Origin of the sequence: Acidovorax soli (assembly GCF_014207955.1) — a bacterium.
Classification (GTDB): domain Bacteria; phylum Pseudomonadota; class Gammaproteobacteria; order Burkholderiales; family Burkholderiaceae_C; genus Acidovorax; species Acidovorax soli_A.
In genome coordinates this window covers 1-115,343 of the sequence record NZ_JACHLK010000006.1, presented here as the reverse complement: position 1 = coordinate 115,343, position 115,343 = coordinate 1, and the positions used below count along the sequence as shown (strand labels likewise).

The window sequence follows — 115,343 nt, the reverse complement described above, 5'->3', positions numbered from 1 at the left end:
GGTGCGACCCGAGCCCACCAGGCCCGCGATGCCGAACACCTCGCCCGCGCGCAGCTCCAGGCTCACGTCCTGCACGGCCGTGCCACGGCCTATGCCCTGGGCGCTGAGGACCACCGGGCCGGCCGTGCGGCGCGGGCGGTGCTCCAGGTCGTTGACCGAGCGGCCCACCATGCGCTGCACCAGGTCGTCCTCGCTCAGGCCGGCCATGGGGCGCGCGTCGACCAGGCGGCCGTCGCGCAGCACGGCCACGCGGTCGGCGATGCGGCGCAGCTCCTCCAGCCGGTGCGACACATAGATGATGGCCACGCCGCGCGCTGTGAGGCGTGCGATCTGCTCGAACAGGTAGTTGGTCTCGCGCGGGGTGAGCATGGCCGTGGGCTCATCGAGCACCAGGATGCGCGTGTCGTCCTGCAGGTTGCGCGCGATCTCCACCATCTGCTGCTGGCCGATGCCCAGGCGCGCCACGGGCGTGGCCGGGTCGATGTGCTCCAGGCCGATCTTGGCCAACTGCGTGCGGGCGGCCGCATGCAGCGCGCCCTGGCGCACCCAGCCTGCGCGGTGCGGCAGGCGGCCCATGAGCAGGTTCTCGGCCACGGTGAGCGTGGGCACCAGGCCCAGTTCCTGCATCACCATGCGCACGCCCAGGCGCTCGGCCTCGCGGCGCGAGGCCGGGGCATAGGTTGCGCCGGCCAGGCGCATGCCGCCGCGCGTGGCCTGCTCCAACCCGCAGACGATCTTGGACAGCGTGCTCTTGCCCGCCCCGTTCTCCCCCGTGAGGGCCAGCACCTCGCCGGCGTTGAGCGACAGCGTCACGCCATCGAGCACGGTGGCGGTGTAGTCCTTGCCCACCGCGGCGATCGACAGCAGCGGGGCGGCAGGGGGCGACGAGGGGGACTGGCTCATGGGGACGGCGGAGAAAGCTTACTTGCTGCCCTTGGTGACCAGCACCACCTCGGTCTTCACCTCGGCGGGCAACTGGGCCTGGGGCGTCTTGGCGGCGATGGCCTTTTGCGCCAGCTCGATGCCGAACACGGCCTGCTTGGCGGCGTACTGGTCGGCGGTGGCAAGCACGCGGCCATCGGCCAGCATGGGCTTGATGGCGCCGATGTTGTCATAGCCCACCACCTGCACCTTGCCGGTCTTGCCTGCGGCCTTGACGGCGGCCACCACGCCCAGCGCCATGCTGTCGTTGCCCGCCAGGAGGGCCGTGAGGTCGGGGTGCTCGCGCAGCATGCCGGCGGCCACGGTGTTGCCCTTCTCGATCTCCCATTGGCCCGACTGCACGCCCACCACGTTGATGCCGGCGGCCTGCATGGCGTCCTTGTAGCCCAGGGTGCGCTGCTGTGCATTGAAGGTGGTCGACACGCCTTCGATGATGCCCACCTTGTCGCCCGACTTGAGCGACTTGGCCAGGTGATCGCCCACCAGCTTGGCGCCGGCGCGGTTGTCGGGGCCGACGAAGGGCACGGTGAGGCCCTTTTCCTTCAGGGCATCGCCGTCCAGGCGGTTGTCGATGTTGACCACGATGATGCCCTTGTCCACGGCGGCCTTGACGGCGGGCACCAGGGCCTTGGAGTCGGCCGGGGCCAGCACGATGGCGCTGACCTTCTGGGCCACGGCCTGCTCGATCATCTTGATCTGGGCCGCCGTGTCGGTCTCGTTCTTGATGCCGTTGGCCAGCAGCGTGTACTCGCTGGCGTGGGCCTTCTGGTGCGCCTTGGCGCCGTCTTCCATGGTGCGGAAGAACTCGTTGGCCAGCGACTTCATGACCAGGGCGATCTTGGGCTTGTCCTGCGCCCACACAGGGCTGGCAAACATGGCGCCGAGCACGGCAACTGCGGCGGCGGTCTGAACGGAACGGCGGGTGAACTGCATGGTGTCTCCTGTTGGAATGGTGGGCGAGGCATGGCACCGAAAAGCGGCGCGGGATTGCGCGAGGAAGCCCCGGCGCATGCCTGGCCAGTGCGTGGTCGCCCGGCGATCATACTAAAAGCAAACGTTTGCGCAAACGTTTGCTAATCGGTGAAAACCCGTGCATGGGGCCATCTTCACCGTGCGCCAGGGTCGCCGTTCACCGGCCGCAGAGGTGGGTTGGGCGCAGCGCCCGCGGTCTTGCGTCCGCCGGTGGGGCGGGGCCGTCAGAGGTTGTATCGGCCCGGAGAAAGGATGCCGTCGGGGTCCAGCGACTGCCGGAGGCGGCGGGCCAGTGCCAGGGCGGGATCGTCCCCGCCCTCGAGCTTGTGGAAGGCCTGCGAGCCCACGCGGTAGGGCACGATGCCCAGTTGGCGGCCTTCGTCGAACAGCGCGTCGAAGCAGCGCCAGGCGCGTTCCGTCTCGGCGGGCGAGCGGCCATCGAAGAGCAGGGGCACGGAGCTGTCGAAGCAGCGCTCGGACAGGCTGGTGAGCGTGATCAGGGGCTCGAATCCGTGCGCCAGGCACACCCGGTGGACCATGGCCTCGAAGGCGAGCACGGTGTCCGGCACCATGGGCACCAGCGGGGCGTACCAGATCAGGCCGCGTTCTCCGTTCAGGAGGTCGCGTGGCAGGTCGTCGGGCAGGGGGGCGCCCGTTTTCCAGTAGGGCAGGCGCAGCGCCAGATCGTCGGGAATGCCTTCCATCAGGTTCAGGGCGCTGAGCATGCGCGTGGCCTGGTCCTGGCCCAGGCCCAGGCGTGCGCCCAGGCGCGGGAAACGCAGCGCCAGGCGCTGCAGCAAGACGGCCTTGCGGCGGGTCAGGCTGACGCTGCGGCCGCTGCAATGGGCAAAGCCGCGCCGGATCGCCGCGATCGCCGCGCGGGCCACCGGTGCCTCGCTGTAGACGCTGCCCACGACCAGGTAGGCGCCCAGGCGGTGGGCCTGCAGCAGCGCGGAGAGCTCCTGGGCCTGCAGGGGCTCGCCGCGTGCCAGGGGGCCTGCGGGGTAGGGGCAGGCCATCGACGCCAGGCGGTAGCCGTTGAGGATGTTGACGCCGCCCATGACCCCGCCCACGGAGCGCAGCAGCCCGCGCAGCGCCACGATGGCCGGCGCCAGCTGGTCCGGCCGGTCCAGGAAGATATAGAAGGCCTCCACATGCGGCGGGCGCCGGGCCAGCGCGATCGTCATCTGCGTGACGACGCCGAAGTTCGACTGCGAGAACAGCCCGTCCAGGTAGGGGCCGATGCCCCATTTGTAGCCCGGCACCATGCGTTCGCCGCCCAGGGTGGCGAGCCGGGGCCGGTAGAGGCTGCCGTCGGGCAGCACGGCTTCGAGGGCGATGACGGCGTCGAAATGGTCGGCATGCGGCGTGATGCCGTAGCCCCGCTCCAGCGCATTGCCCACCAGGCTGGTGCTGGTGCCGGCACCGGTGGTCGGCACCATGAAGGGCAGGCCCAACTGGTCCAGGTGCGCACGCAACTGCCCCTGGGTGACGCCGGGTTCCAGGGTCACGGTGCCGAGTTCGGCGTCCACCGCGATGATGCGGTTGAGCCGTGACAGGTCGAGCACCACACAATGGTCCGATGGGGGACAGGCGCCGCCGTAGCCCCAGTTGCGCCCGGTGCTGACGGGGTGCAGGCGGATGCGGTGCTGCGCGGCGATGCGCACGATCGGCGCCACGCTGGCCGCGGCAGTCGGGCGCAGGGCCGCCGGTATGGTGCGCGCACCGCCCGCACCATAGCGCTCGGCCGCTGCCTGTGCGGCCAGCACGCCGTCGGCGCCGAGCAGGGTGCGCCACTCCGCCAGCGCCCGGTTCAGGGCCTGTTCCGGGTGCGGCACGGCGTTCATGGAGCCGTCCCCTGCCGCGCCAGTGCGGCCCGGATGCGGTTGCGAATGCCTTGCTCCTCGGCGTTGGAGAAGCTGTGCGAGTAAAACGGCGGCGGCTCCCCGGCCCCCTGGTTGCCGCGCGCCTGCAGCTGGCGCCCGATCTGCGTGAAGTCGGCCACCAGCAGCACGCCCGGTGCCTTCACGCGCGGGTTGTCCGCCGCCGCGCCCTGGGCGGCAAAGCCCAGTACCCGTGTGTAGAAGGCCACATGCCGCGGATTGACCTCGACCACGGCATGCGTGGCCTGGTTGACCTGGTGCGCGAAGATGAACGCCACATGGAACATGGACGCCAGTGTGGCAGGCATTGGCGCATGGGGGGCGGTTGCCAGCTTGGTGAACTCGCACAAAAGGGCGCCGCGGGCGCGGAATGCGTCGAGCGGTTCCTTGAAACACGCGTCGGACAGCATGCCCTGGCGGGTGTCGAGCTGGACGGTGAGCGTGCCGATCACCTGCCGGTCTTCATAGGCCACGATGGTCATGCGCTCGGGCGACAGGGTCAGGCTCTGGGAGCCGTAGCCCCGCTGGCGGTAGCGCCGGTTCAGCAGGCCCAGGGCGTCCTGCAACACCGACGAGCGCCGGGCGACCCGGATCTTGAACCCCTGGCCCGGGGCGGCCGTCACCAGTTCGGGGTGCATGAACAAGGTGCTCGACGGCGCCTCTCTGGCCTGGCGCCCTGTGAGGGACTGCACCAGGCGCCGTATCGCCGGGGCACTGCTACGCTCATGCATGGCGTGCTCCTGCAGAGGCCAGCCTTTCGGCCAGGGGAACGGCGAAGCGGCGGCCCAGCAGGCCGACCGACACCCACATGGAGAGCGACCAGAACGGAATCGGTAGCGGCCCCGAGCCGGGGTAGTGCCACAGGCCGGCGCCCACGCCCACACCCTCGACCAGTGCACCGAGCGCGACCGCGCACAGGGCATAGGCCAGGTCGGCACGGGTGTGGAACAGCGCGAGCAGGGCCGCGCAGGAGACCGAGGTGGCGAGGGTCTGGGCTTGCGCGTCGCTGCCGAACAAGGAGAACGCCAGCACCGTGAGCAGGAGCCCGAACCAGGCGCCCGGCCCGAGCGGGACACTGCGGCCGGGCTCGTTCACGAAGCGCACGAGGTGCAGGTACCAGCCCATCCACAGCAGGGGCTCGTGCCAGGGCATGAGCAGGAAGTCATGCTGCCGAAAGACAAATGCGCCTGCGCGCAGCGCCATGTAGTTCTGGGCCACGAAGAAGGGGCCGACCAGGGCGAACAGAACCCATTCCCTGCGCTCGATCGGGCGCAGCACCAGCACCCATTGCAAGGGCAGCACGAGGGCCAGCAGCCAGGAGGATTCGACCAAGGCGATCTGCAGCAGGGTCAGGGCGAGGCTGGCAGCGACCACGCCGCGCTGGGGGGCTCGCCTCACACCGGTGTCCATGGCGTGCAGCGAAATGGGGCGGTGTCCGGGTCCGCGCCGGGTCCGTGGGAATGGCTGCGGGGGGCCGTGCAGGATGGGGCGGTCATGCCGCGATTTCAGGGCAAAACGGCCCGGGGGGCCATTGCACTGAGCGGCTAAGACTTAGGTCGTAGAGCGGTCGAGCAGGTGCAGCAGCAGCGCGCGCAGCTTGCCGGGACGCACCGGCTTGTGCAGCACGGCATGGCCGCTGTCCGTGGCCTCGCGCAAGCGCTCTGGCGCGGTGTCGCCCGTCACCAGAATGCCGGGGACGGGGCGGCCGCAAAAGGCCACCACCTTGGCGATGGCCTGCGCACCGTTCTCGCCGCCGCGCAGGCGGTAGTCGCTGATCACGATCTCGGGCAGGGGGGCGCCCGAGCGCAGCCGCTGCAGCAGTTCGTCCGCGCTGGCCGCAGCGGTCCAGGTGCAGCCCCAGTGTTCGAACAGCTGGCGCATGCCCTCCAGCACGATGGGGTCGTCGTCGATCGCCGCGATCGAGCGCCCCCGCAGCGACTGCAGCCCGCCGGTGGCCGGGGTGGCCGCTGGCGGCCCCGCGGGCGCGGCGGCGCTGCTGGCATCGCAGACGGGGACCGTGATCGTGAAGGTGGAGCCGCAGCCCGGGGCCGAGCGCAGCGACACCGGATGGTCCAGCATGCGGCTCAGGCGGTCCACGATCGCCAGGCCCAGGCCGACGCCGTGGCTGCGGTCCCGCTCGGTGTTCTGCACCTGGTAGAACTCCTGGAAGATCTCCCGGTGCAGCTCGGGGGCGATGCCGGGCCCGCTGTCGCGCACCTCGATGCGTACCGTGCCGGCCCGCAGGCGGCAGGCCACCAGCACCGTGCCGTGCGGGGTGTGTTGGATGGCGTTGCTCACCAGGTTGCGCAGCATGCGGTCCAGCAGCGCTGCATCGCTGCGGACGGCCGTGCCCGGCGCCGGGCCATGCAGGGCAAAGCGCAGGCCCTTGCGCTCGGCCACGGGGGCGAACTCGGCCTCGATCCGTGCCAGGGTGCGCCACAGGGGGATGGCCTGCACGTCGCACGCGATCACCCCGGCATCGAGCTTGGAGATGTCCAGCAGGGCGTTGAACTGGTCCTCTAGCGTGTGGATGGTGGCCGTGATGCTGTGCAGCAGGTGCTGCGAGGGCGGGTCGGCGTCGATGCGCGGGCGCAGCGATTCGAAGAGCAGACCGAGCGCATGCATGGGTTGGCGCAGGTCGTGGCTGGCCGCCGCGAGAAAGCGCGACTTGGACAGGTTGGCGTAGTCGGCCTGCTCCTTCTGCAGTTTCAGTGCGTCGATCAGGTCCATGTTCTCGAAGCGCAGCGTCAGCGAGCGCTGGATCATCGCGTGCACGTTGTGCGCAAAGGCCAGCGTGGCGAAGGCCAGGGCCAGGGTCAGGCTGATGAACAGCACCCTGGCGCCGGATTCCATGCCCGCCACGCCCAGCAGGGTGAGGCCCAGCATGGGCACGATGTAGCCGTAGAACAGCCGCCGGTCCGTGGAAAGGAAGGCAGCGCCACCGAAGGCCATGCCGGTGATGGCCGGGAACAGGACCTGGTGCACGTGGGACGATGGGAGCAGGGCCGGTGCGAGCCCGGCCGCGCCCCACACCAGGCCGGTGCCCCAGGCGATCGTGGCGAAGCGCTGCTGCGCCGCATCGACGTCCGTCGGCACGGGCCCGGACAGGGCGCGCCGGTAGCGCAGGTAGTCCCAGGCCCCCTTGGCCGTCAGGGCGCCGCTGAGCCCGCACCATGCCAGCAGGATTCCGGCGGGCACTGCGTTCCACAGCGCGGCCACCACGAGCAGGCACAGGCCGAAGTTCGCGCTCAGCGTGAAGGGGTAGTTCCGGTAGATCAGCCGCACCTGCTCGGTGCGCATGCGGGCAGTCCAGGCGGCGTCGCGCATGGGGCGGGACGGTCAGGACGGGCCGGTGCCGCGCTGGAACAGCGCCACGATGGCCTGGGCCCGCGAGCTGACGTTGAGCTCGCGCAGGATGGCCGTCACATGCACCTTGACGGTGTTCTCCGTGAGGTTCAGCGCGCGCCCGATCTGCTTGTTCGACTGGCCCTGCGCCATCAGCTGCATCACCTGCTGCTGCCGCTCCGTCAGGCCGAGGGGGCCGTCCCGGGAGGGCGCGGCAGGCGCATCGCCGTCCTGCAGCAGGTGCGAGGGCAGGTAGGCATCGCCCGCCAGCACCAGGCGCAGGGCATGCTCCATCACCTCGGCGGACGAGGCCTTGGGAATGAAACCGAGGGCGCCCAGGCGCAGCACCTCCAGGGCTTCGTGCCGGTCTTCCGAGGCCGAGACCACCACCACGGGCAGGGCCGGGTGCTGGCTGCGCAGCGTGGCCAGGACCTTCATCCCGTCCAGCCCGGACAGGCGCAGGTCGAGCAGCACCAGGTCCAGGTCGTCGCCGAGCAGGGGGCGGGCCTCATCGTAGGAGGCGCATTCGAGCACCGTGGCGGCCGGGTCCAGCCGCGCCATGATGCCCTTGAGGGCCTGGCGGAACAGGGGGTGGTCTTCCAGGAGCAGAAACTTCACGGTGCTTTGTCGGCGGCGGCAATGGCGCGGGGCGAGCGCAATGTAGCACTTCCGCCCCCGTGCCCCGGCCGAGGCCCCCGGGGGCTAAGCGGTGGGCGTGCGCAGCTCGCGCCGCAGGATCTTGCCCACGTTGCTCTTGGGCAGCTCGTCGCGGAACTCGATGTACTTGGGGCGCTTGTAGCCGGTGAGGTTCTCCTGGCAGAAGCGGGCCACGTCTTCCTCGCTCAGCGCCGGGTCGCTCTTGATCACGAAGATCTTGATCGCCTCGCCCTGTTTCTCGTCGGGGATGCCGATGGCCGCGCATTCGACCACGCCCGGGCACAGCGAGACGACCTGCTCGAGCTCGTTGGGGAAGACGTTGAAGCCGCTGACCAGGATCATGTCCTTCTTGCGGTCGATGATGCGCGTGTAGCCGCGTTCGTCCATGATGCCGATGTCACCGGTGCGCATGAAGCCGTCGGCCGTGAACGCCTTGGCGTTCTCCTCGGGCTGGTTGTAGTAGCCGGTCATGACGTTGGGGCCGCGGATGCAGATCTCGCCCGATTCGCCCTGGGCCAGGCTGTTGCCCGCATCGTCCTTGATGGCGATGTCGATGCCCGGCAGCGGCAGGCCGATGGTGCCGCTGAACTCGGTGTTGGTCACCGGGTTGTTGGTGCCGATGGCGCAGGTCTCGCTCATGCCCCAGCCTTCGATCATGGTGTTGCCCGTGACCTTCTGCCACTGCTTGGCCGTGCCCTCGGAGGCGGCCATGCCGCCGGCCTGCGACACGCACAGGTGCGAGAAGTCGAGCGCGCGGAACTGCGGGTTCTGCAGCAGCGCATTGAACAAGGTGTTCACGGCGGGCAGCATGTGGAAGGGGCGCTTCTTGAGCTCGGCCACGAACTTGGGGATGTCGCGCGGGTTCGGGATCAAGGTGAGGCTGGAGCCCTGGCGGATGGCCAGCAGGCACAGCGTGAGCGCGAAGATGTGGTACAGCGGCAGGGCTGCGACGCTGTTGGCCTTGCTGAGGTCGCCCACCTTGGACAGCGCAGGGGTGAACCAGGCCTCGGCCTGCAGCGTGGCGGCCACGATGCAGCGGTGCGTGAGCACGGCGCCCTTGGACAGGCCGGTGGTGCCGCCCGTGTACTGCAGGAAGGCGATGGAGTCGAGCGTGGCCTGGCTGGGCGCCAGGCTGCGGCGCTCGCCCAGGGCCAGTGCCTTCTTGAAGGGCACGACCTTGCGGCCGTTGGTCAGCGGCAGCTCGTAGGCCGGCACCATCTTGGCCAGGTGGCGCACGGCAAACGTGATCCAGTGGCCGAACCAGAAGCCCAGCAGGTCGCCCATGGAGGCCATGACCACATGCTGCACGGCCGTGTTGTCGATCACCTCGGCCAGGGTGTGGGCAAAGTTCTCCAGGATCACGATGGCCGTGGCGCCCGAATCCTTGAGCTGGTGCTGCAGCTCGCGCGCCGTGTACAGCGGGTTCACGTTCACGCAGGTGTAGCCGGCGCGCAGCACGGCAGCCATGGTCACGCCGAACTGCGGCACATTGGGCAGCATGATGGCCACGCGTGCCCCGGGTTCGAGCCCCAGGCCTTGCAGGTAGGCGCCCAGCGCGCCAGACAGGCGGTCGAGCTCGCCATACGACATCCACTGGTCCATGCAGACCGAGAAGGGGTTCGATGCGTTCTTGCGGAACGATTCCTCCAGCATATGGGCCACAGAGCGGTATTGCTCGGGCTTCACGTCATGCGGGACGCCCGGTGGGTAGCTCTTGAGCCAGATCTTTTCCATGCGCTTTCCTTGTGCTCACCAGTAGATAGATGGGCACAGATTGTGGAAGTGCAGGCGGGAGGCCGGCTACCGGGCTTGTCCTAGGGTGCGGGCCAGTTCGGTCCCCGAGGTGACAGCATCGCCATCGAACAGCTGGTTCATCAAGGCCTGTTCGCGCTGCTCGATGGTGGCCAGGAACTGCTCGACCGCACCGCGCTGGCGCGCGAGCTGGCCAAAGGTGTCGAAGCCGGCTTCGAGGAACTGCTGCAGGGCACCCATGCCCGCCGCCGTGGCGGGCCCGCGCATCATGCGCAACATGGTGCGCAGGCCGGGCGCCCGGGTCAGGCGCGCCAGATCGCGGCCCATGGCCAGCACGCGCGCCAGCTGCTGCTGGCGCCCGCTGCGGTCGCCCACGGCACGCCAGGCAGCCACGTAGCGCACAGCGTCGCTGGCACTGGCATCGGCCTGCGGCCAGGCACGGCCCATGTCCTGGTCCAGCACCTCGGTCTGGGCGTGCAGCACGGCCAGTGCCACGGCAGTGTCCACCACGGGGCGCGGAAACATGGTCTGCAGCGTGCCCGCGATGCGTGCGAACTGCTGGTCGCGCGCCGTGTAGTCGCGGTCGCTGTAGAGTTCTTCGAGGAAGAAGCGGGCGGCCGGGCCGAACGAGGGCGAGGCCATCAGGTCGGCATAGGTGCCGGAAAAGCGCCTGGCCTGCAGGGTCTTGACGGTGGCCACGGCGGTGCCCAGCACGGCATCGCCCGTGCGCTGCTGGCGCAGTGCCGTGACATCGGCAATGCTGTCGCGGATGGTCTGGGCCGCGTCCATAGGTCCCCTCTCCTGAGCCCGCACAATGCGGGCATGCCATTAGACCCTGTTCAAAATGGCCTTGAACAGCCTCCGTTGACCGGAAACAACTCCACTGCAAACCATGATTGCGCGCTGGCAAAAAATCCTTCTCCTGATCCTGGCGCTGGCCGAAGCCGCCTGGCTGGCCTGGCAATGGCCGCAGTCCCCGGTGCGCGCGCTGCTCGGGGCGCTGGTGCCGCTGGCCCTGTTCTGGCTGGTGATGGCGGTCGAGTTCGTGCTCATGCACCACCTGAACCGGCGCGATGGCGCGCGCCGGGCGCGCACCGGGCAGGTGGTGCGCGCCTGGTGGGCCGAGGTCTGGGTGGCCCTGGTGGTGTTCTGCTGGCGCCAGCCGTTTCGCCACAAGGCGGTGGCGGATTGGCTGCCGGCGCAGGCCACGGGCCGCCGCGGCGTGGTGCTGGTGCATGGTTTCATGTGCAACCGGGGGTTGTGGCTGCCCTGGCATGGGCCGCTGCGCGCGCAAGGCCATGCCCACGTGGCGGTGAACCTGGAGCCGGTGATGGGCTCCATCGACGACTATGCCGCGATCATCGAGGACGCCGTGCTGCGCGTGACGGCTGCCACCGGCATGGCACCGGTGCTGCTGTGCCACAGCATGGGGGGGCTGGCGGCACGGGCCTGGTTGCGCGCGCATGCGGCCGATGCGCGCGTGCACCGCATCCTGACCTTGGGTACGCCGCACGGCGGCACCTGGCTCGGGCGCTTCAGCCGTGCCGTCAATGGGCGCCAGATGAGCCTGGCGGGGGACTGGGTGAAGACCCTGCTCAATGCGGAGCCGCAGGGGCGCGCGCAGCGCTTCGTGTGCTGGTACTCCAATTGCGACAACATCGTCTTCCCGGCCAGCACCGCCATGCTGGCGGGTGCGGACAACCGCTTTCTCGATGGTCCGGCGCACGTGGAAATGGCGCTGCAGCCTGAGGTCATGGCGGCCTGCCTGGCCGAGATCGGCAGGGACTGAGGGCCGCGCGGCCGCCTAGTCGATCTTGATCTTCGCCGCGCGGATCAGGAACTCGTACTTGCTGTTCTCCGAGCGCACGAACTGCGCGAAGCCGTCCAGTGTGAGCTCTTCGGGCGTGATGCCCATCTGCTTGAATTTTTCCTTGCCGGCGGGCGATTGCATGACCGCCGTGAACGCTGCCGCATAGCGCTGCGCGTCGGCCTGGGGCAGGGCGGCCGGGGCGAACAGGCCGAACCAGGTCGACACATTGAAGCCCTGGACCGAGTCGTTGATGCTGGGCACCTGGGGCAGGGCCTCGTTGCGGCTCAGGGTCGTCACGCCCAGCGCGAGCAGCTTGCCCGAGCGGATGTGCGGCAGCGCCGACGCGAGGTTGTCGAACACCAGCAGCACCTGGCCCGATTGCAGCGCGGCCAGTGCAGGGTTCGATCCCTGGAAGGGCGTATGGCCCATCTTGGTGTTGGTGAGCGACTTGAACATCTCGGCCGAGATGTGGCCGATGCTGCCGTTGCCGCCCGAGCCGTACTTGGCCTGGTCCGGGTTCTTCTTGAGGTACTGCACCAGGTCGGGCGTGGTCTTGATGCCCAGCTTGGCGGCCTGCTCGGCGTTCACCACCAGCACATTGGGCGTGCGGGCCACGAGCGAGATGGGCTTGAAGTCCTTGATCGGGTTGTACGGGAAGTTCTTGTACAGCCAGGGGTTCACGGCGTGCGTGGCCACGGCCCCCATCAGCAGTTGGTTGCTGCCGGCGGGCGACTTGGCCACCAGGTCGGCGCCGGTGCCGCCACCGGCGCCGGGCTTGTTTTCCACCTTGATGGCGCCCAGTTGCGCAGCCGCGCCCTCCGCGATGATGCGCGCCGACGTGTCCAGCGGGCCGCCCGCAGGGTAGGGCACCACGATGGTCATCGGGGCGGACGGGGTCTGCGCCAGGGCGGCGGTGGCCGCCGCGGCCAGGGCGACGCTGAACAAGCTGCTACGGAGCGACATCGGGATCCTCTTGATTTCCGGGAACGCGCAGTATAGGCATCTGTACAGGGTTTACCCTTTGTTACCGCATGGGTGTTCCTCGGATCGAGGCCCCTCCTGCCGGGGCGCGGTGGCGGTCAGGGGCGTGCGCCCGTGGCCTGCAGGGCGCGCAGGGCCAGGGCGGCGTCCACCCGCTGCAGCTCTTCGGCCGAGAACAGCTGCTGGCGCAGGGCCTGTGCGGCGGCCTCGCCCTGCCGGGTGCGGGCCTGGGTGAGTTCGTCGAGCCGGCTTTGCCAGTGCTGCTCCTCGCGGTCCAGCTGGGCCAGGGCGTGGGCGGCCTGCTCGCCGTACTGGGCGCTGCGCGCCACATGGCGTTGCACATCGCCGACGCCCTGGGCGTTGAAGGCCGCGGTCTGCGCGGCCGCATCCAGGTGGGCGGTGGCGGCCGCGCGTTCGGCGCGGCGCTCGGGGGCGAGTTCGGATTCGGCGGCGCGCAGTGCGCTGGCACGCTCCTGCGGCGAGAGCTGGGTGTTGCGCGCAATTTCCAGGCGCGCCAGGGTGTAGCGGTCGAGTTCGGCCTCTTGCGCGAACAGAGCGTCGTGCTCGTCGTCCTGGAAATGCTGCTGCCGGACCTTCTGGCGTGCCTCGATGGCATCGCGCAGGGCGCGCGGGTCGCTGGGGTCGCGCGGCGGCGACAAGGCGCCCAGTGCCACACGGTAGTCCACATAGCGCTCGGCCAGCGCCAGGGCCCGGGTGGCCAGGGCCGCGGGGAAACGCTGGCCCACCAGCTGCGCCAGGCGCTGCTTGAGGGCTTCGGGGTCGCTGGCTTCGCCGGCCTCGGCGATCAGGGCCTCCAGCGTGTGGCGCAGGCCCGGCACCAGCAAGGGGTCGGCGCCGCCCGCCACGGAGGCCGCCGACGCAGCGGCGAGCGCTGCGGACGCAGGCGTGAGCGCCGCCGAGGCCGCCGTGCGGGCAGGCGGTGCCGCGCCGGCAGCAGGCGCTGCTGCGCCGAGGCCCGGGCCGCTGTCCTGGCTCGCCTCGGCCCGCCAGGCGCGCCAGCCGAGCACGGCAGCGACCAGCAGCGCCAGGGCAATGGCGGTCACAGCGGGGCGGGGCAGGCGGTCCATGGCACCGATCATCGCAAACAATTACAGGCCGGCTGCCTTGAGGCGGTTGGCCTGCTGGCGGTACAGGGTGACCGGGTCGGTCGAGAACCAGTCGCGCAGGCCCACGAGCTGGTTCACCTCATCGAGGTGGTTCTGGCGGTAGTCGCCCAGGTGGGTGCCCAGCCGCGAGGAGCAGGCCGAGACCAGGCCGTCGTTGGCCTCGCCGAACACCAGGCCCAGCACGCCGAGCAGCGCGTCGCTGGCGTCCAGCACGTTGGTCAGGGTCTTGGTGCCGGTCCAGGAGTAGTAGCGCACGCCATTGACCAGCTCGGCACCGTTGCCGCAGCCGCTGGTGGGCACGCCTTGTGGAAAGCGGCGGTTGAAGGCGGCCGAGCCGGCCGTGGTCAGCGAGTCGAGGGCCGCCGTGGGTGTCTGCGGCAGACCGGTGCCGCCCGAGGTCAGGTTGATCAGCGCCACCAGTGCCGTGGCCGCGCCATTGGCAATGGTCTCGGAGACCGAACCCGCAGGCGCCACGCCGCGCACGATGTCGGCCACGCGCGAGCCGCGGTTCACCCCGCCCACCGAGGTCACCGAGGCGACCTTGCCCGGGGCCACCCCGGCCACATAGCGCGCCGTGGGGCCGCCATGCGAGTGCCCGACCAGGTTCACCTTGGCGGCGCCGGTGATGGCCAGGATGTTGTTCACCTGCGCCAGCAACTGCTCGCCCCGCACCTCGGTGCTGTTGGCGGCCGAGACCTGTGCCACGTAGACCTTGGCGCCCCCCTGGCGCAGCGCGTCGGGAATGCCGTAGAAGTAGTCCACGCCAAGCGCCGAGTCGAAGCCGAACAGCCCGTGCACCAGCACGATGGGGTAGCGCGTCTGCGTGTACCCGGCCTGTGCGTGGGCATGGGCCCCCAGGAGCAGTGTCGAAGCGGTAGCGGCGAGCGCGAGTCGCCGCAGAAGGCGGCCAAAGAAACCGGTCATGTGCTTGTCTCCGTTGGTGGATATTTTTTGGTTTTCGCAAAAAAGAACGACCGTTCGTTTTTGCGGTATTCATTGTTCTTTGGCCGGCCCATGTGTCACTATCGGGACATACCCGAGTTTGGTGAAGGGCCATCGCGGCACGCTCCAATTTCGTAAAATCCTGCGCCATGACTGCTTCCAACGCACTTGACAAGCTGGATCGGGCCATCCTGCGCCGTTTGCAGGAAAACGGCAGGGAGACCTACGACGTGATCGGCGAGCAGGTGGGACTGTCCCCGAGTGCCGTGCTGCGCCGGGTCAAGCGGCTCGAAGACGCGGGCGTGATCGCGCGCTACGTGGCCCTGGTGCCGCCCGAATCCGTGGGCCTGGGGCTCACCGCCTACCTCAATGTGCGCCTGGAAAAGCACACCGAAAGCCACAAGCGCAATCCCATGGATGTGTTCCGCGCCAGCGTGCAGACCTGGCCCGAGGTGGTCGAGTGCGCTTCACTCACGGGCGAAATGGACTACCTCTTGCGCGTGGTGGTGGCCGACATGGCGCACTACAGCCGCTTCATCATGGACACGCTGCTCAAGCACCCCAGCGTGCAGGACTGCAAGACCAGCTTCGTACTGGACCGCGTGAAGGCGACCACCGCAGTGCCCGTGTGACAATCCCCGCGCCGCGGCGGCCTGCTTGCGGCGTTCCAGGGAGGGACTGTTCGTGATCGCCATCGACGACCTGCATTTCGGCTATGGCCGCAACGCGCTTTACCAGGGCTTCTCGGCCCAGGTGCGCCAGCCCGGCATCTACGGCCTGTTCGGGCGCAATGGCAGCGGCAAGTCCACCCTGCTCAAGCTCCTGTGCGGGCTGCTCACCCCCTGGGCGGGCCGCATGCAGGTGCTGGGCCAGGTGCCGCGCGAGCGGGCGGCCGATTTCCTGGCCGGTATCTGCATCGTGCCCGAGGAATTCCACCTGCCCAACCTGACCACGGGCCAGCTGGCGGACACCCAGGGCGTGTTCTACCCGCGCTTTTCCAAGGCCCTGTTCGGCGAGTACCTGGCCGAGCTCGAAGTGCCCACCGCCAGCCGCTTCGAGGCCATGAGCCTGGGGCAGAAAAAGAAGGCAGCGATCGCCTTCGCGCTGGCCACGGGCACGCCCCTCCTGCTGATGGACGAGCCCACGAACGGTCTCGACATCGTGGGCCGTGGCCAGTTCCGGCGCCTGGTGCAGCGGCCCGAGCATGCCGAGCGCGCCGTGCTCATCAGCACCCACCAGGCGCACGACCTGGAAAGCATCCTGAGCCACATCTGGTTCATCGACCAGGGGCAACTGGCCTTGTCGGCCCGCATGGCCGATCTGGCCGGGGTGCTGCGCACCGGCGTGGCAGGTGGCGAGCAGGATTTGCCGGCCGCGCAGGACCTGCTCTACCAGGAACGCATTGGCCAGCAGATCGCCTATGTGGCGCGGCATTCCCCATCCGAAGCGCAGACGCCGGCGGCGGACGGTTCCGTGCAGCTCGAGCTCCTCTACAAGGCACTGAGCCTCAACCGCGATGGCATGCTGGCGGCGCTGGTGCCAGCGCAGCAGACAGGCCTGTCCCTGGCGCAGGCATGAGCATGGAATTCATCCCTGTGCGCGCCCCCGAATCGCCGACCTTCTCGTGGGCGCGTTGGCGGCGCCTGGCGCGGGCCCAGTGGGCCGAGCAGCGTCCGCAGTACCTTGCACACCTGCTGGTGTGCGGCATGCTCTACATCGCGCTGCTGCTGTTCTTGCTGGGGGTGTCAGGCTTCTCCGCGTTCCAGACCCCGGTGCAGGTTTCGCTGTACTTTGGGGGTTTGTTCCTCACGGGCTTTGTGTTTGCCGGGCGCTATTTCGGCGCCATGGCGCAGCGCGAGTCGGCCTTGCTGGCCCTGATGCGGCCCGCGTCGGTGTTCGAGAAATGGCTGCTGTGCGCCGTGGTGGTGGCCATGGCCTACCCGCTGGCCTACAGCCTGCTGTTCCTGGCGATCTCCTGGCCCGTGCAGCAGATCGCCATGGCCGTGCGCTCGGCCCTGGAGCCGCAGACCTTCAAGCCCGAGGACTATGTGCTCTTCGTGCCGCTGGCGAAAGTGTCCGCGCAGCAGGCCATGCCGGTACCCCAGCAGGCAGGCCTGCTGATCGGCTTCTGGGCCTTGCAGGCGTTTGCCGTGGCGGGCTCGCTCTACTACGCGCGCGCGTCCCTGCTCAAGACCCTGGCCCTGGGCTTTGCGCTGTTTGTGCTCACGGCGCTGGTGTGTTCCGTGGCGGGGGTGCGGGGGGAGGTGCTGTTTGCCTGGTGGTCTTCGCGCCGGTCCGTGCCCTTGGATGCGGGCGTCCAGGCCATCAATGTGCTGCTGTGGATCGGTTTGCCGGCGCTGCTGTGGCTGCAGGCCTATGTGCACCTGAAAGAAAAGGAGCTGCAGTGAACCCCTCTGTGGCCCGACGGCATCCCCCACCCCGGCGCGGGCGCTGGCTTTTTCTGGCGACGCTGCTGCTGTTCTGGATGCTGCTGTTCGCGAGCGGCATGGACCGCTTCAAGCGGCCTGATCCCGCCGCCGTGGCCTACACCGTCGAGGCCCAGGCCTTGGCGGGCGTGACCGGTCTGCGGCTGGAGGAGGCGGGCGACAACGCCTCGCGGCTGTTGGTGCGCGTGGTGCTGGACGATGTGCCCGATGTGCGGATCACCGTGCAGTCGCGCCCCGGGGATGGCGATGGTCCGGACCCGCTGCTCGGGAAATTCCCGGGGCTCACCGCCTCCCGCGAAGGCGACACCCTGGTCCTTCATTGGACCGAAGCCCCGGCGCCCGCCGGTGCCCAGCCCAGGCGGCATGGGAAGTCCATGGTGTGGATGGATGAGATCGTGCTGCCCGCCCAGTTCCGGCACCTGGCACTTGCACGTGCCCGCATCGAAGCCCAAGTCCCCGTGGAACGGCTGGAGGTGGCGGGGCAGGCGATCGCCGTGCGCGGCACCGTCCAGCACCTGGACCTGTGGTCTACCCAGTGCCGGCCTTGCGGCACCTGGAGGGTGCCTGGAGTGGCCGAGGATCCGGCCCAGTGCGCGGAACGCACCCGCCGGGGCACGGCGTCGATGGAAGTGAATGCCGCGCGCATGCGTTCGCTGCGGGTGGACGCGCGTGCCGGACAATTGGATCTGTCGGAGACCCAGGCCCTGGAAAGCGCGGTTCTGCAATTGGGTGACTCCGTGGCACTGTCGGTGGACCGGGCGAGCGTGTTGCAAAAGGCGCGCGGCAGCGCCCGTGATGCGGTCCCGGGCCTGCCTGCCGCCTGCGGCCTGCCGGCTGCGGCAGCCACGCCCGTGCCTGTGCTGTCGGCCTACACAGCGCAGGCCGAGGCCCCGCCCGTCCGCCGGCTGCCTTGAGCGGCGGATTGCCAACACCGGGCGCGCCCCGCGTGGCCAGGGGGGTTGCTCTTGCATCCTGCGGCTGGCAGGCTTAACGTGGCGTTGCCAAGCCGGTGGGCCATGGGGCGGACATGTGCCCGATGCCGCCATCAAATTGCTATGAAATGAGTAGCTATTCATGCAAGATGGGCATTGCATGATCCCATTTTTCTAAGGAATTCGACGTGCCTCACTATTTTGCTGCGACGCAGCAAAAACCGCTGGAAATTCCTAGGGAAAACCCTTATATTTGGAGCCATGTTCGCTACCAAAGACTGGCTCAAGGCATCCTGGGACGCGGGCCGGGGCATGCTGCGCCCGGTCACGGGACGCCCGCATGAAAGCGAGGACACCATGTCTGCACCGCTGATGGTCCCCATCCGTTCGCTCGGTCCCTCGTACCGTGAGCGCATCACGGCCCACCTGTTGCAGCTGGAGCCTGCCGACCGCTACCTGCGTTTCGGCTATGCCGCCAATGACGAGCAGATCCGCCGCTATGCGGACCAGCTCGACTTCAACCGCGACGAGATCTTCGGCATCTACAACCGCCGCCTCGAACTCATCGCGATGGCCCACCTGGCATTTTCCGAGCACCCCGAGTACAAGCACTGCGCGGAGTTCGGCGTTTCCGTGCTCAAGCAGGCCCGGGGCCGGGGCTTCGGTGCGCGCCTGTTCGAGCGCGCCGTGATGCATGCCCGCAACGAAGGGGTGAACATGGTGTTCATCCATGCGCTGTCGGAAAACACCGCCATGCTCAAGATTGCGCGCAACGCGGGCGCCCAGGTGCGCCGCGACGGCTCGGAGTCCGAGGCCTACCTGCAGATCGCGCCGGCCAGCCTCGATACGCGCGTGGCCGAGCTGGTCGAGCAGCAGTTCGCCGAGGTGGATTACCAGCTCAAGCGCCAGGCCAAGCAGTTCTGGGACTTTCTGGCCGGGGTGCAGGAAGTGCGCAGCGGCGTGCAACACGCGCGCCACCAGTCCGCCGAATAGGCAGCGCAGCACGGGGTAGGCCGGCCCGCACCGGGCTGCGGCCGCCTGGACGACAGGCGCTGTCACAACAATCCGCTATCCTAGAGCCCTGATCCACTACCGCACGTCCTGCACAAGAGACAGTGTCTGACCCGCACCCCGGGCGATTGCCCGAAAAGGAAGACAAGCGCACCTTCCTGCAGAAAGTCGCCGAGTTCATCCACCCCGGACCGGACTCGACCGAAGAGCTGATCGAAACGCTGGCCGAGGCCGAGGACAACGACGTCATTGGCGCGGAATCCCGTGTGATGCTCGAGCGTGTCATCCGCATGGCCGACATGACGGCGGGCGATGTCATGGTGGCTGCGCCACGCATGGACCTGGTCAACATCGACGCGCCGTTCGAAGACCTGCTGTACCTGGTCATCACCACGGCGCACTCGCGCTTCCCGGTGTTCCAGGGCGAGCGCGAGAACATCATCGGCATCCTTATGGCCAAGGACCTGCTCAAGCTGCAGCGGGCACCCGAGCTCAACATCCGAGCGCTGCTGCGCCCGGCCGTGTTCGTGCCCGAGAGCAAGGGCCTCAATGACCTGCTGCGCGAGTTCCGCGGCAACCGCAACCACCTGGCCATCGTGATCGACGAATTCGGCCGCGTGGCAGGCCTCATCACCATCGAGGACGTGCTCGAGCAGATCGTCGGTGAGATCGAGGACGAGTTCGACATTCCCGAGGACGCGGGCGACATTTTCGCCCTGGCCGACCGGACCTACCGCGTGAGCGGCGACACCCCCATCGAACGCGTGGCCGAATCCTTCGAGGTCACGCTGCAGGGCAGCGACCGCGAGGAGGCGTTCGACACCATCGGGGGGCTCATCGCCCACGAGATGGGCCATGTGCCCCGGCGCGGCGAGCATGTGCAGCTCGGTGGTCTGCATTTCGTGGTGCTGCACACCAAGGGCGGCGCCGTGCGCTGGTTCAAGGTGTCGCGCATCGAAGAGAGCCAGGCTGGCGGCTGATGGGGCTGGTGCGCGGAACGCAGGCATCCCGGATCGCCTTGCCCTTGTGGATCGCCGTGCTGGCCGGGCTGGCGCAGGCGGCCTCGCTGGCGCTGCCCTGGAATGGCCAGCCCCAGTGGTGGCTGCAGATCGCATCCCTGGCCGTACTGGCCTGGCAGGTGCGCGCAGGGGCCCCCACCTGGCGCCGCGGCGCGCTGCTGGGGTTTGTGTTCGCCACCGCGTGGCTGTGCGGCACCTTCTGGTGGCTCTACATCTCCATGCACACCTATGGGGGGCTGGCTGCGCCGCTCACGGTGGCCGCCATCCTGGGGCTCGCTGCCTTCCTGGCCAGCTATTACGCGCTCGCGCTCGGGGTGTTCTGTCGGCTGGCCGTGGTGCACCGCGCAGGCGCAGCCCTGCTGTTCGGCGCCGTCTGGCTGTTGGCCGAAATGGCGCGGGGCTGGCTGTGGACCGGGTTTCCCTGGGGCGCGGGCGGTTACGCCCATGTGGACGGGCCGTTGGCCGTGCTGGCGCGCTACGTCGGCGTCTATGGCCTGGGCTTTGTCACGGCGGTCCTGGCCATGCTGCTCGTGCAGGTGCGTGCCAGCGACCTGCGCAGCCTGCGCGCCTGGGTTCTGGCGCTGGGAGGGCTGGCTCTGCTGGGCCTGGCCACCGCGGACCGCCATTGCGCCGTGGAGCTGTGCCACACGCCGGCGGTGCGCGCCCCTGCGCCGCTGCAGCTGGCGTTGTTGCAAGGCAATATCCCGCAGGACGAGAAGTTCCAGCCCGGCTCGGGCGTCCCCCTGGCGCTGCAGTGGTACCGCGAGCAGCTCGATGGCGCCAGCGCCTCGCTGGTCGTGGCGCCCGAGACAGCCATCCCTCTGCTGCCCCAGCAACTGATACCGGGCTATCTGGAGGGCATCGCCAAGCGCTATGCCAGCGGCTCGCAGGCCGTGTTGCTGGGCATTCCGCTGGGGGACGAGGCCGAGGGCTATACCAACTCCGTGCTGGGCGCCCGACCCGGCCTGACCGCGCCCTACCGCTACGACAAGCACCACCTGGTGCCCTTCGGCGAGTTCATCCCGCCCTTCTTCAAGTGGTTCACGCAGATGATGAACATCCCGCTGGGCGATTTCAACCGGGGTGGGCTGGGCCAGGCGCCGTTTGCCTTTGCCGGCCAGCGCATCGCCCCCAACATCTGCTACGAGGATCTGTTCGGCGAAGAGCTGGGCGTGCGCTTTGCCGACCCGGCCGGCGCGCCCACGGTGTTCGTCAATTTCAGCAACATCGGCTGGTTCGGCAACACCGTGGCCATCGACCAGCACCTGCACATCAGCCGCATGCGTGCGCTGGAGTTCGAGCGGCCCATGGTGCGTGCCACCAACACCGGTGCCACGGCCATCATCGACCACCGGGGGGTGGTCACCCACCAATTGGAGCGCCACACGCGTGGCGTGCTGCTGGGCGAGGTGCAGGGCCGGGGCGTGGACGCGCAGCAGGGCTGGGCGATCACGCCCTATGCCTGGTGGGTGTCGCGCTGGGGCCTGGTGCCCCTGGCCGCGCTGGCGGGCGCCATCGTGCTGGTGACCGCGCTCGGGGCCGGCCGGCGAGGCCGGGGCGGGACCGCCCGAAACCCTGATTTCTGACCGGCACGGGGCTTGATCCTGGTCAGCCGCGGCGGCGGTGCCCCAGTGCCTTGGCAGGCCAATGCGCGGCGCAGGTCCGCCATGCCTTGATAATAGAGCCCGCAAGCGGGGGCTTGTGTTGCAACCAACAATGATTTGAAGCGGTGTGGCCGCTGTTCTGGAGCACGACTGAAAATGGCTGATTCCTTTTCCTACGAACAACTGATCGCCTCGGGCGAGGGCAAGCTGTTCGACGCCGACAGCGGGCGTTTGCCGCTGCCGCCCATGCTGATGTTCGACCGCATCACGCACATCGACAGCGATGGGGGCGAGCACGGGCTGGGAAAGATCCGCGCCGAGCTGGACGTGCGTCCCGACCTCTGGTTCTTTGCCTGCCACTTCCAGGGCGACCCGGTCATGCCCGGCTGCCTGGGGCTCGACGCCATGTGGCAACTGATCGGTTTTTACCTGACCTGGCTGCGCCTGCCCGGCAAGGGCCGCGCCTTGGGCGCTGGCGAAGTCAAGTTCACGGGCGAAGTGGGCCCGGACGTGAAACTCGTCACCTATGAGATCGACATCAAGCGCGTGATCAAGCGCAAGCTGGTCATGGCCATCGGCGATGCCCGCCTGTACGCCGACGGCAAGGAAATCTACGTGGCCAGCGATTTGCGCGTGGGCCTGTTCAAGCGCGAGGAAGCAGGCGCAGCCGCTGGGGAGGCCGCATGAAACGCGTCGTCATCACGGGCACGGGCATCGTCTCGTGCATTGGCAACGACAATGCCACCGTCACCCAATCCCTGCGCGAAAGCCGCCCGGGCATCCGCGCCATGCCCCAGTTCACTGAACTGGGCATGCGCAGCCAGGTGGCGGGCGTGCCGCAGATCAACCTCGAAGAGCTCATCGACCGCAAGCAACTGCGCTTCATGGGCGATGCGGCGGCCTACGCGCACATCTCCCTGGCCAACGCCATCGCCGAGTCGGGCCTGACGCCCGAGCAGGTGTCCAATCCGCGCACCGGCCTCATCATGGGGTCGGGCGGCGGCTCGCCGGCCAACCAGATCGAGGCGGCCGACATCCTGCGCAGCAAGGGCATCCGCCGCGTCGGGCCTTACCAGGTCACGCGTTGCATGAGCTCCACCGTGTCCGCCTGCCTGTCGACCAACTTCGGCATCAAGGGCATCAACTACTCCATCACCTCGGCCTGCAGCACTTCGGCCCACTGCATCGGCGCCGCTGCGCAGCAGATCGCCTGGGGCATGCAGGACGTGATGTTCGCCGGCGGCGGCGAGGAAGTCAGCTGGGGCATGGGCCTGCTGTTCGACGCCATGGGCGCCATGTCCAGTGCCTACAACGCCACGCCCGAGAAGGCCTCGCGCGCCTACGACGCCAACCGCGACGGTTTCGTGCTGTCGGGCGGCGGCGGTGCCGTGGTGCTCGAAAGCCTGGAGCACGCGCAGGCGCGCGGCGCCACCATCCTGGGCGAAGTCATCGGCTTCGGTGCCACCTCGGACGGTGCCGACATGGTCGCCCCCTCGGGCGACGGCGCCATCGCCTGCATGCGCCAGGCCATCGCCACGGTGGATGGCCCCATCGACTACATCAACACCCACGGCACCTCCACGCCCGTGGGCGACGTGCCCGAACTGCGTGCCATCCGCGAGGTCTTCGGCGACGCGATTCCGCCGTTCTCGTCCACCAAGTCGCTCACCGGCCACTCGCTGGGCGCCACCGGGGTGCAGGAGGCCATCTACTGCCTGCTGATGCTGCGCCAGGGCTTTATCGCCGGCTCGGCCAACATCGAAACCCTGGAGCCCGCCGCGGAGGGCATGCCCCTGGTGCGTGAGACGCGCGATGCACCGATCCGCACCGCGCTGTCCAACAGCTTCGGCTTTGGCGGCACCAACGCCAGCCTGGTTCTGCGCCGTTGGGATAACTGATTCGAGCGTTTCCGATGGACCCGCCATCCCGCAAGGGATGGCGGGTTTTTTCATGCCACCTTGGCCGACAGGGCCTGGTGCAGCAGCCCGGGCAGCATGGCCAGCATGCGGGTGGCGGGCAGGCCTGGGGGCAGGGCACGTGCGTGGTAGCTGTACAGCGACATGGGTGGCAGCTCGTGCAGCTCCACCGCCACCATGGCCTGCGGGTCGAGCTGGGTGGCGGTGAGGAAGTCCACCACCGTCCAGCCCATGCCGCGGCGCACCAGGTCCAGCGCCAGGCGCGAGGTCTGAACCTGCAGGCCGGGCCCGGCAGGCGTGCCCAGGCGCTGGGCGATTTCGTCGATGGACTGGCGCATGGGGTCGTCGCCCACCAGGCGGATCACCGGCACCTGGGCCAGCCGGGCGGCCGGCGTCACGGCGCGTGGTGCGCGTGTCCACACCGCCTGCGCCACGGCCAGGTACATGCGGCCGCTGACCAGCAGCTCGCTGCGCACCTGGGGGTGCGGGTGCTTGTAGAAGCCCAGGCAGAAGTCCACGCTGCGCGTGAGCAGGGCCTGTGTCATCTGGTCCTGGTGGATAGTGCGCACCTCCACACCCACCTGCGGGTAGCGCAGCGCATGCTCCTGCAGCACCCGCGGCAGGAACTCGTGCGTGATCGAGGGGATGGCGGCCAGGCGCACGTCGCCCGTGTCGCTGGTGCCCAGGTTGCGCGCCGTGCGGCGCAGCGCGTCAAGCTGGCGGTGGATGCCGGTGGACTCGGCTGCCAGCACCTGGGCCTCGGGCGTGGGCGTGAGGCCGGCGGGCGTGCGCACGAACAGGCGGTAGCCCAGTTGCAGTTCGGTGTGCGCCACGGCCTTGCTCACGGCCGAGGGGGTGATGCACAGCAGGCGCGCCGCGGCGCTCATGTTGCCGGTCTGCAGCACGGCCTGGAAAACCTCGAGTTGGCGCAGGTTCATGGGTGTGAGTGAAATTCACAAGGGGTGGCTGATTATTCCCTGTGAGTGTGCGCGAGTCTCTCATACGATCCGGCACCGCCAACGAGCGGGCGAGGGCGGCCACCCGCAGGTGCGGCGGCAGCCCTCTTCAAAAACAACTGTCTGGAGATTTCTGTGATGCGCATTTCCCACCCCATGCACCGCTGGCTTGCCGGCCTGCTGCTCTCGGCCGCTTCGGCCGTGGCCATGGCCCAGGCCGCCCGCCCCCATGTCGTGGTGCTGGCCACCGGCGGCACCATTGCCGGCGCTGGCGCTTCGGCGGCCAACAGCGCGACCTATGCGGCTGCCAAGGTGCCGGTCGACAAGCTGCTGGCCGGCCTGCCGGAGCTGGCCAGCGTTGCGCGCGTCTCGGGCGAGCAGGTGTTCCAGATCGCATCCGAAAGCTTCACCAACGACCACCTGCTGCAACTGGGCAAGCGCGTCTCGGCCCTGGCCAAGCAGGCGGACGTGGACGGCATCGTGATCACCCACGGCACCGATACGCTGGAAGAAACCGCCTACTTCCTGAACCTGGTGGTGCGCACCACCAAACCCATCGTGGTCGTGGGCTCCATGCGCCCCGGCACGGCCCTGTCGGCCGATGGCGCCCTGAACCTGTACGACGCCGTGGGCGTGGCCGCCAGCAAGGATGCCGCCGGCAAGGGCGTGCTCGTCACCATGAACGACGAGATCCAGAGCGGCCGCGACGTGAGCAAGACCATCAACATCAAGACCGAGGCCTTCAAGAGCCAGTGGGGCCCGCTGGGCATGGTGGTGGAAGGCAAGAACTACTGGTTCCGCGCCCCGGTCAAGCGCCACACCAGCGCGTCCGAGTTCAACATCGACGAGATCCAGGCCCTGCCCGCGGTGGACATCGTCTACGGCTACGGCAACATGAACACCACCGGCATCGAGGCCTACGGCAAGGCCGGCGTGAAGGCCCTGGTCCACGCCGGCACCGGCAACGGCTCCGTCGCAGCCCAGGCCGTGCCTGCCCTGCAGGCGCTGCGCGCCCAGGGCGTGCAGGTGGTGCGCTCGGCCCGCGTGCCTGACGGCTTCGTGCTGCGCAACGCCGAGCAGCCCGACGACAAGTACGACTGGGTCGTGGCCCACGACCTGCGCCCGCAGAAGGCCCGCATCCTGGCCATGGTGGCCCTGACGAAGACCAACGACAGCAAGGAACTCCAGCGCATCTTCTGGGAGTACTGATTTTTTGAATTGGCGCACCACGCGTGCGCCGACCGGCTGCCCTTGCGGGCAGCCACCGGTGCGCACCGGCAGACAGACAGCTTGCGCAATCGGTTGGAAAGGCCGGGGCTCCAAAAGGGCCCCGGCCTTTGTACTTGGCGCGGTGTTTCTCACGCCCGGGAGCGGCCTGCGCGAGGCCCGCGAGCGAAGGTGTGCTGCAGCGCCGTAAAATCACCGGTTTGCGTGCGCGAGGGGTTCCCCCGCGCAACGGCCTTTTTCTCCATTCCCCCTTTAATGCCCGGCCCTGGCTCGCCAGCGCCACAGACGCCATGTTGACATTCCAGCAAATCATTTTGAAGCTGCAGTCCTACTGGGACGCGCAGGGTTGCGCCCTCTTGCAGCCCTACGACATGGAAGTGGGCGCTGGCACCTCGCACACCGCCACCTTCCTGCGCGCCATCGGCCCTGAGCCCTGGAAGGCCGCCTACGTGCAGCCCAGCCGCCGCCCCAAGGACGGCCGCTACGGCGAGAACCCCAACCGCCTGCAGCACTACTACCAGTTCCAGGTGGTCCTGAAGCCTGCACCTGCCAACATCCTGGAGCTCTACCTGGGCTCGCTCGAAGCCTTGGGCTTCGACCTCAAGAAGAACGACATCCGCTTTGTCGAGGACGACTGGGAGAACCCCACCCTGGGCGCCTGGGGCCTGGGCTGGGAAGTCTGGCTCAATGGCATGGAGGTGACGCAGTTCACCTACTTCCAGCAGGTGGGCGGCATCGACTGCAAGCCCGCCACGGGCGAGATCACCTATGGCCTGGAGCGCCTGGCCATGTACCTGCAGGGCGTGGACAACGTCTACAACCTGACCTGGACCGAAGGCGCGGACGGCTCCAAGCTGACCTACGGCGACGTCTACAAGCAAAACGAGGTGGAGCAGTCCACCTACAACTTCGAGCACAGCGACGCCGACTTTTTGTTCACCGCCTTCAACGCGCACGAAAAGCAGGCCAAGCACCTGATGGAGCAGCAGCTCGCCCTGCCGGCCTACGAGCAGGTGCTCAAGGCCGCCCACAGCTTCAACCTGCTGGATGCACGCGGCGCCATCAGCGTGACCGAGCGCGCCGCCTACATCGGCCGCATCCGCAACCTGGCCCGTGCCGTGGCGCAAAGCTACTACGAGAGCCGCGAGCGCCTGGGCTTCCCCATGGCACCCCGTGCCTGGGTCGAGCAATTGCCCAAGAAAGCCGCCGCCTGAGCCACCGCCGGAGCCCCTGACAAATGACGACAACGCAAAACCTCCTGGTCGAACTGTTCGTGGAAGAGCTGCCCCCCAAGGCGCTCAAGAAGCTGGGCGACGCCTTCGCCGGCGTGCTGGCCGAGCAGCTCAAGGCCCTGGGCCTGGCCACGCCGGCCTCCACCGTGACCGCCTTCGCCTCGCCCCGCCGCCTGGCCGCCCATGTGACCGCCGTGGCGGACAAGGCCGCCGATAAGGCCGTGCAGCAAAAGCTCATGCCTGTGACCGTGGGGCTGGATGCCAGCGGCAACGCCACGCCCGCCCTGCTCAAGAAGCTGCAGGCCCTGGGTGCGGACCTGTCCAACCCTGCCGCCGCCGTGGCAGCGCTCAAGCGCGCCCCCGATGGCAAGGCCGAGGCCCTGTTCTATGACAGCGTGGTGCCCGGCGCCACGCTCGAAGAAGGCCTGCAGAAGGCCCTGCAGGAATCCCTGGCCAAGCTGCCCATCCCCAAGGTGATGAGCTACCAGCTCGAATCCGACTGCGAATTGCCCGGCTGGACCAGCGTGAACTTCGTGCGCCCTGCGCACGGCCTGGTGGCGCTGCACGGCAGCGCCGTGGTGCCCGTGAAGGCACTGGGCCTCACGGCCGGCAACAGCACGCAGGGCCACCGCTTCGAGGCCGCCGTCTCGCCTGTAGTGCTCAAGGACGCCGACAGCTATGCCGCCACGCTGCAGAGCGACGGCGCCGTGATCGCCTCGTTCGAAGGCCGCAAGGCCGAGATCGCGCGCCAGTTGGCGGCAGCCGCCGCGAAGGTGGGCAACGGCGCCCGCCCCATCGAGGACGACGCCCTGCTCGACGAAGTGACCGCCCTGGTCGAGCGCCCCAATGTGCTGATCTGCGCCTTCGAGAAGGAATTCCTCGACGTGCCGCAGGAGTGCCTGATCCTCACGATGAAGGCCAACCAGAAGTACTTCCCGCTGCTGGACGCTGCCGGCAAGCTCACCCACCAGTTCCTGGTGGTGAGCAACATCAGCCCCGCGGATGCGAGCTTCGTGATCGGCGGCAACGAGCGCGTGGTGCGCCCGCGCCTGGCCGATGCCAAGTTCTTCTTCGACCAGGACCGCAAGAAGACCCTGGCCTCGCGCGTGGACGGCCTGGCCAAGGTGGTCTACCACAACAAGCTGGGCACCCAGGGCGAGCGTGTGGACCGCGTGCGCGCCATCGCCAAGGCCATTGCCGAGCAACTGGGCGACGCCACGCTGGTGGCGCAGGCCGACCAGGCCGCACTGCTGGCCAAGACCGACCTCGTGACCGACATGGTGGGTGAATTCCCCGAGCTGCAGGGCACCATGGGCCGCTACTACGCGCTCAACGATGGCCTGGGCGAGGTGGTGGCCGATGCCATCGAAGACCACTACAAGCCGCGCTTTGCCGGTGACACGCTGCCGCGCAACAGCGCCGGCGTGGTGGTGGCCCTGGCCGACAAGCTCGAAACCCTGGTGGGCATGTTCGGCATCGGCAACCTGCCCACGGGCGACCGCGACCCCTTCGCACTGCGCCGCCACGCCCTGGGCGTGATCCGCATGCTGGTCGAGAAGGACCTGCCGCTGGACCTGAGCGCCCTGCTGGCCGGTGCCGTGCCGGCCTTTGGCGACAAGATCACCGACGCCTCGGCCGCACTGGCCGACTTCATCTACGACCGCCTGGCTGGCAGCCTGCGTGAGCAGGGCTACAGCGCCCAGGAGGTTGATGCCGTGCTGGCCCTGCGCCCGCAGCGCCTGGCCCTGGTCGAAAAGCAGCTGGCCGCCGTGCGCGCCTTCGCTGCCCTGCCCGAGAGCCCGGCCCTTGCCGCCGCCAACAAGCGGGTGGCCAACATCCTCAAGAAGGCCGGTGAAGTGGACGCCCACGTCAACCCCGACCTGCTCAAGGAAAAGGCGGAACAGGACCTGTACGCCGCGCTGCAGCGCTTCGTGCCCGAGGCCAATGCCCAGTTCGACGCAGGCGACTACACCGCATCGCTGCAGACCCTGGCCGTGCTGCGCGCCCCGGTGGATGCCTTCTTCGACGACGTCATGGTCAATGCCGAGGAGATGGACCTGCGCCTGAACCGCCAGGGCCTTCTCAAGAGCCTGCACGATGCCATGAACCGGGTAGCCGACCTCTCCCGCCTGGCGGCATAAATATGGGGCAACCCCCTGAGGCGCTTCGCGCCTTCCCCCTTCTCTCGCATGGCTACGCAATGCGGGAAGGGGGACGCCACCAGCGCGGCAGGGCGGCCTTTGCGCGGTGGCCACTTGCCTCGGCAGTGCGTGAGCTTGGCGCGGTGAACAGGGCACAACGCCCTGCCAAGGCCGCCGGCCTTCTGCTAGGCTGATAGCCGTCACAAGGGGATTCCCATGAAACTCGCCATCCTGGACCGCGACGGCACCTTGAACCCGCTGGGCGAGGATTTCGTCACCTCGCCCGAGGAGTGGACCGCCGTGCCCGGTGCGCTCGAAGCCATCGCGCGCCTGAACCATGCCGGTTGGCATGTGGCGCTGGCCACCAACCAGCCGGGACTGGGGCGCGGGCTGTTCGACGTGGTGGCGCTCAATGCCATCCACGCCAAGATGCACAAGCAGCTGTCGGCCGTGGGCGGGCGCATCGATGCCGTGTTCTATTGCCCGCATGCTCCCGAGGAAGACTGCACCTGCCGCAAACCCGGCCCTGGCCTGCTCGAACAGATCAGCGACCGCTACGGCGTGGAACGCCACGACGTGCAGGTGGTGGGCAGCTGCCTGGCGCATCTGCAGGCGGGCGCCGCGCTGGGGGCGCAACTGCACCTGGTGTGCTCCGGCAGCGCGGCCGGCCTGGTGCCGGGGCAGCCGCTGCCGCCAGGCTACCCCCCGGGCACGCAGGTGCATGCCAGCCTGGCGGCGTTTGTCGAACGGTTGCTCCCGGCGGTACCCCTGATGGCGGTCTGACCCGCTACCCAACCTCTTTCCCACGCGGGTCTGCTGCGCCATGCCGCGGTGACCAGCGCAAGACGATCCTCACACCATGGCACTGATCCGTTCCATCATTCACCTGGTCTGGATGGCGACCACCTGCATGCCCTATGCGCTGCTCATCATGCTGGGCACGCTGTTCGGTGTGCGTGGGCTGCCGCTGTACCGCATTGCGGCCGCATGGCTGTCGCTGTGCATCAGCGGGGCGCGTGTGCTGCTGGGCATTCGCACCCGCATCACCGGCATGGAGCACCTGCCCCAGGGCGAGAACGAGGGCGCCATCCTGCTGGTCAAGCACCAGTCGACCTACGAGACCTTTCTGATGCCCACGATCATGCCGCACCCGCTGGCCTACGTGTTCAAGAAGGAACTGCTGTACGTGCCCTTTTTCGGCTGGGCCATCGGCCGCCTGGACATGATCCACATCGACCGCAGCCAGCGCGCGCAGGCCTTCAACAAGGTGGTGGAGCAGGGCAAGGCGCTGCTGGCCAAGGGCATCTGGATCATCATGTTCCCCGAGGGCACGCGCATCGAGCGCGGCCAGAAGGGCACCTACAAGACCGGCGGCACGCGCCTCGCGGTCGAGACCGGTGCCCCCGTGGTGCCGATTGCCGTGACCTCGGCCAAGGTCTGGGGGCGCAGGGCCTTCATCAAGCGCCCCGGCGTGGTGGACGTGTCCATCGGCCAGCCCATCCCCAGCGCCGGGCGCGAGCCGGAAGAGCTGATGCGCGAGGTCGAGGCATGGATCGAGGCCGAGATGCGCCGCCTGGACCCCGAGGCCTACCCCGCAACGCCTTGATGGCGTATTGACCGGACGACTTTTCCCATGATGCAGCGGCTCGTACAACTGGCGCTGGATTTCTTCACCCCGCCACCGGGTGCCGCACCCGCGCCAGCGCCCAAGGCGGCCGAGCCTGCACCTCCCGCCCAGGCCCCTGTGGCTGCAGCGCCGCCCCGGCCGGCGGGGCCGCCCGCGGTTCCCTTGCCTACGCTGCTGTCGCCCGCCGAATTCCGCCACCCCGCGGCCAAGCGTGAACTGCTGCTGGGCGAGGCGGTGGTCGCCTATGCGCTGCAGCGCGCGCGCCGGCGCACCATCGGCTTCAGCGTGGGGCCCGATGGCCTGTCGGTGCGTGCCCCCAGCTGGGTCACCCTCGGCGCCATCGACGCCGCGCTGCGCGAGAAGTCCGACTGGATCCTGCGCAAGCTCGGCGAGGCGCGCGAGCGCCAGCAGCGCATGGAGGGTGGGCGCATCATCTGGGCCGATGGCGCCGTGCTGCCCTACCTGGGCCAGCCGATCACCGTGGTGCTCGACCCTGCGCACGGCTTCAGCGGCCGTGGCGGCCAGCTCAAGACCTTGGCGGCCAAGGACGGGGCCGACGCAGTGCCTGCGCAGCGCCTGCATATCGGTCTGCCGCACAGCGCAGGGCCCGCACAGATCCGCGATGCCGTGCAGGCCTGGCTGATGCGCGATGCCAAGCGCCATTTCACCGAGCGGCTGGAGCATTTCGCGCCGCTTCTGGGCGTGCGCTGGACCAGCCTGCGCCTGTCGAGCGCGCAGACGCGCTGGGGCAGCGCCAAGGCCGACGGCTCCATCCGCCTGAACTGGCGTCTGCTGCACTACCGGCCCGCCGTCATCGACTACGTGGTGGCGCACGAGCTGGCCCACCTGCGCGTGATGGACCACAGCCCACGCTTCTGGGACACGGTGGCCACCGTCGTCCCGGACTATGCCGCTCTGCGCAACCACCTGCGCGACGAGCCGGCTCCATTGTGGGATTGAGGCGGCGCAGCGCCTGGTAGGGCGGGGCGCGGCAAAATGGCGGGAACAACCGCATCCAGGCCCACCATGATTCCCTTGCAGCTTTTCGACCCCGCCTCCAGCACCTACACCTACGTGCTGCACGACCCGGCCACCCGCCAGGCCGTCATCATCGACCCGGTGGACGAGCAACTCGACCGCGACCTGGCCACGCTGCAGTCGCTGGGCCTCACGCTGCGCTGGACGGTGGAGACGCACACCCACGCCGACCACATCACCAGCGCCGCGCGGCTGGCCGAGCACACCGGCGCCCAGATGGCGGCGCCGGCAGGCTGCGAGATCGGCACAGCGGTCGTGCAACTGCGCCATGGAGACACCCTGGCCTTTGGCGGCGAGGCCCTGGAGGCCTTGCACACGCCCGGCCACACCGCCGGCAGCATGTCCTACCGCTGGCGCAACCATGTGTTCACGGGCGACGCGTTGCTGATCAACGGCTGTGGCCGCACGGACTTCCAGTCGGGCGATGCGGCCGAGCTCTACCGCAGCATCACGGACGTGCTGTTCGCGCTGCCCGACGACACGAGCGTCTGGCCCGGCCACGACTACCAGGGCCGCAGCCACAGCAGCATAGCCGCCGAAAAAGCCGGCAATGCGCGCGTGGCGGGCCGCAGCGAGGCCGAGTTCGTCGCGCTCATGGGCGCGCTGAACCTGCCGCGCCCGCGCCGCATGGACGAGGCCGTGCCCGCCAACCAGCATTCGGGCCAGCGCCAGGACGCCGATGGCGTGGCGCTGCAGGCGCCGCGCGAGGCACAGGGCTATGCCGGCGACGTGTCGCCTGCGCTGGCCTGGCAGTGGGTGCAGGACGGTCAGGCCGTGCTGGTCGACGTGCGCAGCGATGCCGAACGCGAATGGGTGGGGCAGGTGCCCGGTGCCGTTCCCGTGGCCTGGAAGCAGTGGCCCGGCATGGCCATGAATGCGGATTTCGACGCACAGATCCGCCTGGCGGTGCCAGAAGGCGGGCGCGCCGTGCTGCTGTGCCGCAGCGGTGTGCGCTCGGTGGCGGCCGCGAAGCGCGCGACCGAGCTGGGCATCACGGCCTACAACATCCTCGAAGGCTTCGAAGGGGATGCCGATGGCCAGGCGCACCGGGGCCGCAAAGGGGGCTGGCGCTACCGTGGCCTTCCATGGCGGCAGGGCTGATCCGGCGCCAACAAAAAAGCGGGCCACGAGGCCCGCTTTTTGGCTGGGAAGCGTTGTGCGCTCAGAGCGGTGGAATGCGCAGCTTCTGTCCTGGGTAGATCTTGTCGGGGTGCGTGAGCATGGGCTTGTTGGCCTCGAAGATCTTGGGGTACTTGTTGGCGTCGCCGTAGAACTTCTTGGCGATGGCCGAGAGCGTGTCGCCGCGCACCACGTCGTGGTACTGGGCCTCGGGCTCGGGGTTGGTCACGTTCATCAGGTTCTCGACGCTGGTGACGCTGGCCACGTTGCCGCAGCACAGGGTGATCTTCTCCTTGGCCGCCTGCGTGGGGGCATCGCCCTTGACGGTGACCTTGCCCTGGCTGCCGTCGAAGGCCACCTGCAGGTTGGTCGCGCCCAGGTTCTGCGTGCCGATGTAGGTCTCGATGGCCTTGGCGGCCGTGGCGTTGAGCTCGTCCTGCGATGGTGCGGCAGCCGTGGCGGCCTGCGCGTCCTTGCCGCCGAACAGCTTTTCACCGGCTTCCTTGATGAAACTGAAAAGACCCATGTCGTATCTCCTAAGGTTGCACAAAACAGGAGAGGCCACTGTAGCGGCAAAGTGCGGCGCCTTGGTGTAAGACGGGCGCGCGACACGATTTTTCACATTGACCGCCCCTGCTGTCGCCGGGGCGACCCGCGGTGCTGCGGCCTTTGGTGGGCGCGCCCGGTGCGTTGTGCCAAAACTCGGGATAATCCGCCGCATGACTTTCTTGGCCATCGACGTCGGCAACACCCGCCTCAAGTGGGCCCTGTACGACGCCCACCGCCCCGGGGCCACGCTGCTGGCCCACGGCGCCGAATTCCTGGACCATATCGAGAAGCTGGCCGAAGGCAGCTGGGCCGACCTGCCGGTGCCGCAGCGCATGCTGGGCTGCGTGGTGGCGGGAGACGCCGCCAAGCGCCGCGTGCAGGAGCAGATGGAGCTGTGGGACGTGCCGCCGCAATGGGTGGTGTCCTCGGGCGAGGAGGCGGGGCTCATCAACGGCTACGACCACCCTTCGCGCCTGGGTTCGGACCGCTGGGTGGCCATGATCGGTGCGCGCCACCATGTGCTGGCCCAGGGGCCGGCGCGGCCGCTGGTGGTGGTGATGGTGGGCACGGCGGTCACGGTGGAATGCATCGACGCGCATGGCCGCTTCATGGGAGGGCTCATCCTGCCCGGGCACGGCATCATGCTGCGCGCGCTGGAGACCGGCACCGCCGGCCTGCACGTGCCCACGGGCGATGTGCGCATGTTCCCCACCAACACCAGCGATGCCTTGACCAGCGGCGGCACCTACGCCATTGCAGGCGCCGTGGAGCGCATGGTGCAGCATGTCATCCAGCACTGCGGCGAGGAGCCGGCCTGCATCATGACCGGCGGCGCCGGCTGGAAGATGGCGCCCAGCATGACGCGCCCTTTCGAGCTGGTGGACAACCTCATCTTCGACGGGCTGCTGGAGATCGCCTCCCGGCGCTTCGCTGGCTGATGCGGTTTTGCCTTCAACCGGCTAACGTCGTTGGGGAGTCTGGCCGTGCTACAGCACTGTCTGCGGCTCCCCGCCTAGTTGTCCGGTCGAATGCAAATCCGTAGAGGCGCTGACAGGCGTGCTGGTGGCATGGCTCCCGCACATCGGCGTCCAATTCCGCTGCGCGCGCAAGACTGAAAAGGGGGTCAGTCCTCGAGCTCGGCGCGCGCCATTTCCACGTCCAGCCGCTCCATCGCGTCGGCAGATTCGCAGGCGGCAGCCTTTTCGTAGAGCTGGGTGGCTTCCTTCATTTTCTTGTCGCCTTCGAGCATGACCAGCGCATTGGCGTACTCGACCATGGCGATGGCCGAGCCGGGGTTGAGCTTGAGCGCTTCCTGGAACAGCTTGAGGCCCGTGTCCTTCTTGGCGCCATAGGTCATGCCGCCAATCAGCGAGCCGACCTTGTCGATCACCTCGGCGTGGAAGGCACCCAATGCGATGCGTGCGTCGGCATGCTTGGGGGCCAGGGCAATGGATTTTTCCAGCGATTCCTTGACCTTGCCGCCCAGGCCCTGGGCCAGGGCCTTGGCCACGCTGATGCCCTGGCTGTAGCGGCCCAGGGCATAGGCGTGCCAGTACCAGGCATTGGCGTTGTTTGGGTCTTCGCTGGCCTGGGCTTCGGCGCGCTCGGCCACCTGGGTGAACAGGTCCAGGCGGGTCTTTTCCTTCTTTTCCAGGTAGTTGGCGTAGATCGCCGTGGCCTTGTTGGCCACGGTGATGCCGGGGCCACCGGCGGCCAGGCCCGCCGCTGTGGCTTTCTCGAAGTCGCCGCTGTGGAACAGTGCCCAGGCCTGCAGCACGGCCGCATCCTTGGGGCAGGGCTCGGCATCGCCGCTGTGCAGCCGGGCCCAGTGCTTCTTCACGCTCGTGGCATCGAAGCTGTAGTCACCCGCATGGGGAAAAGGGGTCCATTTGGCCATGGTGTGTCTCCTGTGGTTCTTGGGGTCGGGTGTAGGGGGGGCGCCTGCGTGTTCAGCCCGGAGGGATGGCGTAGGCGCCGACGATTTCCAGCAGGTGGGCGCGTTGCCCGCTCTCGAGGTAGGGCATGAGCAGATTGAGCACATGGTGGGCCCCACGCAGCAGGGCGGTCTGGGCGCTCTCGGGCTCCAGCGCGCGGCGTGGGTCGCGCACGTACTCGAAGCTCAGCCAGTAGGTCAGCACCACCACCATGCTGGTGGCGGTGGCTTCCAGTTCGCGCGTGTCGATGTGCAGTGCGTCCGAGCGGCCCATGCCATCGAGCATGGCGCGCACGGCGCGGGTCTTGTTCTTGAGGATGGCCTGGAAATGGGTTTCCAGGCGCCGGTTCTTGGACAGCAGGTCGTTGAGGTCGCGGTACAGAAAACGGTACTGCCAGATCAGCTCGAACAGCGTGTGCATGAAGAACCAGGCGTCTTCCACGTTGCGCACCCCATCGGCGGCGGCCAGCAGCTCGGTGAGCGCCTGTTCGTAGCGGTCGAACAGCGCGTTGATCAGCTCGTCCTTGGCAGGGTAGTGGTAGTACAGGTTGCCAGGGCTGATGCGCAGTTCGGCGGAGATGAGGGTGGTGGAGACGTTGGGTTCGCCGAACCGGTTGAACAGGTCCAGCGTGACTTCCAGAATGCGTTCTGCGGTGCGTCGCGGCGCTTTCTTCACCATGTGTGCAGGCCCTCTTCGCGTCGTTTGGGATCGGTCGGTGTGTATCTCTGGTGACACTCTAACCGAGCGGCGGATGCTGCATTGCATCAAATAAGGCATGCCCCCGAAGGGCCGGGGCGCATGCACCGGGCGCTGTGCGCACCAAGCAAAACGGCTGGCATGCCAAGGCATGCCAGCCGTCATCTGCCCGGGGCGGCCAGGGCCGCCCGTGTCGGTCAGGCGCTGGTCGCCGGTGCTGCAGCCTTCTTCGCCGCTGCGCGGGGCTTGGCGGCTGCCTTCTTGGCGGGAGCGGGCGTGCCCTTGGCTGCGGGCTTGGCCGCTGCCTTCTTGGCCACGGCCTTCTTGGCGGGGGCTGCGGACTTTGCTGCGGCCTTGGCGGGGGCGGCCTTGCCCTTGGAGAGGGCGTCGATGCGTGCGTTCAGGGCCTCGATGTCGCGGGCCGAGGGCACGCCGAGCTTGGACAGGGCCTTGGCCACGCGGTCTTCAAAGATGTTTTCGAGCTTGTCCCATTGGCCCTGGGCCTTGGAGCCGATGTCGCTGGCCATGGTGGTCACGCGGCTGGTGGCTTCGGAGATCTTCTCCTCGGCAACGGCCTGGGTCTTGCGCTGGATGGACAGGCCTTCCTTGACCAGGGACTCGAACACCTTGCCGCCTTCTTCCTGGGCCTTGGAGAAGGCACCCAGGCCCGCCAGCCAGATCTGCTGGGCCGAGTCCTTGACGGTGCTCGACAGCTGGGCGTTGCCACTCTTCTTGTCGGCGCTGAGTTTCTGCAGTTTCTTGACCATGGAGGCCTCCGGGGTGCGATGGATGGGTTGGGGTTGCCGGAGCCAGGGCCCCGACGCATGGACGCACTGTACGCTGCACCTGCGCCCATGTGTAGGCGCGCGCTCCTAAAACCATAGAGCGCGGTCTCTAGGACCTGCCTGCGCCGGGCCTCTCGGCCGCCGCGGGTTTGTGCTGAATCCGCGGCCTGGGCGCATGCGCAAGAATGACCAGATCTGAGAGGAGTCTTTTCATGCAGTATTTCGTGACGGGTGCGACGGGTTTCATCGGCAAGCGGCTGGTCAAGAAGCTGCTCGAACGCAAGGGTGCCGTGGTGCACTTCCTGATCCGGCAGGAAAGCGCCGACAAGGTGGCCGACCTGCGCAGCTACTGGGGCGTATCGGCCGCGCGCGCGCTGCCGGTGTTCGGCGACCTCACCGCGAAAAAGCTCGGCGTGGCCACCGAGGACGTGAAGAAGCTCAAGGGCCAGATCGACCACTTCTACCACCTGGCCGCGGTCTACGACCTGGGCGCCGACGAAGAGACCCAGGTGGCCGTGAACATCGAGGGCACGCGCAACACCGTGGACCTGGCCAAGGCCATCGATGCCGGCCACTTCCACCATGTCTCGTCCATCGCCGCCGCCGGGCTGTACGAAGGCGTGTTCCGCGAGGACATGTTCGAGGAGGCCGAAGGCCTGGACCACCCGTACTTCCAGACCAAGCACGAGAGCGAGAAGATCGTGCGCCAGGACTGCAAGGTGCCCTGGACCGTGTACCGCCCCGCCATGGTGGTGGGCGACAGCACGACCGGCGAGATGGACAAGATCGACGGCCCCTACTACTTCTTCAAGCTGATCCAGCGTCTGCGCCAGCTGCTGCCGCCCTGGATGCCCACCGTGGGCCTGGAGGGCGGGCGCGTGAACATCGTGCCCGTGGACTTCGTGGTCAACGCGCTCAATGTCATCAGCCACCAGAAGGACATCGGCAAGAAGTGCTACCACCTGGTGGACCCGGTGGGCTACCGTGTGGGCGATGTGCTCGACATCTTCAGCCGCGCCGCGCACGCGCCGCGCATGAACCTGTTCATCAACGCCGCGCTGCTGGGCTTCATCCCCAAGGGCATCAAGAAGAGCCTGATGGCCATGGCGCCCGTGCGCCGCGTGCGCAATGCCGTCTTGAAGGACCTGGGCCTGCCCGAGGACATGCTGACCTTTGTGAACTACCCCACGCGCTTCGATTGTCGCGAGACCCTGGCGGCGCTCAAGGGATCGGGCGTGACCTGCCCCAACCTCAAGGACTACGCGTGGCGCCTGTGGGATTACTGGGAGCGCAACCTCGACCCCGAGCTGTTCATCGACCGCAGCCTCAAGGGCACGGTGGCCGGCAAGGTGGTGCTGGTCACGGGCGGGTCTTCCGGCATCGGCCTGGCGGCCGCGCACAAGTTCGCCGAGGCGGGTGCCACCACCATCATCTGCGGGCGTGACCAGGACAAGCTCGACGAGGCCTGCGCCGAGGCACGTGCCAAGGGGTACGCCTTCATCGCCTATGCGGCCGACATCGCCGACATGGCCGACTGCGACCGTTTCGTGCAGTTGCTGGTCGACAAGCACGGCGGGGTGGATTTCCTGATCAACAACGCGGGCCGCTCCATCCGCCGCGCCATTGAGTCGAGCTACGACCGCTTCCACGATTACGAGCGCACCATGCAGCTCAATTACTTCGGCTGCCTGCGCGTGACCATGGGTTTCCTACCCGGCATGGTGGCCAAGCGCAAGGGCCATGTGGTGAACATCAGCTCCATCGGCGTGCTGACCAATGCGCCGCGCTTTTCGGCCTACGTGGCGAGCAAGGCGGCGCTCGACGCGTGGACGCGCTGCGCTTCGAGCGAGTTCGCCGACCAGGGCATCACCTTCACCACCATCAACATGCCGCTGGTGCGCACGCCCATGATCGCGCCCACCAAGATCTACAACAACGTGCCCACGCTGAGCCCCGAGGAGGCGGCCGACATGATCGCCCAGGCCTGCATCTTCAAGCCCGTGCGCATCGCCACGCGCCTGGGCATCACCGGCCAGTTGCTGCATGCCCTGGTGCCGCGCGTGGCCCAGATCACCATGAACACCAGCTTCCGCATGTTCCCGGACTCCACCGCGGCCAAGGGTGGGGGCAAGGACGCCAAGCCCCAGCTCTCCGCCGAAGCGGTGGCGCTGCAGCAGATGATGCGCGGCATCCATTTCTGATGGCCTTTCAATCCGCCCCGGCAGGCCCGTGTTGAACTCTGTTACCGGGTAACCGGGCGGGGTGGGATAATCGCGGGTTCTGCCGAGCAGGCATTTCACACAGCCCACCCTATGATTCTGGTTACCGGCGGCGCGGGTTTCATCGGCGCCAACTTCGTTCTTGACTGGCTTGCTGCCTCCAGCGAGCCCGTCGTCAACCTCGACAAGCTCACCTACGCAGGCAACCTGCACAACCTGGACGGGATAAAGGGCGACGCGCGCCACACCTTCGTGCAGGGCGACATCGGCGACACGGCCCTGCTGGCCCGCCTGCTGGCCGAGCACAAGCCGCGTGCCGTGGTCAATTTCGCGGCCGAGTCGCATGTGGACCGCTCCATCCACGGGCCTGAGGACTTCATCCAGACCAACATCGTCGGCTCGTTCCGCCTGCTGGAGGCCGTGCGTGCCTACTGGAGCGCACTGCCTGAAGGCGAACGTGCGGCCTTCCGGTTCCTGCATGTGTCCACCGACGAGGTGTACGGTTCGCTCGCCCCGACCGACCCGGCCTTCGCCGAGACGCGTGGCTTCGAGCCCAACAGCCCCTACAGCGCCAGCAAGGCCGCCAGCGACCACCTGGTGCGCGCCTGGCACCATACCTACGGCCTGCCGGTGCTCACCACCAATTGCAGCAACAACTACGGGCCCTACCACTTCCCCGAGAAGCTGATTCCGCTGATGATCGTCAATGCGCTGGCCGGCAAGCACCTGCCGGTGTACGGCGATGGCATGCAGGTGCGCGACTGGCTGTACGTGAAGGACCACTGCAGCGCCATCCGCCGCGTGCTGGAAGCGGGCGCCCCCGGCGAGACCTACAACGTGGGCGGCTGGAACGAGAAGCCCAACATCGAGATCGTGAACATGGTGTGCGGCCTGCTCGACGAGCTGCGCCCGCGCGCCGACGGCCAGAGCTACCGCACCCAGATCACCTATGTGAAGGACCGCCCGGGCCACGACCGCCGCTATGCCATCGATGCGCGCAAGATCGAGCGCGAGCTGGGCTGGAAGCCCGCCGAGACCTTCGACACCGGCATCCGCAAGACCGTGCAGTGGTACCTGGAGCATGCCGACTGGGTGGCCAGCGTGCAGACGGGCGCCTACCGCGACTGGGTGCAGACCCAGTACGCGCAGGAGCCTGCAGCCGTTGCGGACGCCAGCGCATGAACATCCTGCTCTTCGGAAAAGGCGGCCAGGTCGGCTGGGAGCTGCAGCGCAGCCTGTCCGTGCTGGGCACGGTCACAGCGCTGGATTTCGACAGCACCGATCACTGCGGTGACTTCTCCAACCCTGCTGGCGTGGCCGAGACGGTGCGCGCCCTGCGCCCGGACGTCATCGTCAACGCCGCGGCCCACACGGCGGTGGACAAGGCCGAGAGCGAAGCCGATTTCGCCCGCACGCTGAATGCCACCACGCCCGGCGCCATTGCACAGGAGGCTGCGAAACTCGGGGCCTGGCTGGTGCACTACAGCACCGACTATGTCTTCGACGGCAGCGGCAGCCGTCCCTGGGTGGAGACCGACGCGCCCGCACCCTTGAGCGTGTACGGCCGCACCAAGCTCGAAGGCGAGCAACTGATTGCCCAATCGGGTGCGAAGCACCTGATCCTGCGCACCAGCTGGGTCTATGCAGCACGCGGCGGCAACTTCGCCAAGACCATGCTGCGCCTGGCGCAGGAGCGCGAGCGCCTGACCGTGATCGACGACCAGTGGGGCGCACCGACCGGCGCCGACCTGTTGGCCGACGTGACGGCCCATGCCATCCGCCACCTGCAAAAACACCCCGAGGACGCTGGCCTGTACCACCTGGTGGCCGCTGGCGAAACCAACTGGAACGAATACGCGAAGTTCGTGCTGGCCACGGCTGCGAAGCACCCGGTGGGTGAAAAGATCGTCGCCAAGGAAGTCGCCCCGGTGCCGACCAGCGCCTTCCCGACCCCGGCCGTGCGCCCGCACAACTCGCGCCTGGACACGTCCAAACTGCGCAGCACCTTCGGCCTGACCCTGCCCCACTGGCAGGCGGGCGTGGCGCGCATGCTCACCGAGATTCTCTGAGAAATACCATCCCCATGACGACGGCACGCAAAGGCATCATCCTCGCCGGAGGCTCCGGAACCCGGCTGCACCCGGCCACCCTGGCCATCAGCAAGCAACTGCTGCCGGTGTACGACAAGCCCATGATCTACTACCCGCTGAGCACGCTGATGCTCGCGGGCATCCGCGACATCCTGGTCATCAGCACCCCGCAGGACACGCCGCGCTTCGAGCAGTTGCTGGGCGATGGCAGCCAGTGGGGCATCAACCTGCAGTACGCGGTGCAGCCCAGCCCGGACGGCCTGGCACAGGCCTTTGTGATTGGCGAGTCCTTCCTGGCCGGTGCGCCGAGCGCCCTGGTGCTCGGTGACAACATCTTCCACGGCCACGACTTCCACGAACTGCTGGGCAGTGCCGCCGATCGCAGCGATGGTGCCACCGTTTTCGCCTACCACGTGCACGATCCCGAGCGCTATGGCGTGGCCGAGTTCGATGCGAATGGCAAGGTGCTCTCGCTCGAAGAAAAGCCCAAGGTCCCCAAGTCCAGCTATGCGGTCACGGGCCTGTACTTCTACGACCACCAGGTGGTGGAGCTGGCCAAGGGCCTCAAGCCTTCGGCGCGCGGTGAGTACGAGATCACCGACCTGAACCGCCTGTACCTGGAGCGTGGCCAGTTGAACGTGGAGATCATGGGCCGGGGCTATGCATGGCTGGACACCGGCACGCACGAGAGCCTGCTCGAAGCCGGCCAGTTCATCGCCACGCTGGAGCACCGGCAGGGCCTGAAGATTGCGTGCCCCGAAGAGATCGCCTGGCGCAGCCAGTGGATCGACAGCGCCCAGCTGGAGCGTCTGGCCCAGCCGCTCACCAAGAACGGCTACGGCCAGTATCTGATGCGCGTGCTCAAAGAAAAGATCTACTGATTTCCCTGACATCCATTCCATGCAAGCAACCCGACTGGACATTCCCGATGTCGTGCTGATCGAACCCAAGGTGTTCGGCGATGCACGCGGCTTCTTCTATGAGAGCTTCAACCAGCGTGCCTTCAACGAGGCCACTGGTACGAACCACGAATTCGTGCAGGACAACCACAGCCGCAGCGCCAAGGGTGTGCTGCGCGGCCTGCACTACCAGGTCCAGCAGCCCCAGGGCAAGCTGGTGCGCGTGGTGCGCGGAGCCGTGTTCGACGTGGCGGTGGACATCCGCAAGGCCTCGCCGACCTTCGGCCAGTGGGTGGGTGTGGAGCTGAGCGAAGACAACCACCGCCAGCTGTGGGTGCCGCCGGGCTTTGCGCACGGTTTCCTGGTGCTCAGCGAGACGGCGGAGTTCCTGTACAAAACCACCGACTACTACGCGCCGGCGCACGAGCGCTGCATCATCTGGAACGATCCGACCATCGGCATCGCGTGGCCCGACATCGGCGCCAATCCCTTGCTGTCGGCCAAGGACCAGCAGGGCCTGACCCTGGAGAACGCGGAAGTCTTTGCTGCTGCCGCCGTCCGCTGACGGCGGCCCGTGGCGCACCTGAAAAGTCCGGCATGACCCTGCATGTGCTCCTGTGCAGCCACAACGGGGCACGCTTCATCGCCGAGCAGATCGCCTCCATGCGCGCCCAGTCCCGGGCCGTGGATGTGATCCATGTCTTCGACCATGCCTCGGACGATGGCACCCGGGCCGTGCTGGAGCAGTTGGCGTCCCAGCCGGGCGTTCCGATCGAGCTGCACTGGATCGGCGATGCCCCCGGCCCCGCCATGTCTTTCTTTCGGGCCATGGGCCAGCTGGCATCCCGGGTCGAGGCGGCAGACAGTGTCTTTCTGGCCGACCAGGACGATGTCTGGCTGCCCGGCAAGGTGGCCGCCATGCTGGAGGCTGCCGCCCACAGGTCCCGGCCCTGGGCGCTGTTCCATGACGTGCAAGTGGTCGATGAGGCGCTCGCACCCTTGCAGCCCAGCTTCTACACCGGCAACCCCTACGCCGTGCCGCGCGACCTCGATCCCCGGCGCCTGCTGCTGACCAACCCGGTGATCGGGCACACGCTGCTGCTCTCGGGTGATCTGCTCGGGCACATCGCCCGGCTGCCCGAGCAGGCTGCCTATGTGATGCACGACTGGGCCGTGGCCCTGGTGGCGCAGCGCATGCAGTGCCTGGCCTATGTGCCGCACAGCCTGTCGTTGTATCGCCAGCATGGTTCCAACCTGCTGGGCGCCTCGCGCCAGCGTGGGCTGGGCGAACAGCTGCAGCGTGGCATGCAACTGGCCGGGCGTGTGCTGGGCCAGGCCATGGCCTGGGCGCGGGCCCACTCGGCCGGTGTGCTGCCCGTCGCCTCGCCGAAGGCGGGCTCGCCGCCATGGCTGTCGACGCCCTGGGCTGGGCGCAGCCACCAGCGGGTTGCGCTGCAGCTCGCATGGCATGCGCTGGTGTCGGGCCCCACGTGGCGGCGGCGCTCCCTCGCACTCTTTCTGGCACTGCAGGTGCTGCGCAGGCCCGCACCATGACGCGATCGCCCTCCGCCTCCAGTCCGCTGCGCATGGCGATTGTCGGGACCGATGGACTGCCTGCACGCTACGGCGGCTTCGAGACCTGCGTGGAGCAACTGGCCCCGCGGCTGGCGGCCAGGGGGCATGCCGTGCAGGTGTTCGGGTCATCGGTCGGGCGCCCCACCCGTGCTGCCGATGGCATGGGCCTGCGCCACCGTTACCTGCCGCTGCGTGCCAATGGCCTGTGGTCCGTGCCGTACGACCTGCTCAATTTTTTGCTGTGCTGGCGCGGGGTGGATGCCATGCTGGTGATGGGCGTGTCGGGTGGCGCCTTCCTGCCCCTGCTGCGCCTTGTGGCGGGGGCGCGGCGCATCATCGTGAACGTCGACGGGCTGGAGACCCGGCGCGACAAATGGACCGGCTTCAAGCGCTGGTTCCTCGCGCGCAGCGAGGCCCTGGCCGTGCGCCATGCCCATGTGGTGGTGAGCGACAACCAGGGCATTGCCGACATGGTGCTGGCCCGGTACGGCCGCGCCAGCGCCGTCATCGCCTATGGCTGCGACCATGTGCTGCAACTGCCCGCGGGCCAGGTGCAGGCGCTGCTCCAGGAACGCTTTGGCCTGGCACCGGGCGCTTACCTGCTCACAGTGGCGCGCATCGAGCCCGAGAACCACATCGCCGAGATGCTCGAAGCCTTTCTGGCATCGCCACTGCCCCTTTACGTGCTGGTGGGCAATTTCAGCGCCACGCCGCTCGGGCGCGCCTTGCGCGCGCGCTACCAGGACGAGCCGCGTGTGCGCTTCATCGATTCCCTGTTCGACCCCGAGGCACTGGCCGCCTTGCGCGCGGGCTGCCATGTCTATCTGCATGGGCACAGCGTGGGGGGGACCAACCCTTCCCTGGTCGAGATGCTGCCCTACCAGCGGCCGCTGCTGGCCTTTGATTGCAGCTTCAACCGCCACACACTGGGCAACGAGGGGGGCTACTTTGCCGATGTACCTGCGCTGACCCGGCAACTGCAGAGCCCGCAGGCGCAGGCCTGGGTGCCGGGGGCGTCGCTCACAGAGCGCTACCGCTGGGCGGCGATCGCCGACGCCTATGAGACGCTGTGCCGCGGGGAGGGCCGCCTGAGCGCGCCATCGGCGGCGGAGGGCATCCCATGACGCTGCGCGTCCTGGCCTGCGTGGTGGCCTACCATCCTGATGTGCCCCGCCTGTCGGCCCTGATCGCCCGCCTGCAACCGGAGGTGGCCGATGTGCTGGTCATCGACAACGGCCAGTCCATCGATCCACAGGCGGCGCCCTGGTCGGGCATGGCCGCGGTGCAGTGGCACCGGGCGCCAGGCAACCAGGGGGTCGGGGTGGCGCTCAACCTGGCGCGCCAGCGCGCGCTGGAAGGGGCCTATGACTTTTTGCTGAGTTTCGACCAGGACTCCCTGCCCCCGCCCGGCTATATGGCGGGCCTGCTGGAGGTCTGGTCGCGTGCCGGCGAGGCCGCCAGCGGTTGGGCGGCACTCGGGCCTGCCGTGCGGGACGAGGCCTCTGGCCGGGCACTGCCTGTGCAGAGCGTCGAGGCGCACCTGCGCCCGGTGGGGCCCGGGCCGCAGGCGGTGGCGGTGGACCATGTGATTACGTCCGGCTGCCTGTACCCGGTGGCGGCCCTGTCTGCCGTGGGGCCATTCCGGGGCGGTTGGTTCATGGACATGGTCGATACCGAGTGGTGTTGGCGGGCCTGCCACCGGGGGTGGCGCGTCATGCAGACCGAGGCCGTGGTGCTGCAGCACACCATTGGCCAGGCCGGGGTGACGGTGCTGGGGCGCAGGGTGTTGGCGCATCCGCCCCAGCGCATCTATTTCCAGGTCCGCAACACGCTGTGGCTGCTGCGGTCGCGGGAGGTGCCCCGGGGCTGGCGCCGCAAGCTGCTGGCTCCGTTGGCACGCAAGCTGGTGCTGCAGCCGCTGCTGTCCGACCAGCGGTGGGGGCGTGTGCTGGCCGCCGTCCGGGGCGGGTTGCATGGGCTGCTGCGCAGCCCCGGCCACTAAGGTCCTGGTGCAAAAAAGATGCGTGCCGGGTGTGACCGGTGCTACAGCAATGCGCAATATTCTGGATCCAGGTGGGATGGGTGGTGCAACAATCCGTTGCCACTGCCCGGGTAAACGCACGATCTTGGCTGCATACGACAGAATATAGAATTGCAGACCCTCTGAAGACCGCTGCGGCGGGCTTCAGGCGAACAATCCCACAGACCTGGTCTCTGCCCTGGCATCCACCGCGGTCCTTTGCATTGGCGACGAGCCGGCCTTCTTTGACGAGGGCATGGCACCGCCAGCAAGGGCCTGGCCTTTGCCGTGCCTGCACCTTTTTTGCGGATGCACGCCGGTTTCCATGCGCCACAGACCGTCCCACGTTCATTTCCTGATCTGAATGCACAACATGCACCCTAGCGAGGCTGAGATCATTCCCTACCACGCCTCACCCGTGCCTCCCGCTCCCGGAGGCGTGCTCGTACTGGCGCCCCATCCCGACGACGAGGTCTTTGGATGCGGCGGCACCATTGCAGGGCATGTGCAGGCGGGTCACCCCGTGCACGTCGTGCTGCTGACAGCCGGCGGGCATGGCGAAGAAGACGCCGGCCAGGGGTATGCAGCGACCCGCCTGTCCGAAAGTGCCAACGCCGCCCGTGTGCTGGGGCTGCCGCCACCCCAGTGCTGGGGCCTGCCGGACCGCGAAATCACCTACGGCGAAGCCCTGGTGCACCGCATCATCCAGGCGATCAGCGAGACCGGTGCCGATGTGGTGTATGCCCCATCTCCCTGGGAGCTGCACCCGGACCACCGTGCCACGGCGCTGTGTGCGCTGGAGGCAGTGCGCCGCCTGGAGGGCGTCAGCCTGCACCTGTACGAGGTGAGTGCTCCCCTGCGCCCCAATCGCCTGCTGGACATCACTCCGGTGTGGGCACTCAAGCAACGGGCCATGCAGGTGTTTGCCAGCCAGGAGAAGAAGCTGCCCTATGCGAGCTTCATCTCCGCGCTCAACCGCTTTCGCGCGCTGACCCTGTTCCCTGCCGCGGAATATGCAGAAGCCTTCGAAAGCTATACCTCGGCCGAATTGCGTGCGGGCGGCCCGTTGCTGATCGAAGGCGAGAAGCAGCGCCTGCTGGGCCGCGGCGTGGCGGTGCTCCCGCAGGACATGCCGCTGGTGTCGGTCATCATCCGCACCATGGGCCGTCCTACGCTGGCCAAGGCGCTGGGGTCCGTGGCGCTTCAGACCTACCCGCACCTGGACATCGTGCTGGTGGATGCGGCAGGCGATGGCCTGCCGGGCTCGCAATGGGCGGGTGGCCCCGTGCCCGTGAGCCTGGTCTCGCAGGGCAAGAAGCTCAACCGCGCGCTGGCGGCCAATGCCGGCATGGCGGCGGCGAAGGGCGAATACCTGATTTTCCTGGACGACGACGACTGGTTCTACCCGGACCATATCGCCAAGCTGGTGCTGGCCGTGCGCCAGAGCAGCACGGTCCGGGCCGTGCACACCGCGGTGGAGTGCGTCGACGCCCAGAGCGAGCCGGTGGGCGAGATCTTCCAGTTCCCCTATGCCTCGGGTGAGCTGCGCTACGGCAACTTCATGCCCATCCATTCCGTGTTGTTCCACCGCGGCCTGGTGGGGGCTGGCGGTGCCGCCTTCGACGAGCGCTTCGATCTGTACGAGGACTGGGACTTCTGGCTGCAGGTGGAAAGCCGCACGCCGTTCCAGTTCGTGCCTGGTGTCTCGGCGGCCTACCGCATCCACGCTGGCGCGGGCGAGGGTGTGCAGGCCGACCGGCAGCGCGCGGCCGATGCCACGGCCCAGCTCTATGCCAAGTGGCAGGTGCTGCAGTCGAAGCAGACCTTCGAAGAGCTCGTGACGCGCTCCCTGTCGCGGCGCAGCGTGCTTTCCCAGCTGGCGGAGCGCAACAAGGACGTGCAGCGGCTGTCGCAGGACCTGGTGGACCAGCAGCAGCGTGCCCTGGCGGCCCAGCAGGCTGCCGACAAGGCGCGCCAGGATGCACACCACCTGGGTGAGGCGCACGAACTGGCCTGCGCTGCGCGCGACGTGGTCCAGCAGGAGCGCGATGCCACCATCGTGGAACTCCACGCCGTGGTGCGCGAGCGGGACCTGGCCAACCAGCACGGCGCGAACGTGCTGACCCTGTACACCGATGCGCAGGCGCACATCGGCTCCCTGGAAACCTCGGCGGCGGCCCTGGGGGCGGAAATCGCCCTGGCGCGCAACCATGCGCACAACCTGCAGACCATGCTGGACGCCACGCAGCACCAGCTGCGGCTGGTGACGGGATCGCGGTCCTGGAAGATCACCCGGCCATTGCGCCTGGTGGTCCGGCTACCGCGGTATGCCAGAAGTGTCGTGGCGGCCTACTCGGTGGCGCGCGGCCGGGGTGTGGGCCTGTCGCACCTGGTCAAGCGCACCGTCTCGGTGTTGCGCACCCAGGGGGTGCAGGGGGTGCGCCAGCGCCTGCGGCGCATGCTGCATGGCTCCGGGCACGAGCTGGAAGCCCTGGATACCGGCGCGCCCGCCATGGATGACGTGGGCGGGGCCGCACCACGCGGCTACGCCGAATGGGTGGCGAAATACGACACCATGGACCCGGTCAAGCTGTCGCGCCTGGTGGCCGAGGCGGCCGAGCTGCCGCGCAAGGCGCTGGTCTCCATCATCATGCCGGTCTACAACCCCGATCCGCAGGACGTGGGCCGGGCCATCGCCTCGGTGAAGAACCAAGTCTATCCGCATTGGGAGCTGTGCATCTGCGACGATGCCTCGACCAAGGCCGGCACGCGTGCCCTGCTGGAGGCCGCGGCCGCCGAGGAACCCCGCATCCGCCTGGCCTTCCACGAAAAGAACCAGCACATCTCGGCGGCGACGAACACGGCCATCGCCCTGGCCAAGGGCCAGTACATCGCCCTGCTGGACCACGACGACGAACTCACCCCCCATGCCTTGCTGCGCGCCATGCAGGCCTTCGCGCGCAATCCGCAGGGCAAGGTGCTGTACTCCGACGAGGACAAGATCGACCAGGCTGGCCGGCGCTTCGACCCCTACTTCAAGCCCGACTTCAACCTGGGCCTGCTGCGCTCGCACAACTACATGTGCCACTTCGCGGTCTACGATGCCGAATTCATGCGCCAGTTGGGCGGTCCGCGCGTGGGCTTCGAGGGCGCGCAGGACTACGACCTGGCGCTGCGCGCCATCGACAGCGTGGACGCGGCCGCCGTGCTCCACGTGCCGCAGATCCTCTACCACTGGCGCACGGCCACCGGCAGCACCGCTTCGGGCCATGGCAACAAGAGCTATGCCTTCGAGGCCGGCCGGCGTGCCCTGCAGGAGCACCTGCAGCGCCGTGGCCTGCAGGGGGAGGTGCTGGAGGCGCCCGAGGCTTCGGGCATGTACCGCGTGCGCTGGGGCATCCCAGCCAACCCGCCGCTGGTGAGCATCGTGATCCCCACGCGCAACGGCGAGAAGATCCTGCGCCAGTGCCTGGACAGCCTGGTCCAGACCCGCTACCCCAATTACGAGATCATCGTGATGGACAACGGCAGCGACGAGCCGGCCTCGCTGCAGCTGCTGGCCGAGCGCACGGCCTCGGGCCAGATCCGCGTGCTGCGCGACGATGGTCCGTTCAACTTCTCGGCCATCAACAACCGCGCGGTGCACGAGGCCACGCGTGGCGAGTTCGTGCTGCTCATGAACAACGACATCGAGGCCACCCACCCCGAGTGGCTCGACGAAATGGTGGGCCCGGCCCTGGAGCCGGGCGTGGGCTGCGTCGGTGCCCGGCTGTGGTACCCCGATGGCCGCATCCAGCATGCCGGCGTGGTGCTGGTCTGCGGTGTGGCGGGCCATGCGCACAAGCTGCTGGCGCGCGGCCAGCACGGCTACATGGGCCGTGCCGTGCTGGCGCAGGATTTCGTGGCGGTGACCGCCGCCTGCCTGCTGCTGCGCAAGTCGATCTACGAAGAGGTCAATGGGCTGGACGAGACCCTGGCGGTGGCCTTCAACGATGTGGACTTCTGCCTGCGCGTGCGCGAGGCCGGCTACCGCAACCATTGGACGCCCTATGCCGAGCTGATCCACCACGAGTCCGTCTCGCGTGGCTATGAGGACACGCCGGAGAAGCAAAAGCGTTTCAACTCGGAAGTGAAGATCCTGCAGACCCGTTGGCCCGCCTTGCTGGCCAACGACCCTTGCTACAACCCCAACCTGACCATTGACGCCGAAGATTTCTCGCTCGCCTGGCCGCCCCGGGTTTCTTGAGGCGCCGCCCCACGCCGTCCCTGCTCCATGACCACTTCCTTCTATCCTTCGTATGAGCCGACTTGACTCTCTTTTGCCGCTGCTGGCCTGTCCACGCTGCGGCGGCAGGCTGAACCAGCACCCGAGCCAGGTGGTGTGCGGCGGCTGCGGCATGGGCTACCCGCTGCGCAATGGGGTGCCGGTGCTGCTGCCGGAAACCATCGAGGAAGCTGGGACGGGCGAGGCCTCGGTGGACGACCCGGTGTCGCGCCATCCCTACAGCCAGGAGTCGCTCAAGATCATCGAGGACCACAAGAACGGGTGGGTGCTGGACCTGGGCGCGGGGGGCAAACTGCAGCGCTGGGACAACGTGGTGCAGATCGACATCTTCCGCTACCCGATGACCGACGTGGTGGGCTCGGCCGACCGGTTGCCCTTCCGTGACAACAGCTTCAGTGCGGTGATCAGCCAGGCGGTGTTCGAGCACCTGCAGTATCCGCAGGCCGCGGTCGAGGAAATCCGGCGGGTGCTCAAGCCGGGCGGGGTGGTCAAGATCGACACGGCCTTCCTGCAGCCTGAGCATGGCTATCCCCACCATTTCTACAACGCCACCGAAACCGGCCTGCGCGAGTGGTTCCGCGAGTTCGACCTGCGCTGGAGCGGGGTGGAGCCCCACCAGCATCCGCAATGGTCGCTGAGCTGGTTCATGGGCGTGTACCTGGACCGCCTGCCCGCCGAGGCGGCGGCGCTGCTGCGTGCCGTTCCATTGGGCGACATCGTCGATGCCCTGCAGCGGGCGGGCACGGGCGCTGCCCTGCTGCAGGATGCCGCCATCATGGATGCGCTGGGCGCGCTGCCTGAGCACCACCTGCGTACGCTGGCTGCGGGGGTCTCCATCCGCGCGGTCAATCCCCCCAAGACCTTGTCTTCGGCACCGATGCCGTCCCTGGAGGGCGCCTCCCCCGTCGTGGCCACGGACCTGGACCGCAAGCTCGCAGCGGCACGCATGGATCTGGAGCATCTGCGCTCCGAGCTGACCACCGTACGCGAGAGCCAACTGCTCGCCAACGACCAGGCGCGCTACATGGCGCAGTACTACCGGCTCATCGCCGATGCGGGCGAAGAGGCGCCCCTCGGGGCGGGGCGGCGGGCGCATGCGCTGTTCCACGCCAAGAACATGGTCCGCGCCGTGATGCCGCCGGGCATGTGGCGCTTCCTGAGGGCTGGCTGGCGGTCACTGTCCGGCACAGGTGCGGGGCAGGCCCCGCAGCCAGATCATCCCCAGGCGGCGGTGCCATTCGTTTCGGTCGTGCTGCAGCCATTCGATGTGGCGTTGCTCACCACCACCTTCTTCTCCCTGGTGCGGCAGACCTACACGGGCTGGGAGCTGCTGCTGCTGGGGCATCCCGACCAGTCCCCCGCGGTGCGCAGAGCCATGGAAGATTTCGCACGGCTGGACTCTCGGCTGACCATCGTGCCCCGCACGGACCTCGATGGCGCTTACCCCTGGCGCGGGCAATACCGCCTGGCGCTGCAGGAGGGCACCACGCTCTCCTTCAATGCCTTGCAGGAGATGTTCACCCTGGCCAAGATGCGACCCGACACTGGAGCCATCATGGCAGACTACGATGCCATTTTGGGGCGGGATGATGTCATGCCGCCCATACGCTGCCTGAGCGCTCCGGTGCCGCAGACGAACAGTTCGTTCGCGAGCACGGCCTCATTTGTTCTGCTGCAGGCCGAGGCATTGCGCCGAAGTGGTGCGGGAGGCACCATTGATGTGAACTATCAGCAGGTCGCCCACATCCCATTGGTTCTCTTTCACACATTGCAAGAGCCGTCACCCCGTGCGGGTCACCCTCGGTGATTCGTTGAAGATCCACACTATCTCTCTAGACCCATGAAGAATATTGCACGAAAGATCACGCTTGCCACCGCCATGGTCGCGGTGGTGCCCTGGCTTGCAGGCTGCGCCACCCAGCAGCCCGCCGCCGCTGCGGGGACCGCCCAGGCGGCCGCGGCGTCCAAGCCCTTGGGCATCGTCTTCGAGTCGGCGGCGCTGGAGCCAAAGTTGGCACAGTTTGGCGTGCTTACCAATTTCAAGCGTTACTGGCAAGCCCATGCGGACCGAAATTGGGCTCTGCGCTACGAGCTGGAGAGCGGGATCGACTCCAGCCGTACGGATGCCAAGTTCTACGCGGAATACCATGTGAAAGCCTGGACCTTGAAATCCTTCAAGGTGCACGATGTAGTGCAGGATGGCAAGCATGTCATCGTGGACGTTGAACGGGTCCTGAGCGATCCGACCGGAAAGAAGGCCGACTCCACGGTCCGTGATTCGGACATCTGGCTGGAGGTGGATGGGCAGTGGAGGCATGTCAACCTCGATCCTGTCCTGAAGTCGCGCTGATGGGCGGAGTTGGCGGCAGCGGTCGGGCCGTGCGGCAACGCTCGCCAGGGACATCTTCGGGTGGGAGCCATCCCGCTGTGCCGCGAGGGGGCAGGCCGCAGGCTTGCCGTGTCTGCCTGGGAAAAGGACAATGGGCGCTTGTTGCAGAGGTGCAACATCCATCGCCCTAGTTGTGACACCAAACACATTTTATCTGCGCCCCCCTGCGCAAACCGGGGGGCGATTGTGTAGGATGCGAATCAACAGTCCATAGAGTCCGCTTGTCTAGATTGTGTACGCGGGGCGGATTGTTGAAGTATCTGGTGTAAACTTGTAAAGCTATGAGTGTGGGCTTGCTCAGGTGCTTTTTTTAATTTTTATGGAGAAATCTGTGATGAAGAAGAAACTTCTTGCTGTAGCAATGGGCGCCATGCTCGCTGCTGGTGCTGCAAATGCTGTGACCGTGAATCACGCCGGCTTGGGCGATTTGCTGGTTGCTCCCTCCTATTTCATCGGTGGGGGATGGCAAAGTGAGTTGAAGGTTATCAACACGAGCCTGACGCAATCCGTGGTGGCCAAGGTCGTGATCCACGACAACGAGCGCTCTGAAGAACGTCTTGACTTCTTGATCTACCTGTCGCCTGGTGACGTGTGGGTCGGTACCCTGGCCAGCCAAGCTGCCGGTGCCAATGGCCAAACGACCCGCTCGGTCGTGACGTCTGCTGACGATTCGATCCTGCTGCCTAACTCCAACAACTTCGCTTCCGCTGCTACCCCAGCAGTGATCGTGAGCGGTGCTGGCGAAGGCCGTTCGCCTCTGACCAACATTGGTTACATCACGATCATCGAATCGCAAGCATTCGACATCGCTCCTAACGCTCCTGGCGTGTCCAAGGCTGCCATCAAGGCTGCGTTCGACGCTGCTCCAGCAGTGGTTGCTGACACCAACACGCCTAACGTGCTGGCTGGTTTCCTGACCATCTCCAACCCGCTGAACGGCCAAAACGCTTCGCTGCCTACCCTGGCACTGGCTGACTACAACAACCGCATCAAGCAAAACATCGGTGTTGACTCCAGCCTGGGCGCTCCACGTTCGCAAGCTACCGTTGCTGACATCGAAGACGCACTGTGGAAGACCTCGTTCGTCGTGCCTTACGTGGTCGGCGGCACGCAATCTTCGCTGGTGTCCTTCACGTTCCCCACGAAGCTGACGTACCGTAACGTCATCAGCGGTCAGTACCCCTTCCCAACGAAGGTTGCTATCACGGCTGACGTGTTCGACTACAGCGAAAACCGCATCACCGGCCCAGCGTTCAACATCTCGCCTCTGCCAGCCGCATCGGTCACCAGCGTGTTCGAACACGACTGGCTGGCTTTCGGCAGCCAGATCAGCGTGGGTTCGTTCACCGCTGGCTGGGCTAACGTTCGCTACGCCAACCCAACGGTTTCCGTTGGCCAAACCTCGGCTCCTTCTGTGAACCTGGGCAAGTCGGGCGGTCCTGGCATCGTTACCTACATCAACACGATTGGCCCAGAAGTCACGTGGCACTACGCTCCTTCTAACTAAGAAGTTGCGATTCTCGTAAAAAGGCCGCCGGCGAGAGCTCGCGGCCTTTTTTTTTTGGGTGGATGCAATGCGGTATCTAATTGTTATTTTTTTGGCTGCGATGGGTACGTTTGCCCAGGCCGCGAACTTCGTGTCGATGCACCAGTCTGCACACAAGATCGCCCTGCCTCCAGCGCCTGGCAGCTTCAACTACACCTTTGACACCAAGGTCGGCTTCAAGGCCCAGTACGATCCTACCGGCGTGACCGGTTGCGCAATCGGCTTTGGCACCGGCGGCTGTGCCTTCCCTGGCGGGGGATCCCTCTCTCTGCCTGAGTTCACTGGCTTCCAGATGCAAAGCCAGGAGTTCAAAGTCTATATTCCTGCAGGTTCGCGTTCCTTCCTGTTCTCGGGCTATGCACCCCAGGGCACCCAGTCGGCCTTCGTGCTGCGCTACGGCAAGGAGCCAACCCGTGTCGCCCCCCTGAGCGGTGCCGAGTACTCGGCTGCCCAGGTCAACGAGCGCATCGACACCTCGTTTGCGCGCCTGGTCAATGAAGATGTCGACCACTTCGTCGTGCACGATGGTGGCGGTACCCTGCGCTTCGTGGGTGGCCAGCTCGATGCCAACCGCAGCAGCACCGACCAGGGCAAGTGGCTCTACGTGCGCCAGCTGAGCGGCGCCGCGCTCTTCGACTACCAGGGCGCCATCGACGTGGACATGCCCAAGTACGCGGCCGGCTATGCCAAGATCTCTTGGACCACCAGCCCCTTCCCGGACCCCGTGGATGCGGCATCGCCAACGACGCCTACCACCCCGACGACTCCGACCACTCCGACGACCCCCACCACGCCGACGACGCCTACCACGCCAACGACGCCCACCACGCCTGGTGTGGTCACGACCACTGTGGTGTCTGCGGCCGGTCAGCCTCTCAAGCTGGACATTACCCTGGAGCAGACCAGTGCTGCGGTGGCCGCCGCTGAAAAGACCAGTGTCTGGATTGCAGCGCGCATTCCTGCCAATGGCCTCTTCTTCACGACAGATGTCTGGTTCTTCCGCAAGGTCGACTCCTGGGCCCAACTGGTCGTGCCGAACCCCGATACGGTTGCGTACTCGAGCCAGATCACCAACGCCACCTCACTCAAGTTCTCGCCTTCGTTGGACCTGTCTGTGGAAGACCTGCGTGCCTTCAATGTCGAAATCTACTTCGGCTACCGGAACAGCAACGGCTCCTTCATCAACAAAGGAAAGATCTGGTAAGGGCGACAGACCGCCTTTCGAAGACAAAGAAAAAGGCCCTTCGGGGCCTTTTTTCTTTGGGATGTGCGGATCAGTCTGGATGGGGCAGGTCGTCTGTCCGCCCGAGGCGTTGCGGCCGGCAGGCCGCGCACTTCTCTGTGAGCGCAATGCGCGCGGCCTGGGTGCTTACTGCCGAGGTACGTTGGGAACCTGGAAAGGGTTGGCGCCTTGGTTTTGCTGCATGCTGGCATTGTTGCGTGCAGCGTTCAGTGCTTCGGAGAGGCTGTTGAACACCGTGTTCGCCGCGTTCGGCGAGTTGGGAGCCGGTGCAGGGGCCGGGGCCGCTGCCTGTTGCTGGGCCACCTGGGCGACACCCGAACCCGGTGGGGGCGTGAGCGCTGCAGCAGCCGCCTGGGTGGCCGCAGGATCTCCAGCGGGTGCCTGCACCACGGGCGTGGCGCCTTGCACGGGCGATGGGCTCTGGGCTACCGGGGCGGGTGCTGCGGGGCCGGCGGCCCTGTCCATTTTCTTGGTGAAATAGATGCTCTGTTGCCCGCCAGGCGCCGAGAGCACCACATGGGTGGGGTGAACCTGGCTCAGGGTGAACTCGCCCAGCGCCTGTCCTTCACGGAAAGTCGAGAAAGGACGCCCCTCCGTGGCGGCGCTGGCGAAGCGGGGGCCCAGGCGCACATTGGCCATCTTGATGCTGCCTGCAATCACCACGCCATACAGCTGCAGATCCTGGTCGGTGACCACGGCGGGTGGTGGTGGGGGTGGCGGCGGCGGCACGGGCGGCACACGGTCCGGCCATGCCTTGCGCTGGGCATCAAAGGGGTTGGCTGCACCCATGTAGACGGGGGCGGGAGGGGGCGTTGCGGCTGCCGGAGCTGCAGCGGCGGGTGCGCTTGCTGCCGGCCCCGTTGCCGTGGGCGCCGGGCGCACCGCGGCCCCAGGGGCTGTGCCTTGCGGAGCCTGCGCCCATGCCGGCCCGCTGAGGGCAACGCCTGCTGCGGCCAATGCCAGTGCCAAGGTGCATGGCGATGGCTGGCCCGCAGGGGCAGAAAGGAAACCTAGAGTAGGCATGTACTCACTCCCAAGAAATCGAAAATGCCAGGCTCGCCTGGCGAGAAACAAGTGGTGCTGCAGCGACCAGCCCGGCTGGACGGACGGCGCAGGGAGGTGTTGGGCGATGGCAAGGCGCGGGAGCGCATTGCTGCATGTTCTTCCCGTCCATGGCTGGATTTTCGCAGAGTGGCGGGTGGCCTTGGCGCTACAGGATGTGTCGCCCAGTGGCGAGCGCCTGCCACTCAGATCGATGGGTGCGCTCCTGCCTCCTGGGGTGGGCCATAGGGCGGGTTGAATCTGGCCAGCACTTCACTGGCATCGCTGCGTTCCAGGCGGTTGCTGCTGCGCAAGCGCACGAACACTGCTCCTTCTCCGAAATGCGCCAGCGTTTGGTAGGAGGCGAATGCCTGTGCTCCGGTTCCCAGGTGCCCGACACAGATCTGCCGCAAGGGATCGGGGCTCAACTCCAGCACCCAGCCTTGCTGGAGTGCGGTGGGCACCTCCAGCGCAATGCCGTCGGTCGTTCGCTGGCCTGGCTGCTCCAGGTCCCCCAGCGGGCCGGGCGGCATGTGCTGCAACTGGTGGGCTTTGTGAAGCCAGCGATCCCCTGCATAGTGCTTGGCGAAGTAGATGGCGGCGCCATCTTCCATCATGCCCTGCTTGTGGGGCGCATTGCGCCAGGCATGAACCGCCTGCGCTTCGGGGGCCATGGCCATGCGCCAGCCTTGGCGGCGCAAACGCATGCACAGGTCGGAGTCCTCGAAGTACATGAAAAAGCGTGGGTCGAACAGGTCGCCCTTCGCGTCCAGAACCCGGCGGTGCAGCATGACTGCGCCGCCTGACAGCGCCCGCTGGCGCAAGGGGGCGTGCCGGGCCTGCCAGGAACGCAAGGCCTCGGCCCCGGTGGCCCGGCGGACCCTGTCCCGAATGGTAGGCTCCCGGCGGGCACGCTCGGTGGCCCATGCGCGCACGGCCGTGGGCAGCCAACTGGGCGGTAGGCGCCACTGCAGGGCTGCATCGAGGAACTGCCGGGGAGCGACCGCCCCCAGCGTGGCATCACGGGCCAGTACATCCACCAGTGCCGCCGTGCATCCCTTGACCAGGCGCACGTCGGGGTTCACCAGAAAAAAACAGTCGGCGGATGAGGCCTGCACGGCCAGATTGCAGCCGCGGCCAAAACCGATGTTGCCGTCTGAGCGGTGGCTGTGCACGGTCGGCGGCAGCAATGACCGCAGCAAGGCCCACTGCGCATCGTCGTCGCTGTTGTCGACCACGCGCACCTCGATGCCGGGCGCATCGGCCAGCACCGACGCCACGGCCGCCGCAATCTCGGCCGCATCGCGGTAGTTCACCAGAACGGCACAGCAGCTCAAACCCATGGACCCTCCGGGAGGGGTGTGGCGCGTACCAGGAAGGCGTAGGTGTTCCAGCTCTCCGGATCTGCCGCGAGGCGCGGGCTCTGGGCCCAGTGGCGGGCCCAGTCATCCGGGGCGGGCACCTGCACGCGCTCCAGGTGTTCCACCTGGAATCCTGCGCTCGCCAGCAGGTCCTGCAAGGTCTTCCATGTGAAGAAGCGCACATGGGTCACGCAATGGATGCCCAGCGGGCAGTAGTCCCAGCGTCCTTCGATCAGGTCGGCCACCACGCCCCAGTGGCCCACATTGGGAATGGACAAGAGGACCGATCCACCCGGTGCCAGCAGGCCCCGGGCCCGGGCCAGCCAGGCCCGTGGGTCATTGGCATGCTCCAGCACATCCAGAAAGCTGATGCAGTCAAAAGTGGCTTTGCCCTGTCCTGGCAACCCGGCAAAGGGTTGGGTGAGAAAGTCGCCCTGCCACACATGGTCCACCTGGCCGCGTGCTGTGCGGCAGGCTTCTTCCGAATACTCGGCCAGATGGGTTTCGCAGCCGCGCAGCTCCTTGATCGCCTGCAGAAAGCCCCCCTCGCCGCCGCCCACATCCAGCACCCGGGCCGCACCGGCAGGCAGCAGGGGCAGCATGTCTTCGCGCCGTGCCTGGTGGTAGCTGGCGAAGTCGTGCACGAAAGCCCCGGGCACCCATTGGGCGTGGCTGCGCACGGTGCCGGCACGCACGGCGGCAGCGGTGGTCAGGGTCACCAGCGGTGTGTGCTGCCCACTGTCGGGCAGCGGGGGCAGATCACGGGCGCCCAGCTGTGCCAGGTAGCGCTCCATGCCGCGCACGGTGCAGTAGTCGGGACCGAGGGCCGGCGGAAAGCCCGGGTCGAACGCGTGCACGGCCGAGAGCGTCCCCTGCGCATCGTCCAGCGCCCGAAGCAGCCGATCCAGCACATCGGGCCCGACCATGACATGGCCATGTCGCAGCAGCAGCACGCGGGCGTTTCCCTCCAGCGCTGCGGCTGCCGATGCCCGCTCCAGCGCAGGGCCCCATGCCTGCGGACTGGCCGGCTCGGGCATCTCTTGCCACACCGTGGGCGCTGGCAGGATGCGATGCAACTGGTCCCAGCCGTAGCGGAATTCTTCCGAAGACAACGGGCTCGACGCGGTCGAGACGATGACCAATGCGATGGTGCTCATGGCGCGTCCTGGTCCAGGGGCTGCGCGTCGGGCGCGAGCATGGCCTGCGCCAGGGCTCGCACATCGCCGCGCTGGTGGATGGCCACGCAGGTGGTCGTGAGGGGGAGTTTCTGCTGCCACTTGGCTTCGAACGCCGCTCCGCTGCGCGCAATGCGCTGTGCAGTGGGGCGGGGCAGGGGCGGGTGCTGCGGTGTGTTGGACCAGTGTTCGCAAAACGCATCGACGGCGGCGGCCTGCAGGCCCGCCGCCTGGGCCTGCAGCACCAGGTCGGTGGCGTAGAAGTCCCAACCCAGCGCCGGGTCCATGCGCAGGCCGCTGTCGCTGCGCACGGCCACCAGCAGTTCGTCCAGGCTGTCCACCAGACAGGGCAGCGGTGCCGGGCCACGCAGCACCTGGCCGCGGTCCAGCACGTGGCCCGCGTGGACAGCGGCGCCTCCAGCGCCGACCACGCCGTAGGCTCCCACGACGGACAGGCGCCCCAACTGCAGCTCGGCCTGTGCGATGGCCCGTGCGAACAAGGTGTCCCAGCCCTCGGGCAGGACCACGTCCTGGTGCACCCACACCACCCATTCCTGCGGGGGGCGGGAGTCCATCACGGCGTTGAACACCTGGGCTGCGGACGGGGCGTTCCAGCGCAGCACCAGCGGCTGCCTGCCGGCCGCCATGCAAGGGGATGCCAGCAAGCGCTCCCGCACGATGTCGAAGCTGCTCACGGCACTGACAAACAGAAAATCAGACACGGTCAACCATCCTTGGAGCGGTACCAGCCGCCATCATGCGCCCTTGGCCTCGGCGGCCACATAGGTGCGGTACAGGTCGGCGGCCCACCATTGCCAGGGATGGGCCAGCAGATGGCGTTCGAGTGCCGTATAGGCACGCTGCAAGCCACCCTCTTCGAGGGAAGTGGGTTCGGTGACCTCCACCGTGAAGTGTCCGCCCGGCCCTTCCTGGCATGTGTAGAGCGCCAGGGGCGCGTGGCCGGCTTTGGCCAGAAACTGCGGGCCCGATGCCATCAGCCGCCGTGCGCCCAGAAACTCCACGGGCTGCGCCCGGTCCTGCGAGGTGGAGGGGCCATCGCAGGCGATGACCACGATTTCCCCGCGGCGCAGCGCACTCACGAAAACCCGCATGCTGTCCTCGAGGTGCATCACCCGCCCGGGCGCCAGCAGCCGGTTCAGCGCCACGGCCTTGGTGGCAAAGTGCCGGCTGATGGCCGGCGGCACCATGGCATCGTCGGTGAGCCGGGTGGCCATGAGATTGACCGTGAGGCCGGCTTCGGCAAGCGCCGCCAGCCCTACATAGAGGCTGTCGAAATGCGCCGTCATGAGGACCACGCCTTGCTGCCTGTCGCGCGCTTGGAGCAGTGGCTCCAGGCCGGTGATCCTGGCCTGGATGGTCTTGCGGTCCAGATGGGTCAGCCTGGCGGCCTCGACCTCCTCGCGCGACATGCAGACGAAGCGCCGCAGCGTCAACCGGCGCGGCAGCGTGCCTTCTTTGGCCTGCAGGCGCAATTGCGCCATGGCGTGCTGCGTGGCTTCGCGCACATAGCCGTGGCCCAGCGACAAAGTGCGCCAGTCCCAATCCATCGCATAGTTGATGCAGCCACGCAGTATCCACAGCGGGCGGGCAAGCCAGCGCGGCAGTCGGGCCAGAAGGGGCAGCACCAGGCCATAGTCCAGCCGTGCCACGCCCCGCGACAGCCAGCGCGGAAACTGCTTCAACGGCTTTGCGCCGGGGCTTCCGGCTTCTTCAACACGAAGATGTGGTACCCCATGTCACCCTCCTGGGCGAGCTCACGGTAGTTGTTCAGCACCAGCGACCAGTACTTGGAGATGCGGCTGCGGTTGCCGGGCTGGCCGGCATTGAATGCATGCACATGGTGGTACAGCGGGCCATATACCTCCGGTCCGATGTCCTCGGTGGACACCAGTTCGAAGCCGGCGTCGCGGATGAGTCCGTGGTAGGTCTCCGCGCTTTCGAAGTAGTTGCCCTGGCGGAAGCGGACACCCTCCACGCGCGAACAGGTGATGTCTGCCACCACGGCGCGGCCGCCCGGCCGCAGGGTGCGAAAGATCTCGCCGAAGAACGAGGGCTTGTTGTCGTAGTGGAACGACGATTCGATGCACAGCCCGAAGTCGAACGCGTTGTCCTGCAGCGGCAGGGCCATGGAATTGCCCTGCTGCGCCTGGAAGCGGTCCTGCACCCCATGGGCCTTGGCATTGGCCTGCGCCAGGGCCAGTTGGCCTTCTGCGATGTCCACGCCCGTCATGCGCGCATGCGGCAATTGCTTGAGCACGTTGATGCTGATGCCGCCGATGCCACAGCCCACTTCCACCCCCTGGACGCCATCCTTGGGAATGGACGCGATGATGCGGTGCACCAGCGACTGCTGGGCCTCGTACAGGTGGTTCACCCCGTTCGACCACAAGCCAAAGTTGAGCATCACGGTGGGCGGTGCGGCTTCCTTGCTGCCCAGGGCGATCCAGTAGTCGCGGTTCTGAGCGTAAAAATCTGAAACTTCGTGTGCGCTGTGCATAAAATTCGATAAAAGGGATTGGCACGGGCCCATTGCAAGGGCTCCTGTCCATCATCGTGGAAAACAGCGCAGGGGCCTACAGAGAGGGCCAATGGCTGCGCGCAGGCCTCAAGGGCCAAGCTTAGCGAAAATCGGTATCCCCTCCGGTAAGCCACCAGGGGCGTTGGAGCAGATCGGGGGTGAGCGCAGGGTCACGTGCCACCGTCACGCAGTTGGTACATGCCAGTTGCGAAGCGGCGCCCGCGAGCGCCGGCATGGCGCCCAACTGCGCTGCCAGTGGCGCGCTGAACCAGCCGGTGAGTCCGGCGGCGCCCGCAGACGCCGCCAGGGCGCGTGCAGCCACCAGCACGGTTTCTGTATGGCGCAAAGGCGCTACCCAATCCAGGATCTCCCAGGTGGCGGGGCCCGGCCGCAGAACCACTGCACCCTGAATGCGCCGGGTGAAGCGATGGCGCACCCACCAGGCCTGGTAGGGCCCATCGGGGTGGTTGGCGAAGCGGTGGCGCCACCAGCTGGCATCGCGCCGGGGCAGAACGAAGTGGTGCGCATCGCTGCGCAATGCCTGCCACAGCGTGTCCAGCTGGCCTTGTGTGCGCGGATCGGCCCAGTCCAGTGGTGCCGTTGCCCACCGGCGAAGCCCGCCATGCTGGCCCGGCTGCAGGCTGGGCCATTCCAGGGCAAGCACTTCACCCAGGGTTTCATAGAGCCCCAAGGCCTTGCCCAGCCGGGCGGCACGCTCGTTGGGGAAGCCGAAACCTATGGCGAAACGGGTTTGCGCACCGATGTGCTGCTGCAGAAACGACTGGGCTGCCGTGGCAAAGGCGCCGTTGCGCGACAGCACGCCACGCGCCTGCTCCATGACCATCACGTCGCCCAACTGCACCGCCGGGCGTTCCTGGCCGCCCCACACCAGGGTGCGGGCCGTGCCGCCGTAGTGGGCGATCAGCTGGCCGGCCAGATCGCGCGTGCCGGTGGCCTGGCCCCGGCCGTCGGCGTACTTCCATTGCCACAGGGCATCGCTCATGGGGGCACCGAACACCTGGGCGAACAGGGTGCGTACTTCGGGGGACTCGGGCGCCCCCAGGTTGACCGCATGCCAGGACCGTGCGTTCATGCCGCCACCTTGCCCGTCCACCGGCGCGGCAGGCTCACCAGGCCTTGCTCCAGCCCGGTTTGCACCACGCGCAGGGTGATGGCCCGCTCCACGATCTCATAAGGGTGCAGGCCACGTTCGCAGGCCAGGATCACCGAGATCGTGTAGTCGCCCTGCAGCAGGGGCAGTTGTGGCAGCGTGAGCGTGCCGGTGCCCGAGCCAAAAGCGTCCCTGGACAGCTCCACGCCATCGTTGGCACTGCCGGCGCTGGCCACCACCGTGCCATTGGCATGGGCGATGCCAATGGCCACGGAGGGGCAGGGCAGGGCCGGGTCGCTGTCGAACTGCACGCGCAGTTCCAGCGTCGTGCGGCCGGAATGGATGGCCAGTTCGCGCCCGGCCACGCCATCGGCGAGCGCCTGGATGTCGGTGATCACGGCCGTGCCGTCGGGCGCCTTGCGCACCCTGGCGCCATGCGCCACGGAGTCGGCCTCGAACGGGTCCGCTGTTGCCGCGGCGGCGGGTGCGCCGACGGTGGCCGTGCCCTTGGTGCCCTCGCGGCTGGGCGCGTCCTCCATCACCAGCGAGGTCTCGTAGGCGGCCGTGACCTTGGGTGCCTCGTCCCACATGCGCATGCGCCCGCCTTCGAGCCACAGGGCGCGTGAGCACAGGGCCTGCACGTGGTACATGGAATGCGAGCAGAACAGGATGGTTGCACCCCGGTCCTTCATGTCCATGATGCGGTCGAAGGACTTGCGCGCAAAGGCGCCATCGCCCACCGAGAGGGCTTCGTCGATGACCAGAATGTCCGGGTCCACGCTGGTTGCCACGGCAAACGCCAGGCGCACGAACATGCCGCTCGAGTAGGTCTTGACCGGCTGGTGGATGAAGTGCCCGATGTCGGCAAACGCCAGAATGCTGTCCAGCCGCTCATCCACCTGTGCCCGCCCCATGCCCAGGATGGCGGCGTTCATGTACACATTCTCGAGTCCGCTGAAATCGGGGCTGAAGCCTGCGCCAAGCTCCAGCAGCGCCGCCACGCGCCCGCGCACGGCCAGGGTGCCGTGGGTGGGGGCGAGCGTGCCGCACACCATTTGCAGCAGCGTGGACTTGCCGGCGCCATTGCGTCCCACCAGGCCCACCACCTCGCCGCGGCGGATATCGAAACTCACGTCCTGCAGCGCCCAGAAATCCCGGCTGTATTGCTTGTAGCGGCCCCACAGGAGTTGCTTGAGGCGGTCGCTGGGCTGCGAGAACAGCGAAAACCGCTTGCCCACGTGGCGGGCTTCGATGGCCAGGGTCTCGGGGGTGCCCGCCGGTTGATCAAACGACATCGGAGAACCCCGTGCGAACCTTGTGGAAGAACGCCGCGCCGACTGCCGCCACGGTAGTGCAGGCGGCCAGCAGCACCGCCAGGGCCTGCCAGTCGGGCCAGCGGCCCTGGAGCAATACTTCGCGCGTGCCTGTCATCACCCAGGCCAATGGGTTGAGCAGCAGCCAGGGGCGCACGGCTTCGGGCAGGGCCTCCACCGGAAAGAAGATGGGGCTCAGGAACATCAGCGCCGCAACCACCATGCCCAGCACCTGTCCCACATCACGCACATAAGTGCCCACTCCGGCCAGGAACCAACCCAGGCCCAGCACGAGCGGGAGCAAGGGCAGCCAGACCAGGGGCAGGGCCAGCGCGGTGACGGGCAGCCCATGGCCGCTCAGCAGCGCCAGCCCCACCAGCAGAAGCGCCGACACCGCCAGGCCCACAGAGGCGCTGGCCGCGTTCACCCAGGGCATGATCTCCAGCGGAAAGACGACTTTCTTGACCAGGTGGGGCTGCTCCAGCACCAGGTTGGGCGCGCGGTTCACGCACTCCGCGAAGAAGCCGAACACCGCCAGGCCTGCATAGATGCGCAATGCAAAGGCCAGATTGCCTTCATCCACACCATGCCAGCGCACGCGCATGACGTGGCGGAACACCAGGGTGTACACGCCGAGCATCAGCAAAGGCGTAAGCACCACCCACACCATACCCAGCCACGATTGGCGATAGCGGGCGTGCACTTCGCGCCGCGCCAGTTGCAGCACCAGAGGCAAATGGCGCCAGGGCCACAGATAAGACAGCAGGAATCTCAAGGCAGTAACCGTAAAACGAGGGAGAGCGCCAGCGGCAACCCGGTGGAGGCGTCCATGGCGAGGAGGGGTCAGGCTTTGGGGGGATCTGCCCGTCCTTCCGCGATGTCGCGCATGAGATCGGGCTGCATCAGCTTGAGGATGTTGCCTTCCCGGACCAGCACCTTGTGCAGGAACAACACCTGGAACGCCCGTGTGACCGTCTCCCGGCTCGCATTGATCATGATGGCCAACTCCTGGTGGGTGGGGGCCTGTGCGACCTCGGCCACCCCGTCGACCGGGCGCTGCGGCAATTGTAAAAGCAATACGCAAAGGCGCTGGAACGGGTTGGGAAGGCTCAGCAGCGTGCGCTGCGCCATTACCGTGCGCACCCGCTGGGCCAGCCGGGTCATCACGGCCTGGGCCAGCGCGGGGTGCCCCAGGATCAGCTCGCGGGCCGCAGCGCCATCGAGAAACGCCACCGTGGACTTCACGGCCGCAATGACGAATTCCGAAGGGGGCTTGCCATCCACCAGTGCCAACTCACCGAAGTAGTCCCCGGGATCCACGAAGTACATGCCCACACTGCGGCCGTCCACGGTGAAATCCACCCCCTGCAGCCGCCCCTCCACCAAAAAACCCAGCTCCTGGGTCGGGTTTTCCTTGCCCATCACCATGGCCCGGCGGGCAAAGGAGCGCAGCGCCATGCGTGCCGACAGTGGCTCCAGGGCTTCGCGCGCCAAAGGCTGCAGCAAAGGAAACTGGCTCAACAACTGAACGGAAACGGGCATAGATAGGGGAAAACGCGGCTTGAGCCGATAATACGAAGCCGCTGAAAACGGCGCCCAACGGGCGCCAGGAGATGCAGATCCTGGCCGGATCGTGCCATGCACCCACGGGATGTTTGCCGGCCTGCGCCGGGCAGCGCATGGTGGCATTACACCACTGGCAACGCTCCCAGCATATTGCCAGCGCTGCGGCAAGTGGTGTGTGACCGTGCTCACACACTGTGAAACAGACATGAGCGAAAATAGGGGCCAGAGCTATTTCCTGGCCTGCGCCCGTCTTGGCGCCGCCAGGCATTCTCTGCTGTCCGAAAGGCACACCATGAACCACCGATTGCACCCCATTGCCGCCTGCCTTGCCTTTCCCTTGATGGGAATGGGTGGCATCGCGCTTGCCTCCACGCCCGGGCAACCCTTGGGTGCCGTCGTGGGTGAGGCCACTTTCGTCATCGGGGCGGCCTCCATTCTCCAGGAAGACGGCAGCAGCCGCGCCCTGGACCGTGGCGCAGCCGTGCGCGTGGGCGACCGCATCGAGACCAAGGCCGGCGGCCACGTGCACCTGCGCTTTGTAGATGGCGGGCGCCTGAGCGTGCGGCCGGCCAGCCGCCTGCACATTGAGAGCTACAGCCATTCTGCGCAGCAGCCCCAGCTGGGTGCCATCAAGTTCCGCCTCGATGAAGGCGTGGTGCGCTCCATCACCGGCAGCTGGGGCGAGGCCGCGCGCGAGCGTTTCCGCCTGAACACGCCCGTGGCTGCCATTGGCGTCAAGGGCACGGACTTTGTGGTGCGCTCCGACATGGAGCGCACGGCTGCATCGGTCTACACCGGCGCCATCACGCTCACCCCGCTGGCCAACAACGGCTGCGGCGCGAGTGTCGGCCCCTGCATCAGCGGCCACGAAAAGCTGCTGTCGGACGACATGAAGGGCCAGATCCTCGAATACAGCCGCCGCGATGCCACGCCCCTGCTGGTGGCCACCGATACCGTGGCGCGCAGTGCCCGTGCGGTGGAAATCACGGCGGCGCGCACCGAAAAGGCACAGCCCCAGGCGCTGGATGACCTGCGCGCCGAGCCCACCCCCGTCAAGTCGCTGACCAGCGAGCAAAAGGCGGTGGAAGTGGCGGTCTACACCCCTCCGGTCGCGCCCGTGGCACCTCCGCCGGCGCCGGAACCCCCGGTGACGGTCGCGCCACCGCCTCCCCCTGCGCCAGCGCCCGCACCGGCCCCCACCCCTGCGCCACCACCTTCCGTGGTCGAGCCCTCGGTGCCTGTGCAGCCACCCCAGGTGACCCAGTTGGCATGGGCGCGCAACCCCTGGACCTCGCGCGCCGAGGGCGACAGCTTTGTGGTGGACTACGAAACCGCATTGAAGTCGGGCTGGAACCGGGTGATCGGCAACCCGTCCTATGCGCTCTTCCAGAATCCGGACGCGCAGGGCAAGCTGCCTCAGGAAGGCGTGGTCAATTTCCGCCTGGCCAATGCCAGCGCCCAGTTCTACAAGGATGCGCAAACCGCCATCGAGGCGGTGGCGGTGCAGAGCGGGGCCTTGCAAGTGGACTTCGGCCGCTCGCTGTTCCAGACCTCGCTGTACATGGCCAGCAAGAGCGTGGGGTCGCAAAACATCCAGGCCTCGGGCAATGTCAGCGCGGCAGGGCAGTTCGTTCCCACCGCATCCAATGCCAACCTCACGGGCTACTTGAATGCCAACGGTACCGAGGCTGCCTATGCCTTCGAGAAACCCCTTTCCCAGGGCTCGCTCAGCGGCGTAACCCTCTGGGGGCGCTGATTGACGCTACGCCAGCCGCCAGCGGACAGACGTCCGGTAGGACGACACCGGGCGCTGCTGGCAGGGTTGGCAGCCGCTGCCGTTGTCAGCCTGCTGCTGTCACTGCTCTTTGGCCCTGCACTGCAGGCGGTTGAAGAGCGGGTGGGTGACTGGGTCTGGCGCCTGGGTTCCCAGAAGACCGAAGAGCGCCGTGTCCTGGTCGTCGACATCGATGAGAAATCGCTCGCCGAAGTCGGCCCCTGGCCCTGGCCACGCAGCACGCAGGCACGCCTGATCGAGCAGATCGCCCAATTGGGCGCACGCGAACAGATCCTGGACGTGGTCTTCACCGACCCGCGGGATGACGACGCCTCGCTGCTTGCCGCCGTGGCCGAACACCGCCCGGTCCTTGCCCAGGTCTTCGCGCTCGGCGCATCCGGTCCTGGCACGGGGCTGCCGCAGCTCAGCGAGCAGGCCGCCCCGCGCGTGGGCCAACCCGCAGGGGCGCTCGACTGGGCCAGCTGCCCGGCACCTTTTTCTGAAGCACTGGGCCATCTGTCCAATTTCCCTGCGCTGGCGGCGCTCGGCGACATGCCCCAGGGGCGCACCGGTCACATCAGCCCCCGCATCGCCGATGACGGTGTGGTACGCCTCCAACCCGCCATCATCTGCTGGCAAGGCAAGTCCTATCCCTCGCTGGCCATCGCCTCGCTGCTGCGCGCCACCTCCGAAACCAGCCTGCTGCTGCAGCGTGGCGGCTGGTGGGATGCGCCCTGGACCCTGGGCAGCGCAGGCCAGGCCTTGCCAGCCCTGCCCCTGGACGAGCGTGGCAACATGCGCGTGGCCTGGCGCCTGCACCCTGACAGCTTCGTGAGCATTCCTGCCGCCGATGTGCTGGCCGGCCGTGTGCCGACAGACATCATGGCCGGCGCCTGGGTGCTGGTAGGCGCCAGCGCCTTCGGCATGAACGACACCATCGCCACACCCTACAGCGGCGCCAGTGCCGGCCTGGTGGCGCATGCCCAGATCCTGAGCGCCCTGGTGGACGGGCACACCCCCTACACCCCGCGCGCCGCCTTGCCCCTGCAGGCCGCCGCGGCGGCACTGGGTGCGCTGCTGTTGTGGCTGCTGGTGCGGCTGGCAGGGCCGGGTGGCGGGGCTGCGCGCGATGCCCAGGCATCCACGCCCTCGCCCATGCTGCGCATGCCGGTGTATCTGCTGCCCTTGGCGGCTGTGGCCTATGCGCTGGCGCTGCTGGCTACGCATGCGCTGGCCCTGTGGCTGGCCGACCTGTGGGTGGGCTGGTTGCTGCCTGCACTGTTCGTGCTGCTGGCCGGGGTGTTTGCCGGCACCATCGAGCATGCCCGCAGCCGCAGCGAGCGCGACCGCCTCTACCAGCACCTGGCCAGCTACCTGCCAGCCCCCGTGGCGGCGGCGCTGGCGCTGCAACCGCCATCGAGCGCCATCCGCGCCAGCACGCGGCAGGTCAGCGTGCTGCTGGCCGACATCCGCAATTTCTCAGCGTACTGTGAGGCCCGCCCGCCCGAAGAGGCTGCGGCCGTGCTGCACGCCTTCTTTTCTGCGGCCAGCCGTATCGTGCAGGCACATGGCGGTGTCATCGAGTCCTTCCAGGGCGATGCGGTCGTTGCCGTGTGGAACGGCGCTGACGATGTCCCTGTACCATCGGCTGCCGAGGACCAGCACGCCCAGGTCCATTCGCGGCAGGCCGTTGCCGCCGCACTCGACCTGCTGACGGAGTCCTTCAAACTGTTGCCCGACCCCGCACCTGCCGGCCTGGAGCCCCTGAGTCTGGGGCTGGGTCTGGAGACCGGCCCCGCCATGGTGGGGTCCTTTGGTCTGGCCAGCCGCCGCACCCACACGGTCATGGGCCGCACCATCACCATTGCCAGCCGCCTGGTCGACCTGACGGTGGACCTGGCCCACCCCATCCTGGTGGGCGAGGGCATGGCGGCGCAGCTGGGTGGGCAGTTTTCGGTGGGCGTGCGTGCCGATGGCGGTGCCCCGCCGGAGACGCAACACCTGCAGTCCATGGGCACCTTCCTGCTCGAAGGTCTGCGCGTACCCCACCATATATATGCTGTGCCCCTGGACACCCTGGTGGCCGAGCACCCGCCTGCACCCGGAGACAGCCAGGCGGCCCAACCCACAGTCCATGGCACAGCGTAGGCGGCACTACCATTTTTCTGCCGAATCCTGCGCAGCATCCACCCCCCCGGGTTCCATGCCCCGCGCGGTGTGGCTGCTTGCCATGGCCCTGTGCACGGCTTCGGCTGCGCAGGCCCAGACCCCGGTGCCCCCGGTACCAGGCAAGGGCGGTGCCCTGCCGCCCCTCTCGGCCCCTGCGCAGGAGATGGCGCCCACTTTCAATGTTCCCCAGGTGCCGCAGGCCGGTGCGCAACCCAGTGCCGCGCAGGCCGCGGTGGCTGCCGTGTGCATCCCGGTGCCCGATGGCACGCCGGCCGACCGCCTGATCCCCTATGTGATCACCTGCCAGCGTGTGCCCGAATGGCTTGCGCAGCTGGGGGCGCTGCTCAACAAGGAAGGCCGCTACGACGAGGCCGCCGAGCACCTGGAGCGCTCGCTCATGCTCGCGCCCGACCAGATCCAGGCGGGGCTCGACTACGCGGTGGCACTGGCCGGGGTGGGCGATCTGCTCAGTGCCACCCAGTTGCTGGGCCAGTGGCTGGCCCGCCCCGACCTGCCCGACACCTTGCGTGCCAGTCTGGCCCAGGCCCAGCAGCGTTATGCGGCTGCGGGCCGTGCCAACACCGGCTGGCAGTGGCGCCGCCATGCCGGTCTGCGGCTGGGGCGCGACAGCAACCTCGTCGGCGCGCCCAGCATCACCAGCCTCACGCTGACGCTGCCTACCGGCAACATCACCCTGCCGGTGGAAGAGAGCAGCCTTCCCCGCCCCGGCGCCTACACCCGTGCCGACCTGCGCATGGACCTGGCGCGCCAATGGGCCGATGGCCAGCGCGTGGAAGTGGCTGCGGCGGTGCTCTCCCGGTCCAGCCCCAGGGCAACGCAGACCGAAACCACCCAGGGTGAATTGGCGGGCGAATACTCCCGCCTGGCGGGAGAGCTCGGCTCCGCGGGCAATACCACCTTGTTGCAGCACTACACCGGCGCTGCCATTGCCAGCCTGCACACACGTGGCGGCACCCGTTACACCAGCTTGCATCTGGGCACCGGCCTGCAATTGCAAGACAAATACATGCCCACCAACGGCCCCGGCCTGCCTGGTGCACAGGGTTTGTCGTCTATCTGCAACACGCGGGTGGGGGTGGAAGCACAGCTGCGCAATCTCTATAGCAACCCCGTGCTCTCGGGCCGCTACACCGGCCTGGCCTGGCTGTGGAGCTGCAATGCCCAGCCCCAGCAGGTGCTGGCCGATGGCGCCGGCCTGGCCGTCAGCCAGTGGCAGATCGGCCTGCGGGCCGGCGTGGACATGCCCACCGACGCCACCCGCCCCGGTGGCCGCCAGCAGCAGTACAGCCTGCGGGCCGCCGCGCACCTGGGGCCCCGCTGGTACCTGGACGCCGAACTGGGCCACAACCGCGACACCACGTCCTACAGCGCCATCCTCGACAACGGGCGCGTGCGCAACACCACCCGCCTGTCCATGCGCGCCGAGTACCAGCACCCCCTGCCCAGCCTGGCGCCGGGCGCCGTGGCGGTGCTGGGTTTCGAAGGCTTCAAGCAGGGCTCCAACCTGCCCCTCTTCGCGATCCGCAGCAGCGGGCCCTACCTGGCCATCCGGGGGCAGTGGTAGCCCTGCGATGTTGGCTGGCTGCAACGCGGAAGGGTGCAGCAGGGCACCATCGGCAAGCGCACGGTACTTGTGATCCGCGTCACGCCACCCCCGGTGGGTTGCTTGCTACACTTGTTCCTAAGTTGGCTAGGCATTGCTCCTGATCGCTGGCACTTTTTTAAAAGTGCGTGTGATAATGCCAGAGCAAACTTGTAAAGATGGGGTCGATCTGGCACGCACGGCAGGAAAGCGTGGTGCATGACAGGCAGGCCTGCTTTAGCAACTTGTTTTCATTTCTTAACCGTAATAGGAAGATTCAAATGCCTGCACAAATTTTCGGCACCGACGCAGTCGTCACAATCCTGAACCGCGCGTTCACCGACACTTCGCCAGCCAACGCCACCTTCAAGAACCAAGTGGCAACTGCCGGCACCACCCGCGCTAGCCAAGAAGCCTTTGCCATTCAATTTGGCACCGGCTATGCCAACCAGACCAGCGCACAACTGTCGAACCTGCTGCTGAAGAACCTGGGCGTGCTGCCCAACGCAGGCCTCGAAGCAGCTCTGACCGACTACATCACGGCAGCTGGCAAGAGCAACGTCGGCCTGATCGCTCTGCAACTGGGCGAAATCCTGTCGAACCTGGAAGGCGACACCAATGGTTTCGCCGCCGCTGCAGTGGCATGGAACGCGGAAGTCACCGCTGCTTACAACTACTCGTCGAACCCCGCCAACACGACTCCTTCGGGCAGCAACTCTGGCACCAACCTGGTTCTGACTGCTGGTGTGGACCTGGTCAACGGCACGTCCGCTGACGACACCATCATCGCTGACAACACCGGCGCTACGAAGCAACTGACGGCTGCTGACCAGATCAACGGCGGTCTCGGCAACGACACCCTGAAGATCTTCCTGGCTGCTGCTGACACCGCTACCGGCCAGCCTTCCACGCTGACCAGCATCGAAGAGGTGTACATCACCGGTGGTGCCATCACCGCTTACACCGCTGCCACCGGCACGACCAAGCTGACCATCGACGCTCCCGTGGTCAACACCGCTGCCACCTACACGGTGAACGGCCAGGCTGTTTCGCTGAACAACCACGCCGTGACGGCCAACACCACGACCACGATCGCTGCTGCAGCCACTGCAACGGCTACGTCGCAAGCCGTGGCCCTGAACGGTGTGACCAGCACTGGCGCCAACGTGCATACGCTGGACATCTCCGGCACCAAGGTTGCCACGCTGGACCTGTCGACCAACACCGCTGCCAGCAAGATCGCCCTGACGAACACCGGCGCTGCCGTCACCACCTTGAACGTGACCGGCGACAAGGCCCTGACCGTGACGGCTTCTGTTCCTGCCATCGTCACCGTGAACGCAGCTGGCAACTCCGGCGGCGTGAGCTACGCTGCTGGCACGCCTGGCGCTGCCTTCAAGTTCACCGGCGGCGCTGGCAACGACACCGTTTCGTTCGCTGACAACGGCCTGGCTCTGCTGACCTCCGGCGCGCAGCTGGTGGGCGGTGAAGGCACGAACGACAAGATCGGCATTTTTGACACCGCTCTGACGGCTACGGAAACCGCTCGCATCAACCAAGCCACCGGCTTCGAAACCCTGGGCTTGAACGCCAACCTGACCCTGGATGCCAGCACGCTGACCAGCATCAAGCAGTTCTCGCTTGACACCGCAGCCCTGACCGCCACGATCAGCAGCCTGGCCACCGGCAGCTCGACCGCCATCAACGCCAACACCGCGGCGCTGACGCTGGGCTCGGCTGTGGGCGTGACCGACACGGCCATCACCATCGGCGGCAGCGCTGGTGGCGTGACCGCAACGGCCCTGACCACGACCGGTATCACCAACGTGACGCTGACCTCCAACGGCACCGCCGCCAACGTCATCACCACGCTGACCAACAGCGACAACAGCGTGTTCACGCTGAAGGGTGCTGCTGACCTGACTCTGGCTCTGGCTGCTGGTACGGCTGTGGGCAGCAAGATCGACGGTTCCGCTGCCACCGGCAAGCTGACCCTGACCGGTAGCAACCTGGTTTCGTCTGGCGACGTGATCATCGGTGGCGCTGGTGCCGACACCATCACTGGCGGCCAAGGTGCTGACACCCTGACCGGCGGCGCTGGCGCTGACGTCTTCGCCTTCTCGGGTGCTGCTGCTGCCAACACCAGCGGTGCGGCCTTCGGCCAAGCCGACGTGATCACCGACTTCGTCGTGGGTACCGACAAGCTGCAGTTCACGGGCGTGGCCGACGTCGTGTCCGGCCAGCAAGGTGCTGTGCAAGCTGCTGTGACGGCTCTGGCTGCTGGCTCCAGCGCCACGGCCATCGCTACCGCCATGGCAACCGCCAGCCAGACCGCCAACGGTGTGTCGTTCGCTGTGTTCGAAGGCAACACCTACGTGCTGTTCGAAGCCAGCGGCGCAGCTGGTGACGTCGGCGTCGCTGCCAACGACGTGTTCATCAAGCTGACCGGCGTGACCACGCTGCCTACGTTCGCTAACTCCGTGATCGCCTAATTCGCCTTGCGCGACAAACCCATGCCCTCTGGGCGTGGGTTGGGGTGAGAACCAGAAAACCCGGCTCTTCGGAGCCGGGTTTTTTATTGGGTGCGCCGAAAATGGAGCGGCGCCATGGATGCCCGCGCTTCCGGCGGCTTGGAACGCGAGACCATGTGGCGACTTTCGGCAAGTCGCAACCGCAAAGGCCTATGAAGCCAACTCAGGCAGAATGCAGCATCTCAACAGGGAGTCGCACTGCATGTCTGAATGGACGGATGGCTACGTCGCCGATATCGGGTATACCTTCGGGTACTACACAGAGCTCAATCCCTTGCGGGTGCGCCTGGCGTTTCTGCACAGCGGCCTGGCCGTGCCAGAGATACGCACCGCTTGTGAACTGGGCTTTGGCCAGGGCGTGAGTGTCAACATGCATGCGGCAGCCAGCACGGCGCAATGGCATGGCAATGACTTCAACCCCTCCCAGGCCGCTTTTGCGCAAGAGCTGGCCTCGGTGGCCGGTACCAATGCCCAGCTGACGGACGCGTCTTTTGCCGAGCTCGTCGCGCGCGACGACCTGCCCAAGTTCGACTACATCGGCCTGCACGGCATCTGGAGCTGGATCAACGACGAAAACCGCGCCACCATTGTCGAATTCATTCGCAGGCAGTTGAATGTGGGCGGGGTGGTCTATATCAGCTACAACACCCTGCCGGGCTGGGCACCGTTTGCGCCGGTGCGCCATCTGCTGAACCTGCACGCCGAGACCATGGGCTCGGCAGGGCAGGGCAGCGTGGGCCGCATCGACAGCGCCTTCGCGTTTGCCGACAAGTTGCTGGCCGCCAACCCCTTGTATGCGCGGGCCAATCCGAATATCGTGGAGCGGTTCAAGGGGGTGAAGGGCCACACCAAGAACTATGTGGCCCACGAGTATTTCAACCGCGACTGGCAGCCCATGCATTTCTCCACCCTGGCGGAAAAGCTGGAGTCGGTGAAACTGCAGTTTGCCTGCTCGGCCCATTACCTGGACCATGTGGAGCCCATTCACTTCACGCCCGAGCAGTCGCAGTTGCTGGCCGAGATCAAGGATGTGACGCTCAAGGAAACCGCGCGCGATTTTCTGGGCAGCCAGTATTTTCGGCGCGATTATTGGGCCAAGGGCGTGCGCCGGCTCGACCCGCTGGAGCGCTGGGAGGCCCTGCGCGCGCAGAAGGTGGTGCTGATCAAATACCGGCCCGAAGTGGCTTTGAAGGTAAGTGGCGCCCTGGGCGAGGTGGCCCTGAACGAGGCCGTCTACAACCCGCTGCTGGACCTGCTGGCCGACCACAAGCCGCGCAGCCTGGGCCAGATCGAGCAGGCCATGAAGGAATTCAACATCGGCATGGCCCAGGTGCTGCAGGCCGTGATGCTGCTGGCCGGCGCCGGGCACCTGCAGTCGATCCAGGAGGCCGATGCCATCGCCAAGGTTCGAAAGAACACCGACAAATTCAACCTGGAGCTGATGAAACGCGCCCGCGGCAATGGCGATGTGCAGCACCTGGTGAGCCCGTTGACCGGTGGTGGCGTGCCGGTGCAGCGCTTTTACCAGCTGTTCCTGATGGCCATCGGCCAAGGCAAAAGGCAACCGGCCGAGTGGGCCCAGTTTGTCTGGCAGGTGCTGGCCAGCCAGGGGCAGTCCATCGTCAAGGAAGGCAAGACCCTGGCCACGCCCGAAGAGAACCAGCAAGAGTTGCTGGTGCAGGCCACGGACTTCGAGAAAAAGCACCTGCCCATACTCAAGGCCCTGATGATCGCTGCCTGAAGCAATCCCCCTGAGTTGCTTCGAGCCCTCTCTCGACTTGTTGCGTGAGTCGGGGGGGACGCCTCCAGTACAGGTGCTGGAGGCGCCGCCTTCGCGGCGGGGCGGCCTTTGCGCGGGGGGGGGCGCAGGCCTGGGCCGCGCCAGTTTCATGCGCTGCGGGTGGTGCTCAGCGCAAGGAATAAGGGGTACCGGACAGTGTGGTGCATCAGACCCGCGCGCTCTGCCGGGTGGGGCGGGGTCGGTCCGCATAAATGCGCTGGCTTCCGCTTTGCGCCCAAGCCATGGACATTGGCCTGACGGGCGATCTGTCCGGTCAATGGGCAGCAGCCCGGAAAAGGAAGCACACCATGGGGCGCCATCTCGCAAGCGCGGCAGACAATCCCAACCAGACCATCACGGTGGTCGCAGAAACAGCGCTGGCCACCGGCGACTATGCCCGGCTGGGCGCAGGCGGCTATGTGCGGCGCGCTGCCGATGGCGTACCCCTGGCGCTGCAGAACTCCGCTGTGGGGGTCACGGCCCTGGTGCCTGCCGCTGCTGCAGAGAGCAGCGGCGCCGGGGCCTGGGGCCGCACGGGATTGGGCAACCAGGGCTTTCGCTCCGTGCTGGCGCTGGACAGTGGCCATTTCGCGGTGGTCTTCAGCGGCAATGGCTCGGTGAACGATACCGGCGTCAACCTGCGCATTTACGGGCCCATGCGGGTGCCGGTATCGCCCCGTGTGGTGGTGGCCACGGCCGCTGGCGTAGGCTGCACACGCCTGGCACGCGCGGGCACATCGGGCATCGCCGTGGCGTGGACTGAGGGCTCGGTCCTCAAGCTGGCCATCCATGCGGCCGGAACGGGTGCCCTCGCCGCAGCGGAGACCACGGTGGCCACATTGGGCGCTGTCGATATCGCCAGCTGGAACATGGCCACGCTGGCAGGTGGTGAGGTGGTGCTGGCCTACCGCAAGAGCGGCAGCAATGACCTGGCGTTCAAACGCTTCGATGCCCTGGGGGCCGCACAGGGGGGCGAAGTGACCGTTGAGTCAGGCGCCTCGCCCACCTACCTGGGGGTGCTGCCACTGGCCGCCGGTGGATTTGTGCTGCACTACTACCGAGCGGCCACGACCGCCGCCTACAAGTTTGCGCGATTTGCCGCCAATGGAAGCCAGCAAGGGGGCTTGGCCACACTGGCGACGGGGCCCGCCTACCGCTCCGCAAGCCCCTGCGAGCGCAATGCGATCGAGCTGGGCAATGGCAATATCGCTTTTGTCGACCCTTCGAGCAGCACCGTCGCAGGGGTCCGTCTGTACGATGCGGGCGGTAATTTCCTTTCGGCAATCGTTGCCGCCCCGGATGGCGGCCCCAATTCCGTCTGCATCTGCCCCCGACAGTTTGGAGGCTTCTGGTTGGCGGCGGGTGCCCGGATGCAAGAGTACGACAATGCGGGCAACAATGTCAGGCAAGTGGTTGGTACCGGAAACACGCCGTCTATGCTGTTTGACCGGCCGGGCAATGGACCCTTGATCGCGTTGTACCTATCCACAGCAGAGGGTTTTTCTGTGCAGTTATATGGGTGGGCCATCGATTTGTCAGCTGTGGAGAGCGCACTTGCTTTGGGCTCTTCAAGCACCTATTCCCTGTCCTACGCGTGGACGGAGGCGCTGTCCAATGGCATGCTGGCCAGCATCGTCTGTCCGCAGTCCAGTTCCGCGCAACTGCATCTCTCCATTCCGCAAGCGGCTTCCATCCTGGGCATCGTGCAAGAGTCCGCTGCACCGGGCACTGCCGCCAGGGTGGCAACAGCCGGTAAATTCACAAGCACCCAGTCGTTCAATGGCCCTGCCTTCGACCGGCGCAGCGCCACCCCTCCGGGGACCCGGGGTGTCGCGGTAGGCCACATGGCCATCCTGGGCGGGCTGAGTGGGTAAGCCCGCTTCTCCAAGTCCCTGCCGCCAAGGCCGGGTGGGGGCCAGCGGGGGGGCCTGCTGCCCGCTTGCTGCAGCCCGCGCACCTGCGCCTGTAGCAAAGGGTTTCTTTGTGATGGCCGGCACACCCCCGAGGCAGACGGCGCTATAGGCTCTGGGCATAGCAAAAATACCCGGGAGGTTTCAGATGCCTGTGCAGGTTTTCGGTGCCGATGCCACCTTTGCCATCTTGAACCGCGTGTTCTATGAGCAGCAGCCGCTGTTTTACGAAACGTACATCCACACGGTAGCCAAGATCGGCGCGGAGGGTGCCCATGCGGTGGCGCGCGGGTTGGGTGAAGGCTATGCCCCCATGCACGAAGCGCGTTTGTCGGCCATGCTGTTGGAGAAGCTGGGCCTGCTGCCCCATCCTGCCTTGCAGGGGGAACTGGCGAACTACCTGGCCGCCGTGGGCAAGGCCAACGTGGGCATTGTTGCGCTCCAATTAGGTCAGATCCTGTCCGGCCTGGAAGGCGCCACGGGCGAGCTGGCCATCTACTCGGCCGCCGCCGCGCGGTGGAACGATGAACTCGCGGCGTCGCATGCCCTCTCCAGCAATCCTTCCAACAAGGGGTATGCGACGGTAGAGCCCTTCAACAACGGCCAGGGCGCCACGCTGGAACTGACCAGCGGGCCTGACATGCTGAGGGGTACCTTGTATGGAGACGTTTTCCTGGCGCAAAGCCCCGGCCTGCTCGGTTCTGCCGATGTGATCGAGGGCGGTGGCCGTGGCATGGCGGGCAATGTGCTCCTGGCCACGTTGGCGGGCGGCGACCAGGTGGTGCCCACCTTGAGCAACATCGAGTCCGTGTACATCACCGCGGGCGCGGGGACGCATTTCGGTGCAGAGAAGTCGACGGGCATCAAGCAGTTGATGCTCGATGCGGCCACGGGCGGCAGCGCCCTCTTCACCGGGGTGGGCCGGGACGCAAAGGTGGGCATCCAGAACTCCCTGGGCGGGACGGCGCTGACGGTGCATTTCAAAGCCCCTTGGGACAAGCTGGCCCCGGTGGCCCTCGCGCTGGCCGATGCGACCGGGGCGGACGAGATCATCGTGCCCGATGTGGTCAACCTGCGCATTGCGAGCATGGCGGGCAGTGTGGTTGCCACCACGGTCAACAGCGCCAGGATCACCGTGGCCGCGGCCGAAGAAATCGTGCTCACTGGCAACCAGGCCCTCACCACCACGGTCACCGGCGCCCATGTGGAGGTGATCAATGCCGGCTCCATGCAGGCAGCCCTGGACCTGGCTTTCGCGACCACGGGCGCCACGCCGATCGGCATCATCGGTGGCCAGGTGGCCGACCGGATCACGGTGAACGACGCCTCGGGCGGGCGTGCGGCCATCGATGCGGGCGAGGGGGCGGACCTGGTCACCATCGGCGCGCGCAACGCCCACAGCATCACCTTGGGCAAGGGGGCCGACGTACTCGCCATCACGGGTCTGGCCAGCCCTGGGTCGTGGGCACTGGGCCTCGACAGCGCAGCCACGCTGGGCAGGTCCGTAGTCGAGGTGACCGATTTCGTGAGCGGTGTCGACCAGATCCGTCTGAGCGCCACCACGGCAACGGCCAAGGCCACGCCCGGCAGCGCGCAATTGGCCGCCATTTCGGCATCCTCGTCGCTGCTGGAGGCCGCCGCCCTGGCCGCGGGAACGGCCGGTGCCCACAAGGCCATTGCCTTCCGGTACGGTGCCGACACCTACATCCTGGTGAACGACGCCACCGCCGCGCTGGGCGCCCGTGACAGCCTGGTCAAGCTGACCGGTGTGCCTGCCGTGGCCGATGCGGACTGGACCATGGCCTAGTGTGCAGGGCGTGACCATGCCCGCGGGCGCTTGCAAGGCAACACTGGCGCACACATTGAATGTGCAGATGCACAAGAATGCTTTATCAAGCCGCCGGCCTTCGCTATGCTCTGCGGGTTCTACCCATCTTGGAGCTGTTTGATGCCCGCGACCCCTGTCATGTCTGCCGAACTCGAAGTCACCATTCTGAACCGTGCGTTCAATGACCAATCCCCTTCGAGCACGACGTTCTACCAGCAGAAAATGGCCGCCGGCAATACCCCCCAGAGCTGGCTGGACTATGCCTTCCAGTTTGGCTCCCACTACCAGCATCTGTCGTCGGGGGCCATGGCGTTGAATATCGCGAACAACATGGGCCTGGGGTCCAACCTGGGCGTGCAGGGCGCGCTGCTCTCGTACCTGGACGCCGTGGGCAAGGAGAATGTGGGCATCGTGGCCGTGCAGCTGGGCCACATCTTGCTCAGTCTTGAAAACGCCACCGGCGACATGGTGGACTTCAGGGCCCCCGCCGCCGCCTGGGCCAAGGAGGTTGCCGAGTCGTACATGTATTCCACCAACTCGGCCAATGGCAGCCCTTCGCCCAAGGGGGCATCGGCAGGTGCCGCGGGCTGGAGTTCCGCCGTGGAGCACCAGCCGGCCGACGCTGCAGCTGCAGCCGTGCAACTGGTCGGTGTGGACGCCGCGGCTTTGCTGGCCTGAGGCGCAGGCCGGTTGTTGTTGCAGCCGGGCCGTTGGTGGCCCGGCCCGCCCCGTCAAGCGGTGGCGGTTTGCAGGCCCAGCAGCTCCCGCGCTTCTTGCGGCGATGCCACGCTGCGCCCCGCGTCGCGCGCATACTGGGCCAGCTGGGCAATCAAGGGCCCGTTGGACGTGGCCTTGCTGCCATCGGGCAGGTAGAACGTGTCTTCCAGCCCCGTGCGCAAGTGGCCGCCCAGTTCGGCCACGCGCTGGTGCACGGGCCAGATCTCCTGGCGGCCGATCACGGTGGCCTGCCAGGGAGCATCCTTGATCTTGAGCTTGAGCAGTATGGGCAACAGGTCCGGGTCGGCCGGCATGCCCGATTCGACCCCCATCACAAAGTTGTACTCGGGCAGGCGCTCGGTGTACATGCCGGTCTGCACATACATCTCCACACAGCGCACGATGCCCACGTCGAAGCATTCGAACTCGGGCAGCGTGCCGGTCTCCAGCATCACGTCGATGAAGTCCTTGACCTTGGCGGGCTGGTTGTCGAACAGCATGGGCGGCCAGGCCCAGGTGCCGTTGCTGCGCACCTTGAGGTAGTTGAGCGAGCCGGCGTTGCAGGCCGCCATCTCGGGCCGGGTGGCGCGCAGGCAGTCGAGCGGCCCCTGGTAGTGCGGGCCCACCACGCCCGTGGTCTGGTTGATGACCAGGCCTGGGCATTCCTCGCGCATGGCCTGCACGCAGTCGCGCGCCACCTGCGGGTCCCACGAGGGCAGGTGGCCCTTGCCCGCCTCCTGCTGGCGAAAGTGCACGTGCACCACGGCGGCACCGGCATCCACCGCACGGCGCGCTTCGCGCGCCAGTTGCTCGGGCGTCACGGGCACATGGTGCTGCGTGGGGTCGGTCAGCACGCCGGTGATGGCGCAGGTGATGATGGCTTTGTCGGAGTGGGGTGTCGTCGTCATGGCGTTGTGTCTTTCAGATGCCCAATTGCCGAGCCGCCAGGTCCTTCATGATCTCTTCGGCGCCGCCGCCGATCATCATGACCTTGACCTCGCGGTAGATGCGCTCGCTCACGGTGCCGCGCATGTAGCCCATGCCGCCCAGGATCTGCACGGCCTGGTCGGCGCAGAACTGCATGGTCTGGGTGGCGTGGTTCTTGAGCAGGCAGACCTGGGCCACCCACTCGGGGCTGGTGCCACCCGCATCGGCCTGCGCCGCCACCGATTCGAGCCAGGCGGCGGTGGAATGCATGCGCATCTGCATGTCCATGAGCTTGTGGCGAATGACCTGGTGGCCTACCAGCGGCGCGCCAAAGGTCTTGCGCTGGCGCGCCCAGGCCAGGGCCTCGTCGTAGCAGGCTTGCGCAAAACCCAGGGCCGATGCCGCCAGGCCAAAGCGCTCGGCGTTGAAGTTGCCCATGATGATGCGAAAGCCGTCGCCCTCGGCCCCCAGCAGGTAGCGCGCGGGCACGCGCACATTGTCAAAGCGCAGGTGCGCGGTGTCGGAACACAGCCAGCCCATCTTGGCGAGTTGGCTGCGCGACAGGCCGGCGCTGTGGCCCGGCACCAGCAGCATCGATATGCCGCCGCTGCCCCGGCTACCGGGCTCGCCCGTGCGCACGGCCACGGTGATCCAGTCGGCGCGCATGCCCGAGGTGATGAACACCTTCTCGCCGTTGAGCACGTATTCGTCGCCCTCGCGCCGCGCGGTGGTAGCCAGCTGCGCCACGTCCGACCCCCCGCCGGGCTCGGTGATGGCCAGGGCCGCAATGCGCTCGCCCGCCAACACAGGCGGTATCACCTCGTCGCGCACGGCATCGCTGCCATGTGCCAGCACCGGCGGCAGGCCGATGTTGTGCGACAGCAGGCTGGCCAGCACGCCGCCGCTGGTGCCATGGCGGCACAGGGCCTGCCACAGCGGCAGGCGCAGTGCGTAGCTGGCGGGGGTGCCGCCGTACTGCTCGGGGTAGCCCAGACCCAGCAGGCCCAGCTCGCCGGCGCGGCGGTACAGTGCGCGCGGGAACTCGCCTGCAGCGTCCCAGGCATCCACATGCGGGGCGATCTCGGTGCGGGCGAAGCGCGTGACGGTATCGGTCAGCGCCGCCCGGTCGGCGCGCAGGTCATCATCCATGGGTGCGGGCATGGCCTCAGGCCTCCTGTGCAGTGAAGCGCGCCAGCACCTGGCCTGGGGCCACCTGCTGGCCTGGCGCCACCAGCAGCTCGGTCACCGTTACCGCACCTGGGCAGGCCAGGCTGTGTTCCAGCTTCATGGATTCGAGCACCACCACCGTGTCGCCGGCCTGCAGGGCCACGCCTGCCGTCACGGGCACGGCCACCACGCGGCCGTTGAAGGGGGCCCGCAGTTCATTGGCGCCACTGGCCGCGCCTGCGCGTGCGGCGGGTTCCCATGAGGCGTCCTCCACCCACCCATCCACACCGCCGGCCTGCCAGTGCCAGCGGTGCGGGGCCACGGTGGCCGTGCGCACCGTGTGCGCGACACCATCCACCGCGCATTGCACGCGGCCATCCGGCAGGAGGGTCAGCGCCATGGCCATGGTGGGTTGCGCTTCGGCCATGGGGGCCACCTGCAAGCGCCCGGGGGCTGTTTCGTGCACCGCGATGGGCAGCACCTCTCCCTGGTGGCGCAGCCGCATGGGGCGCGCGAAGCGGCAGGGCAGCGTGGTGGCGCGGGGCGGGAACAGGGCCGCCATGGCGCTGGGCAGCACTGCCGTTTCTTCGTGCGCGCGCAGCGTGGCGCGCAGGGCGTCGCCTTGGTGCGCGAGAAAGGGCACGCACGCCTGCCCGGCGCGGAACAGCGGGTGGTCGATGCAGGCCGCCAGCAAGGCGCGGTTGCTGGGCAGCCCGAGCAAGGTGGTGCCATGCAGGGCGCGCACCAGCGCATCGATGGCCTCGCCGCGCGTGGCGGCATGCACGATGAGCTTGCCCAGCATGGCGTCGTAGTGGGGTGTGACCTCGGTGCCTGCTTCCAGCGCGTGGTCAAAGCGCAGGCCGCTCGGCGGCGCGGTCTCGAATGCGCTCGCCGGGGGCGCCTCGAAGTGCAGCACCCGTCCCGTGTGCGGCGTGAAGTGCGCGTCTTCCGCACACAGCCGCACCTCGATGGCGTGGCCGTCGAGGGCCACTTGCTCTTGTTTCAGGGGCAGGGGCGCGCCGCGCGCCACACGGATCTGCCACTCCACCAGGTCCAGGCCCGTGAGTGCCTCGGTCACGGGGTGCTCCACCTGCAGGCGGGTGTTCATCTCCATGAGGAAGAAGGCACCCGGCTGGTCGTCGTCGAGCAGAAACTCCACGGTGCCCGCACCCACATACCCTGCCGCCTGGGCCAGTGCGACGGCGCAGGCGCCCATGCGTGCGCGCAGCGCGGCGTCCACGGCGGGGCTGGGGGATTCCTCGATGAGCTTCTGGTGCCGTCGCTGCACCGAGCAGTCGCGTTCGCCCAGGTGGATGCAATGGCCGTGCGCATCGGCAAACACCTGCACCTCCACATGGCGCGGGGTCAGCAGTGCGCGCTCGACCAGCAGGTCGCCACAGCCAAAGCCTGCCAGCGCTTCGGATCGGGCGCTGGCCAGTGCCGCAGGCAATTGCGCCGGCTCCAGCACCAGACGCATGCCGCGCCCGCCGCCGCCCGCCACGGCCTTCACCATCAGCGGGTAGCCAATGTGCTGCGCCTCGGTGGCGAAGCGTTCATTGCTCTGGTCGCTGCCCGCATAGCCCGGAAGGCAGGGCACGCCCTGCGCCTGTGCCAGCGCCTTGGCGCCGGCCTTGCTGCCCAGCGCGCGGATGGCGGAGGGCGGTGGGCCGATCCAGGTGAAGCCGGCATCCACCACGGCCTGGGCAAAGTCAGCGTTCTCACTCAGGAAGCCATAGCCCGGGTGTACCGCATCGGCACCCGTGGCGCGCGCTGCAGCCAGCAGCTTGTCGATGCGCAGGTAGCTGTCGGCGCTGCTGCTGCCACCCAGGGCCGCAGCCTGCGTGGCCTCGCGCACGTGCAGGGCATGGGCATCGGGGTCGGAGTAGACCGCCACGGTGGCAATGCCCATGCGGCGCGCGGTGTGGGCGATCCGTCGTGCGATCTCGCCACGGTTGGCGATCAGGATTTTTTTCATGCCGCAGCGCTCCACGGTGGTGGCTTGCGGGCCGTGAAGGCGGCCAGGCCCTGCGGCGCCTCTGGACCGCGCAGAGCGTGGGCAAACAGGTGGGCGGCATCGTCCAGCAAGGCGGGCAGCGGCAGGCTGCCTTGCACCTGTGCGAGCAGGTGCTTGGTGGCGGCGATGGCCTGGGGGGCCGTGCTGGCCAGGCGCTGCACGGCGGCTTGCACCGCCTCGTCCATCGCACCGCTGACCACCTCATCGACCAGCCCGGCCTGTTGCGCTGCGGCTGCCCCGCTGCGCGTGCCCGACAGCAGCCAGCGCCGTGCCGCTGCCGGCCCCAACCGGCGCACCACGAAGGGCGCAATCTGCGCGGGCACCAGACCCAGGGTGACCTCGGGCGCACCGAACTGGGCATTCGCATCCGCCAGCACCAGGTCGCCGCAGCAGGCCAGGCCCAGGCCGCCGCCCATGGCGGCGCCTTCCACCGCGATCACCAGCCATTGGGGCAGGCCGCACAGCGCCTGCAGCAGCGTGCCGAAGCGGCGGTTCAGCGGCACCAGCGGGTCGGGCATGCCCGCATCGAGCGGCTGGCCGATGGTCTTGGCAAAGCCGCCCAGGCTGCCGCCGGCGCAAAAGTGCCCGCCCGCGCCGCGCAGCACCACGCCGCGCAGTGCGCCATCGTTGCGGGCGCGGGTGCAGGCCGCCAGCAGGGCGTCCACCATGGCATCGGTCAGCGCGTTGCGGCTGGCCGGGTCGTTGAGGGTCCAGGTCTCGACGGCAAGGCCGGCACCCAGCGGCGCTCGGGTGATCAACAGGGTATCGGGCATGCGGGTTCCGGCTCAGTGGGCGGCAGGCCGCTTGGCAATGCCCATGGTCTTGGACAGGATGCCCAGCATCACTTCATCGGCTCCGCCGCCGATGGAGGCCAGGCGCCCGTCGCGGAACATGCGCGAGACCTTGTTCTCCAGCGTGAAGCCCATGCCGCCCCAGAACTGCAGGCAGGTGTCGGGCACTTCGCGGTTCAGGCGCCCGGCCTTGAGCTTGGCCATGGAGGCCAGCTCCAGTACATCCTGGCCGCGCACGTAGAGTTCGCAGGCGCGGTAGGTCAGGGCGCGCAAGGCCTCGACCTCGGTCTTGAGTTCGGCCAGCTTGAACTGCACCCACTGCTGGTCGGCCAGCGCACCGCCAAAGAGCTTGCGCTCCTGCGCCCACTCGATGGTCCAGGCGATGCAGTTGCTCAGCGACTCCAGCGTGCTCGATGCGCACCACAGCCGCTCCTCCTGGAACTGCTGCATCTGGTAGATGAAGCCCTGGCCCTCGGCCCCAATGCGGTAGCGCTGCGGCACGCGCACCTCGTCGAAGTAGAGCAGGCCGGTGTCGCTGCTGTGCATGCCGATCTTGCGGATCTTCTGCGCCACCTCCACGCCCTTGGTGAGCTGGCCGCCGGGGCCGTCGCGCAGGGGCACCATCACCAGGCTCTTGTTGCGGTGCACGGGGCCCTCGCCGGTGTTGACCAGCATGCACATCCAGTCGGCCTGCAGGCTGTTGGTGATCCACATCTTCTGGCCGCTGATCACATAGTCGTCGCCATCCTTGCGTGCCGTGGTCTTGATGCCCGAGACGTCGCTGCCGGCCGCCGGCTCGCTCACGCCGATGCAACCCACCGTGTCGCCTGCAATCGCTGGGGCCAGGAAGTCGCGCTTGAGCTCGTCGCTGCCATGGCGCGCCAGGGCCGGTGTGCACATGTCCGTCTGCACGCCGATGGCCATGGGCACGCCGCCGCAGTGCACGTGGCCCAGGGTCTCTGCCATGGCCACGGAGTAGGAGTAGTCCAGGCCCGAGCCGCCGTATTCCTCGGGCTTGCACAGGCCCAACAGGCCGAGCTTGCCCATCTTCTTGAAGACCTCGTGCGCCGGGAAGATCTCGGCTGCCTCCCATTCGTCCACATGGGGGTTGATCTCTTCGTCGATGAAGCGCTTGAGGGTCTTCTGGATCTCGCGGTGCTCGTGCGTGAAATGCATGGTGTGTCTCCGTTGATTTTTGTGTGGACCAGTGCAAGAGAAAACGAAGAGGGGGCCTACATGCGCGCCACCCCGAACTGCATGGGGTGCACCTGGCGTGCCGCGCCATCGGCACAGATGGCCAGGCACAGGGCCAGCACGGCACGCGTGTCGCGCGGGTCGATCACGCCATCGTCCAGCAGCAACCCGCTGGTGTAGAAGGCGTCGGCCTGGGCTTCGAACATGGCAACGATCTTGTCGAACTGGGCCTGCGACTCGGCCGGGTCGGGCGTGATGCCTTTGCGCGCCAGGGCGGCCTCGGTCACGATCTGCATGGTGCGCGCGGCCTGCTCGCCGCCCATCACGGCGGTCTTGGCACCGGGCCAGCTGAACAGGAAGCGCGGCGCATAGCCGCGCCCGCACATGCCGTAGTTGCCTGCGCCGAAGCTCGCGCCGCACTGGATGGTGATCTGCGGCACCGTGGCGTTGGCCACCGCCTGGATCATCTTGCTGCCGTGCTTGATCATGCCGCCTTGCTCGCTGTCCTTGCCCACCATGTAGCCCGTGGTGTTCTGCAGGTAGACGATGGGGTGGCCGAGCTGGCACATCCACTGGATGAAGTGCGCCGCCTTGTTGGCACCCGCTACATCAATGGGGCCGTTGTTGGTGATGAAACCCACGGGGCGGCCGTCGATGCGCGCCTGGGCGCACACAGTGGCCATGCCATAGCGGGCCTTGAACTCCAGCAGTTCGGAGCCATCGGCGATGCGCGCGATCACCTCGCGCATGTCCACGGGCTGGCGCAGGTCGTCGGGCATCAGCGCCAGCAGTTCGTCTGCGTCCAGGGTGGGCGCGGCGGCAGGGGGGGCCGAGGCTGGGTGGGCCCATCCCGAAGCCGCCACAATGGCGCGCGCCATGCCGATGGCCTCGCGGTCGTCCTGTGCCAGGTACTCTCCGAGGCCCGAGATGCTGGTGTGCATCTCGGCGCCGCCCAGTTCCTCTTCGGTCGCAATCTCGCCCGTGGCGGCCTTGAGCAGCGGTGGCCCGGCCAGGAAGGCGCGCGAGCGCCCCTGCACCATGACCACCACGTCCGACAGGCCGGGCATGTAGGCGCCACCCGCGGTGCCCGAGCCGTGCTGCACCGTGATCACCGGGATTCCGGCCGCCGACAGGCGCGCCAGGTTGCGGAACAGGCTGCCGCCGTGCACGAAGCCCTCTACCCGGTAGCGCATGAGGTTGGCGCCCGCGCTCTCCACCAGGTGCACGAAGGGCAGGCGGTTGTGCAGCGCGATCTCCTGCACGCGCAGGATCTTCTCCAGCCCCATGGGCTGGATGGCCCCGGCCTCGATGCCCGAGTCACTGGCCACCACCATGCAGCGCACGCCCGAGACCATGCCGATGCCGGCCACGATGCCGCCGCCGGGCACGGACTTCGCCGGGTCCTTGCTGTCCTGCAGGTAGCCCGCCAGCGTGGCCAGCGGCAGCCAGGGCGTGCCGGCATCGAGCAGCAGCGCCACACGCTGGCGCGGCAGCAACTGGCCGCGCTTGTCGAACTGTGGCTGGGAGCGGGCCGAGGCCTGTGCTGCGCGGTCCTCCAGGGCACGCAGGGCCTCCAGGCGCGCCAGCTGCGCGGTGCGGCGGCGCAAGGCATCCGGTGATCCGCCGTGGAAGCGGGAGGTGAATGCCGTCATTCGCCCTCCCTTCGTTGCTGGGGTTGATCGGCAAACACGCGTGGCACCTGGGCGCGGTGAAAGCCCCCGAACGGCCGCACGGCAGGCCGCTGCTGCGTTGCGGCGTCGGGCACCTGCATGGGCCAGCCCAGGCGGGCCTGGGGGCGTGCACCATCGACGCGCACGGTGGTGCCGCTGATGAAGCTGGCCGCGGGGCTCAGCAAAAAGACGATGGCGGCCGAGACCTCGGCCTCGGTGCCGAAGCGGCCTTGCGGCACGGTGTGGCGCATGGCGCGCAGCATGTCGGCCGCGGCGGGTGGGTAGTTGTCCATGCCGCTCGATGCGATGTAGCCGGGCGCCACGGCATTCACGCGCACGCCGCTGCCGGCCCATTCAAGCGCTGCGGTCTCGGTGAAGCTGACCATGCCGGCGCGCGCCGCGCCGCTGTGGCCCATGCCCGGCATGGAGCCCCACATGTCGGCCACGATGTTGACGATGCTGCCGCCCTGGGCCTGCATCCACTCCCGATGGCACTCACGCGCCATCAGGAAGCCACCGGTCAGGTTGGTGTTGAGCACCGCCTCCCAGCCCTTGGCGGAGATGGTTGCCAGCGGCGCCATGAACTGGCCGCCCGCGTTGTTCACCAAGGCGTCGATGCGGCCGTGCTCGGCCAGCGCCTGCTGCACGACGATGGCCACGGCCTCTTCGGAGCGGATGTCGCAGGCATGCCAGGAGGCTCGCCCGCCGTCAGCGCTGATTTCGGCCTGCACGGCCTGCAGCTTGTCGGCCTTGCGCCCGACCAGCACCACCTGCGCGCCCAGCCGGGCCAGTTCGTGCGCAGTGCAGCGGCCGATGCCCGAGCCGCCGCCGGTGACGATCACCACCTGCCCCGCGAACAGGCCTGGTGCAAACACGCTCTGGTACATGGCTCATGCCTCCCGTATGAACAGTGCGAGCGCCTCGGCGGTCAGCTCGTCCAGCGACTTGCCGCCCTTGGGGGCAAACCACTGCACGGCCCAGTTGAGGGCGCCGAAGAGGAACAGGCGCGCCACGCTGGGGGCGGCCTGCAGTGCGCCCTGCCTTGACAGGGCTTCCAGGGTGGGCATCCAGGCGGCCTCGTAGGCATCCTTGACGCGGCCGATGCCTTTGCGCTGTGCAGGCGTCAGTGAACGCCATTCGTAGAGCATCACTGGGATGAAGCCGCTGCGCGGGCCCAGCAGGATCTCGAAATGGTGGCGGATCAGCACCCGCAGTTGTTCGCGCGGCGTGGCCGTGGGGGGCAGGGCGGCCAGCGCCTGCTGCTGGCTTTGCAGGGCCATGACCATGCCTTCGTTCATCACGGCATGGAGCAGGGCCCCTTTGCTTTCGAAATGGTAGAAGGGCGAGCCGCTGTGCATGCCTGCCGCCGCAGCAATGTCGCGCGTGGTGGTGGCCGCGAAGCCTTTGGTCAGAAACAGCTTGGCCGCCCCATCCATGAGCTTGCGGCGGCGGTTGCCGTCATCGACTTCTTCGGCGGTCTTGCGCGGGCGGCCGCGTGGGCGCCGGGGTTCTTCGGCGGCAGCGGCCGGGGCTTTGCGGAGACGGGCCGCGGGCGCGGCTGGGGCTTCGGCGGACGTGGGAGTGGCGAGACGTTTGCGCCGGGTTGCGGGGGATTCCATGGGGTGCACGATAGCAAAGGGTTTTATTTTTAGCAAGCAGATGCTTTGTGAAAATAGTGCCCCCGGGCGAATGGACCGGAGCCGGCCCGCCCGGGTCGATTCGACCCAGGCGGGCCGGGAAAATTGTTCCCAATCGTTGATTCGTCCATCAAGTTGAAACAGGCGGGGAAGGGGAATGGGCAGTTTCCCGGCTTACTTGCTGCTTTGGCCGCCAACTGTTTTCAAATACATTCTTTGCGGGGGGAAATGGGGTTGGGGCCGGTGGTGCACATGCCCTACGCTTCGTGTTCTATTCAACGAGAGGCAGGTTTCATGAACACATTCGGTATCGCCCGCTGGGCGCGTGGCGCCATCGTCGCCGCATCCGCCACCCTGGTGCTGGGGGCGCAGGCACAGATCATCGACTTTTCCGGCACCCGCGGCGCGGGCGTCAACCAGACCGACGTGCTGCTGGAAAACCTGCGCCTGCTGGTGCCTGTGGCCAATCCGCAGCAGCCTGGCACCACGACCACGGTGGAGTCCAACTACAACATCCTGTTCCGCTTCGATCCGGCCACCTTGCACCTGGTGCCTGTGGGTCTGCAGCAGACCGGTGGGTCGGGTGCGGTGCAGTGCGCCACGGCCCAGGTGACGGTGTTCGATGCGCTGCGGGGCGCGAACCTGCCCCTGGCCAATGCGTCGGTCACGCTGGGCACGCGCTCGGCCACCACGAATGCGCAGGGCGTGGCCTCGTTCACGGGGCTGGCGCAAGGGTTCTTCACGGTGACCACGACGGCCCCCAATTACTCGCCCGCCAACCAGACCGTGCTGCTCAACTGTGCTGCGCCCAACCAGGTGGCGGTGGCCCTGTCGCCGGCCAGCGGCAGCGCGGGCGGTCTGGCTGCCGGCCAGTTCCGCACCATCCTGACCTGGGGGGAGAATCCGCGCGACCTGGATTCGCACCTGACAGGACCTGCGGCCAGCGGCAATGCGCGCTGGCATGTGTACTTCGCCTCCAAGAATGCGGGCGACATGTGTGCGCTGGATGTGGATGACATCTCCTCCTACGGCCCGGAGACGGTGACCTGCCCGCCCACGGCCAGCACGGCCAATGCGGGGGCTGGCACGCTGCGCCCGGGTGTCTACCGCTATTCGGTGCACCACTACGCGGGTTCCGGCACCCTGGGAACCTCGAATGCCAACGTGCGGCTGGAGCTTTCCAACGGCCAGGCCTACACGTTCACGCCGCCGGCCGCGCCCTACACCGGCGCCAACAACGTCTGGACGGTGTATGAGCTGACGGTGCTGGCCGATGGTGCTGTGAGCGTGGCGCCCGTCAATTCGGTGATGGCGAATGTTTCTTCGGGCAGCGTGGCCCGTGAACTGCCGATCGCCGAAGGCACAGGCCTGGGCCAGGCGGAAAGCCCTTCGACGTTCCGGAACCTGGCCAAGTAAGCCGGCAAAGCGGCTGCCGCGCGCAGGCGACATGGCGCACGGCATTGCGTCATCGAGGTATAGGGGGTGACTGTCTGTAAGCCACCCCCTCCTCGGCGCAGGTTCAGGGCACGTGTTTTTTGATAGCGCCAAAGTGCCGCAGTGTGCGCTTTCTGGCGATTTCAGGGGGTTGCGCACGCAGCAAATGGGTCGCTTGCTGGCGCCCTCTTGCTTAACAGAGACATTTGCAGGGTTAATGGCAGTGGGCTGGAGTGCTGGTGATAAGGTAAAGGCATGAACACACCGAACCCAACCCCCACGCCCTCGCCCTCCGATCTTGACCCGGAAAAGATGCGCAGCGACCTGGCAAACCTGTTCCGCAAGGCCGCGCCGCCGCAGGACAAGTCCGCTGCTGACAAGCCTGCAGGCAAGTAAGGAAGCACCATCCGCGCGACGCCGCCGGCCCGCATGCGGGTGGGCGGCGTTTTTCTTGGCGGCTTGCCATGCGGGGCTGGCGATAACGGCAACCCCACTGCAAAGCGGTGACCATTGGTTTTCCATATCGGTGATGAACGGGCACCGGTGATACAGTGGCGTGGCACCTGTCTGACCTGCGGCCAGATCCCGTTTGCGACCCCGATTCGCTGCCTGCCCGCATGGGGTGGATGGATGGGGTTCTGGCGGATGCGGCTGCCTGCAAGAAAGCCCGACCATGGCCACCGTTTCCGATCTCCAGCGCATCGTGTATTCCGGCAACCCGCAGGCCGACGCCCTGCTGGACAATCCCTCGCCCTGGAATTTCTTTCCCGATGGCCGCAAGGTGTTGTACTACACCTTCGATGCCAGCCCCGGCAGCGTGGCAGCCACCGATGCGGGGCGCGCGATCACCGCATTCAATGCGGCGCAGCAGCAGGCCACGCGGCAGATACTGCAGCATGCGGCGGCGGTCACGGGCATCACCTTCACCGAGGTGGGCAGCTCCGCCCAGGCGGACCTGCATTTCGTCGCCACGAATATTCCGGGGGCGTCGACGGCCGGGCTGGCCTCCACCTTCTACAACTACAGCTACAACGGCAGCCAGACACTGACCCAGCTCAATGCGGAGTCGGTGGTCTACCTGGACAACGTGGAGCATGCCGGCATCAACAACCAGCCGACGGCAGGCGGTGCCGGGTACGAGGTGCTGCTGCACGAGGTGGGCCATGCCCTGGGGCTGGCGCATCCGTTTGATTCTTCGCGGCCGCTGCCTGCGGCGCAGGACAACACCAACAACACGGTGATGTCGTACACCCGTGCCGGTCCGTACAAGACCACCTTCCAGGCCTACGACCTGCTGGCCCTGGACTGGATCTATGGGCGGGACGGTCTGGGCGGTACCTGGGGCATGAACTCCACCAACGGCCCGACGCTGAATTTCTCCAGCCAGCCCAGTGGCACGGCGGGCCCCGATGTCTTCACCAGCACGCAGGCCAACGAGACCTTCAATGGCGCCGCAGGGGTGGACACCCTGGTGGCACAGGGAGCACGGGGCGGCTACTCGCTGACGCGCAAGGACGGGGGCTGGCAACTGGTCGATGGGACGGCGGGGCGGGATGGTACCGACACCTTGCTGCAGATCGAGCGTGTGCGCTTTTCCGATCGCTCCGTGGCGTTGGACCTCGATGGCGCGGCGGGAACGACGGCACGCCTCCTGGGGGCGCTGGTGGGCCCGGCGGGACTGGCCAGCCGAGAACTCGTGGGGGTGGTGCTGGGCGTGGTGGATTCGGGGGTGTCGCAAGTGCAATTGGCGCAGCTGGGCTTGAACGCGGTGCTGGGCGCTTCGGCAACGCCGGAGCAGGTGGTGGCGTTGTTGTTCGGCAATGTGGTGGGGGCTTCCGCGGACGCTGCCACCGTGCAATCGCTGGCCGGCCTGATCCGGTCGGGCGCCTATACCAATGCGTCCTTCACGGTGGCTGTGGCCAACCTGGACATCAATGCCTCCCACATCGATCTGGTGGGGCTGAGCGCGCGGGGCCTTGACTACGTCTGACCTGGCTGGGCCCCGGGCGCCCTGAGGCCGGCTTTCTCCACCTGTGCCGGCCCCAAGCTGGGTCGCATCTTCTGCTGCCTGTGACTCGGATCACTCCGGCAATACGGGTGGCTGGGTTGTAGGTGAAAAAATTCATATAGGAACTGGTAGACTCCGCTTCCTATATGAATTCTCTATTGCGCATTCCGCTCAACGCCACACCCGAGCAGGTGGAGCGGCTGCGTGCATTGCAGGTGGGGTTTGCCAAGGTGTGCAATGCCATTGCGCCCGTGGTGCAACAGACCAGGACATGGAATCGCGTGGCGCTGCACCACCTGACCTACCGTCCGCTGCGCGAGCAGTTCCCGGAAATGGGTTCGCAGATGGTGTGCAACGCCATCTATTCGGTATCGCGCACGGGGCGCCTGATCTTTCAGCACCCAGGCAGTCCCTTCCACCTTTCGCGGCTGGGCGACAAGCCGCTGCCCTTGCTGCAGTTCGCCGACAGCTGCCCGGTGTACTTTGACCGCCACACCCTGAGCGTCAAGGGTGGTCAGCTGTCCATGTTCACGCTGGACGGGCGCATGCGCTTCGAATTGGCACTGCGCCCGGAAGACGAAGCGAGCTTTCACGAAAAGAAGCTGCGCGAGATCGTGCTGTCGCGCCAACCCGGTGGCGGGTATGCGCTGTCCTTCCTGTTGGACGGTGGGCCGGAGGGCGAGAAAGGCCAGCCGGACATGTCCCTGCCTAACGGCGAAATTCCCGAATACATCATGGTTCACGAGACAGTATGAAACCGAACGTTCCTCCCTCTGAATTGCGCGACGCGATTGCCTCCCTGCGTCCCTACTTCGTGCGCGCTGGCTGGTTCAGCGTGTTCTCCAGCCTCCTGATCCTGGCACCTTCGGGCTACATGCTGGAGGTGTACGACCGGGTGGTGAACACGCGCAACCACACCACGCTGGTGATGCTGACCCTGCTCATCCTGGGGGCATATGTGGTGATGGAGGTGCTGGAATGGGCGCGCAGCGAGGTCATGCGATCCGCCAGCGTGGAGCTGGACCGGCGCCTGAGCGGCCGCATCTTCGGTGCCATCTTCGACGCCAACCTCAAGCGCATTCCGGGCGGCTCGCAGCAGCCGCTCAACGACTTCCGCACCGTGCGGGATTTCCTGTATTCGCCGGCGCTGCTGGCCGCCATGGAGACCCCTATCGCCTTGGTGATGATGGTGTTGCTGTTCATGATCAGCCCCTGGCTGGGTTGGGCCGCACTGGTGTTCGGCGTGATCCAGGTGGCGGTGGCCTGGTTCAATGAGCGGGCCACCAAGCCCTTGCTGATGAAGGCCAATGGCAGTGCCATTGCCGCCCAGCAGTATGCCGACGGGGCCCTGCGCAATGCCGAGGTGATCGAGTCCATGGGCATGCTGCGCGACACCCACCGGCTGTGGCAGCGCAAGCAGCGGGATTTTCTGCGGTTCCAGGCGCTCGCGTCCGAACGTGCCGGAGGGTTCCAGGCACTCGCAAAGCTGGTGCAGAACATCCTGGGCTCCCTGCTGCTCGGGCTGGCCTGCTGGCTGCTGCTGCGCAACCAGCTCAACGGCGGCGGCGGCATGATGATCGTGGCGTCCATTCTGGGCGGGCGGATGCTGGCTCCACTGGTGCAGGTGGTGACGCAATGGCAATCCGTGGTCAATGTGCGGGATGCGTGGATGCGGCTGGACCAGCTGTTGATGTCCTTGCCGGCCCAGGCGCCTGGCATGGCCTTGCCCGAGCCGCGCGGGGCCTTGCTGGTGGAGCAGCTCTTCGCCTCGGCCCCGGGCAACCCGAACCAGATCCTGCGCGGCGTGGCCTTTGCGCTCGCGCCTGGCGAGGCGCTGGCGGTGGTGGGGCCTTCCGCTTCCGGCAAGACCACGCTGGCCCGCATGCTGGTGGGGCTGTGGCCTGCCGCGGGCGGCAAGGTGCGGCTCGATGGTGCCGATGTGCACACATGGAGCAAGTCCGAGCTGGGCCCGTACGTAGGCTACCTGCCCCAGGGGGTGGAACTGTTCGAGGGCACGCTGGCCGAGAACATTGCCCGCTTCGGCGAGGTGGACATGGCCAAGGTGGAAGCCGCGGCACGCATGGTGGGCCTGCACGATTTCATCCTCTCGCTGCCCCACGGCTACGACAACCCGGTAGGGGCCGATGGAGCGCGCCTGTCTGGCGGCCAGCGCCAGCGGGTGGGTCTGGCGCGTGCGCTGTATGGCAACCCGGTGTTCGTGGTGCTCGATGAGCCCAACTCCAGCCTCGATGAACAGGGCGATGCGGCCCTGGCCCAGGCCATCCTGGCGGCCAAGGCGCGCGGGACGACCTTCGTGATCATGACGCACCGCACCAGCGTGCTGGCGGTGGTCGACAAGTTGCTGGTGCTGCGCGATGGGCTGCAACAGATTTTCGGGCCCCGCGACGAGGTGATTGCCGCGTTGAACAAGGCCAACCAGCAGGCCCAGCAGGCTGCGTCGGGACAGATCGTCCCTGCTGCCACCGCCGTTGCCGCCTCCTGATACCGATACGGATTCAATTTTCATGAAGAAAACTGGCTTTTTCCACCGCAGCGAGCTCACCGAGGCCCTGTGGGCCTTCCGCCGGGAGTTCATCGTGGTCGGCATCTTCAGCATGGTGGCCAACGTGCTCATGCTGGCACCGACCATGTACATGCTGCAGATCTTCGACCGCGTGATGATGAGCCGCAGCGACCTGACGCTGATCGCCATGTCGCTGATCACCCTGTTCTTTTTCGTGGTGATGGCGTTCTCCGAATGGATGCGCTCCCGCGTGCTGGTGCAGGCCGGCCTGCGCCTGGACGGGGTGCTCGGTGCCCGGGTCTTCAATGCGAGCTTCGAAGCCCGGTTGACGCAGTCGGGCGCTTCGGTGGCGCGGGCATTCGGCGACCTGATCCAGATCCGCCAGTTCGTCACGGGCAATGGAACCTTGGCATTTTTCGACCTGCCCTGGGCGCCCATCTACCTGGCCGTGCTGTTCTTCCTGCACCCTGTGCTGGGCTACGCCGCCCTGGTGTTTGCGGTGCTTCAAGGTGCGCTGGCATGGTTTGGCCACCGCCACACGGTCGCTCCGGCGGAGGAAGCGTCCAAGGCCGCCTCGGAATCCGGCGCCTACCTGCAAAGCAAGCTGCGCAATGCCGAGGTGCTGGAATCCATGGGCATGGTGCACAACCTGCGCCCCCATTGGCAGGCCCGCCATGACAAGGCGTTGGAAATGAATGGCCGGGCGCAGGCGCTCATCCACAGGATCACCGCCTGGAGCAAGTTCATCCGCTACAGCCAGCAGTCGCTGGCCCTCGGCCTGGGGGCGCTGCTCGTGATCGACGGCCAGCTGTCGCCGGGGGGCATGATCGCGGCCAACGTGCTGATGGGCAAGGCGCTTGCGCCCATCGACACCCTGGTGGGCACGTGGCGCAGCTTCATCGGTGCCCGCTCTGCCTTCGAGCGGCTGGAGACCCTGCTGCAACTGCATCCGGAGCGCGATCCCTCCCTGTCCCGTGTGGCACCCCAGGGGGCGGTGACGGTCCGTGACCTGGTGGCCTCGGCCCCAGGCCGCGCACAGCCCATTCTCAAGGGGGTGAGCACGGCCGTACCGGCCGGCACGGTGACGGTCGTTCTGGGCCCCTCGGGTTCGGGCAAGTCCACCTTGGCGCGCTGCCTGATGGGCATCTGGCCTGGTGTGTCGGGCGAGGTGCTGCTCGATGGCCTGCCGATCGATGGCTGGGACCGCATGGAGCTGGGCCCCCATCTGGGCTACCTGCCGCAGGACATCGAGCTGTTCGAGGGCTCCATCGCCGAGAACATCGCCCGGTTCGGCGAGGTGGACGCTGAAAAGGTCATCGCTGCTGCGCGCAGCGCCGGCCTGCACGAGATGATCCTGCGCTTTCCCAAGGGCTACGACACGCCCATCGGCGAGGCAGGCAACCTGCTCTCGGGTGGCCAGCGCCAGCGCGTGGGTCTGGCCCGCGCCGTGTATGGAGACCCTGTGCTGGTGGTGCTGGACGAGCCCAACGCCAACCTGGACGACGTGGGCGAAGCGGCCTTGGTGAGCACGGTGCAGCAACTCAAGGCCCGCGGCTGCACGGTGTTTCTGATCACGCACCGCCCCGGCATCCTGGGCGTGGCGGACCGGCTCCTGATCCTGCAGGACGGCATGGTGCAGGCCGACGGCCCGCGCGATGCTGTGCTGAACGCGCTGCGTGCAGCGCAGAGCGCTGCGCAATCGCCGCCATCTCCCCCTCCTGCTGCGGCAGGCGGGTTGCAGCCCATCCCCGCTTGAGCGCGATTTCTTCTGGCGCTCGCTGTTTCATCGAACCCTCTCTCTGTCGGGTACTGACATGGTCAAATCATTGTTTCCTCTGAACCAAAAGCCGGATGCTCCCTTGGAAGTCCGCGATACGGGCGATGGCGCTGCGCGTCCTGGCCGCCTGGGCCTGTGGGCACTTGCCATCGGCTTCGGCGGCTTCCTGCTCTGGGCGTCCCTGGCGCCGCTGGACGAAGGCGTGCCAGCTGGTGGCGTCGTGGCGATCGATACCAAGCGCAAGGCGGTGCAGCACCTGAGCGGAGGCATCGTCAAAGAGGTGCTGGTGCGCGAAGGCGATGCCGTGCAGGAGGGCCAGTCCCTGATCCGCCTGGACTCGGCCGTGGCCAAGGCCAACTACGAATCGGTGCGCCAGCGCTACCTGGGGTTGAGGGCCGTGCAGGGCCGCCTGTTGGCGGAGCAGGGCAACCTCGCCAGCATCAGCTTTCACCCTGATCTGCAGGCTGCCGCATCGGACCCGCTGATCCGCCAGCAGATGGTGAACCAGGAGCAGCTGTTCATGACACGGCGCAGCCTGCTGCGCTCCGACCTGCAATCGATCGAGGAAAGCATCCAGGGCCAGGAAGGCCTGTTGCAGGCGTATGACGGCATGCTCGCCAGCCGCAAGAGCCAGCTGTCCCTGATCAATGAAGAGCTTGGCAACCTGCGTGGGCTGGTCAAGGAGGGCTACGCACCGCGCAACCGCCAGCTGGAGATGGAGCGCATGGCCGCTGACTCCAACACGGCGATTGCCGACCTGCAGGGCAACACCATCCGCGCACGCCGCGCCATTGGCGAACTGCGCCAGCGGATCATGTCGCGCCAGCAGGAATACCGCAAGGAAGTGGAAAGCAACCTGGCCGACGTCAGCCGCGAAGTGCTGTCGGACAACGAGAAACTGCATTCGGTCACCGATGACCTCGCGCGCACGGAAATCAAGGCGCCTGCGGCAGGCCAGGTGGTGGGGCTCGCCGTTCAGACCGTGGGCGGCGTGATCTCCCCGGGCCAGAAGCTCATGGACATCGTGCCCAAGGACGCTGCGCTGCTGCTGGAGGCCCATGTGGCGCCGCACCTGATCGACCGCGTGCATTCCGACCTGCCGGTGGATGTCCGGTTCTCATCCTTTGCCCACTCGCCCCAACTGGTGGTGGATGGCAAGGTCGTCTCCATCTCCGGAGACCTGCTTTCCGACCCCCAGACCAACGCCAGCTACTACCTGGCCCGCGTCCAGGTGACAGCCGATGGCCTGAAGAAGCTGGGCTCGCGCCAACTGCAGCCCGGCATGCCCGTGGAAGTGATCTTCAAGACGGGCGAGCGCTCCATGCTGACCTACCTGCTGCATCCGCTGACCAAGCGGCTGGCCGCATCCATGACCGAGGAGTAAAGCCATGACCTCCCAACGACATGCATCCCTGCCTGCAGGCAGTTCGCGGCGAGGACCCGCGACCCGCCTGGGCTGTCTGGCCGCCGCGGTGGCCGGGCTGCTGGTGGCCGCGCCTGCGTGGTCCGTCGATCTGCGCCAGGCCTATGAGGCCGCCCTGGTCAACGACGCGACCATCCGCTCTTCGCGGGCCGCGGCCGATGCCAGCCGCGAGCAACTGCCGCAGGCCAAGGCACAGCGGCTGCCCAACGTTTCTTTCTCCGCGGGCCGCAACAAGAACGACCTCAACAGCGAAACCCAGAATATTTTGGGCCAGCCGGTTAGCACCGAGAACAAGTACTACAGCGGCAACCAGGCGCTTACCATTCGCCAGCCCTTGTACCGGCCCTTCATTGGCGCGCTGGTCAAGCAGGCCGAAGCGGTGGTGCAGGATGCGGATGCCACGCTGGAGAGCGCAGAACAGAGCCTGGTGGTGCGCGTGGGCGAAGCCTATTTCGAAGCGTTGCTGGCCGAAGAACAGCTGGCGCTCATCGGTGCGCAGAAAAGCACCTACACCACCCAGCTCGATGCAGCCAAGAAGGGCTTCGCGGCTGGCAGCGGCACCCGCACCGACATCGACGAAGCCCAGGCGCGGCTGGACATGACCTATGCGCAGGAGCTGGAGGTCCAGCAGAATGTGGAGTTCACCCGCCGCAAGCTGGAAACCATCACCGGCAAGCCGGTGGGCACCCTGGCGCGGCTGGACCTGGCCCGCTTCAAGCCGGGGGCACCTGCGCCGAGCCTGGTGGAAGACTGGATTGCCCGGGCGGAGCAGGCAAGCCCTGACGTCAAGGCCCTGCGGGCCCGGCTCGAGGCGGCCAACTTCGAGATCGACAAGGCCAAGGCGGGGCACAAGCCCACGCTCGATGCCGTGGCCCAGTGGTCGCGCACCAGCAGCGACAGCGTGACCAGCGTCAATTCGCGCTATGACAACAAGACCATTGGCCTGCAACTGACGGTGCCGCTCTACCAGGGCGGTTACGTCAACTCCACCGTGCGCCAGGCTGTCGCCAGTGCCGAGCGGGCGCGGGAGCTGCTGGAGGCAACGCGCCTGGACCTCAGTGTGCGGGTTCACCGCGAGTTCCGTGGCATGACCGAGGGCGTGTTGCGCATCAGCGCCCTGGAGCAGGCGGTGCGGTCGGCCGAGCAGGCCGTGCTGTCCAACCAGATGTCGTTCAAGGCCGGCGCGCGCACCACGCTGGACGTGCTGAACGCCGAGCAGCAAAAGACCACGGCGCTGCGCGATCTGGCCCAGGCCCGCTACCTGTACGTGGCGTCGCGCCTGCGCCTGCAGTCCCTGGCCGGGGATGAGCGCGCCGCCAGCGTGTCCGAGATCAACGCCTGGCTGGCCCTTTGAGCCGGAAGTCCGCCACGGCCGTGCCCAGCTCCTGCGGATCTCTTGGGAGCCGGGGCGGCGCAAACGGCAACTCCCATGAATGCAAGCGAGATGCATTCGTGTTGTTGCCCATTGGCGCCATTTGTGTGACCAGCCGCACGCAGGGGTACATGAGGTTACTTGCCGATACATGCCCTGCAGTTACGATTGGCGCCTCATGATTTGGTTGTCCGTGGTGGGTTTTCTGGTGGCGGCGATGGCTGCGGGGTTCGTCGTACGCTGGGTGCGGGGACACGCGTCCGCCTACGGAAACGGCATGCCGCAGCGCTTCCACATGGGCGATGTGCCCCGCCTCGGAGGCGCCGCCCTGCTGCTGGGCCTGGCCTGTGCCTGGGGCCTGGGCATCCTGCAGTCCTTTCTGGGCGACCCCGGGTCCCTGCGGTTGGGCTGGTGGGTCGGTAGCTGGCTGCTGGTGCTGCTGCCAGCGGTGCTGGGCGGCATCGCCGAGGACATGACCCAGCGGCTGGCCGTGCGCTACCGACTGGCCTTGACCGGCGCCTCGGGACTCCTGGCCATCTTTCTCCTGGACCTTTCCGTTCCCCGGCTCGGCCTGCCCTGGTTCGACATGCTGCTGTCGGTCTGCCCCTGGCTGGGTCTGGCCATCGTGGTGCTGGCCGTGGCGGGCTTGCCCCACGCCTTCAACATCATCGATGGCTACAACGGCCTGGCCGGCATGGTTGCCATCATCGTCTGCCTCGCACTGGCGCACGTGGCATTGCAGGTGGGTGACCGCTCACTTGCGGCTTTGTTGGTCACCACGGCGGCGGCCACGGGCGGGTTTCTGGTCTGGAACTACCCGCGGGGCATGCTCTTTGCGGGGGATGGCGGGGCCTATGTGTGGGGCGTCGTCATTGCCCTGGCCAGCATCTCCCTGGTACAGCGCAATGCCGATGTCTCTCCCTGGTTTCCCATGCTGCTCCTGATCTACCCGGTCTGGGAGACCGTGTTCTCGATCTACCGCAAGGCCGTGCGCGGCGTCTCGCCCGGCGTGGCCGATGCCCTGCATTTCCACCAACTGATCTACCGGCGCATCGTGCGCGGCGTGTTCCACGACGACGAGTCGCGCCGCGTGCTCATGCGCAACAACCGCACCTCGCCCTACCTCTGGGGCTTCACCCTGCTCACCGTGGTGCCGGCCATCCTGTTCTGGAACAACACCCTGGTGCTGATGGGCTTTTGCTGGCTGTTCGTCATCAGCTACGTGGTGGCCTACCTGGCCATTGTGCGGTTCAAGGTGCCTGACTGGCTGCGCAGGTAAGCACCCCCTGAGGCGCTTCGCGCCTCGGTGTGTCCGCCAGAGGCGGCCACTCTTCGGGCACGTCCAAGCCTGCGCAGGCAGGCTTGGAGCCGCGGCCCTCAGCCCCTCTCTCGACTCGCTGCGCGATTCGGGAGGGGGACGCTCCCAGCGCGGCGGGGCGGCCCTTGCGCGGGAGCACTGGTAGGGCCCGTGCCAGTTTCTTGGGCTGCGCGCGGCAATGCATGCAAGACCGACCCGCGAATGCGGCACAATTTGCGCATCTTTGTTTTCTGTGACGGCACGCCCCCATGACCGATCTTCTCTCGATTGCGCCCCGCGACAAGGCTGAAATCCTGGCCCAGGCGCTGCCTTACATCCGCAAGTTCCATGGCAAGACCATGGTCATCAAGTACGGCGGCAACGCCATGACCGACCCGGCACTGCAGGCCGACTTTGCCGAAGACGTGGTGCTGCTCAAGCTCGTGGGCATGAACCCTGTGGTGGTGCACGGTGGCGGGCCGCAGATCGAGACCGCCCTGAACCGCCTGGGCAAGAAGGGCGAGTTCGTGCAGGGCATGCGCGTGACCGATGCCGAAACCATGGAAGTGGTGGAGTGGGTGCTCGCCGGCGAGGTGCAGCAGGACATCGTGGGCCTGATCAACCAGGCCGGCGGCAAGGCCGTGGGCCTTACGGGGCGCGATGGCGGCATGATCCGTGCGCAAAAGCTCAAGCTGGTGGACTCCAAGGACCCGAGCATCGAGCACGATGTCGGCCAAGTGGGCGACATCCTGTCCATCGACCCGAGCGTGGTCAAGGCGCTGCAGGACGATGCCTTCATCCCTGTGATCAGCCCCATCGGCTTTGGCGAGAACAACGAGAGCTACAACATCAACGCCGACGTGGTGGCCAGCAAGCTGGCCACGGTGCTGCAGGCCGAAAAGCTCATGCTGCTGACCAACACGCCCGGCGTACTGGACAAGCAGGGCCAGTTGCTCACCGACCTCACGGCGCGCGAAATCGACGCCCTGTTTGCCGACGGCACCATCTCCGGCGGCATGCTGCCCAAGATTTCGGGTGCGCTGGACGCCGCCAAGGCCGGCGTGCATGCGGTGCACATCATCGACGGCCGCGTGCCGCATGCCATGCTGCTGGAAATCCTGACCGATCAGGCCTACGGCACCATGATCCGCAGCCATTGAACGTTCGGAGCGCCGCATGAGACTGCTGCTCGTCGAGGACGATGTCATGGTCGCCAGCGGCATCAAGCTCGGCCTGTCCGACGCGGGCTACGCGGTGGACTGGGTCGGCAGCGGCGAGCGCGCCGAAGAGGTGCTGCGCGTGGAATCTTTCGACGCCGCCATCATCGACATCGGCCTGCCGGCCATGGACGGCCTGGAGCTCACGCGCCGGCTGCGCCGCCCCGACATGGCCAGCCCCTCGATGCCGGTGCTGATCCTGACCGCGCGCGATGCCCTGCATGACCGGGTGCAGGGCCTGGACCTGGGGGCCGATGACTACATGGTCAAGCCCTTCGAGCTGCCCGAGCTGCTGGCGCGCCTGCGCGCCCTGCTGCGCCGCTCGCAGGCCGCCACCACGGCGGTGCTCAGCTTCGGTCCGCTGGAGCTGGATACCGCTGGCCGGCGCGCCAGCGTGCGTGCCGATGGCAGCGAGCAGGTGATCGAACTGGGCCCGCGCGAGTGGACGGTGCTCGAATACCTGCTCATCAACGCGCCCAAGCCCGCCAGCAAGGACAAGCTGCTGCAGGCGCTCACCGGCTGGGACAAGGAAATCACCCCCAATGCGGTCGAGGTGTATGTCTCGCGGCTGCGCGGCAAGCTCGAGCCGCACGGCGTGGCCCTGCGCTCGATCCGCGGGTTTGGCTACCGGCTGGAACTCCAGGCCGGTTGACGCGCCAAGCCTCTTTCTCTTGCGGCCCTGACCATGGAACCCCGGAACCCTCCTGCGCGACGGCCCGGACTGCGGGCCATGACCTCCGACCTGCGCAACCGCCTGCTGCTGCTTCTGGTGCTGCCGCTGTGCGTGCTGGCCACCATCGGGGTCTGGCTGGACTACCGCTCGGCCGATGAGGCGGCAGGCCAGCACGACCAGCGCCTGCTGCGCCTGCTGCCAGCCCTGTCCGATTCGGTGCTGGCGCCGGCCATTCGCGACAACGACCCACCCCTGCTGCTGCTGGCCCCGCCGCTGGAGGACTTTCTGCGCCAGAACGCTGGTTTCTCGGGCTACAGCGTGCGCGATCCCTCGGGCAAGCTGCTGCTGGGCGACGACTGGGTGCACAGCGCCGTGCCCACCACCCAGGCGCCTGAATTCCACAGCATGGAATACGGCGGCGTGACCTACCGCGTGGCCGTGCAGCGTGGCCGTACCGGTGCGGGCGAGATGGTCGTGGCCCTGGCCGATGGCTCCGATCCGCGCCAGCAGTGGGCCCAGCAACTGCTGCTGCGCGTGCTGCTGCCCAACCTGGTGCTGGTGGCGGCGGCTGCGCTGGCCATCCACTGGGCGGTGCGCCAGGCCTTCAAGCCGCTGGTGGACCTGGCTGAAGCTGTGGAGCACCGCTCGCCGCGTGATCTGAGCCCGATCGACGAAGCCGCCTCGCCGTCCGAGGTGCGGCCGCTCGTGCACTCGCTCAACCGCCTGTTCGCGCTGGTCAATGCCCAGGCCGAGGGCCAGCGCCGCTTCGTGGCCGATGCGGCGCACCAACTGCGCACCCCGCTGGCCGGCTTGCAGGCCCAGGTCGAGGCCTGGGCCATGATGGCCAAGGCTGCGGCCCCCCAGCGGCAAGGGCCATCCGGGCAGGACAAGAAGGGCCCCGTGTCCACCGACGGGCGCACGCAGGGCGCCATCGTGCTGGGCGTGGACCAGATCGAGAAGCTGCGCAATGCCACGCGCCGCACTTCGCAGTTGGCGCACCAGCTGCTGGCCCTGTCGCGCGCCGACGCGCGCAGCCTTGACGCCCAGCAACCCCAGCGCGTGGACCTCAAGGACCTGTGCGAGACCTTGCTCGAGACCTTTCTCGACCCTGCCACCGGCAAGGGCCTGGACCTGGGGATCGAGGTGCAGCCCGTGCACGTCACGGGCCACGGCTGGCTGCTGCGTGAATTGCTGTCCAACCTGGTGGACAACGCCATCAAGTACACCCCGGCCTCCGGCATCGTCACCATCCGCTGCGGCATGTGCCAGGGCAAGAGCGGGCCACCGCGCGTCTTCCTGCAGGTGGAAGACGATGGCCCTGGCGTGCCCGATGCCGAGCGCACCCGGGTGATGCAGCGCTTTTACCGGGTGCCGGGCACGGTGGGCGAGGGCACGGGCCTGGGTTTGGCGATCGCCGACGAGATTGCACGTGTGCACCGGGCCTCGCTGACCCTGGGCAGCGGGGCGCAGGGCCGGGGCCTGATGGTGACTGTGGTGTTTCCGCTGTAGCAGCGTGCGCTTGCCTGGGCACCCCCGGGGGCTGTGCGAGAATCATTTCCACACATGATTTACGCCCTGCCGCTGGACGGCGGCCTGCCGTTTGCGGCACGCCGGCCATTGGGGCAGGAACCACGGGCCTCCGGGCGCCGAGGCCCCTGCGGGGCCTGCGTGCCTTCACACCATCTTTGCGCATGTCCGATCTTTCACAGCCCACCGAGCCCGCCAGCACTGCCGATGCCGAGGAATCTTCCACAGCACGCAAGCGGCCCAAGCCCGGCGAGCGCCGGGTGCAGATCCTGCAGATGCTGGCCACCATGCTGGAGCAGCCGGGGGCGGAGCGCATCACCACCGCGGCACTGGCGTCCCGCCTGTCGGTCAGCGAGGCGGCGCTTTACCGCCACTTTGCCAGCAAGGCGCAGATGTTCGAAGGCCTGATCGACTTCATAGAACAGTCGGTCTTTGCGCTGGTGCAGCAGATCACCGGGCGCGAGGTGCCCGACCCGGCCCAGCCTGCTGAAGTGGGCCGGCGCCAGGCGGCACGCATCGTCGCCGTGCTGCTGCAGTTCGGCGAGCGCAACCCCGGCATGGTGCGCGTCATGGTGGGCGATGCCCTGGTGTTCGAGCACGAGCGCCTGCAGCAGCGCATGAACCAGTTCTTCGACCGCATCGAGTCCACGCTGCGCCAGTGCCTGCGGCCTGCCAACCCGGACTCCGCTACGCCCACGGTCGATGCCCAGGTCGCCGCCAGCGTGCTGACGGCTTTCGCCCTGGGCCGGCTGCAGCGCTATGCGCGCTCGGGCTTTCGCCGCATGCCCTCCGAGCACCTGGACGCCAGCCTGGCTTTGATGATCTAAGAACCTGCCGTTCGCGATCCCCTGTGGGGTCGCAAACAGGCTCGAAGCCGCTTTCGCACTGCGGGCCGCACCGGTCCGCCAGCCCTTCGCACGCCTGCGCGCCGCGCCGCAGGTCGCTGCCGTGCAACAAAGTTTTGGTACGGTCTCCCTATTTTTGGAGAGGCTTTTGGTGCCGGGGCAAATTTGCTGCAGAATAGTACGAACGTTCGTTTTTATTTGCACGCATGCCTGCCACCTCCGACTCTACCCCGGTCACCCGCATTCCGCGGGCGCGCAGCGGCACGGGCCGCGCCCTGCAAAAAGGCCAGCAGACCAAGGCGGTCATCGTCGAGGCAGCGCTCGGCCTGGCCACGCACATCGGGCTCGAAGGCTTGTCCATCGGTGCCTTGGCCGACGTCACGGGCATGAGCAAGTCGGGCGTGTTCGCCCACTTCGGTTCGCGCGAGGAACTGCAGATCTCCGTGATCCGTGAATACCACACCCGCTTCGAGCAGGAGGTGTTCTATCCCGCCATGGCCGCCCCGCGCGGCGTGGCGCGTCTGAGCGCGCTGTTCGACAACTGGATGAAGCGCACCTCGATCGAGATCGACTCGGGCTGCATCTACATCAGCGGTGCCGTCGAGTTCGACGACCGCAACGGCCCGGTGCGCGATGCGCTGGCCAGCTCGGTGCTCACCTGGCTGGCCGCCATGCGCCGCGCCATCGAGCAGTGCGTGGAGTGCGGTGAGCTGCGCGCCGACACCAATGCCGACCAGATGCTCTTCGAGATCCACGGCCTGATCCTGGCGCTGCACTACGAGGCGCGTTTCCTGCGCACACCCGGTTCCATGGCGCGTTCCGTCACGGGCTTCCAGAACATCCTGGCGCGCTACAGCGCACCAGCCACCCCGGTGGCAACAGCTGCACCCGCTGCTGCACGCCGCAAAATTTCCAACCAAACCACCATCCCCAAGGAGTAACCCCATGCCCAGCTATACGCCGCCCCTGCGCGACATGCAATTCGTCATGCACGAAGTGCTCAAGGTCAGCGACGAATTCAAGGCCCTGCCGGCGCATGCCGAAGTGGATGTGGACACCATCAACGCCGTGATCGAAGAGGCCGGCAAGTTCGCGGCCGAAGTCACCTTCCCGCTGAACATCAGCGGCGACACCGAAGGCTGCGTGCTGGACAAGGCGACCCACGAAGTGAAGCCCCCCAAGGGCTTCAAGGAAGCCTACGCCAAGTACGTCGAAGGCGGCTGGGCAGCGCTCTCCTGCGATCCCGCCTATGGCGGCCAGGGCCTGCCTTTCGTGCTCAACCAGTGCCTGTACGAGATGATGAACTCGGCCAACCAGGCCTGGACCATGTACCCCGGCCTGTCGCACGGCGCCTACGAAGCCCTGCACGCGCATGGCACCGAAGAGCAGAAGTCCCTGTACCTGCCCAAGCTGACCAGCGGCGAGTGGACCGGCACCATGTGCCTGACCGAACCCCATTGCGGCACCGACCTGGGCCTGCTGCGCACCAAGGCCGAGCCCCAGGGCGACGGCACCTACAAGATCACCGGCAACAAGATCTTCATCTCGGCCGGCGAGCACGACATGGCCGCCAACATCGTCCACCTGGTGCTGGCCCGCCTGCCCGATGCGCCCAAGGGCAGCAAGGGCATCAGCCTGTTCGTCGTGCCCAAATTCAACATCAAGGCCGACGGCTCCCTGGGCGAGCGCAACCCGATCTACTGCACGGGCCTGGAGCACAAGATGGGCATCCACGGCAACGCCACCGCGCAGATCGCCATCGACGGCGCCGTCGGCACCCTGGTGGGCCAGCCGCACAAGGGCCTGGCCGCCATGTTCGTGATGATGAACGCCGCCCGCCTGGGCGTGGGCAACCAGTCGCTGGGCCTGACCGAAGTGGCCTACCAGAACGCCCTGGCCTATGCCAAGGACCGCATCCAGATGCGCAGCCTGTCGGGCACCAAGGCCAAGGACAAGGAAGCCGACCCCATCATCGTGCACCCCGACGTGCGCAAGATGCTGCTCACGGCCAAGGCCTATGCCGAAGGTGGCCGCGCGCTGCAGATCTTCTGCACGCTGCTGCTGGACAAGGCCCATGGCCACGCCGATGAAAAGGTGCGCAAGGATTCCGAGGAACTCGTCGCCCTGCTGACGCCCATCGTCAAGGCCTTCATCACCGACAACGGCCACATCGCCACCAATGCGTGCATGCAGGTCTTCGGCGGCCACGGCTTCATCAAGGAATGGGGCATGGAGCAGTACGTGCGCGACAACCGCATCAACATGATCTACGAAGGCACGAACACCGTGCAGTCGCTGGACCTGCTGGGCCGCAAGATCCTGGGCAACAACGGCGCCACGCTCAAGAAGTTCGGCAAGCTGGTGGCCAAGCTGATCGAGGAAGAAGGCGTGAACGAGAAGATGGCCGAGTTCATCAACCCGGTCGCCTACCTGGCCGACCAGATGACCAAGTTCACCACCGAGATCGGCTTCAAGGGCCTGCAGAACCCCGACGAAGTGGGCGCCGCTGCCGTGGACTACCTGCGCGTGGCCGGCCACCTGGTGTTTGGCTACCTGTTCGCCCGCATGGCCCAGGTGGCCCTGCGCGAAATCGCGGCCGGCAACACCGACCCGTTCTACCAGGCCAAGCTGCAGACGGCGCGCTTTTACTTCGCCAAGCTCTTCCCCGAGACCGCGACGCTGATGCGCACGGCCCGTGCCGGCAGCAAGGTGCTGATGGACACCGACCTGGCCCTGGCCTGATCGGCGCCCCGCCAGCGGATCCCGTCCTCTCAGTCACGGAGCAACACCACCATGGTCAAAGCAGCAAGCACCGCAGCCGTTCTCCTGTTCGCCGCCGCCGCGGCGCCGGCCTGGGCGCAGATGACGCCCGAGGGCCTGTGGCGCAACATCGACGACAAGACCGGCGAGGCCAAGGCCGAGATCCGTATCCGCGACGCCGGCGGTGGTGTCCTGACCGGCGTGCTCGAAAAGCGCCTGTCCAAGGATGCCAAGCCCGACGAGGTCTGCGACGAGTGCAGCGATGACCGCAAGGGCAAGCCGCTGGTGGGCCTGGAGCTGATCCGCGGTGCCAAGAAGGCCGAAGGCAAGGACGTGTGGGAGGGCGGCAAGATTCTCGATCCCGAGAACGGCCGCAACTACACCCTGCGCATGACGCCCATCGAGGGCGGCAAGAAGCTCGAGGTGCGCGGCTCCATCGGCCCCTTCGGCCGCACGCAGACCTGGGTGCGGGTGCAGTAAGAGACCAAGACAACCGCATGCACCACGGGCACGCCGGGTGCAGGCAACAACGAGGGCAGGGCGCCGCCGTCGCCCTCATGGAGAAAACACCGATGTCAAGATTCCAAGTGAAGAAAGTCGCCGTGCTCGGCGCGGGCGTGATGGGCGCGCAGATCGCTGCGCACCTGGTCAACGTCAAGGTGCCCGTGGTGCTGTTCGACCTGCCGGCCAAGGAAGGCCCGAAGAACGGCATCGTCACCAAGGCCGTCGAAGGCCTCAAAAAGCTCAAGCCCTCGCCGCTGGGCGTGGCGGACGACGCCGCCCTGATCGGCCAGGCCAACTACGAAGAGCACCTGGAACAGCTGCGCGACTGCGACCTCATCATCGAGGCCATCGCCGAGCGCATGGACTGGAAGCTCGACCTGTACAAGAAGATCGCGCCCTTCGTCGCACCGCATGCCATCGTGGCATCGAACACCTCGGGCCTGTCGATCACCAAGCTGTCCGAGGCGCTGCCCGAGAGCATCAAGCCGCGCTTCTGCGGCATCCACTTCTTCAACCCGCCGCGCTACATGGTGCTGGTGGAGCTGATCAACACGCCCACCACATCGCCCGAGGTGCTCGACCAGCTCGAAGCCTTTGTCACCAGCGGCCTGGGCAAGGGCGTGGTGCGCGCGCACGACACGCCCAACTTCGTCGCCAACCGCGTGGGCATCGCCGGCATGCTGGCGACCATGAAGGAAGTCGAGAACTTCGGCCTCTCCTTCGACGTGGTGGACGACCTCACGGGCAAGAAACTCGGCCGCGCATCGAGCGGCACCTTCCGCACCGCCGACGTGGTGGGCCTCGATACCATGGCCCACGTCATCAAGACGCTGCAGGACAACCTCGACGAGAACAGCGACCCGTTCTACGCCAGCTTCGGTACGCCCGCCGTGCTCAAGAAGCTGCTGGAGCTGGGTAACCTGGGCCAGAAGGCCAAGGCCGGCTTCTACAAGAAGGTCGGCCGCGACGTGCTGCGCTTCGATCTGGAAAGCGAAGAGTACGTGCCCGGTGGCCAGAAGGCCGACGAGGTGTACGGCCGCATGCTCAAGAAGCCCGCCGCCGAGCGCCTGCGCCTGCTGCGCAACTCCGAAGGCGCGCAAGGCCGCTTCCTCTGGGCCATCCTGCGCAACAGCTTCCACTACGCCGCCGTGCACCTGGCCACCATCGCCGACAACGCACGCGACGTGGACCAGGCCATGCGCTGGGGCTTCGGCATGAAGCAAGGCCCCTTCGAGCTGTGGCAGGAAGCCGGCTGGCTCGACGTGGCGAAGATGATCCAGGAAGACATCGATGCCGGCAAGGCGCTCTCCAAGGCGCCGCTGCCTGAATGGGTGTTCAAGGGCCCCGTGGCCGAGGCCGGCGGTGTGCACACCGCGCAGGGCTCGTGGAGCGCATCGGCACAGAAATTCATCGCCCGCCGTGCACTGCCGGTGTACGAGCGCCAGCACTTCCCCGAGAAGCTGCTGGGCGAGACCTCGCTGCCCGAATTCACCACCGCCGGCACCACGCTGCACGAGGATGACGCGATCCGCGTGTGGACGCTGGAGGGCGCGGACCGTGCTCCCGGCACCGGCGTCGTGATCGCCAGCATCAAGACCAAGATGCACGCCATCAGCCCCGATGTGGCCGAAGGCCTCACCTTGGCCGTGGACCTGGCCGAGAAGGACTACGAAGGCATGGTGATCTGGTCGGGCGACGAACCCTTCAGCGCCGGTGCCGACCTGCAGGCCATGCTGCCCGCCTTCATGGTGGCCGGCGTGAGCGCCATCGAAGGCGCCGAGGCCGAGCTGCAGAACACCATGCTGCGCATCCGCTATGCCAACGTGCCCGTGGTCGCTGCCGTGCGCGGCCTGGCCCTGGGTGGTGGCTGCGAGCTGGCCGTGCATTCGGCGCGCCGCGTGGTGCACATGGAAAGCTACATCGGCCTGGTGGAAGTCGGCGTGGGCCTGGTGCCCGGTGCCGGCGGCCTGACCTATATTGCCCGCCGCGCGGCCGAGAACGCCGCCACCTCCACGGGCAAGGACATCCTGCCCTTCCTGACCGAAGGCTTCACCGCAGCCGCGATGGCCAAGGTGGGTACCAGCGCCATCGAATCGCGCAAGCTCGGCTATGTGCTGGAGAGCGACGTGATCGTGCCGCACAAGGACGAGCTGCTCTACGTGGCCATCAACGAAGCCAAGTCCCTGGCCAAGGGTGGCTGGCGCGCTCCTGCCAAGCGTTTGTTCCCGGTGGCAGGCCGCAGCGGCATTGCCACCATCAAGGGCTCGCTGGTCAACATGCGCGACGGCGGCTTCATCAGCCAGCACGACTTCCACATCGCCGGCCTGATCGCCGAAGTGGTGTGCGGCGGCGACGTGGATGCCGGCACCCTGGTGAGCGAGGAGTACCTGATGACGCTAGAGCGCAAGGCGTTCTGTGCCCTCATCGAGCACCCCAAGACGCAGGAGCGCATCTTGGGCATGCTGTCCACCGGCAAGCCCGTGCGCAACTGACCAAGCCCTTGCTGTTGTGTCCACCATGAGCGAAACCACCCGCCCGCCGAACAAGCTGCAGCGCTCGCTGATGCGGCTGGATGAAGCGCCAGCCTTTGTGCGCGGCCTGGTGCAGAACATCGTCCTGCGCCGCGCCGTGCCCTTCACGGGCACCGCCAGGGTGCGGTTCGTGTCGCTCACGCCCGGCCGCGTGGAAGTGCATCTGGCCAACGAGCGCCGCGTGCAGAACCACATCGGCGGCGTGCACGCCTCGGCCATGAACCTGCTGGCCGAGACGGCCACCGGCATGGTCGTGGGCATGAACGTGCGCGACGACTGCCTTCCGCTGGCCAAGGAGTTCAGCATGGCCTTTCGCAAGCGCGCCACGGGCGGCCTCAAGGCCGTGGCCGTGCTCAGCGCCGAGCAGCAGGTCGCCATGCAGGCCAGCGACAAGGGCGAGGTCCAGGTCACGGTGACCGTGACCGATGAGGCCGGCGCCGAGCCGGTCGAATGTGCATTTACGTGGGCCTGGGTTCCCTCCAGCCGCCCCGCCAAGAATTGAAGGAGTTCACCACCATGGCCAAACAAGTCCAGGAAGCCTACATCGTTGCCGCCACACGCACGCCCATCGGGCGCTCGCACCGCGGCTACTTCCGCAACACCCGGCCCGACGACCTGCTGGCGACCACGCTCAAGGCCGCGCTGGCCGCAGCGCCCGGCCTCGATCCCAAGGCCATCGAGGACATCATCTGCGGCTGCGCCATCCCCGAAGCCCAGCAGGGCCTGAACGTGGCACGCATCGGCGCCGTGCTGGCCGGCCTGCCCACCAGCGTGGGCGGCATCACCGTCAACCGCTTCTGTGCTTCGGGCCTGTCGGCCGTGCAGATGGCGGCCGACCGCATCCGCGTCGGCGAGGCCGACGTGATGATCGCCGCCGGTGTGGAAAGCATGAGCATGGTGCCCATGATGGGCAATTCGCCCTCGCTGTCGCCCTCGATCTTCGAGCGCGAAGGCGACGTGGGCATCGCCTACGGCATGGGCCTCACGGCCGAGAAGGTGGCGCAGCAGTGGAAGGTCAGCCGCGAGGCGCAGGACCAGTTCGCGCTGCAGTCGCACCAGAAGGCCCTGGCTGCCCAGCAGGCCGGCTACTTTGCCGACGAGATCACGCCCATCGAAGTGACCGACCGCACGGCCGACCTGGAAACCGGCGAGTCGATTGCCAAGAGCCGCACCGTGAACCTGGACGAGGGCGCGCGCCCCGATACCTCGCTCGAAGGCCTGGCCAAGCTGAAAACGGTGTTCGCCGCGCGCGGCTCCGTCACGGCCGGCAACAGCTCGCAGACCAGCGACGGCGCAGGCGCGCTGATCCTGGCCAGCGAGTCTGCCGTCAAGCGCTTCGGCCTGACGCCGCTGGCGCGCTTCGTGAGCTATGCCTCCAAGGGCGTGCCGCCGCACATCATGGGCATCGGCCCCATCGAAGCCATTCCTGCGGCCCTGCGCTATGCAGGCCTGAACCAGCAGGACATCGACTGGTTCGAGCTGAACGAAGCGTTTGCCGCGCAGTCGCTGGCCGTGATGAACACGCTGGGCATGGACCCCGCCAAGGTCAACCCGATGGGCGGTGCGATTGCGCTGGGGCATCCGCTGGGGGCCACGGGTGCGATCCGCTCGGCCACGGTGGTGCATGCGCTCAAGCGCAACAAGCTCAAGTACGGCATGGTCACGATGTGCGTAGGCATGGGCCAGGGAGCCGCCGGCATCTTCGAATCGGTTTGATGTGGGTTGGCTACCGAGCGGCCTTCATGCGTCGTTGGGCGGTGCTCGCAATCCTCACGTACCGCAAGTACGTTCCGGTTGCTGCGCTCCGTCCGCCTAGCCTGAAGACCGCTCGCTACGCCCTTGAGGGCGGAGTGTGAAGGCAGGATTGTTTGAAGTGTTTTCCATCAAGCCGGCGGAGATCGGCTTTTACAGGAGACGAACATGGATAGGCAGACTTTGCAGGTAGATGGCGTTCAACTGGCGCTGCGCGTGTACGAATCCGAAGGTGCCCCTCGCGCCAGCGTCGTCATCGGCGGGGCCATGGGGGTGCGACAGGCGTTCTATGAGCCTTTCGCGCGCTGGCTGGCGCAGCAGGGGTTTCGGGTCACGACGTTTGACTACCGCGGCCATGGGGATTCGCTGCAGGGGCCCATGCGGGCCGTGAAGGCGGATCTGTTCGATTGGGCGCAGGACTACGAGGCCGTGATCACGGGCGCCAAGGCCGCACTGCCGGCGCAGCCGCTGTACCTGCTGGGGCACAGCCTGGGGGCTCAACTGCCGGGGCTGTTGCGCAACCCGGCGCAGGTCGACGGGCTCCTGAGCGTGGCGGCCGGCAGCGGGTACTGGCGTGACAACGCGCCCAAGCTCAAGCGCATGGTGCCGTATTTCTGGTGGGTGCTGGTGCCGCTGGCCACGCGGCTGTGCGGGTACTTTCCGGGGCGTGCACTCAAGAAGGTGGGCGACCTGCCGGCCGGTGTGATCCTGCAGTGGCGCCGCTGGTGTCTCTCGCCCACCTACAGCGTGGGCGCCGAGGGGGCGGCGGCCGCGCAAAGCTATGGCGCGGTGCGCTTTCCGGTGCTGGCGCTGTCGATGAGCGACGACGAGCTCATGACCCTGCGCGGCACGCACAACCTGGTCAATCTGTACACCAACACCGAGCGCCGGGTGGAGCGCATCACGCCGGCCGATGTGCAGGCGCGCCGCATCGGGCATTTCGGCTTTTTCCGTGACCAGTTCCAGCAAAGCCTGTGGCCGCGTGCGGTGGAGGCATTGGCTGGGCTGGGCCGTGGACCCGGTGCAGCGACAGTCTCCGGCACGACGGTCTGAGTCGGCATTTGGCGGCACACTCGCAGCCCTATGAGCACGTCCCCCTCCCCTTCCTCCTCCCATCCTCTGGACGAGGCCCTGCAACTGGCCGCCGTGGCCGGCGCACCGGGCCAGTACCAGGGGCAGACCCATCCCGGCTACTGGAACATGGTGGGGCCGTTCGGCGGTGTCACGGCCGCCAGCTTGCTGCAAGCCATCCTGCTGCACCCGGACCGGCTGGGTGACCCGCTGTCGCTCACCGTCAACTACGCAGGGGCTCTGGTGGAGGGCGCCTTCACCATCCAGGCCGTGCCCGTGCGCACCAACCGCTCCACGCAGCACTGGACGCTGTCCATCCTGCAGGCCGATGCCGAGGGCGCGCCCGTGGTGACCACCACCGGCACCGCGGTGACTGCCGTGCGCCGCGAGACCTGGAGCGTGGGCGACATGCCCATGCCCGAAGTCACGCCGGCTGCCGCGCTGGAGCCGATTGCGCGGCAGGGCGTGGAGTGGATCAACCGCTATGAGATGCGCCCGTTGAAGGGCCCCATCCCCAACACCTGGGATGGCACGGGCGACCACAGCACCACGCAGCTGTGGATGCGCGACGCGCCGCCCCGGCCGCTGGATTTTCTGGCGCTTACCGCGCTGGCCGATGTGTTCTATCCCCGCGTCTGGCTGCGCCGTGCGCGCCGCGTGCCGGCCGGCACGGTGTCCATCACCGTGTACTTCCATGCCCGTGCCGAGCAACTTGCGGCCACCGGCACTGGCCACCTGCTGGGCCAGGCGCGCGGCCAGGAGTTCCGCAACGGCTTCTTTGACCAGACCGCCCAGCTGTGGAACGAGGCCGGCGCCATGCTGGCCACCAGCCACCAGATCGTCTATTACAAGGAATGACGGACTGACTGCATGCAGCCGTTGGTTGGGTATCCTCCAACGCCTTGCTGTTCGACGTTGACCGTCCATCGTCGCCATCACCGAACCTGAGATCTTGAACAAGCCATGACCGAAGCCACTACCACCACCCAAGACATCCTGGTCCACACCGAAGCCGGTGTCACCACCATCACCTTCAACCGGGTGGACAAGAAGAACTCCATCACGACCACCATGTACGCGGCCATGGCCGATGCGCTGGCCGCCGCCGCAGCGGACACTGCCGTGCGCGTGGTGGTGTTCCAGGGCGACGTGGCGATCTTCAGCGCCGGCAATGACATCGGCGACTTTTTGCAGCAACCGCCCGCCACGCAGGATTCACCCGTGTTCCGTTTCCTGCACGGCATTGCGGCCTTCCCCAAACCCATCATCGCGTCGGTCTGCGGCCCGGCCGTGGGCATCGGCACCACCCTGCTGTTCCACTGCGATCTGGTCTATGCTGGCGACAACGCGGCCTTCTCCATGCCCTTCGTGAACCTGGGCCTGTGCCCCGAAGCGGCGTCGAGCCTGCTGGTGCCCCAGATGATGGGCTACCACCGCGCGGCCGAAGCCCTGCTGCTGGGTGAGCCCTTCATGGCCGAAGCGGCGCTGGAAGTGGGCCTGGTGAACCGCGTGGTGCCACCGACCGAGTGCAATGGCGTGGCGCAGGCGCAGGCCAAGAAGCTGGCGGCCAAGCCCTTGTCGGCCCTGATCGAGACCAAGCGGTTGATGAAGAAGGGGCAGACGCAGCCGGTGCTGGAGCGCATGGGTGAGGAGGGCGCGAGCTTTGGGCGCATGCTGCGCGAGCCGGCTGCGCGCGAGGCGTTTTCTGCGTTCATGGAGAAGCGCAAGCCGGATTTCAGCAAGGTTTGATTTCTTGGGCCTGCTGTGCGGTCGCCGGTGTGATGGTGACCGTATGCCTTGTTGGAGGGCGGGAGCCGGGATGTGCGCCCGGCGGCGCAGTAACTTTCTCTTGGGCCGCCAAGAGAAAGTCACCAAAGAGAAGGCGGCCCCGCTGTCTGCG

96 protein-coding genes and 1 pseudogene (1 of these 97 running past the window's edge) are annotated in these 115,343 nt (G+C 67.3%); 62 read left to right on the top strand and 35 right to left on the bottom strand.

What is annotated here, in order from left to right:
• From HNP48_RS16285 to HNP48_RS16245, 9 genes are all read right to left on the bottom strand, one after another.
• Positions 1-903, bottom strand: the 5' portion of a protein-coding gene (locus HNP48_RS16285) for a sugar ABC transporter ATP-binding protein (protein WP_184858823.1). The gene continues 696 nt to the left of window position 1, outside the view; only the first 903 of its 1,599 coding nucleotides appear in the window; it begins with the start codon at positions 901-903; its stop codon lies beyond the left edge, outside the window.
• Positions 904-921: 18 nt separating this feature from the next.
• Positions 922-1,875 carry a sugar ABC transporter substrate-binding protein gene (locus tag HNP48_RS16280; protein ID WP_184858821.1) on the bottom strand — a complete coding sequence of 318 codons (954 nt, stop codon included), beginning with the start codon at positions 1,873-1,875 and terminating at the stop codon, positions 922-924.
• A 263-nt stretch (positions 1,876-2,138) separates the two neighbouring features.
• The gene (locus HNP48_RS16275) at positions 2,139-3,761 is read right to left on the bottom strand and encodes an FAD-binding oxidoreductase (protein ID WP_184858819.1); all 1,623 of its coding nucleotides are present in this window, start codon (positions 3,759-3,761) and stop codon (positions 2,139-2,141) included.
• Positions 3,758-4,528 (bottom strand): N-acyl amino acid synthase FeeM domain-containing protein, encoded by a 771-nt coding sequence (locus HNP48_RS16270; RefSeq protein WP_184858817.1) that lies wholly within the window; start codon positions 4,526-4,528, stop codon positions 3,758-3,760. Before HNP48_RS16270 ends, HNP48_RS16275 begins: the two co-directional genes overlap by 4 nt.
• The gene (locus tag HNP48_RS16265) at positions 4,521-5,207 is read right to left on the bottom strand and encodes a DUF2878 family protein (protein ID WP_184858815.1); all 687 of its coding nucleotides are present in this window, start codon (positions 5,205-5,207) and stop codon (positions 4,521-4,523) included. Before HNP48_RS16265 ends, HNP48_RS16270 begins: the two co-directional genes overlap by 8 nt.
• A 141-nt stretch (positions 5,208-5,348) precedes the next feature.
• Entirely contained in the window at positions 5,349-7,124 is a 1,776-nt protein-coding gene (locus HNP48_RS16260) for a hybrid sensor histidine kinase/response regulator (protein WP_184858813.1), read from the bottom strand.
• A gap of 12 nt (positions 7,125-7,136) precedes the next feature.
• A complete protein-coding gene (locus HNP48_RS16255) occupies positions 7,137-7,760 on the bottom strand; it encodes a response regulator transcription factor (RefSeq protein WP_184858810.1) in 624 nt (207 codons plus the stop codon).
• An 84-nt stretch (positions 7,761-7,844) separates the two neighbouring features.
• Entirely contained in the window at positions 7,845-9,533 is a 1,689-nt protein-coding gene (locus HNP48_RS16250; protein ID WP_184858808.1) for an AMP-binding protein, read from the bottom strand.
• A gap of 66 nt (positions 9,534-9,599) precedes the next feature.
• Positions 9,600-10,340 (bottom strand): FFLEELY motif protein, encoded by a 741-nt coding sequence (locus tag HNP48_RS16245; protein WP_184858806.1) that lies wholly within the window; start codon positions 10,338-10,340, stop codon positions 9,600-9,602.
• 103 nt (positions 10,341-10,443) lie between these two features.
• Between HNP48_RS16245 and HNP48_RS16240 the strand changes: the two genes are divergently transcribed.
• A complete protein-coding gene (locus HNP48_RS16240) occupies positions 10,444-11,340 on the top strand; it encodes a triacylglycerol lipase (protein ID WP_184858804.1) in 897 nt (298 codons plus the stop codon).
• Between the two features lie 15 nt (positions 11,341-11,355).
• Here the strand turns inward: HNP48_RS16240 and HNP48_RS16235 are convergent, their stop codons facing one another.
• From HNP48_RS16235 to HNP48_RS16225, 3 genes are all read right to left on the bottom strand, one after another.
• Positions 11,356-12,324, bottom strand: coding sequence for a tripartite tricarboxylate transporter substrate binding protein (locus tag HNP48_RS16235; RefSeq protein ID WP_184858802.1), 969 nt, complete (start codon positions 12,322-12,324; stop codon positions 11,356-11,358).
• A gap of 116 nt (positions 12,325-12,440) precedes the next feature.
• On the bottom strand, positions 12,441-13,430 hold the full coding sequence (locus HNP48_RS16230; protein ID WP_260420255.1) for a lipase chaperone: 990 nt from the start codon (positions 13,428-13,430) through the stop codon (positions 12,441-12,443).
• Between the two features lie 21 nt (positions 13,431-13,451).
• The gene (locus tag HNP48_RS16225) at positions 13,452-14,393 is read right to left on the bottom strand and encodes a triacylglycerol lipase (RefSeq protein WP_184858798.1); all 942 of its coding nucleotides are present in this window, start codon (positions 14,391-14,393) and stop codon (positions 13,452-13,454) included.
• Positions 14,394-14,560: 167 nt separating this feature from the next.
• Between HNP48_RS16225 and HNP48_RS16220 the strand changes: the two genes are divergently transcribed.
• From HNP48_RS16220 to fabB, 9 genes are all read left to right on the top strand, one after another.
• Positions 14,561-15,043 carry an Lrp/AsnC family transcriptional regulator gene (locus tag HNP48_RS16220; RefSeq protein WP_184858796.1) on the top strand — a complete coding sequence of 161 codons (483 nt, stop codon included), beginning with the start codon at positions 14,561-14,563 and terminating at the stop codon, positions 15,041-15,043.
• 52 nt (positions 15,044-15,095) lie between these two features.
• Positions 15,096-15,989, top strand: coding sequence for an ABC transporter ATP-binding protein (locus HNP48_RS16215; RefSeq protein WP_184858794.1), 894 nt, complete (start codon positions 15,096-15,098; stop codon positions 15,987-15,989).
• 2 nt (positions 15,990-15,991) lie between these two features.
• Positions 15,992-16,819: a hypothetical protein gene (locus tag HNP48_RS16210; RefSeq protein WP_260420254.1), complete on the top strand. Its 828-nt coding sequence runs from the start codon at positions 15,992-15,994 to the stop codon at positions 16,817-16,819.
• Complete coding sequence (locus HNP48_RS16205) at positions 16,816-17,772, top strand: hypothetical protein (protein ID WP_184858790.1); 957 nt, start codon at positions 16,816-16,818, stop codon at positions 17,770-17,772. Before HNP48_RS16210 ends, HNP48_RS16205 begins: the two co-directional genes overlap by 4 nt.
• A gap of 279 nt (positions 17,773-18,051) precedes the next feature.
• A complete protein-coding gene (locus HNP48_RS16200) occupies positions 18,052-18,783 on the top strand; it encodes a GNAT family N-acetyltransferase (RefSeq protein ID WP_184858788.1) in 732 nt (243 codons plus the stop codon).
• A gap of 122 nt (positions 18,784-18,905) precedes the next feature.
• The gene (locus HNP48_RS16195) at positions 18,906-19,781 is read left to right on the top strand and encodes a transporter associated domain-containing protein (protein ID WP_184858787.1); all 876 of its coding nucleotides are present in this window, start codon (positions 18,906-18,908) and stop codon (positions 19,779-19,781) included.
• Positions 19,781-21,406, top strand: a complete 1,626-nt coding sequence (lnt, locus tag HNP48_RS16190; protein WP_184858785.1) for an apolipoprotein N-acyltransferase — start codon at positions 19,781-19,783, stop codon at positions 21,404-21,406. Before HNP48_RS16195 ends, lnt begins: the two co-directional genes overlap by 1 nt.
• Positions 21,407-21,580: 174 nt before the next feature.
• Positions 21,581-22,111, top strand: coding sequence for a 3-hydroxyacyl-[acyl-carrier-protein] dehydratase FabA (gene fabA / locus HNP48_RS16185; RefSeq protein ID WP_184858783.1), 531 nt, complete (start codon positions 21,581-21,583; stop codon positions 22,109-22,111).
• Positions 22,108-23,322, top strand: a complete 1,215-nt coding sequence (fabB, locus tag HNP48_RS16180) for a beta-ketoacyl-ACP synthase I (protein ID WP_184858781.1) — start codon at positions 22,108-22,110, stop codon at positions 23,320-23,322. Before fabA ends, fabB begins: the two co-directional genes overlap by 4 nt.
• A 50-nt stretch (positions 23,323-23,372) precedes the next feature.
• Here fabB and HNP48_RS16175 read toward each other — a convergent pair whose 3' ends face one another.
• Positions 23,373-24,278 carry a LysR family transcriptional regulator gene (locus HNP48_RS16175; protein ID WP_184858779.1) on the bottom strand — a complete coding sequence of 302 codons (906 nt, stop codon included), beginning with the start codon at positions 24,276-24,278 and terminating at the stop codon, positions 23,373-23,375.
• A 156-nt stretch (positions 24,279-24,434) separates the two neighbouring features.
• On the opposite strand from HNP48_RS16175, the gene HNP48_RS16170 reads away from it, so the two are divergent.
• From HNP48_RS16170 to HNP48_RS35380, 8 genes and pseudogenes are all read left to right on the top strand, one after another.
• Positions 24,435-25,505, top strand: a complete 1,071-nt coding sequence (locus HNP48_RS16170) for a type II asparaginase (RefSeq protein ID WP_184858777.1) — start codon at positions 24,435-24,437, stop codon at positions 25,503-25,505.
• A gap of 308 nt (positions 25,506-25,813) precedes the next feature.
• Positions 25,814-26,737 carry a glycine--tRNA ligase subunit alpha gene (gene glyQ / locus HNP48_RS16165; RefSeq protein ID WP_184858774.1) on the top strand — a complete coding sequence of 308 codons (924 nt, stop codon included), beginning with the start codon at positions 25,814-25,816 and terminating at the stop codon, positions 26,735-26,737.
• Between the two features lie 23 nt (positions 26,738-26,760).
• Positions 26,761-28,896, top strand: coding sequence for a glycine--tRNA ligase subunit beta (gene glyS, locus HNP48_RS16160; RefSeq protein WP_184858773.1), 2,136 nt, complete (start codon positions 26,761-26,763; stop codon positions 28,894-28,896).
• A gap of 216 nt (positions 28,897-29,112) precedes the next feature.
• Positions 29,113-29,679: a D-glycero-beta-D-manno-heptose 1,7-bisphosphate 7-phosphatase gene (gene gmhB, locus HNP48_RS16155; protein ID WP_184858771.1), complete on the top strand. Its 567-nt coding sequence runs from the start codon at positions 29,113-29,115 to the stop codon at positions 29,677-29,679.
• 76 nt (positions 29,680-29,755) lie between these two features.
• A complete protein-coding gene (locus tag HNP48_RS16150; protein WP_184858769.1) occupies positions 29,756-30,502 on the top strand; it encodes a 1-acyl-sn-glycerol-3-phosphate acyltransferase in 747 nt (248 codons plus the stop codon).
• 30 nt (positions 30,503-30,532) lie between these two features.
• On the top strand, positions 30,533-31,483 hold the full coding sequence (locus HNP48_RS16145) for a M48 family metallopeptidase (protein ID WP_184859302.1): 951 nt from the start codon (positions 30,533-30,535) through the stop codon (positions 31,481-31,483).
• Between the two features lie 36 nt (positions 31,484-31,519).
• Positions 31,520-32,050, top strand: a pseudogene (locus tag HNP48_RS35385) (MBL fold metallo-hydrolase); the annotation flags it as partial.
• 195 nt (positions 32,051-32,245) lie between these two features.
• Complete coding sequence (locus HNP48_RS35380) at positions 32,246-32,662, top strand: rhodanese-like domain-containing protein (protein WP_409362563.1); 417 nt, start codon at positions 32,246-32,248, stop codon at positions 32,660-32,662.
• A 61-nt stretch (positions 32,663-32,723) separates the two neighbouring features.
• Here the strand turns inward: HNP48_RS35380 and lysM are convergent, their stop codons facing one another.
• Complete coding sequence (lysM, locus tag HNP48_RS16135; RefSeq protein ID WP_184858766.1) at positions 32,724-33,206, bottom strand: peptidoglycan-binding protein LysM; 483 nt, start codon at positions 33,204-33,206, stop codon at positions 32,724-32,726.
• 193 nt (positions 33,207-33,399) lie between these two features.
• Here lysM and HNP48_RS16130 point away from each other — a divergent pair, with 193 nt between their 5' ends.
• On the top strand, positions 33,400-34,167 hold the full coding sequence (locus HNP48_RS16130) for a type III pantothenate kinase (RefSeq protein WP_184858764.1): 768 nt from the start codon (positions 33,400-33,402) through the stop codon (positions 34,165-34,167).
• A 185-nt stretch (positions 34,168-34,352) separates the two neighbouring features.
• On the opposite strand, the gene HNP48_RS16125 is transcribed toward HNP48_RS16130, so the two are convergent.
• The 3 genes from HNP48_RS16125 to HNP48_RS16115 all read right to left on the bottom strand — a co-directional run bounded on the left by HNP48_RS16125 (position 34,353) and on the right by HNP48_RS16115 (position 36,626).
• Positions 34,353-35,126: a hypothetical protein gene (locus HNP48_RS16125; RefSeq protein ID WP_184858762.1), complete on the bottom strand. Its 774-nt coding sequence runs from the start codon at positions 35,124-35,126 to the stop codon at positions 34,353-34,355.
• Positions 35,127-35,178: 52 nt separating this feature from the next.
• A complete protein-coding gene (locus HNP48_RS16120) occupies positions 35,179-35,841 on the bottom strand; it encodes a TetR/AcrR family transcriptional regulator (protein WP_184858760.1) in 663 nt (220 codons plus the stop codon).
• A gap of 215 nt (positions 35,842-36,056) precedes the next feature.
• The gene (locus HNP48_RS16115; RefSeq protein WP_184858758.1) at positions 36,057-36,626 is read right to left on the bottom strand and encodes a phasin family protein; all 570 of its coding nucleotides are present in this window, start codon (positions 36,624-36,626) and stop codon (positions 36,057-36,059) included.
• Between the two features lie 230 nt (positions 36,627-36,856).
• On the opposite strand from HNP48_RS16115, the gene HNP48_RS16110 reads away from it, so the two are divergent.
• From HNP48_RS16110 to HNP48_RS16050, 13 genes are all read left to right on the top strand, one after another.
• Complete coding sequence (locus HNP48_RS16110; RefSeq protein WP_184858756.1) at positions 36,857-38,845, top strand: SDR family oxidoreductase; 1,989 nt, start codon at positions 36,857-36,859, stop codon at positions 38,843-38,845.
• Positions 38,846-38,956: 111 nt separating this feature from the next.
• Positions 38,957-40,045 (top strand): dTDP-glucose 4,6-dehydratase, encoded by a 1,089-nt coding sequence (gene rfbB, locus HNP48_RS16105; protein ID WP_184858754.1) that lies wholly within the window; start codon positions 38,957-38,959, stop codon positions 40,043-40,045.
• The gene (rfbD, locus tag HNP48_RS16100) at positions 40,042-40,932 is read left to right on the top strand and encodes a dTDP-4-dehydrorhamnose reductase (RefSeq protein WP_184858752.1); all 891 of its coding nucleotides are present in this window, start codon (positions 40,042-40,044) and stop codon (positions 40,930-40,932) included. The genes rfbB and rfbD overlap by 4 nt, the downstream gene beginning before the upstream one ends.
• A gap of 14 nt (positions 40,933-40,946) precedes the next feature.
• Complete coding sequence (rfbA, locus tag HNP48_RS16095; protein WP_184858750.1) at positions 40,947-41,834, top strand: glucose-1-phosphate thymidylyltransferase RfbA; 888 nt, start codon at positions 40,947-40,949, stop codon at positions 41,832-41,834.
• A gap of 19 nt (positions 41,835-41,853) precedes the next feature.
• Positions 41,854-42,417 carry a dTDP-4-dehydrorhamnose 3,5-epimerase gene (gene rfbC / locus HNP48_RS16090; RefSeq protein ID WP_184858747.1) on the top strand — a complete coding sequence of 188 codons (564 nt, stop codon included), beginning with the start codon at positions 41,854-41,856 and terminating at the stop codon, positions 42,415-42,417.
• Positions 42,418-42,449: 32 nt separating this feature from the next.
• On the top strand, positions 42,450-43,406 hold the full coding sequence (locus tag HNP48_RS16085) for a glycosyltransferase (protein WP_184858746.1): 957 nt from the start codon (positions 42,450-42,452) through the stop codon (positions 43,404-43,406).
• Positions 43,403-44,551, top strand: coding sequence for a DUF1972 domain-containing protein (locus HNP48_RS16080; RefSeq protein ID WP_184858744.1), 1,149 nt, complete (start codon positions 43,403-43,405; stop codon positions 44,549-44,551). The genes HNP48_RS16085 and HNP48_RS16080 overlap by 4 nt, the downstream gene beginning before the upstream one ends.
• Positions 44,548-45,429: a hypothetical protein gene (locus HNP48_RS16075; protein WP_184858742.1), complete on the top strand. Its 882-nt coding sequence runs from the start codon at positions 44,548-44,550 to the stop codon at positions 45,427-45,429. Before HNP48_RS16080 ends, HNP48_RS16075 begins: the two co-directional genes overlap by 4 nt.
• A 391-nt stretch (positions 45,430-45,820) precedes the next feature.
• Positions 45,821-49,693 (top strand): glycosyltransferase, encoded by a 3,873-nt coding sequence (locus tag HNP48_RS16070; RefSeq protein ID WP_184858740.1) that lies wholly within the window; start codon positions 45,821-45,823, stop codon positions 49,691-49,693.
• 52 nt (positions 49,694-49,745) lie between these two features.
• Positions 49,746-51,539, top strand: a complete 1,794-nt coding sequence (locus tag HNP48_RS16065; RefSeq protein WP_184858738.1) for a methyltransferase domain-containing protein — start codon at positions 49,746-49,748, stop codon at positions 51,537-51,539.
• A 33-nt stretch (positions 51,540-51,572) separates the two neighbouring features.
• On the top strand, positions 51,573-52,082 hold the full coding sequence (locus HNP48_RS16060; RefSeq protein WP_184858736.1) for a hypothetical protein: 510 nt from the start codon (positions 51,573-51,575) through the stop codon (positions 52,080-52,082).
• A 373-nt stretch (positions 52,083-52,455) separates the two neighbouring features.
• A complete protein-coding gene (locus HNP48_RS16055) occupies positions 52,456-53,628 on the top strand; it encodes a hypothetical protein (RefSeq protein ID WP_184858734.1) in 1,173 nt (390 codons plus the stop codon).
• Positions 53,629-53,764: 136 nt separating this feature from the next.
• A complete protein-coding gene (locus HNP48_RS16050; protein WP_260420253.1) occupies positions 53,765-54,871 on the top strand; it encodes a hypothetical protein in 1,107 nt (368 codons plus the stop codon).
• A gap of 165 nt (positions 54,872-55,036) precedes the next feature.
• Here HNP48_RS16050 and HNP48_RS16045 read toward each other — a convergent pair whose 3' ends face one another.
• The 10 genes from HNP48_RS16045 to HNP48_RS16000 form a co-directional block, all read right to left on the bottom strand.
• Positions 55,037-55,699 (bottom strand): hypothetical protein, encoded by a 663-nt coding sequence (locus HNP48_RS16045; protein ID WP_184858730.1) that lies wholly within the window; start codon positions 55,697-55,699, stop codon positions 55,037-55,039.
• Between the two features lie 458 nt (positions 55,700-56,157).
• Positions 56,158-57,294 carry a glycosyltransferase gene (locus HNP48_RS16040; RefSeq protein WP_184858728.1) on the bottom strand — a complete coding sequence of 379 codons (1,137 nt, stop codon included), beginning with the start codon at positions 57,292-57,294 and terminating at the stop codon, positions 56,158-56,160.
• Entirely contained in the window at positions 57,285-58,469 is a 1,185-nt protein-coding gene (locus HNP48_RS16035; RefSeq protein ID WP_184858726.1) for a bifunctional 2-polyprenyl-6-hydroxyphenol methylase/3-demethylubiquinol 3-O-methyltransferase UbiG, read from the bottom strand. The genes HNP48_RS16040 and HNP48_RS16035 overlap by 10 nt, the downstream gene beginning before the upstream one ends.
• The gene (locus HNP48_RS16030; protein WP_184858724.1) at positions 58,466-59,209 is read right to left on the bottom strand and encodes a hypothetical protein; all 744 of its coding nucleotides are present in this window, start codon (positions 59,207-59,209) and stop codon (positions 58,466-58,468) included. The genes HNP48_RS16035 and HNP48_RS16030 overlap by 4 nt, the downstream gene beginning before the upstream one ends.
• 33 nt (positions 59,210-59,242) lie before the next feature.
• Positions 59,243-60,190 carry a lysophospholipid acyltransferase family protein gene (locus HNP48_RS16025; protein WP_184858722.1) on the bottom strand — a complete coding sequence of 316 codons (948 nt, stop codon included), beginning with the start codon at positions 60,188-60,190 and terminating at the stop codon, positions 59,243-59,245.
• A complete protein-coding gene (locus tag HNP48_RS16020) occupies positions 60,187-61,005 on the bottom strand; it encodes a class I SAM-dependent methyltransferase (protein ID WP_184858720.1) in 819 nt (272 codons plus the stop codon). The genes HNP48_RS16025 and HNP48_RS16020 overlap by 4 nt, the downstream gene beginning before the upstream one ends.
• A 121-nt stretch (positions 61,006-61,126) precedes the next feature.
• Entirely contained in the window at positions 61,127-62,119 is a 993-nt protein-coding gene (locus tag HNP48_RS16015) for a GNAT family N-acetyltransferase (RefSeq protein WP_184858718.1), read from the bottom strand.
• On the bottom strand, positions 62,116-63,432 hold the full coding sequence (locus tag HNP48_RS16010; protein ID WP_184858716.1) for an ABC transporter ATP-binding protein: 1,317 nt from the start codon (positions 63,430-63,432) through the stop codon (positions 62,116-62,118). Before HNP48_RS16010 ends, HNP48_RS16015 begins: the two co-directional genes overlap by 4 nt.
• A complete protein-coding gene (locus tag HNP48_RS16005; protein WP_311773832.1) occupies positions 63,422-64,177 on the bottom strand; it encodes an ABC transporter permease in 756 nt (251 codons plus the stop codon). Before HNP48_RS16005 ends, HNP48_RS16010 begins: the two co-directional genes overlap by 11 nt.
• A gap of 116 nt (positions 64,178-64,293) precedes the next feature.
• Positions 64,294-65,094 (bottom strand): Crp/Fnr family transcriptional regulator, encoded by an 801-nt coding sequence (locus tag HNP48_RS16000; protein WP_221480239.1) that lies wholly within the window; start codon positions 65,092-65,094, stop codon positions 64,294-64,296.
• Positions 65,095-65,308: 214 nt separating this feature from the next.
• Here HNP48_RS16000 and HNP48_RS15995 point away from each other — a divergent pair, with 214 nt between their 5' ends.
• From HNP48_RS15995 to HNP48_RS15960, 8 genes are all read left to right on the top strand, one after another.
• Positions 65,309-66,772 carry a FecR domain-containing protein gene (locus tag HNP48_RS15995; RefSeq protein ID WP_184858710.1) on the top strand — a complete coding sequence of 488 codons (1,464 nt, stop codon included), beginning with the start codon at positions 65,309-65,311 and terminating at the stop codon, positions 66,770-66,772.
• Positions 66,773-66,838: 66 nt separating this feature from the next.
• The gene (locus HNP48_RS15990) at positions 66,839-68,938 is read left to right on the top strand and encodes a CHASE2 domain-containing protein (protein WP_184858708.1); all 2,100 of its coding nucleotides are present in this window, start codon (positions 66,839-66,841) and stop codon (positions 68,936-68,938) included.
• A gap of 55 nt (positions 68,939-68,993) precedes the next feature.
• The gene (locus tag HNP48_RS15985) at positions 68,994-70,544 is read left to right on the top strand and encodes a c-type cytochrome biogenesis protein (protein ID WP_184858705.1); all 1,551 of its coding nucleotides are present in this window, start codon (positions 68,994-68,996) and stop codon (positions 70,542-70,544) included.
• A 299-nt stretch (positions 70,545-70,843) separates the two neighbouring features.
• Positions 70,844-73,054, top strand: a complete 2,211-nt coding sequence (locus HNP48_RS15980; RefSeq protein WP_221480238.1) for a hypothetical protein — start codon at positions 70,844-70,846, stop codon at positions 73,052-73,054.
• Between the two features lie 241 nt (positions 73,055-73,295).
• Positions 73,296-74,834, top strand: coding sequence for a class I SAM-dependent methyltransferase (locus HNP48_RS15975; RefSeq protein WP_184858701.1), 1,539 nt, complete (start codon positions 73,296-73,298; stop codon positions 74,832-74,834).
• A 281-nt stretch (positions 74,835-75,115) separates the two neighbouring features.
• Positions 75,116-76,747 (top strand): hypothetical protein, encoded by a 1,632-nt coding sequence (locus HNP48_RS15970; RefSeq protein WP_184858699.1) that lies wholly within the window; start codon positions 75,116-75,118, stop codon positions 76,745-76,747.
• Between the two features lie 184 nt (positions 76,748-76,931).
• On the top strand, positions 76,932-78,590 hold the full coding sequence (locus HNP48_RS15965) for a bluetail domain-containing putative surface protein (protein WP_184858697.1): 1,659 nt from the start codon (positions 76,932-76,934) through the stop codon (positions 78,588-78,590).
• Positions 78,591-78,731: 141 nt separating this feature from the next.
• Positions 78,732-79,289 (top strand): hypothetical protein, encoded by a 558-nt coding sequence (locus tag HNP48_RS15960; protein ID WP_184858695.1) that lies wholly within the window; start codon positions 78,732-78,734, stop codon positions 79,287-79,289.
• Positions 79,290-79,342: 53 nt separating this feature from the next.
• Here the strand turns inward: HNP48_RS15960 and HNP48_RS15955 are convergent, their stop codons facing one another.
• The 8 genes from HNP48_RS15955 to HNP48_RS15920 are packed head-to-tail and all read right to left on the bottom strand — an operon-like array spanning position 79,343 to position 88,710.
• Positions 79,343-80,236, bottom strand: a complete 894-nt coding sequence (locus tag HNP48_RS15955; protein WP_184858693.1) for a 3-keto-5-aminohexanoate cleavage protein — start codon at positions 80,234-80,236, stop codon at positions 79,343-79,345.
• Positions 80,237-80,249: 13 nt separating this feature from the next.
• Positions 80,250-81,404, bottom strand: coding sequence for an acyl-CoA dehydrogenase family protein (locus HNP48_RS15950; protein WP_184859300.1), 1,155 nt, complete (start codon positions 81,402-81,404; stop codon positions 80,250-80,252).
• A gap of 16 nt (positions 81,405-81,420) precedes the next feature.
• Positions 81,421-83,397: a biotin carboxylase N-terminal domain-containing protein gene (locus tag HNP48_RS15945; RefSeq protein ID WP_184858691.1), complete on the bottom strand. Its 1,977-nt coding sequence runs from the start codon at positions 83,395-83,397 to the stop codon at positions 81,421-81,423.
• Complete coding sequence (locus HNP48_RS15940; RefSeq protein WP_184858689.1) at positions 83,394-84,209, bottom strand: enoyl-CoA hydratase/isomerase family protein; 816 nt, start codon at positions 84,207-84,209, stop codon at positions 83,394-83,396. The genes HNP48_RS15945 and HNP48_RS15940 overlap by 4 nt, the downstream gene beginning before the upstream one ends.
• 12 nt (positions 84,210-84,221) lie before the next feature.
• A complete protein-coding gene (locus HNP48_RS15935) occupies positions 84,222-85,403 on the bottom strand; it encodes an acyl-CoA dehydrogenase family protein (protein ID WP_184858687.1) in 1,182 nt (393 codons plus the stop codon).
• Between the two features lie 56 nt (positions 85,404-85,459).
• Positions 85,460-87,073, bottom strand: coding sequence for an acyl-CoA carboxylase subunit beta (locus HNP48_RS15930; protein WP_184858685.1), 1,614 nt, complete (start codon positions 87,071-87,073; stop codon positions 85,460-85,462).
• A complete protein-coding gene (locus tag HNP48_RS15925) occupies positions 87,070-87,978 on the bottom strand; it encodes an SDR family oxidoreductase (protein ID WP_184858683.1) in 909 nt (302 codons plus the stop codon). Before HNP48_RS15925 ends, HNP48_RS15930 begins: the two co-directional genes overlap by 4 nt.
• Positions 87,979-87,981: 3 nt before the next feature.
• Positions 87,982-88,710 (bottom strand): TetR/AcrR family transcriptional regulator, encoded by a 729-nt coding sequence (locus HNP48_RS15920; protein ID WP_184858681.1) that lies wholly within the window; start codon positions 88,708-88,710, stop codon positions 87,982-87,984.
• A 312-nt stretch (positions 88,711-89,022) separates the two neighbouring features.
• On the opposite strand from HNP48_RS15920, the gene HNP48_RS15915 reads away from it, so the two are divergent.
• The 22 genes from HNP48_RS15915 to HNP48_RS15810 all read left to right on the top strand — a co-directional run bounded on the left by HNP48_RS15915 (position 89,023) and on the right by HNP48_RS15810 (position 115,192).
• Positions 89,023-90,144, top strand: coding sequence for a carboxypeptidase regulatory-like domain-containing protein (locus HNP48_RS15915; protein ID WP_184858679.1), 1,122 nt, complete (start codon positions 89,023-89,025; stop codon positions 90,142-90,144).
• Between the two features lie 273 nt (positions 90,145-90,417).
• Positions 90,418-90,558 (top strand): hypothetical protein, encoded by a 141-nt coding sequence (locus HNP48_RS15910; protein WP_184858677.1) that lies wholly within the window; start codon positions 90,418-90,420, stop codon positions 90,556-90,558.
• Between the two features lie 277 nt (positions 90,559-90,835).
• Positions 90,836-92,152 carry a M12 family metallo-peptidase gene (locus HNP48_RS15905; protein ID WP_184858675.1) on the top strand — a complete coding sequence of 439 codons (1,317 nt, stop codon included), beginning with the start codon at positions 90,836-90,838 and terminating at the stop codon, positions 92,150-92,152.
• 164 nt (positions 92,153-92,316) lie between these two features.
• Positions 92,317-92,925: a hypothetical protein gene (locus HNP48_RS15900; protein ID WP_184858673.1), complete on the top strand. Its 609-nt coding sequence runs from the start codon at positions 92,317-92,319 to the stop codon at positions 92,923-92,925.
• Entirely contained in the window at positions 92,922-94,673 is a 1,752-nt protein-coding gene (locus tag HNP48_RS15895; RefSeq protein ID WP_184858671.1) for a type I secretion system permease/ATPase, read from the top strand. Before HNP48_RS15900 ends, HNP48_RS15895 begins: the two co-directional genes overlap by 4 nt.
• 22 nt (positions 94,674-94,695) lie before the next feature.
• The gene (locus tag HNP48_RS15890; RefSeq protein WP_184858668.1) at positions 94,696-96,450 is read left to right on the top strand and encodes a type I secretion system permease/ATPase; all 1,755 of its coding nucleotides are present in this window, start codon (positions 94,696-94,698) and stop codon (positions 96,448-96,450) included.
• Positions 96,451-96,508: 58 nt separating this feature from the next.
• Positions 96,509-97,855, top strand: a complete 1,347-nt coding sequence (locus HNP48_RS15885) for an HlyD family type I secretion periplasmic adaptor subunit (protein ID WP_184858666.1) — start codon at positions 96,509-96,511, stop codon at positions 97,853-97,855.
• A gap of 4 nt (positions 97,856-97,859) precedes the next feature.
• Positions 97,860-99,248 carry a TolC family outer membrane protein gene (locus tag HNP48_RS15880; RefSeq protein WP_184858664.1) on the top strand — a complete coding sequence of 463 codons (1,389 nt, stop codon included), beginning with the start codon at positions 97,860-97,862 and terminating at the stop codon, positions 99,246-99,248.
• A gap of 196 nt (positions 99,249-99,444) precedes the next feature.
• The gene (locus HNP48_RS15875; protein WP_184858662.1) at positions 99,445-100,545 is read left to right on the top strand and encodes a glycosyltransferase; all 1,101 of its coding nucleotides are present in this window, start codon (positions 99,445-99,447) and stop codon (positions 100,543-100,545) included.
• A 287-nt stretch (positions 100,546-100,832) separates the two neighbouring features.
• Positions 100,833-101,723, top strand: coding sequence for an acetylglutamate kinase (argB, locus tag HNP48_RS15870; protein WP_184858660.1), 891 nt, complete (start codon positions 100,833-100,835; stop codon positions 101,721-101,723).
• A gap of 16 nt (positions 101,724-101,739) precedes the next feature.
• Positions 101,740-102,432: a response regulator transcription factor gene (locus HNP48_RS15865; protein WP_184858658.1), complete on the top strand. Its 693-nt coding sequence runs from the start codon at positions 101,740-101,742 to the stop codon at positions 102,430-102,432.
• Between the two features lie 78 nt (positions 102,433-102,510).
• Positions 102,511-103,962, top strand: coding sequence for a sensor histidine kinase (locus HNP48_RS15860; protein ID WP_184858656.1), 1,452 nt, complete (start codon positions 102,511-102,513; stop codon positions 103,960-103,962).
• A gap of 182 nt (positions 103,963-104,144) precedes the next feature.
• Positions 104,145-104,807 (top strand): nucleoid occlusion factor SlmA, encoded by a 663-nt coding sequence (gene slmA / locus HNP48_RS15855; protein WP_184858654.1) that lies wholly within the window; start codon positions 104,145-104,147, stop codon positions 104,805-104,807.
• A gap of 224 nt (positions 104,808-105,031) precedes the next feature.
• Positions 105,032-105,766 carry a TetR/AcrR family transcriptional regulator gene (locus HNP48_RS15850; protein ID WP_184858651.1) on the top strand — a complete coding sequence of 245 codons (735 nt, stop codon included), beginning with the start codon at positions 105,032-105,034 and terminating at the stop codon, positions 105,764-105,766.
• Between the two features lie 4 nt (positions 105,767-105,770).
• Positions 105,771-107,567: an acyl-CoA dehydrogenase C-terminal domain-containing protein gene (locus HNP48_RS15845; protein ID WP_184858649.1), complete on the top strand. Its 1,797-nt coding sequence runs from the start codon at positions 105,771-105,773 to the stop codon at positions 107,565-107,567.
• Positions 107,568-107,618: 51 nt separating this feature from the next.
• Positions 107,619-108,065, top strand: a complete 447-nt coding sequence (locus tag HNP48_RS15840; RefSeq protein WP_184858647.1) for a DUF2147 domain-containing protein — start codon at positions 107,619-107,621, stop codon at positions 108,063-108,065.
• Between the two features lie 92 nt (positions 108,066-108,157).
• Positions 108,158-110,581: a 3-hydroxyacyl-CoA dehydrogenase/enoyl-CoA hydratase family protein gene (locus tag HNP48_RS15835; RefSeq protein WP_184858645.1), complete on the top strand. Its 2,424-nt coding sequence runs from the start codon at positions 108,158-108,160 to the stop codon at positions 110,579-110,581.
• 25 nt (positions 110,582-110,606) lie between these two features.
• Positions 110,607-111,122 (top strand): DUF4442 domain-containing protein, encoded by a 516-nt coding sequence (locus HNP48_RS15830; RefSeq protein WP_184858643.1) that lies wholly within the window; start codon positions 110,607-110,609, stop codon positions 111,120-111,122.
• 14 nt (positions 111,123-111,136) lie between these two features.
• Positions 111,137-112,336 (top strand): acetyl-CoA C-acyltransferase, encoded by a 1,200-nt coding sequence (locus HNP48_RS15825; protein ID WP_184858641.1) that lies wholly within the window; start codon positions 111,137-111,139, stop codon positions 112,334-112,336.
• A 204-nt stretch (positions 112,337-112,540) separates the two neighbouring features.
• The gene (locus HNP48_RS15820; protein WP_184858639.1) at positions 112,541-113,425 is read left to right on the top strand and encodes an alpha/beta fold hydrolase; all 885 of its coding nucleotides are present in this window, start codon (positions 112,541-112,543) and stop codon (positions 113,423-113,425) included.
• Between the two features lie 30 nt (positions 113,426-113,455).
• Complete coding sequence (locus HNP48_RS15815; protein ID WP_184858637.1) at positions 113,456-114,301, top strand: acyl-CoA thioesterase II; 846 nt, start codon at positions 113,456-113,458, stop codon at positions 114,299-114,301.
• Positions 114,302-114,406: 105 nt separating this feature from the next.
• A complete protein-coding gene (locus HNP48_RS15810; protein WP_184858635.1) occupies positions 114,407-115,192 on the top strand; it encodes an enoyl-CoA hydratase in 786 nt (261 codons plus the stop codon).
• Positions 115,193-115,343: the final 151 nt, after the last annotated feature.

Coding starts and splice junctions, on each gene's coding strand:
- HNP48_RS16210 (WP_260420254.1), top strand. CDS start 15,992: ATGGAATTCATCCCTGTGCGCGCCCCCGAATCGCCGACCTTCTCGTGG.
- HNP48_RS15850 (WP_184858651.1), top strand. CDS start 105,032: ATGCCTGCCACCTCCGACTCTACCCCGGTCACCCGCATTCCGCGGGCG.
- HNP48_RS16035 (WP_184858726.1), bottom strand. CDS start 58,469: ATGAGCACCATCGCATTGGTCATCGTCTCGACCGCGTCGAGCCCGTTG.
- HNP48_RS15910 (WP_184858677.1), top strand. CDS start 90,418: ATGAACACACCGAACCCAACCCCCACGCCCTCGCCCTCCGATCTTGAC.
- HNP48_RS16085 (WP_184858746.1), top strand. CDS start 42,450: ATGACCCTGCATGTGCTCCTGTGCAGCCACAACGGGGCACGCTTCATC.
- HNP48_RS15960 (WP_184858695.1), top strand. CDS start 78,732: ATGCCCGCGACCCCTGTCATGTCTGCCGAACTCGAAGTCACCATTCTG.
- HNP48_RS16150 (WP_184858769.1), top strand. CDS start 29,756: ATGGCACTGATCCGTTCCATCATTCACCTGGTCTGGATGGCGACCACC.
- HNP48_RS16265 (WP_184858815.1), bottom strand. CDS start 5,207: ATGGACACCGGTGTGAGGCGAGCCCCCCAGCGCGGCGTGGTCGCTGCC.
- lnt (WP_184858785.1), top strand. CDS start 19,781: ATGGGGCTGGTGCGCGGAACGCAGGCATCCCGGATCGCCTTGCCCTTG.
- HNP48_RS15980 (WP_221480238.1), top strand. CDS start 70,844: ATGCCTGCACAAATTTTCGGCACCGACGCAGTCGTCACAATCCTGAAC.
- HNP48_RS15950 (WP_184859300.1), bottom strand. CDS start 81,404: ATGGATGATGACCTGCGCGCCGACCGGGCGGCGCTGACCGATACCGTC.
- HNP48_RS15840 (WP_184858647.1), top strand. CDS start 107,619: ATGGTCAAAGCAGCAAGCACCGCAGCCGTTCTCCTGTTCGCCGCCGCC.
- fabA (WP_184858783.1), top strand. CDS start 21,581: ATGGCTGATTCCTTTTCCTACGAACAACTGATCGCCTCGGGCGAGGGC.
- rfbA (WP_184858750.1), top strand. CDS start 40,947: ATGACGACGGCACGCAAAGGCATCATCCTCGCCGGAGGCTCCGGAACC.
- HNP48_RS16200 (WP_184858788.1), top strand. CDS start 18,052: ATGTTCGCTACCAAAGACTGGCTCAAGGCATCCTGGGACGCGGGCCGG.
- HNP48_RS16240 (WP_184858804.1), top strand. CDS start 10,444: ATGATTGCGCGCTGGCAAAAAATCCTTCTCCTGATCCTGGCGCTGGCC.
- HNP48_RS16175 (WP_184858779.1), bottom strand. CDS start 24,278: ATGAACCTGCGCCAACTCGAGGTTTTCCAGGCCGTGCTGCAGACCGGC.
- HNP48_RS16040 (WP_184858728.1), bottom strand. CDS start 57,294: ATGGGTTTGAGCTGCTGTGCCGTTCTGGTGAACTACCGCGATGCGGCC.
- HNP48_RS15945 (WP_184858691.1), bottom strand. CDS start 83,397: ATGAAAAAAATCCTGATCGCCAACCGTGGCGAGATCGCACGACGGATC.
- HNP48_RS16230 (WP_260420255.1), bottom strand. CDS start 13,430: ATGGACCGCCTGCCCCGCCCCGCTGTGACCGCCATTGCCCTGGCGCTG.
- fabB (WP_184858781.1), top strand. CDS start 22,108: ATGAAACGCGTCGTCATCACGGGCACGGGCATCGTCTCGTGCATTGGC.
- HNP48_RS16050 (WP_260420253.1), top strand. CDS start 53,765: ATGCACCAGTCTGCACACAAGATCGCCCTGCCTCCAGCGCCTGGCAGC.
- HNP48_RS15865 (WP_184858658.1), top strand. CDS start 101,740: ATGAGACTGCTGCTCGTCGAGGACGATGTCATGGTCGCCAGCGGCATC.
- HNP48_RS16170 (WP_184858777.1), top strand. CDS start 24,435: ATGCGCATTTCCCACCCCATGCACCGCTGGCTTGCCGGCCTGCTGCTC.
- gmhB (WP_184858771.1), top strand. CDS start 29,113: ATGAAACTCGCCATCCTGGACCGCGACGGCACCTTGAACCCGCTGGGC.
- HNP48_RS15975 (WP_184858701.1), top strand. CDS start 73,296: ATGTCTGAATGGACGGATGGCTACGTCGCCGATATCGGGTATACCTTC.
- HNP48_RS16275 (WP_184858819.1), bottom strand. CDS start 3,761: ATGAACGCCGTGCCGCACCCGGAACAGGCCCTGAACCGGGCGCTGGCG.
- HNP48_RS15830 (WP_184858643.1), top strand. CDS start 110,607: ATGAGCGAAACCACCCGCCCGCCGAACAAGCTGCAGCGCTCGCTGATG.
- HNP48_RS16075 (WP_184858742.1), top strand. CDS start 44,548: ATGACGCTGCGCGTCCTGGCCTGCGTGGTGGCCTACCATCCTGATGTG.
- HNP48_RS15875 (WP_184858662.1), top strand. CDS start 99,445: ATGATTTGGTTGTCCGTGGTGGGTTTTCTGGTGGCGGCGATGGCTGCG.
- HNP48_RS16130 (WP_184858764.1), top strand. CDS start 33,400: ATGACTTTCTTGGCCATCGACGTCGGCAACACCCGCCTCAAGTGGGCC.
- HNP48_RS16110 (WP_184858756.1), top strand. CDS start 36,857: ATGCAGTATTTCGTGACGGGTGCGACGGGTTTCATCGGCAAGCGGCTG.
- HNP48_RS15810 (WP_184858635.1), top strand. CDS start 114,407: ATGACCGAAGCCACTACCACCACCCAAGACATCCTGGTCCACACCGAA.
- HNP48_RS15900 (WP_184858673.1), top strand. CDS start 92,317: ATGAATTCTCTATTGCGCATTCCGCTCAACGCCACACCCGAGCAGGTG.
- HNP48_RS15880 (WP_184858664.1), top strand. CDS start 97,860: ATGACCTCCCAACGACATGCATCCCTGCCTGCAGGCAGTTCGCGGCGA.
- HNP48_RS15935 (WP_184858687.1), bottom strand. CDS start 85,403: ATGCATTTCACGCACGAGCACCGCGAGATCCAGAAGACCCTCAAGCGC.
- HNP48_RS15970 (WP_184858699.1), top strand. CDS start 75,116: ATGGACATTGGCCTGACGGGCGATCTGTCCGGTCAATGGGCAGCAGCC.
- HNP48_RS16055 (WP_184858734.1), top strand. CDS start 52,456: ATGAAGAAGAAACTTCTTGCTGTAGCAATGGGCGCCATGCTCGCTGCT.
- HNP48_RS15835 (WP_184858645.1), top strand. CDS start 108,158: ATGTCAAGATTCCAAGTGAAGAAAGTCGCCGTGCTCGGCGCGGGCGTG.
- HNP48_RS15925 (WP_184858683.1), bottom strand. CDS start 87,978: ATGTACCAGAGCGTGTTTGCACCAGGCCTGTTCGCGGGGCAGGTGGTG.
- HNP48_RS15825 (WP_184858641.1), top strand. CDS start 111,137: ATGGCCAAACAAGTCCAGGAAGCCTACATCGTTGCCGCCACACGCACG.
- HNP48_RS16225 (WP_184858798.1), bottom strand. CDS start 14,393: ATGACCGGTTTCTTTGGCCGCCTTCTGCGGCGACTCGCGCTCGCCGCT.
- HNP48_RS16070 (WP_184858740.1), top strand. CDS start 45,821: ATGCACCCTAGCGAGGCTGAGATCATTCCCTACCACGCCTCACCCGTG.
- slmA (WP_184858654.1), top strand. CDS start 104,145: ATGTCCGATCTTTCACAGCCCACCGAGCCCGCCAGCACTGCCGATGCC.
- HNP48_RS16260 (WP_184858813.1), bottom strand. CDS start 7,124: ATGCGCGACGCCGCCTGGACTGCCCGCATGCGCACCGAGCAGGTGCGG.
- rfbB (WP_184858754.1), top strand. CDS start 38,957: ATGATTCTGGTTACCGGCGGCGCGGGTTTCATCGGCGCCAACTTCGTT.
- HNP48_RS16120 (WP_184858760.1), bottom strand. CDS start 35,841: ATGGTGAAGAAAGCGCCGCGACGCACCGCAGAACGCATTCTGGAAGTC.
- glyQ (WP_184858774.1), top strand. CDS start 25,814: ATGTTGACATTCCAGCAAATCATTTTGAAGCTGCAGTCCTACTGGGAC.
- HNP48_RS15985 (WP_184858705.1), top strand. CDS start 68,994: ATGCCCCGCGCGGTGTGGCTGCTTGCCATGGCCCTGTGCACGGCTTCG.
- HNP48_RS16250 (WP_184858808.1), bottom strand. CDS start 9,533: ATGGAAAAGATCTGGCTCAAGAGCTACCCACCGGGCGTCCCGCATGAC.
- HNP48_RS16280 (WP_184858821.1), bottom strand. CDS start 1,875: ATGCAGTTCACCCGCCGTTCCGTTCAGACCGCCGCCGCAGTTGCCGTG.
- rfbD (WP_184858752.1), top strand. CDS start 40,042: ATGAACATCCTGCTCTTCGGAAAAGGCGGCCAGGTCGGCTGGGAGCTG.
- HNP48_RS15915 (WP_184858679.1), top strand. CDS start 89,023: ATGAACACATTCGGTATCGCCCGCTGGGCGCGTGGCGCCATCGTCGCC.
- HNP48_RS16235 (WP_184858802.1), bottom strand. CDS start 12,324: ATGTCGCTCCGTAGCAGCTTGTTCAGCGTCGCCCTGGCCGCGGCGGCC.
- HNP48_RS16045 (WP_184858730.1), bottom strand. CDS start 55,699: ATGGGTGCAGCCAACCCCTTTGATGCCCAGCGCAAGGCATGGCCGGAC.
- HNP48_RS16115 (WP_184858758.1), bottom strand. CDS start 36,626: ATGGTCAAGAAACTGCAGAAACTCAGCGCCGACAAGAAGAGTGGCAAC.
- rfbC (WP_184858747.1), top strand. CDS start 41,854: ATGCAAGCAACCCGACTGGACATTCCCGATGTCGTGCTGATCGAACCC.
- HNP48_RS16145 (WP_184859302.1), top strand. CDS start 30,533: ATGCAGCGGCTCGTACAACTGGCGCTGGATTTCTTCACCCCGCCACCG.
- HNP48_RS15965 (WP_184858697.1), top strand. CDS start 76,932: ATGCCTGTGCAGGTTTTCGGTGCCGATGCCACCTTTGCCATCTTGAAC.
- HNP48_RS16010 (WP_184858716.1), bottom strand. CDS start 63,432: ATGTCGTTTGATCAACCGGCGGGCACCCCCGAGACCCTGGCCATCGAA.
- HNP48_RS15860 (WP_184858656.1), top strand. CDS start 102,511: ATGACCTCCGACCTGCGCAACCGCCTGCTGCTGCTTCTGGTGCTGCCG.
- HNP48_RS15995 (WP_184858710.1), top strand. CDS start 65,309: ATGAACCACCGATTGCACCCCATTGCCGCCTGCCTTGCCTTTCCCTTG.
- HNP48_RS16245 (WP_184858806.1), bottom strand. CDS start 10,340: ATGGACGCGGCCCAGACCATCCGCGACAGCATTGCCGATGTCACGGCA.
- HNP48_RS16220 (WP_184858796.1), top strand. CDS start 14,561: ATGACTGCTTCCAACGCACTTGACAAGCTGGATCGGGCCATCCTGCGC.
- HNP48_RS15820 (WP_184858639.1), top strand. CDS start 112,541: ATGGATAGGCAGACTTTGCAGGTAGATGGCGTTCAACTGGCGCTGCGC.
- HNP48_RS15885 (WP_184858666.1), top strand. CDS start 96,509: ATGGTCAAATCATTGTTTCCTCTGAACCAAAAGCCGGATGCTCCCTTG.
- HNP48_RS15940 (WP_184858689.1), bottom strand. CDS start 84,209: ATGCCCGATACCCTGTTGATCACCCGAGCGCCGCTGGGTGCCGGCCTT.
- HNP48_RS15895 (WP_184858671.1), top strand. CDS start 92,922: ATGAAACCGAACGTTCCTCCCTCTGAATTGCGCGACGCGATTGCCTCC.
- glyS (WP_184858773.1), top strand. CDS start 26,761: ATGACGACAACGCAAAACCTCCTGGTCGAACTGTTCGTGGAAGAGCTG.
- HNP48_RS16065 (WP_184858738.1), top strand. CDS start 49,746: ATGAGCCGACTTGACTCTCTTTTGCCGCTGCTGGCCTGTCCACGCTGC.
- HNP48_RS15905 (WP_184858675.1), top strand. CDS start 90,836: ATGGCCACCGTTTCCGATCTCCAGCGCATCGTGTATTCCGGCAACCCG.
- HNP48_RS15890 (WP_184858668.1), top strand. CDS start 94,696: ATGAAGAAAACTGGCTTTTTCCACCGCAGCGAGCTCACCGAGGCCCTG.
- HNP48_RS16060 (WP_184858736.1), top strand. CDS start 51,573: ATGAAGAATATTGCACGAAAGATCACGCTTGCCACCGCCATGGTCGCG.
- HNP48_RS15955 (WP_184858693.1), bottom strand. CDS start 80,236: ATGACGACGACACCCCACTCCGACAAAGCCATCATCACCTGCGCCATC.
- HNP48_RS16270 (WP_184858817.1), bottom strand. CDS start 4,528: ATGCATGAGCGTAGCAGTGCCCCGGCGATACGGCGCCTGGTGCAGTCC.
- HNP48_RS16015 (WP_184858718.1), bottom strand. CDS start 62,119: ATGAACGCACGGTCCTGGCATGCGGTCAACCTGGGGGCGCCCGAGTCC.
- lysM (WP_184858766.1), bottom strand. CDS start 33,206: ATGGGTCTTTTCAGTTTCATCAAGGAAGCCGGTGAAAAGCTGTTCGGC.
- argB (WP_184858660.1), top strand. CDS start 100,833: ATGACCGATCTTCTCTCGATTGCGCCCCGCGACAAGGCTGAAATCCTG.
- HNP48_RS15845 (WP_184858649.1), top strand. CDS start 105,771: ATGCCCAGCTATACGCCGCCCCTGCGCGACATGCAATTCGTCATGCAC.
- HNP48_RS16080 (WP_184858744.1), top strand. CDS start 43,403: ATGACGCGATCGCCCTCCGCCTCCAGTCCGCTGCGCATGGCGATTGTC.
- HNP48_RS16020 (WP_184858720.1), bottom strand. CDS start 61,005: ATGCACAGCGCACACGAAGTTTCAGATTTTTACGCTCAGAACCGCGAC.
- HNP48_RS15920 (WP_184858681.1), bottom strand. CDS start 88,710: ATGGAATCCCCCGCAACCCGGCGCAAACGTCTCGCCACTCCCACGTCC.
- HNP48_RS15930 (WP_184858685.1), bottom strand. CDS start 87,073: ATGACGGCATTCACCTCCCGCTTCCACGGCGGATCACCGGATGCCTTG.
- HNP48_RS16125 (WP_184858762.1), bottom strand. CDS start 35,126: ATGGCCAAATGGACCCCTTTTCCCCATGCGGGTGACTACAGCTTCGAT.
- HNP48_RS15815 (WP_184858637.1), top strand. CDS start 113,456: ATGAGCACGTCCCCCTCCCCTTCCTCCTCCCATCCTCTGGACGAGGCC.